Raw genomic sequence first — 112,705 nt, 5'->3', positions numbered from 1 at the left:
TACGGCGCCTCGGGCATCCCGGCCGCCTCCTCACACGTCAGGACAGTTCCGGCGTCCGCAGCGTATTGGCGGTGGCGACCGCCCGCAGCACGGCGGCCGCCTTGTTGCGGCACTCGGTGTCCTCGCCGTGCGGGTCGGAGTCGGCGACCACGCCCGCGCCGGCCTGCACGTACGCGGTGCCGTCGCGCAGCACCGCGGTGCGGATCGCGATCGCGGTGTCCGAGTCCCCGGCGAAGTCCAGGTAGCCGACGCAGCCGCCGTACAGGCCGCGGCGGGTGGGCTCCAGCTCCTCGATGATCCGCATCGCCCGCGGCTTGGGCGCGCCGGAGAGGGTGCCGGCCGGGAAGCAGGCGGTCAGCACGTCGAAGGCGGTCCGCCCCGGGGCGACCGTGCCGGTCACCGTCGACACGATGTGCATCACGTGGCTGTAGCGCTCGATGTGCATGAAGTCGACCACCTCGACGCTGCCCGGCTCGCAGACCCGGCCGAGGTCGTTGCGGCCGAGGTCCACCAGCATCAGGTGCTCGGCCCGCTCCTTGGGGTCGGCGAGCAGCTCGGCGGCCAGCTCCGCGTCCTCCTGCGGGGTGTCGCCGCGGTGCCGGGTGCCGGCGATCGGGTGCAGCATCGCCTCGCCGTCGGTGACCTTGACCAGCGCCTCCGGGCTGGAGCCGACCACGTCGAAGCCGCCCTCGGCCCCGCCGTCCGGCCCGGGGAAGCGGAACAGGTACATGTACGGGCTGGGGTTGGTGGTGCGCAGCACCCGGTAGACGTCCAGCGCGGAGGCCGGGCAGGGCGCCTCGAAGCGCTGCGAGGGCACCACCTGGAAGGCCTCGCCGGCCCGGATCCGCTCCTTGATCGTCTCCACCGCGGCCCGGTACGGCTCGCCACCGAACGGCGAGTGCACCTCGCCCGGGCCGGCCGGGGTGAAGGTGGCCAGGCCCGGGTCGACCGGCTTGGACAGCTCGGCCTCCATCGCGTCCAGCCGGGCCACCGCGTCCGCCCAGGCCTCGTCCGCGCCGCTGGCCAGGTCGTTGTGGTTGACGGCGTTGGCGATCAGCAGCACCGTGCCGTCGACGTGGTCGAGCACCGCGAGGTCGGTGGCGAGCAGCATGGTCAGCTCGGGCAGGCCCAGGTCGTCCGGGTTGAGGTCGGGCAGCTTCTCCAGCCGGCGGACGATGTCGTAACCGAGGTAGCCGACCAGGCCGCCGGTGAGCGGGGGCAGGCCGTCGTCCTCCAGCCGCGGGGTGTGCAGCGCCTGGAGGGTGGCGCGCAGCACCTCCAGCGGGTCGCCGGCGGTGGGGATGCCGACCGGCGGGGTGCCGAGCCAGCGGGCCCCGCCGTCCGGGCCGACGGTCAGCGCGGCGGCGCTGCGCACCCCGACGAAGGAGTAGCGCGACCAGCTGCGGCCCTGCTCGGCGGACTCCAGCAGGAAGGTGCCGGGCCGCTCCTCGGCGAGGGTGCGGTAGAGGCCGATCGGGGTGAGACCGTCCGCGAGGAGCCTGCGGGTGACCGGGATGACCCGGGTGTCGACGGCGAGCTTGCGGAAGGCTTCGAGATCCATGACGGGCGGCACCTTCTTGAGTTCTTCGAGTGGACTGGGGTCAGGAGAGCGGGAGCACGTCGGCGTCGAAGCAGGTGCGGTCGCCGGTGTGGCAGGCCGCGCCGCTCTGGTCGACCCTGACCAGCAGGGTGTCGCCGTCGCAGTCCAGGGCCACCGACTTGACCGCCTGGACGTGGCCCGAGGTGTCGCCCTTCACCCAGTACTCACGGCGGCTGCGGCTCCAGTAGGTGCAGCGGCCCGTGGTGAGGGTGCGGTGCAGCGCCTCGTCGTCCATCCACCCGAGCATCAGCACCTCGCCGGTGTCGTACTGCTGGGCGATGGCCGGGACCAGCCCGTCCTCGGAGCGCTTGAGCCGCGCGGCGATCTCGGGGGCGAGGGCGGTGCTGCCGGGAGCGGCGGGTGTGGTGGACATGCACCCCATTGTGTCAGCCCGCCCCGCCGCACCCGCCTCGCTCCCCCGCCGGAGCCGCTACGGGCGCAACTGCCCGGTGAGCTTGGGGCCGCCCTGCTTGTTGCTGGCGGCCAGGGTGCAGGTGTAGTCGCGCCAGCCCTGCTGGTAGTTGGCCATCGCCGGGCCGAACTGGCGGCCGTAGTAGGTCTTCCCGTCGCCCTGGCGGGCCTTGGCGGCGGCTTCGACCTCCTTGCAGCCGTCGCGCATGGCAAGCGCGAGCGGGATGTCGCCGGTGATCCCGTCCGCGAGCTTGAGGTCGGCGATCACCTCGCCGTCGTGGTCCCCGGCGCAGGGACGCTCCTCGGGCTTGGTGATCACCGGGCTCAGCTGCGGGTGATCGAAGCAGGCGCCGACCGGGAAGAACGCGTACGGCGGCTGCGGCGTGGGCGTAGGGGTGGGTGTCGGCGCCTGGGTGGCCGTGGGAGTCGGCGTGGGCGGCGGCGGCGCGGCGGCCGGCTTCTTGTCGTCCGGCCACAGCACCGCGGTGGCCACCACCGCGAGCAGGACGACCAGCACGGCGGCAACGGTGAGGACCAGGCCGCGGGACGGGCGGGAGCCGACTGCGGACGGCGGCTGCTCGGAGGTCATGGCCACGAGGATGGCCCACCCGACCCCCACCTGGCAGCCGCTTCGCCAAACTCGCCCCGTACGGGCGGCCCGCCGGGACCTGAAGGTCGGTAGACCCGCCATCCGAGACCGGCTCACCAACCGGCTGCACCCTGGGGTGACGCCGCAGGAAACCTATCCTGGATAGAGAAAATTCAAATAAGAGAAAATTGTTTCTTCCGACCCCTTCACACACAGGGGAAGGGGTCGGAAGAAACAAAGAATCCCCGAGAGAAAAGCTTCCCGCGCCTCGCTGCCTCGCCCGGACGGCGAGGCAGTACTCGGTGCGCGGGGTGCGCGCGCGGAGTCGATGGACCGGGCGGTGATCGCTTCGACCTGTTCACGGGTGCGGGGTTCGAAGCTGAGGTGCCGGGTGGCCCCAGGTTGGGGGCAACCCCTCACGAGTTCGAATCTCGTATCCTCCGCCTTCACGAAGGCCCCGATCGGTTCGCCGGCCGGGGCCTTCGTCGTTCCGCGATTGCCGTGCCGGGGCCCGGGGTCACGCCTCCGCGACGGCTTCGAGCGGCTTCAGGGCGGCTGCCCGGCGGGCCGGTACGGCGGCGGCGAGAGCGCCGACCGCGAGGGACAGCAGGCAGACGAGGAGCAGGGTCCCCCAGGGCAGCGCCAGGGAGTACTGCTTCACCGCGCCGTTGGCCAACGCTCCGACGGCCCAAGCACCGAACAGGCCGCCGGCCAGGCCGAGCAGGGTGCCGAAGCCCGCGACGGTCACCGCTTCCAGGCGGATCATCCGCCGGACGCCCGCGCGGTCCATGCCGATGGCGCGCAGTACACCGATCTCGCGGGTTCGTTCGGCGACCGAGATGGCCAGGGTGTTCACGATGCCGAGCCCCGCGATCACGACGCCGATGGCGAGCAGCCCGTACATCAGGGTCAGCAGGTTGCCCATGGTGCCCGCGGCCTCGCGGACGAGCGCGGGCCGGTCCTGCACCTTCAGCAGCGGGTTGTTGCCGACGGCGGCACGCAGCCGGTCCTCGGTGGCGGGGGAGACCGAGCCGGGGTCGGTGCGGACCAGGATCCGCTGGACGGAGTCCGGCAGGAAGCCGTCCTGCTGCACCTCGGCGCGGGCGCCGAGGGCGTCGTGGGCGGTGGGATTGTCCTGGTAGACGCCCACGACGGTGTACTTGGCGAAGGTCCGGCTCCGGCCGATGGTGGCGTCGACCTGGCTGCCGGTGCTCAGGCCGCTCTCCCGGGCGATGGTGCTGGAGACGGCGATCCGGCCGGGTCCGAGGTCCTTCGCGGAGCCGCTGAGGAAGTCGAGCCTCATGACGTCGTCCACGGAGTCGGGGTCGACGCCGGAGATGTCACGGACCCGGCCGCCGATGAACAGGACGGAGTCCGCGACGGCGCTCGCGGCCCGCACCCCGGCGGTGTGGGCGACTCGCTGGACGGCGGCCGGGTCGACGCCGGTCGTGGTGGTGCGGGTGCTGATCACGTATTCGGCGCCGAGGCCGGCCGCGGCCTGACGGTCGAGCGCCTGCCCGGTGGAGTTGCCGATGACGGCGAGGCCGGTCACCAGCGCGGTGCTGACCAGCAGGGTGGCGGCGGTGGCGGCGGTGCGCCGCGGGTCGCGCAGCGCGTTCTGCTGTGCGAGGTGGCCGGTGATCCCGGAACGGCCGGTCAGGCGGCCGATCAGCCGGATCGCCGGGACCACGAGTAGCGGCGCCAGCACGATCAGGGCGAGGACGAGGACGCCGCAGCCGAGCATCGCGCCGCGCAGGTTCCCCTCCGAGGCGTCCTTCGCGCCGGTGAGCGGGACGAGCAGGCCGACGCCCAGGGCGAGGAGGGCGAGCCCCGCGACGGCGCGGACGCGGAACCGGCCGGCGGGCGGCTGCTGCGCCGTACGCAACGCCTCGACGGGCGCGACGCGTGCGGCCTTGCGAGCAGGCAGCCAGGCGGCGAGCACGGTGACCCCCACCCCGACGCCGAGCGCCGCCAGGACGGGGCGCGGGCCGATGACCAGCGGGCCGTCGGGCAGCAGGTCCCCGCCGGTGCTCAGCAGGCCGGGCAGGACGGCGGCGATGCCGAGGCCGAGGACGAACCCGGCCGCCGAGGCGGCGAGCCCGACCAGGACGGCCTCCACGAGGACGGACCGGACCACCTGACGGCGTGAGGCTCCGATCGCCCGGAGCAACGCGATCTCCCGGGTGCGCCGGGTGACGAGCATGGTGAAGGTGTTGATGACCAGGAAGGACCCGATGAACAGCGCGATTCCGGCGAAGACCGTCGGCATCTTCTGGTAGCCCCGCGTCAGGGTGCCGACGTAGACCGCCTGCTGGGCGGCCCGGGCGGCGGCGGTGGTGACCTCGGCCCTGTCGGGCGGGAGCACGGTGGCGACCCGCCGGGCGAGTTCGGACTGGCCGGTGCCGGCCGCGGCGGACAGGTCGATCGCGGTGTAGTGGCCCGAAGTGGCGAACAGTCGCTGGGCGGTCGCCCGGTCGAACAGGACGAGGGTGCCGCCCGCGAGCACCCGGGTGTCCGTGGTGGTGACGACGCCGACGAGCCGCATGGTCATGGCCGGGCCGTCGGTGGCCAGCGTGACCGAGTCACCGATGTGCAGGTGCCCGGCGGCAGCGGTGCCACTGTCCACGGCGATCTCGTCGCCGCCCGCCGGGGCACGGCCTGCGGCGAGGGGGTGGCGGCGGTCCTCGCCGTCGGGGCCGGGTACGTAGGCGGCGGCCGGGTTCGCGCCCGGCCTGACCCGCAACGGGGTACCATCCGCCGCGTTCAGGGCGGCCCGGCCGTCGACGGACGGCCGCACGGCGGCGACACCGGGGACGGCGGCCAGTCGCCGGGCGAGCGCGTCGTCGAGGACGCTGTCCGGCTGGTCCGCGGCGGACCCGGCCGGGGCCTGTCGTGCGGTGACGGTGACCGCGATGTCGGCGAAGTTCCTCGACGCGGCGGCGCGGTAGGCGGCCGCGGCCGAGTCCGCGAAGACGAGGGTGCCGCTGGCGAATGCGACACCCAGGCAGACCGCGAGGACGGTCATGGCCAGTCGGGCCTTGTGCGCCAGGACGTTGCGCACGGCTGTTCTCAGCATGGGTTCGGCTTCCGGGGGCGTGGGATGGACGGGGCGTGGGAGCGGCGGGGCGTGGGAGCGACGGGGATGTGCGGGCGCGGGTCAGCTGGTGCGGGCGCGGGTGTCGAAGCGCTTCATGACGTCGAGGACCCGGTCCGGGGTGGGGCGGGTCATCTCGTCGACAAGCCGTCCGTCGGAGAGGAACACCACGCGGTCGGCGTAGCCGGCGGCGACGGGGTCGTGGGTGACCATGACCACGGTCTGGCCGAGTTCGCGCACTGAGTCGCGCAGGAAGCCGAGGACCTCGGCGCCGGAGCGGGAGTCGAGGTTGCCGGTGGGCTCGTCGCCGAAGACGATCGCGGGCCGCGAAGCGAGGGCGCGGGCGACCGCGACGCGCTGCTGCTGACCGCCGGACAGCTGCGCGGGCCGGTGGTCGAGGCGCCCGGAGAGGCCGACCATGGAGACCACGCGGTCCAGCCACTGCCGGTCGGGGTGGCGGCCGGCGATGCTCAGCGGCAGCGTGATGTTCTCCAGCGCGGTCAGCGTCGGCAGCAGGTTGAACGCCTGGAAGACGAAGCCGATCCGGTCGCGGCGCAGCCGGGTCAGCGGCCGGTCGCGCAAGGAGCCCAGCTCGGTGGTGCCGATGCGGACGCCGCCGGAGGTGGGGGTGTCGAGCCCGGCGGCGCAGTGCATCAGAGTGGACTTGCCGCAGCCGGAGGGGCCCATGATCGCGGTGAACTCGCTCTCCCGGAAGCCGATGCTGACCCGGTCCAGGGCCACGACCCGGGTGTCGCCGCTGCCGTAGACCTTCGTCAGGTCGGTGGTGGCGGCCGCGATCCCGGGGGCCGGGTTCGGCGGGTACGGGGTGAGGGGGACGGTGGTCACGGGGACTCCTCTTCGGTGCGGACGGTGCACTTCGAAGGGTGTCCGGGCGACGTATCGGGACCCGCGCCGGCGTGTATCGGCGTCCGCTCCGCTTCGTAGCGGTTCCGCGGAGCCGGGCGGTCAGGCCGGCAGACTCAGAGTGGCGACGGCCCCACCGTCCGGGGCGTTGTCCAGGCGAAGCTCGGCGCCGAGCAGCCGAGCCTGTCCGAGGGCAATGGTCAGGCCCAGGCCGTGGCCCGAACCGCGCTCGGCGGCGCCGCTGTGGAAGCGACGCGGGCCGTGGAGCAGCAGGTCCGCCGGGAAGCCGAGGCCGTGGTCGCGCACCACGACGGTGCGGCCCTCGACGGTGACCCGCACCGGGGCCCGTCCGTGGCGGTGGGCGTTGACGACGAGGTTGCTGACGATCCGTTCCAGGCGGCGCGGGTCGGTCTCCACGGTCGTGGCGTCCTCCGAGCGGTGCGCGGCGGCCGAGCGGTGCGCGTCCTCCGGGCCGTGCGCGGCGGCGACGGTGACCTCGGCGTCGAGGCCGGTGCGCGCCACGGCATCGGCGACGACCTCGCCGAGCGGCACCCGGGCGCGGACCGGCTGCTCGGCCCCGGCGTCCAGGCGGGAGATCTCGAGGAGGTCCTCGACCAGGGTGCGCAGGTCGCGCACCCTGGCGCGGAGCAGGTCCTCGGTCTCGCCGGGCGGCAGCAGGTCGACGGTGGCCAGCAGGCCGCCGACGGGTGTGCGCAGCTCGTGAGCCACGTCCGCGGTGAACTGGCGCTCGGTGCGCAGCCGCCGGCCGAGGCTGTCGGCCATGAGATCGACGGTGGCCGCGATGTCGGCGACCTCGTCGTTGCCCCCGGTGGGCCCGGTCCGGGCATCGAGGTCACCGGCGGAGATCCGGACCGCGGTTTCGGAGACCTGCCGCAGCCTACGGGCGACCAGCCCGGCGCCGTAGACGGCCAGAGGCGTGGCCGCCGCGAGCGCGACCAGCGACGCGACGGCCATGGTCAGGTCGAGCCGGTGCAGTCCGTAGAGTTGCGGGCCCGTGTTGACCCGGACGGCGAGGACCGGGCTGCCGGGGCCGGCGGTTCGCTGGGCGGCCCAGACGCTCGGCCCGAGGGGTCCGTCGACCCGCCCGTCGTAGACCGTGTGCCGGGCGTCGTCGGCCGGGTGGCGCAGCTCGGCGGGCAGCTCGGCCGGGTCGAGTCCGGCTCCGTCCGCCAGAGTTCCGGTGCGTCGGTAGACGTCCATGGCCGAGTACACGGCGTTGAAGGCCTGCGCCTCGGCCCGGCTCCGGATGTCGCGGGCGGTCCACAGGTGCACGAGCACGCCCACCGCCGCCACGACCAGGCAGGCCGTGGCCGCCGCCAGCGCGGCGATCTTCCACCGCAGGGACGCCCGGGCCGGCCGCGGCCGGCGGAACCCGCGCACCGGGCTCAGCGCCTGAACTTGTAGCCGAAGCCGCGGACCGTCTCGATCCGCTCCCGCCCCAGCTTCCTGCGCAGCCGCTGCACGCACAGGTCCACGACCCGGCTGTCGCCGTCCCAGCCGTAGTCCCAGACGTTGCGCAGCAGGGTGTGCCGCTCCAGAACCACGCCCGGGTGTGCGGCGAACTCCAGGAGCAGCTTCAGCTCGGTCGGGGTGAGCGCCACCGGTTCTCCGGCGACGGCCACCTCCAGTCCGGCGGTGTCGAGGCGCAGGTCCCCGAACACCAGCACCTCCCCGTCGACGGGCGGCGCCCCGGCAGTGACGCGCTCGGGCTGAGAGGCGGCGGACGGCGTGTAGGTGGCCCGCCGCAGCAACGAGCGGATGCGTGCGACCAGCACGTAGGTGTCCACGGGCTTGACCACGTAGTCGTCCGCCCCGGCCTCCAGGCCGGCGACGACGTCGAGCCCGTCGCCACGGGCGGACATCATCAGGACGGGTACCAGGCTGGTCTCCCGGACTCTCCTGCACAGGCCGATCCCGTCCAGCCCAGGCAGCATCACGTCGAGGATCAGCAGGTCGAAACTCCCGTCACGGAAGATCTCCAGCCCGCTCAGACCGTCGGCGGCGGCCGCCATCTCGTAGCCGTAACGTTCCAGCGCGACCGTGAAGGACCGGCGCATCAGATCGTCGTCCTCCACCAGCAGCACGCGGACCGGGCGCGAGGAAGCCCCAGCCGGGGCGGAAGATGACACGGGCGGATGGCTCCTGTTCGAACGGTCCGGTGACCAGCCGACTGCCCACGGGACGGCAGCCACAAGGGGACGATACGGCAGGCACCGAACACGCCCCCGGCGCGCGGCAGGACCTGCGACGCCATTCCCACACCCCCTCTCCTACGCGAAACCCCAGGTCATCCCAGGTGCGATCGGCCCGACCACCGAGGGGGGCCGCCGTACTCCCGCACCCTGTCCACCCCTTCGCACGGACCGGCGCACCCATTCGATGGACAACCAAGCGCTCCCTGATACCCACCCGATACAGAACCCCGTCGGCCCCGGCGACACCCTCCCGACCGCTACCCGGAAGGAGTCGGCCGACTGCCCGACCGACGGCTCCGTGGTCTCGGTTCGGGCTTCCGTCCCGTCAGGGCTTTGATCCGCCCCAATCGCGCGGGGCGGCCGTGCGCGGGATGTCGGGCCCGTCGCGGTTGCGGGGCCGGGCCCGGGGTGCCTCAATGGCCCCGGCGGCGACCACCGCCTGCGGGCGAGGAGGGCGGACATGCCACGGGTCGCGGTGAACGGCGTCGAGCTCTTCTACGAGGTGGACGGGGACGGCGAGCCGCTGGTCCTGGTGCACGGCTCGTGGGGCGACCACGGCAGCTGGGGACCGGTCCTGCCCGCCCTCGCGCAGAAGCTCCGGGTCCTCGCGGGCGGAGCCGGCGGTACCAGGAGCACAGCGAGACCTGCTCCATGCGGTACTCGAAGGGCCCGCATCCGAACGGGTCGGCGATGCGCCGCAACCGACCGGGCCCAGTGGGCAGATGAGCCCATAGGCTTCCACCATGTCGAACCATGCCCTCGCCGAACGCCACCGGCTCGCCCAACTCCTCACCGCTGCCGGGCCGGACGCCCCCACCCTCTGTGAGGGGTGGACGACCCGGGATCTGGCCGCGCATCTGGTGGTCCGGGAGCGGCGGCCCGATGCGGCGGCGGGGATCCGGGTCGGGGCGCTGGCCGGCTGGACGCGGCGGGTGCAGGACGGGTACGCCGAGCGGCCGTACGAGGAGCTGGTGCGGCTGTTCCGGGCCGGGCCTCCGGTCTACTCGCCGTTCGCCCTGCCCGGCGCCGACGAGGCGGCGAACACCGTCGAGTACTTCGTCCACGCCGAGGACGTGCTGCGCGCGGCCGACGACTGGACCCCACAGCCGGTCCCGCCCGGCCGCGCCGAGGCCCTCTGGCGCCGTCTCCCCATGATCGCCCGCCTGGAGGCCGGCCGCCGCTCCCCCGTCCGACTGGCGCTCGTCCACCCCGACGGCCGTTCCCTCACCGTCGGCCCCGCCGGCTCCCCCACCGTCCGCCTCACCGGCGAACCCGCCGAACTCGTGCTCTTCACCTACGGCCGCGGCGCCCGGACCACCCTCACTGTCGACGGCGACCCCGACGCCCTCGAAGCCCTCCGCCACGTCCTGCCGCTGCCCCCGAAGTAGCAGAGCAGCGGAAGCCGGTGTGGCCTCTCGGCATGCCGAGGGGCGACGCTCGCGGGCGGGACCGCGGGCGCGGGCGGTCAGCTTCCGGGGCGGCCCTTGGAGATGAAGAGCTGGACGGGGGTATCCGCCGCCGTGGTGTGCCCGGGCAGGGGCGCGGAGTTGATGACCGAGCCGGCGGGCAGCTTCCAGTCGGTGAGTTCGTGGACCTCGTAGTGCAGTCCGGCCGCGTCGAGCAGCCGGGTGGCGGCGTCCCGGGTCAGGCCGGCGACCGGGGGGACGGTCACGGTCGTGGCGCCGGGTGCGAGCGGGGCGGCGGGGGACGGGGTGCCTTTGGTCGCGGAAAGGGAGGAAGGGGAGGCGGAGGGGGACGGGGGCGCGGAGTGGACGGCCGGGGCCGGCGCGGTCCCGGCCGGGCGGTCGCCGCCGCTCGGCGATCCGGGCAGGAGCAGGGCCGCGCCCGTGGCGATGGCGGCCACCGCCGCCACGGCCGCGGCCCCGGTGAGGGCGGTGCGCCGGCGGACCGTGCGCCGGATTCCGGCGGCGTCGATCACGGGGGTGGCGGTGGTGTCGGCGAACGCGGTCATGGCGGCGAGGAGTTCCTTGTCGAAGTCGGGGTCGGGGCCTGGGGTGGGGACGGGGTCCTGGGGCGGGAAGCGGATCATCACGCACCTTCACGCGGGGTCGACGACGCGGACGGGACGTCCTGCCGGGGCAGCGCGGCCCGCAGTTTCGCGAGCCCGCGGGAGAGTTGCGAGCGCACGGCGCCCGGGGAGATGTCGAGGGTCTGCGCGATCTCCCGGTCCCCCAGGTCGTGGAGGTAGTACAGGACGACCACGGTGCGCATCCCCATCGGCAGGGTGTGCAGCGCCGCGACGAGTTCGGCGCGCAGTTCCACCGACCGGTAGGCGTCACGGGGGTCGGGGTGCTCGACGGCGGGCTCCGGCGCGGGGCGCTCGCCCGAGCGGTGCAGGCGCCGCCAGCGGTCGTTGGCCAGGTTCACGAGGATCCGGCGCACGTACGCCTCGGGCACCTCGGCGCGCGCGACCCGCCGCCAGTGCCGGCAGGCCCGTTCCAGGGCCTCCTGTACGAGGTCCTCCGCGGTGTGGGCGTCCCCGGTGAGCACGTACGCCGTGCGGAACAGCGCGCCCGAACGCTGTTCCACGAACTCGACGAAGTCGATCCCGGGACTGCCCCTGCGCAGCCTCACCCGTGGCCTCACTCTCTGCCGCCGTCTTTTCCACCCTCTTGACGGCGCCCGCCCGCCGGCTGCTGCACGGCGGGCGGGGAAGTGACGCGGCTCACAGCGGGCCCCGGCGGCCTCCCCCGGCTGCGGATGTCAGACCCCGGGTGCAGACTCGCAGGTGGCCGGGGTCCGACCCGGGCACGCCCGGCCGTCCCTCCGTCGAAGGGCACCCCGCACATGCTCACCACCGACTTCCCCATCGGCTCGCCCTGCTGGATCGACCTGGGCAGCCCGGACATCCCCGCCACCGCCGGGTTCTACAACCAGGTGTTCGGCTGGACGTTCCTGGAGATCCCCGGGACCGGCGGCTACGGGTTCGTCCAGCTGGACGGCAGGACCGTCGGCGCCATCGGCCACCTCGACGAGGGTGCGCGGTCCGCGTGGACGACGTACTTCCGCACCGCCGACGCGGACGCCACCGCCAAGGCGGCCGAGCAGGCCGGCGCCGGCGTCCGGGTGCCGCCGTCGGACGTCATGCAGGAGGGCCGGTTCGCCGCGCTCACCGACCCGCAGGGCGCCGATTTCGCCGTCTGGCAGGCGGGGAGCACCAAGGGGCTGGACGCGGTGTCCGAGGAGGGCGCCCTGGTCTGGGCCGAGCTGCACACCTCCGCCCCGGACGTCGCCTTCGCCTTCTACGAGAAGCTGTTCGGCTGGCGGGTGGAGAACTTCGAGCCGTCGCCGGGGATGAGCTACCGGGTGGTCTCCACCGCCGAGGGCGACCAGCAGGCGACCAGCTTCGGCGGCATCGCGCCGACCATGGCCCCGGCGCAGCCGTCCGCCTGGACGCCGTACTTCGCGACCGCGGACGTGGACGCGCGGGTGGCCAAGGCGACGGCGGCCGGTGGCTCGGTGCTGATGGGGCCCGAGAACGTGAAGAACGTCGGCCGGATCGCGTGGGTCGCGGACCCGAACGGCGCCCCCTTCGCACTGATCAAGGGCGACCCGAACCAGGCCTGAGCGAAGGAACAACGGACACGGTGCCTGTTCGCGTTCGCAAAACGCGCCCGCGAACAAGCACCGCGAAAAACTCACCGCACCGGGTGCCCGGCCTCCCGCAGCGCGCCCTTGACCTCGCCGATCCGCAGGTCCCCGAAGTGGAACACGCTGGCGGCCAGCACCGCGTCCGCGCCCGCGTCGACGGCCGGCGCGAAGTCCGCGAGCTTGCCCGCGCCGCCGGAGGCGATCACCGGCACCGAGACGCTCTTGCGCACGGCCCGGATCAGCTCCAGGTCGTAGCCGTCCTTGGTGCCGTCCGCGTCCATCGAGTTGAGCAGGATCTCGCCGGCGCCCAGCTCGGCGGCGCGGCCCGCCCAGGCGACGGCGTCGAGCCCGGTGCCCTGCCGCCCGCCGTGGGTGGTGACCTCGAAGCCGGACTCGGTCTCCGTCCCGGGCGGGCAGCGCCGGGCGTCCACCGAGAGCACCAGGACCTGCCGCCCGAACCGCTGGGCGATCTCGCGGACCAGCTCCGGCCGGGCGATGGCCGCGGTGTTGACGCCGACCTTGTCGGCGCCGGCCCGCAGCAGCTTGTCGACGTCCTCGACGGCCCGGATGCCGCCGCCCACCGTGAGCGGGATGAAGACCTGTTCGGCGGTGCGGCGGACCACGTCGTAGGTGGTCTCCCGGTCGCCGGAGGAGGCGGTGATGTCGAGGAAGGTCAGCTCGTCGGCGCCCTCGGCGTCGTAGAGCTTGGCCATCTCGACCGGGTCGCCGGCGTCGCGCAGGTTCTGGAAGTTGACGCCCTTGACCACCCGCCCGGCGTCCACGTCCAGGCAGGGGATGACACGTACTGCGAGGGTCACGGCTGTTCGCCTTCCACAACTTCCAGGGCTTCCGAGGCTTCCGGGACGTCCGAAACTTCCGGGGCGTCCGGGGTTTCCGGGGCTTCCAGGGTCTTTGCCAGTCCGGACCGGTACGCGTCGAGTTCGACCTCGACCAGCATCCGGGAGTCGATCAGCCCGTCGACCACCACCATGGTGGCCACCGGGCGTGCGGCGTCGAAGAGTTCGCGGTGGGCGCGGCCCACTTCCTCGGCGTCGCGGACGTGGGTGATGTACATCCGGGTGCGGACCACGTCGTCGGTGGTCAGACCGTACGCGGCCAGGGCGGTGAGCCCGACGCCGAACGCGGCGAGGGTCTGCCGGTACGGGTCGCCCTCGTGCTCGATCCGGCCGTCCACCCAGGCGGTGGAGCCGGCCACGTGCACGTGGTCGCCCGCGGCGACGGCCCGGGAGTAGCCGAACTCGTCCTCCCAGGGGGAGAATCCGCCGACCCGACCGGCCACGACCTGCCCGGCGACGACCCGACCCGCTACGACCTGCCCGCGTACGATCCGACCGTCCGTCATCCTGAAACCGCCTCCAGGGCCTCTTCGAGGGTGAACTTCTGCTCGTAGAGTGCCTTGCCCACGATGGCGCCCTCGACACCCTCGCCCACGAGCGAGGCGATGGCGCGCAGGTCGTCGAGCGAGGAGACGCCGCCGGAGGCGACCACGGGCCGGTCGGTCGCGGCGCAGACGTCGCGCAGCAGCTGGAGGTTGGGGCCGGTCAGGGTGCCGTCCCGGTTGACGTCGGTGACGACGTAGCGGGCGCAGCCCTCCGCGTTCAGCCGGGCCAGCACGTCGAAGAGCTGGCCGCCGTCGCGGGTCCAGCCGCGGCCGCGCAGGGTGGTGCCGACCACGTCCAGGCCGACGGCGATCTTGTCGCCGTGCTCGGCGATGGCCTTGGCGACCCACTCCGGGGCCTCCAGGGCGGCGGTGCCGAGGTTGACCCGGGTGCAGCCGGTGGCGAGCGCGCGGGCGAGCGACTCGTCGTCGCGGATGCCGCCGGACAGCTCGACCTTGACGTCCAGCTGTCCGGTGACCTCGCGCAGCAGCTCGTAGTTGCTGCCGGTGCCGAAGGCGGCGTCGAGGTCGACCAGGTGCAGCCACTCGGCGCCGGCGTTCTGCCAGGCGAGGGCGGCGGCGAGCGGCTCGCCGAAGGAGGTCTCGGTGCCGGAGGCGCCCTTGACCAGGCGGACGGCCTGGCCGTCACGGACGTCGACGGCGGGCAGCAGTTCGAGGCTCATCAGAGATCCAACTCTCAGAAAGTCAGAGGGTGTTGACCCAGTTGGTCAGCAGGGCGGCGCCGGCGTCGCCGGACTTCTCGGGGTGGAACTGGGTGGCCCACAGCGGGCCGTTCTCGACGGCCGCGACGAACGGCTGCCCGTGGGTGGCCCAGGTGACCAGCGGCGGGTTGATCCGCGCGCTGTGGGTCTCCAGCTCCCAGTGCCGCACCCCGTAGGAGTGCACGAAGTAGAAGCGGGTCTCCGGGTCGAGGCCGGCGAACATCCGGCTGCCCTCGGGGACGTCCACGGTGTTCCAGCCCATGTGCGGGACGACGGGGGCCTCCAGCGGCTCGACGACGCCCGGCCACTCGTCGCAGCCGGCCGTCTCCACGCCGTGCTCGACCCCCTTCTCGAAGAGGATCTGCATGCCGACGCAGATGCCCATGACCGGTCGGCCCCCGGCGAGCCGGCGGCCGATGATCCAGTCCCCGCGGACGGACTTGAGCCCGCGCATGCAGGCCTCGTAGGCGCCCACGCCGGGGACGAGCAGGCCGTCCGCGGCCATCGCGGTGTCGTAGTCGGAGCTGACCGTGACGTCCGCCCCGGTCCGCTCCAGGGCGCGCTGCGCGGAGCGGAGGTTGCCGGAGCCGTAGTCGAGGACGACGACGTTCTTGCCCATGTTCAGGTGTCCAGTCTCTCTACGGCGGGTGTTACAGGCGCATGAGGCCGGAGGCCAGGCACATCACGGCGCCGAAGGCCAGCACCAGGATGACGCTCTTCGACTGCTTCTGCTTCCAGAAGGAGATGACTCCGCCGGCCAGGAAGAGGCCGACGAAGATGAGGATCATCGCAGTATTGCTCACAGCGCACCCTTGGTGGACGGGAGGATTCCGGCCGCGCGCGGGTCGCGCTCGGCGGCGTAGCGCAGCGCCCGGGCCAGCGCCTTGAACTGGCACTCCACGATGTGGTGCGCGTTGCGCCCGTACGGCACGTGGACGTGCAGCGCGACCTGCGCCTGGGCCACGAAGGACTCCAGGATGTGCCGGGTCATCGTGGTGTCGTACGAGCCGATCATCGGGGCGATGCCCTCGGGCTCGGTGTGCACCAGGTACGGCCGGCCGGAGAGGTCCACGGTGACCTGGGCGAGCGACTCGTCCAGCGGCACCGTGCAGTTGCCGAAGCGGTAGATGCCCACCTTGTCGCCGAGCGCCTGCTTGAAGGCGGCGCCGAGCGCGAGGGCGGTGTCCTCGATGGTGTGGTGGGTGTCGATGTGCAGGTCGCCGTCGGTCTTGACGGTGAGGTCGAACAGGCCGTGCCGGCCGAGCTGGTCGAGCATGTGGTCGTAGAAGCCGACGCCGGTGGAGATGTCGGTCCTCCCGGTGCCGTCGAGGTCTATCTCGACCAGGACCGAGGTCTCCTTGGTGGTGCGCTCGACGCGTCCGATGCGGGACATGGGGTTAGAGCTCCTTGATCACAGAACGGACGGCGTCCAGGAAGGCGTCGTTCTCGGCGGGCGTGCCGGCGGTGACGCGCAGCCACCCGGGGACGCCGTTGTCGCGGACCAGGACGCCCTGGTCGAGGATGGCCTGCCACACCGCGTGGGTGTCGGCGAAGCGGCCGAACTGGACGAAGTTGGCGTCCGAGTCGGTGACCTCCAGGCCCATCCCCCGCAGCGCGTCGACCAGCCGGTCGCGCTCCTGCTTGAGCCGCCCGACGTACCCGAGCAGGGTGTCGGTGTGCTCCAGGCAGGCCAGCGCGGTGGCCTGGGTGACGGCCGACAGGTGGTACGGCAGGCGCACCAGCTGGACGGCGTCGACCACGGCCGGGTCGGCGGCCAGGTAGCCCAGGCGCAGTCCGGCCGCGCCGAAGGCCTTGGACATGGTGCGGCTGACCACCAGGTTGGGGCGGCCCTCGATCAGCGGCAGCAGCGAGGCGCGGTGCGAGAACTCGACGTACGCCTCGTCCACCACGACCAGGCTGGGCCGGGCGGCCTGCGCGGCCTCGTACAGCCGCAGCACGGTGTCGGCGTCCACGGCGGTGCCGGTCGGGTTGTTGGGCGAACAGATGAACACCACGTTCGGCCGGTGCTCCGCGATGGCGGTGACGGCGGCGTCCACGTCGATGGTGAAGTCGTCGTTGCGCGGGCCGGAGATCCAGGCGGTGCCGGTGCCCCGGGAGATCAGCGCGTGCATCGAGTACGAGGGCTCGAAGCCGAGCGCGCTGCGGCCGGGGCCGCCGAAGGTCTGCAGCAGCTGCTGGAGCACCTCGTTGGAGCCGTTGGCGGCCCACACCTGCTCCCGGGCGACCGGGAAGCCGGTGGTCTTCCCGAGGTACGCGGCGAGGCCCTCGCGCAGCTCGACCGCGTCCCGGTCGGGGTAGCGGTTCAGCCCGCGGGCGGCCTCGGCGACGCGCTCGGCGATCCGGGCGACCAGCTCCTCGGGCAGCGGGTACGGGTTCTCGTTGGTGTTCAGCTGGACGGGCACGTCCAGCTGCGGCGCGCCGTACGGGGACTGGCCGCGCAGCTCGTCCCGGATCGGCAGGTCATCGATGGCAGTCACGATCCCGGAACCGTCCAATCGAAGCGGGCCTTGATGGCGTCCCCGTGCCCCGGCAGGTCCTCGGCGTTCGCCAGGTTGACCACGTGCGCGGCGACGTCCGCCAGCGCCTCCCGGTCGTACTCGACGACCTGGACGCCGCGCAGGAAGGTCTGCACCGACAGCCCGGAGGAGTGGCAGGCGCAGCCGCCGGTCGGCAGCACGTGGTTGGAGCCGGCCGCGTAGTCGCCCAGCGAGACCGGGGTCCAGCGGCCGATGAAGATGGCGCCGGCGTTGACCACCCGGGCGGCCACCGCGTGGGCGTCGCGGGTCTGGATCTCCAGGTGCTCGGCCGCGTACGCGTTGACCACGGCGAGGCCCTGCTCCAGGTCGTCGACCAGGATGATGCCGGACTGCCGGCCGCCGAGCGCCTCGGCCACCCGCTCGCCGTGCTTGGTCCGCGCGACCTGTACGGCCAGCTCGGCCTCGACCGCGTCGGCGAGCGCCGGGGAGTCGGTGACCAGCACCGAGCCGGAGGTCGGGCCGTGCTCGGCCTGGCTGATCAGGTCGGCGGCGACGTCGGACGGCAGCGCGCTGTCGTCGGCGAGGACGGCGATCTCGGTCGGGCCGGCCTCGGAGTCGATGCCGATCCGGCCGGCGAAGTAGCGCTTGGCGGCGGCGACGTAGATGTTGCCGGGGCCGGTGACCACGTTCACCGGCGCGCACTCCTCGGTGCCGAGGGCGAACATCGCGACCGCCTGGGCGCCGCCGACGGAGTAGACCTCGTCCACGCCGAGCAGCGCGCAGGCCGCCAGGATGGCCGGGTGGACGCTCCCCCCGAACTCCTTCTGCGGCGGCGAGGTGACGGCGATGCCCCGGACGCCCGCCTCCTGGGCCGGCACCACGTTCATCACCACGGAGGACGGGTAGACCGCCAGCCCGCCCGGCACGTAGAGGCCGACCCGCTCGACCGGCACCCAGCGCTGGGTGACCGTGCCGCCCGGCACCACCTGGGTGGTGTGCCCGGTGCGGCGCTGGTCGGCGTGCACGGCGCGGGCCCGGCGGATCGACTCCTCCAGGGCGGCCCGCACCTTCGGGTCCAGCGTCTCCAGGGCCTCGGTCAGCTGCTCGGCCGGGACCCGGGTCGACTCCAGCCGGACGCCGTCGAAGCGTTCGGTGATCTCGATCAGCGCCGCGACCCCGCGATGGCGTACGTCCTCGGCGATCGGCCGCACCTTCTCCAGGGCGGCCGCGACGTCGAACTCGGCACGGGGCAGCAGGTCACGCGGGTCGTCCAGCGAGCCGCGGAGGTCGATTCGAGAGATCACGCCACCCAGTGTAAGGAGTGGCCGGAACCGCTGGTCCCGCATTTCAGTCCGTGATACGAAAGGCGAGACGACCGGGGGGACGGGGAAAACCATGGCGGAGCGTGCTCCAGAGGGCTGGACGGACACGGAACGCGCGCTCTGGGAGGCCTACCGCCAGGGCGAGATCCTGGACCTCCGCAGTGGCGAAGCCAACACCGACGACCCCTTCGGCGACGCCCCCTGGGGCCCCGACCGCACCGTCCGCGCCGAGGTGCTCGCCCATCTGCTGCTGGTCGGCCCGGAGCCCGCCCCCGGGCGGGTCGCCTCGCTGCGGTTCAGCGGCGTCCTGGTCACCGGCGCGCTCAACCTGGCCGGGGGCGCCATCGACGACTACGTCGAGCTGCACGACTGCCGCTTCGCGCACAAGATCCTCATCTCCGAGGCGGCGGCCTCCACGCTGCGCTTCGTGAACTGCCTGATCCCCCGGCTGGAGGCCTCCCGGCTCTCCACCACCGGCGACCTCCACCTCGCCCGCTGCCGCGTCCCCGACGGCATCCGGCTCACCGACGCCCGGATCGGCACCGACCTGCTGCTCAACCAGACCGTCGTCGGCGGCGACCGCCACGGCCGCGCCGTCTCCGCCGACGGGATCACCGTCAACCAGGACTTCGAGGCCGAACGCCTGGAGACCCGGGGCGAGCTGAGCGTGCGCACCGCCCGGATAGGCGGCCGGCTCTCGCTGCGCGGCGCCCAGCTGCGCGCCGACCGGCGGCACAACCCCACCTGCCTCAACGCCGTGCGGGTCACCGTCGGCCACACCCTCTACCTGACCGGCTCCGCCGACCTCGGCTGGGTCGGCTCCCGCGGCTACTACGGCTCCGGCTACGGCGAGAACCCGCCGCCCGACGGGCCCGTCACCCCGTTCCGCGCCTTCGGCCGGGTACGGCTGTCCGACAGCCGCTTCGACGGCGCCTGCCTGGTCTCCGGCGAGTTCCACCTGGAGGACGAGGACGAGCTCTCGCTGCGCCGCATCCACACCCCGGAGCTGCGCTTCACCTGCAAGGTCCGCCCGACCGGCACCGTCTCGCTCTCCCGGGCCCGGGTCGGCAACCTGGTCGACACCCCGGAGGCCTGGCCGCTCGGCAAGCACCTGGGCCTCACCGGCTTCGTCTACGAGAACCTGCGCCCGGTCGGCGCCTTCCCCGTCCAGCAGCGGATCGCCTGGCTGGAGGGCTCCTCGGTGGACTTCCAGCCCGAGTCCTACGAGCAGCTCGCGGCCGCCCTGCGCCGCGACGGCGCCGACGACGACGCCCGCGAGGTGCTGTACGCGAAGCAGCGCCGGCGCCGCCGCACCCTGCCGCTGCCGGCCCGGGTCTGGGGCGCCGTCCAGGACGCGACCGTCGGCTACGGCTACCGCCCGGGCCGGGCGGGCCTGTGGCTGCTGCTCGCCTGGGTCCTCGGCAGCCTCTGGTTCGCCACCCACCCGCTGGATCCGCTCAAGGCCGACGAGCGCCCGCACTGGAACCCGGTGCTGTACACCCTCAACCAGCTGCTGCCGATCGTGGACCTCAACCAGGGCGGCTGGAACCCCGGCGGCCTCACCCAGTGGATCTCCGCCGGGCTGGTCGTGGTCGGCTGGCTGCTCGCCTCCACGGTCGTGGCCGGCGCCACGCGGATGCTCCAGCGCGGTTGAGCCCTCCGGTGGACGGGCCCGGCGAGCGGCCGGGCCCGTCAACCGTGCGACAAGGCCCCCGTCCGGGGAACTACGCTGTCCGCCGTGACAGAACGGCTGCCGCTCTTCCCGCTGAACACCGTGCTCTACCCGGGCCTGGTGCTGCCCCTGAACGTCTTCGAGGAGCGCTACCGCCGTCTCGTCGCCGATCTGCTCGAACAGCCCGAGGACACCCCCCGGCGGTTCGGCGTGCTCGCGATCAGGGACGGCCGGGAGGTCGCCCGGGTCAGGCCCGAGGAGGGCCCGGCCGGTCCGCTGGACGGCCTCGGCACCGTCACCGGGGACCCGCTGGAGGCGGTCTTCCAGGTCGGCTGCGTCGCCGACATCGCCTCCGTCCAGCACCAGCCGGACGGCCGCTACGAGCTGCTGGTCACCGGCACCACCCGGTTCCGGCTGCGCTCGGTGGACGTCTCCGGCCCGTACCTGACCGGGGAGACGGAGCTGATCGAGGAGCGCCCGGGCGAGGGCTCCGGCGCACTGGCCTCCGAGGTCGAGCGGGCGTTCCGGGTCTACCAGAAGCGCCTGGCCGGCGCCCGCGAGGCGAGCACCGTCGGCCACCAGGAGCTCCCGGACGACCCCCAGGTGCTCTCCTACCTGATCGCCGCCGCCTCGGTGTTCGAGACCCCGGTCAAGCAGCAGCTGCTCGCCTGCCCGGACACCGCCCAACGGCTGCGCGCCGAGCTCGACCTGCTGCGCCGCGAGTCGGCCGTCCTCAGCTGGCTGCCGTCGCTGCCCGCCGTCGACCTCACCCGCCAGTCCTTCAGCCCGAACTGACCGAGGACCCCAAGGACCTCAAGGACCCCGAGGACCCCGCATGGCCAAGAAGACCAGGAAGGGCGGCCAGGGCACACCCGCCACCGTCGCCCTGGAAACCGCCGCCGTCCCGTTCACGGTGCACGCCTACGACCACGACCCGGCCGCCGCCTCCTACGGCGGCGAGGCCGCCGAGGTCCTCGGCATCGCCCCCGAGCGGGTCTTCAAGACCCTCGTCGCCGACGTGGACGGCACCCTCACCGTCGGTGTGGTCCCGGTCGCCGGCCAGCTCGACCTCAAGGCCCTGGCGGCGGCCGTCGGCGGCAAGCGCGCCGCCATGGCCGACCCGGCCGCCGCCGAGCGCAGCAGCGGCTACGTCCTCGGCGGCATCTCCCCGCTGGGGCAGCGCCGGCCGCTGCGCACCGTCGTCGACGTCAGCGCGCTCGGCCACCCCACCGTCTACGTCTCGGCGGGCCGCCGCGGCCTCGAAGTCGAACTGGCCCCCACCGACCTCGTCGCCCTCACGAGGGCCGACACCGCCCCCATCGCCCGCTGAGCCCCCTCCCCGGGGGAAAGCCCCTCCCCCGGGGGAAAAGCGAGGGCGCGGGGCCGGTGCGGGACGACCCGCACCACCCCGCGCCCGACCACGCTCAACGCTCCGTACCGCTCCCCGGACCGTTTCCGGCGCCGCTCCCCGCACCCGGCCCGGCCCACGGCCCGGTCGGTGCCTGCGCAGAAGGCCCCGCCGAGGGCCCCGCCGAGGGCCCCACCGAGGGCCCCACCGGAGGCATCACCGGGGGCCCCGCCAGCGGAGCCTGCGCCACCGGTGCCCAGTACGGCGGCGGGTCCTCCTCCCGCTTCCCGAACGCGGCCGAGAGCAGGAGCAGCACCACCATCGCCGTCATCGGCCAGACCAGCAGCGCCCCCAGCGCCCCCAGGTCGATGCCCGCGTCGAAGTGCCCGCCGTTGCCGACCCGCCGGGCCTCGCCGATCAGGTCGCCGCTCGGCCCGAGCCACCGCCCGATCCGCCAGGCCCCGATCGATCCGAGCAGCCCGCCGACGGCCAGTCCCAGCGCGACCGCGATGCCGCCGCCGCGCCGCCGGGTCACCAGGAAGGCGCCGAGCGCGGTCAGGATCCCGGCCCCCAGGCCGATCAGCACGAACACCGCGTCGGCCCCGGCCCGCTGCTCGCCCTCGGGGTCGGCGTAGAGGATGCGGTCGCCGTCCACCACCAGCGGCACCTTCGGCGCCAGCCAGGCCCACAGCCCGGCCATCACCAGACCGGCCACCAGGCAGGCGACCACGACGCCCGCCCCGACCCGGACCTCCGGCAGCAGCCGCCGCCCCAGCGGAATCGTCCCGTGCCCGAGGGCGGTGGCCCCGTACGGCGGCGCGAACGGGTCGGGCGCTGCGTCCGGCACCGCCTGCACATCGGCGGGCGCGGGATCCGGAGGTGTGTTCGGTACGGTCACGCGCCCCATCGTTTCACGACGGCCACCCGGACGACCCACCCGTACCCGCCACCGTGCCCACCGGTCGTGGGCCCGCTACGCGACGCCCGGCCGCGGGACGCCCTACCGCGAGACCGCCCGCCGGTACGCCCAGGTGGCGACGGCCAGCGACACCACGCCCACCCCCGCGCAGACCGCCAGGTCCACGAGCACCAGCGCCCAGTCCGGGTCCGGCGCGAAGGTCCGCGCGAAGGCGTCCACCCCGTACGTGGACGGCAGCAGGTCCCGCAGCCACTGCACCGGCTGCGGCAGGTGGTCCACCGGCAGCACGCCCAGCAGCAGGGCGGCCGACATCCCGAGCTGCCCGAGCATCGTCGCGAGCTCCTGGCGCGGCGCCAGCAGCCCGCAGGCCGCCCCCAGCCCCGACAGCGCGGCCCCGGCCAGCGGCACGACCGCCAGCAGCACCCACAGCTGCCCGAGCGGCAGGCCGAACATCACCGCCCCGAACGCCGCCGTGGCGAGCGTCCCGGGCAGCGTGAAGGAGGCGTACGCGGCGGCCGTCCCCAGCACCACCGAGGCGGCCGGCACCGGAAGCGTCGCGTAGTGGTCGAGCCCGCCGGTGGCCCGCAGCTTCCCGAAGTACTGGGCGAGCAGGTTCAGCGCGACGAACGCCACCACCAGCACGCTGGACCCGGCGACCACCGACCGCGCCGCCGAGGACTGCCCGGCGTCCACCACGCCCCGCATCATCACCAGGATGCCGACGGACTGGAAGGTGGCCACGAACAGCAGCGGGATGCGCGCCACCCGTGCCCGGGCGAGCTGCGCCCGGTACACGGCCGCGAGCGCCGGCAGCAGCCTGGCCGCGGGGGCGAGCGGGGCGGGGGCGGCCGTGGACCGGTCGGTCCGCGGCGGCACCGAGAGCAGCGTCACTTGGCCAGTCCTCCGTGGCGGCCGCCCAGCTTGAGGTAGGCGTCCTCAAGGCTCGGGGTGGCGAGGGTGAAGTCGTCGAGCGCGGCGAAGGCCGGGCCGGTGGTGACGGCGGCGACCAGTTCGCGGGCCTGCTCGGGGGTGGTGCGGACGGTCCAGCGGCGCCCGGTGCACTCGGCCCGTTCGCGCAGCGCGGCGACGGCGGGCACGCCGAGCGGCGCCTCGTCCCGCCAGACCAGGTCGAGCCGGACGTCGCCGTCCACCAGCGCCTTGAGCCCGCCGGGCGTGTCGCAGGCGATCACCCGGCCGTCGTCGACCACGGCGACCCGGTCGAGCACCGTCTCGGCCTCGATCACGTTGTGGGTGACCAGCAGCACCGTCGTCCCGTGCTCGGCGCGCCGCCGGTCCACGGCGCTCCACACGGCCCGCCGGGCGACCGGGTCCATGCCGGTGGTGGGCTCGTCCAGGACGAGCAGCGGGCGCTCCCCCACCAGGGTGGCCGCGAAGCAGGCGAGCCGCCGCTGTCCGCCGGACAGCTTGGCGAGCGGCCGGGCGGCGATCGGCTCCAGCCCGAGTTCGGTCAGCACGTCGGCGGCCGCGCCGCGGGCCTGCGCCCGGGTGAGTCCGCGCAGCCGCCCGGTGGTCTCGGCGGCGAGCGCGACCGTCAGCTCGTCCAGCGCGGTGGATTCCTGCCCGAGGTAGCCGAGCAGCCGGGCGGCCCGCTCGGGGTGCCGCACGATGTCGTGGCCGAGGAGTTCGACGGAGCCCGAGTCGGGGCGCAGCAGTCCGGTGAGCTGGCGCACCAGCGTCGACTTGCCGGCTCCGTTCGGCCCGAGCAGCCCGAAGACCTCGCCCTGGCGGACGGTGAGGCTGATCCCGTCGTTGGCCCGGATCTCGGTGGCGGCCGCGCCGCGTCCGCTGCGGTAGGTCCTGACCAGGTCGCGCACGGCCACGCACGGCAGGGGTTCCTCGGGTGCTCGCCCCGCCGTCTCGCTCACGACCGAAGACTCTACGCGCTCATACGGGCGAACCGGACAACGGGGCCCCGCCCGCGCCCGGGCCGCCGACCTGGCGGGTCGTCCGCCGGGCCGCCGCGGCCCTCGGACCCCCTCGGTCGTCGCGCCGCCCCGGCCGTCGGGCCCGCTCGGTCCGCCGCCCGGCTCAGTCGTCGACGACCATCGACCCGCCCGGCACCCGCGCCGCCAGTTCCTTCCAGAACCCGGCCCGGATGGCGTAGCGGTCGTGCTCGTCGATCTGGTCGTCCTTGTGCGCCAGCAGCCCGAAGCGGGCGGCGTAGCGCAGCAGCTCGCCGTCCACCCGGTGCGGGATGCGCGGGTAGTCGGGCCAGAGCATGGTCAGTCTTTCCGCGTCGCCGACGCGTTCGCTCCAGCGGCGGGCGAAGACCTGCCCGACCTCGTGGGCGTCGCCGCCGATGGAGGTGATGTCCTCCTCGCGGTCGGCCCAGCGCTGCTCGGCGGTGGTGAGCTGGGCGAGGGTGGGCAGGCTGTCGCCGGCGGTGACGGCGGGCTCCGGGACGGGCCGGTCCACCCAGCCGCGGTCGGAGGACCAGCGCAGCACCGGCCCGGTCTGCGCGACGGCCCCGTTCCCGTTCACGCCGTGGCCGTTGCTGCCGTTCGCCACCGGGGTGAGCGCGGTGACCGGGGTGACGGAGGAGGCCCGCCCGGCCAGGTCCTTCGGTGTCGGTACGACCTTGAGCGCGGCCGCGGCCGGCTGCGGCTGTCCGTCGGTGGCGGGGGCGTCCGCCGGGGCCGCGGCCGTGGCCGCCGGGCGGACCACCGGCGGCACCACGGTGGGCAGCGGGGCGGCCGGCGGGGCGGCGAGGATCTTGGCGATCTCCTGCCGGGCCCCCGGGGCCGGGAACATGCTGGAGTGCTCCCGCAGGGAGAAGGACCCCTCGATCCACTCCCGGTCGAGCACCCGCCGCTCGTCCGCCTCGCCGACCAGGTCCTCGGACTGGTTGAAGTCGCCGTCGGCGGCCTGGAGGGCCCACAGGTGGACGGCCACCCCGTGCTCCTTGGCGGTCATCATGCCGGGCAGCAGGTCCCCGTCGCCGGTGATCAGCACGACGTCGGCGCAGGCCCGGTTGCGGGCGAGTTCGGAGAGTTCGGCGTGCATCGCGGCGTCCACGCCCTTCTGCACCCAGCGCCCCTCGGCCCGGGTGAGGGCGCCGAGCCGTACGGTGACCCGGGGCAGTACCCGCAGCCGCCGGTGCTCGGGCATCGGGCGCCGGTCGGGCGCGGCGTCGAACCAGTAGATCCGCAGCAGCGGCAGGCCTGTCTCGGCCTCGGCGCGTTCGCGCAGTGCGGCGATCAGGGCCGTGTGGTTCACGGTGACCTTGGAGCGGGACGGATCCCCCGCGAGCAGGCTGGCGGCGGCGCCCAGCAGATATCCGGCGTCCACCAGGACGACACAGCGGTCCATCGCGCACCTCTTTTCGCTCGCCCTCGGAATCAGTCGGGTGGGTCGATTCGGGAATGGGCGGTCCGCCCGCCGTCCGGGCGTGCCGAGGTGAGGGGCCCCCGTCGTCGCCCGATCGTTGGGTCACCTTTTACCCGCGGTTCGCCTGCCGAACCTCGCCGGTTGTCCCGGTAGCGCAACGGCCGTCCCAACGAGGAGCAAACAAAAGCGAAGGCGGGCCCCGTACAACGACGGGGCCCGCCCGAGGTCACGCGGCGGTGGTCCGGCCAATGTCCCGGCCGGTGGTTCACCCCGGTGGCGCTCAGCCGATGGGGTTCACCCGGAGGCGCTCAGCCCTTGAGCTCAGGGGCGCTCAGCCCCTGAGCTCGGCGGCGACCAGCTCGGCCAGCTGGACGGCGTTCAGCGCGGCGCCCTTGCGCAGGTTGTCGTTCGAGACGAACAGCGACAGGCCGTTGTCCACCGTCTCGTCCACCCGGATGCGGCCGACGTAGCTCGGGTCCTGGCCGGCGGCCTGGAGCGGGGTGGGGATGTCGGACAGCTCGACGCCGGGGGCGCCGGTGAGCAGCTCGACGGCCCGCTCGGGGCTGATCGGGCGCTCGAAGCGGGCGTTGATCTGCAGCGAGTGGCCGGAGAAGACCGGGACGCGCACGCAGGTGCCGGAGACCTTCAGCTCCGGGATGCCGAGGATCTTGCGGCTCTCGTGGCGGAGCTTCTGCTCCTCGTCGGTCTCGTTGGAGCCGTCGTCCACGAGGGAGCCGGCCAGCGGCACCACGTTGAAGGCGATCGGCCGCTGGTAGACCTTGGGCTCCGGGAACTCGACGGCGGCGCCGTCGTGGGCGAGCGCGGCGGCGCCGAGCTCCACGACCTTGGCGGCCTGGTCCTGGAGCTCCGCGACGCCGGCCACACCGCTGCCGGAGACGGCCTGGTAGGTGGAGACGACGAGCGCGGCCAGGCCGGCCTCCTCGTGCAGCGGGCGCAGCACGGGCATGGCGGCCATGGTGGTGCAGTTCGGGTTGGCGATGATGCCCTTGGGGCGGTCCGCGACGGCCTCCGGGTTGACCTCGGAGACGACCAGCGGGACCTCGGGGTCGCGGCGCCAGGCGGAGGAGTTGTCGATCACGACGGCACCGGCCGCGGCGACCTTGGGGGCCAGGGCCTTGGAGGTCGAGCCGCCCGCCGAGAAGATCACGATGTCCAGGCCGGTGTAGTCGGCCGTGGCCGCGTCCTCGACGGTGACCTCGGTGCCCTGCCAGGGCAGCGTGCGCCCGGCCGAGCGGGCCGAGGCGAACAGCCGCAGCTGCTCCACCGGAACGTTGCGCTCCGCCAGGATCTCGCGGACCACGCCGCCGACCTGGCCGGTGGCACCGACAATGCCGATCTTCATCTCCGACTACTCCTCTGAAAGGTGCTGTTCACAGCCGCACTCCGCCCATCATGCCTTGTCACGGGCGTCGTACGACCTGGCGTTCCACGACGTGAGAGTGCGCTAGTGGTCCAGACCACTAGCGAGGGCCAGCGCCGCCTCCACCTCGGCCCGCCCCGCCGGCAGCAGCGGCAGCCGCACGTCCGGGGTCGGGATCCGGCCCTGGGCGTGCAGCACGCCCTTGGTCACCGTCGGGTTCGGCGCCGTGAAGGCGGACAGCGCCAGCCCGGTCAGCCGGTGCCCGAGCGCCCGGGCCCGCGCCACGTCCCCGGCCTGCCAGGCCTCCGTCAGCTCGACGAACCGGGCGGTCGCCAGGTGCGCGGAGGCGAGGATGCCGCCGGCCGCGCCGAGCGCCAGCATCGGCGAGAGGAAGGCGTCCTCGCCGGTCAGGAAGGCGAACCCCTCGGGGGCGTCGGCGAGCAGCTCGGCGGCCGTCTGGTCCAGCCCGCCGGTCGCGTACTTGACGCCCACCACGCCCCCGATCGCGGCGAGTTCGCGCAGCGCGGCGGTGGAGAGCTGCTGCCCGGTGCGGTACGGGATGTGGTAGACGACCAGCGGCAGCGGGCTGCTCGCGGCCAGCGCCCGGAAGTGCGCGACCGTCCCGGCCTCGCCGGCCCGGACGAAGGACGGCGTGGTGACCAGCGCCGCCGCCCCCGGCACCCGCGCGCCGAGCGCGGCCAGCGCCTCGCCGACGGTCCGGGTGTCGCCGCCGGAGGCGCCGACGGTCAGCTGGGCCCCCCGCGCGGCGCAGGCGGCCGCGGCGACGTCGACCACCGCGTCCCGCTCCCCCGCGGTCAGCGCGGCCGGCTCGCCGGTGGTGCCGAGGGCGACCAGCCCGGCCGCCCCGGCGTCCAGGACCTCGTGCGCGAGCTTCTCCAGCGCGTCGAGGGCGACGGAGCCGTCGGCGGCGAACGGGGTGACCAGGGGGACGTGGATGCCCTTGAGTTCCATGCCCACGATCCTGCGGCCCCCTGATCGCCCAGGTCCAGTTCACATTTCCGACGCTTCTCGTAAGCTCAGCCGATGCTCGGCTAGCCTGGACGGATGCTGGACGTCCGACGCCTGCGCCTGCTGCGCGAACTCGCCCACCTCGGCACCATCGCGGCCGTCGCCGAGGCGCTCTCCTTCAGCCCCTCGGCGGTGTCCCAGCAGCTGTCCGTCCTGGAGAAGGAGGCGGGCGTCCCGCTGCTGGAGCGCACCGGGCGGCGGGTCACCCTCACCCCGGCGGGGCGCAACCTCGTCCGGCACGCCGAGGCGGTGCTCGCCCTGCTGGAGCAGGCCGGTGCCGAACTCGCCCACGCCAAGCGGGGGTTGGCCGGTCCGCTGCGGATCGGCACCTACCCCTCGGCGGCCCGGGCGATCATCCCGGCGGTGCTCGCGGAGCTGGCCGGCTGGCACCCGGGGCTGGAGCCGATGGTCACCGAGGTGGACCCGGCGGCCGTCGGCGCGGCGCTGCGGGCGGGCGAGCTGGACGTGGCGCTGGTGCACGAGTACGACCTCGTCCCGACCGACCCGGAGCCGGGCCTCGCGGTGACCCGCCCGGTCTTCACCGAGCCCATGTACCTGGCCGCCCGCGTCCCGGGCACCGTCGCCGAGCAGCGCGGCGCGCCGTGGATCATGTCCTCGCCCGGCACGCTCTGCCACACCATGGCCGTCCGCGCCTGCGAGGCGGCGGGCTTCGCGCCCCGCATCCGGCACCAGATCGACGACTTCACGACCGTGCTGGCCCTGGTGGCGGCCGGCCAGGGCGTCGCCCTGGTCCCCCAGCTGGGCACGGCCGGCCTCCCGCCCGGCGTCGTCCTCACCCGCCTGCCGATGTACCGCCGCACCCGCGCCGCGTTCCGCGCCGGCGCCGGCTCCCACCCGGCCATCTCCGCCTTCGTCTCGGCCCTGCACACGGCGGTCCCCCCGGGCCTCGGCGGCGGCACCTGACGGGCCCCTCCCCCGTACGCGAAAGGCCCGGGTGTCCGCCGCAGCGAACGCCCCGGGCCTTCCGCTCCCGTCCTAGCCCGCCAGGCAGCTCGGCCCGAGCAGCTGCTTCAGGTCCCCGAACAGCGCCGGGTCGGACTTCACCCGGTGCCGGTCGAGCCGCAGCACCGTGGTCTTGTCGCGGCCCTCCAGCCGCACCCGCACCTCGGTGGTGCCCCGGTGGCTCCCGAGCACCTCGCCGAGCCGGGCCACCAGCGGCGGGGTGACCTTCGCGCTCGGGATGAGGATGGTGATCGGCGCCTCGGCGTGCGCGTTCGACAGGTCGGGGACGGACAGCTCCATCCCCATCAGCCGCGGCACGTCCTCCCGCTTGTCCAGCTTGCCGCGCACGAAGACGACGGCGTCCTCGGCCAGCTGCGAGGAGACCAGCTGGTAGCTGGCCGGGAAGAACATGCAGTCGATGGAGCCGGCCAGGTCCTCGACGGTCGCGATCGCCCAGGCGTTGCCCTGCTTGGTCATCTTCCGCTGGAGGCCCGAGATGATGCCGCCGATGGTGACGATCGTCCCGTCCGGCCGCTCCGCGAGGTCGGCCACCGCGCAGTCCGCCTTGTCGGCGAGCACGTGCTCGATGCCGTGCAGCGGGTGCGAGGAGACGTAGAGGCCGAGCATCTCCCGCTCCTGGGTGAGCAGGAAGGACTTCTCCCACTCCTCCTCGGAGAAGACGACGTCCAGTCCGAAGCTCGGCTCCTCGGAGGCGGTGTCGCCGCCGAAGAGGTCGTACTGTCCGACCGCCTGCTTGCGCTTCACGTCGACGACGTTGTCGATCATCGGCTCGAACTGGGCGCTCAGGCCCTTGCGGGTGTGGCCGAGCGAGTCGAAGGCGCCAGCCTTGATCAGCGATTCGACGGTCCGCTTGTTGCAGACCACCGACTCCACCTTGTCCAGGAAGTCGGGGAAGGACGCGAACTTCCCCTTGGCCTTCCGGGTCCGGATCATCGAGTCGACGACCGGCCCGCCGACGTTGCGGATGGCGGTCAGGCCGAACCGGACCAGGGTGTCACCGTGCGGGGTGAAGTCCGAGTCCGACTCGTTGACGTCCGGCGGCAGCACCTGGATGCCCATCTTGCGGCACTCGTTGAGGTAGACCGCGGACTTGTCCTTGTCGTCCTTGACGGAGGTGAGCAGCCCGGACATGTACTCGGCCGGGTAGTTGGCCTTGAGGTAGGCGGTCCAGTACGAGACCAGCCCGTAGCCGGCGGTGTGCGCTTTGTTGAACGCGTAGCCGGAGAAGGGGACGAGGACGTCCCACACGGCCTGGATGGCCGCGTCGGAGTAACCGCGCTCGCGGCAGCCCTTCTGGAAGGGGACGAACTCCGCCTCCAGGATCTCCTTCTTCTTCTTGCCCATGGCGCGGCGCAGCAGGTCGGCCTGGCCGAGCGAGTAGCCGGCCAGGATCTGCGCGGCCTTCTGCACCTGCTCCTGGTAGACGATCAGGCCGTACGTCGGCCGGAGCACCTCCTCCAGGGGCTTCTCCAGCTCCGGGTGGATCGGGGTGATCTCCTGCTGGCCGTTCTTGCGCAGCGCGTAGTTGGTGTGGGAGTTGACGCCCATCGGGCCGGGCCGGTACAGCGCCAGGACGGCGGAGATGTCCTCGAAGTTGTCGGGCTTCATCAGGCGCAGCAGCGAGCGCATGGGGCCGCCGTCGAGCTGGAAGACGCCGAGCGTGTCGCCGCGGGCGAGGAGTTCGTAGGTCGGCTTGTCGTCCAGGGGCAGATCAAGCAGGTTGATCTTGACGCCCTTGTTCTTCTCGATCGCCTTGACGGCGTCGTCCATGATCGTCAGGTTGCGCAGGCCGAGGAAGTCCATCTTGAGGAGGCCGAGGCCCTCACAAGTCGGATAGTCGAACTGCGTGATGGTGACGCCGTCGGTGTGCCGGGTCCAGACCGGGATGTGGTCGGTCAGCGGCTCCGCGGACATGATGACGCCGGCGGCGTGCACGCCGGGCTGACGGATCAGGCCCTCGATGCCGCGCGCGGTGTCGATGACCTTCCGGACGTCCGGGTCGTTCTCGTACAGCCCGCGGATCTCGCCGGCCTCGCTGTAGCGGGGGTGCGAGGAGTCGGTGATGCCGGAGAGCGGGATTCCCTTGCCCATCACGTCCGGCGGCATCGCCTTGGTGATCCGGTCGCCCATCGCGTACGGGTAGCCGAGGACCCGCGAGGAGTCCTTGATGGCGGCCTTCGCCTTGATGGTGCCGTAGGTGACGATCATGGCGACCTTGTCGGATCCCCACTTCTCGGTCACGTAGCGGATCACGTCACCGCGTCGGCGCTCGTCGAAGTCGATGTCGACATCGGGCATCGAGATGCGCTCGGGGTTGAGGAAGCGCTCGAAGATCAGGCCGTGCGGGATCGGGTCGAGGTCGGTGATGCCCATCGCGTACGCGACCAGCGAACCGGCCGCCGAACCACGGCCCGGGCCGACCGCGATGCCCTGGCTCTTGGCCCACATGATGAAGTCGGCGACCACGAGGAAGTACGCCGGGAACCCCATCTGGATGATGGTGTCCATCTCGTACTCGGCGAGCTTCTTGTGCTCCTCGTCGTACCCGTTCGGGAAGCGCCAGTCCATGCCCTTCCACACCTGGGACTTGAAGAAGTCCGCCTCGGACTCGAAGCCCTCCGGGATCGGGAAGCGCGGCATGAGGTTCTTGAACTTGAACATGCCCTCGGTGTCGACCCGGGAGGCGACGAGGAGTTGGCTGTTGCGGCAGCCCTCCTGCCAGGCGTCCGAGGAGTCGAGGGCGTACATCTCGGCGGCCGACTTGATGTAGTAGCCGGTGCCGTCGAAGCGGAAGCGGTCCGGGTCCGAGAGGTTCTTGCCGGTCTGGACGCAGAGCAGCAGGTCGTGCGCCCCGGCGTCGGCCTCGGTGGTGTAGTGCGAGTCGTTGGTGACGACCGGCGGGATGTCCAGCTTCCTGCTGATCTCCAGCAGCCCGTCGCGGACCCGCTTCTCGATGTCGAGGCCGTGGTCCATCAGCTCCAGGAAGTAGTTCTCCTTGCCGAAGATGTCCTGGTAGTCGGCGGCGGACTTCAGCGCCTCGTCGAACTGGCCCAGGCGCAGCCGGGTCTGCACCTCGCCGGAGGGGCAGCCGGTGGTGGCCATCAGGCCGCCGGACAGCTCGGCGATCAGCTCCTTGTCCATCCGGGGCCACTTCACCAGCCAGCCCTCGGAGTACGAGCGCGAGGTCAGCTTGAAGAGGTTGTGCAGGCCCTCCTTGTTGCGGGCCCAGATGGTCTTGTGGGTGTACGCGCCGGACGCCGAGACGTCGTCCCGCTTCTGGTGCGGCTGGCCCCACAGGATGCGCTTGGTGTTCGAGCGGGACTCCGGGGCGACGTACGCCTCGATGCCGATGACGGGGGTGATGCCCGCGTCGGTCGCCTGCCGGTGGAACTCGGCGGCGCCGTACATGTTGCCGTGGTCGGTCATGGCCACATGGGTCTGACCGAGGCGCTCGACCTCCTTGAACATCTGCTTCAGCCGGGCGGCACCGTCCAGCATCGAGTACTCGGTGTGGACGTGCAGATGCGCGAACGGCTGGTCGCTCAAGGCGGGGCCTCCGGAGGCTCTGGTGCTGATCTGGCTGGCCGGCGAACGTGCAGGTCACAGGGGGTTCCCCTGGAAATGGATGTGGCCCGGAGCGCCTCGCGGGGCCCGGGCCATCACTCACACGTTCACGCGTCCACTCTAGCCCCCGGGGCGGCTGACCGGATCGCCCTCAGTCGCCCCGGCAAGTCGTGCCCCGGCGGCCGCGCGGACCTCCGGCTCCTCCATCGGGTCGTCGCGGAGGCAGGCGATCCTCCGCAGCGCGTAGGGCCGGTCGGGGGCCCGCTCGACGCCCAGCAGACGGGCTCGCGCCTCGCAGTCCCACAGCGACTCGACGTACGCCTCGGCCATGCCGGCGGCCCCCATCGCCGCCAGCGCCTCCAGGTAGTCGGCACGCTCGTACGAGTGCGGGGTCCAGAGCCAGAAACGGCGCAGCAGCGAGACTGCCTCGGCGGCCTCCGGCCCGAAGCGGGCGAGACCGCGCGCGAGATCGTCCGGGCCGCACCAGGACCGGTCCACCCACCGCCGCTCCAGTTCGGCGATCAAGCTCGGCACGTCATTCTCGTCACCGTGGGCGGCCAGCACGCCGAAGCCGATCTCGGCGAGCCACGCCTGCTCCGAAGCCGCCCACTCCCGGGCCGCCGGCACGGCCTGCCCGGCCAGCCGGTCGACGGCCTTACCCAGCAGCGGCAGCGGTCGGGTGCCGTCGGAGGCAGCGAGGGCGGGGACCAGCGGGATCAGCTCGGGCTCTGGCGGCCGGAGCGACAGCGCGAGGAGAGCGGTCGTCTTGGCAACGTCGGCGACTCCCGGGTCGCGCAGCAGGGCGAGTAGAGCCGCGTTGTCCCGGTCCGGGTACGGGTCCACGCGTTTCGCGGGGTGGCGCGGGGCCGGACCGTCCCCCTCGGAGATACGGTCCGGCAGCGCCCGCCGGGCTTCCTCCGAACCGCCGAGTGCCAGCAGCTCCAGCACGCCGGTGGCCCGGTCCCGGGTGTCCTCGTCACCGGACAGGAGGTCCACCACCGGGGCGACCGGGAGCTCCAGGTCCAGGATCAGCCGGGCCAGGTAGAGGTGTCGGTCGTCCACCTGCGAGTCCCAGCGCCAGTCCCAGCGGATGCAGCCGTGGACGAGTTCGGCGACCGCCGCCGGATCCTCGGCGGCTATTCGCGCGCCCTGGCCCCGGCCGCGCTGGAGGAGGCCGAGGAGGGTGGTCGGCGGCGCGTAGTGGTCGCTGTGCATGGGGTCCATCGTGCCGCAGCCCCCGGCGCGTGGGCGGCGGGGGCTGGCGGGGTCAGGCGTCCTGGTCGGGCGGCGGGGCCGCGCGGAGGGTGGTGACGACGCCCAGGGCGACGATGGCGGTCGCGAGGGCGAGGAGGACGGCGAAGGCCGTCCCGATCAGGTATCGCACGAGGTCCTGCGCTCGGCGTCGAGGAGCAGGGTGAGGAGGTTCAGGAGAGTTGAGGCCGGCGCCGTGTTGAAGCGGACGAGGACGCGGCCGTCCATGGTCCGGTCGGTGCCGATCGAGGGGAAGATGAGGCCGAACTCGCGCCCCCGCTCCACGACTTCGTCCAGGAGGGCGCTGATGTGGTCCTCGGTGTAGTAGCGGATCCGGGGGTCGGTCGGCAGCATCGGGTGACGGCCGGGACGGTAGATCATCAGACGGCGCCCTTCCGCAGCTCGAACCAGACGGATTTGGCACGCTCGTGGGGGTCGACGCCCCAGCCGTGGGTGAGGGCGGCGACGAGCTGGAGGCCCCGGCCGGACTCGGCGAGCAGGGACAGCGGCGGGGCGGAGGGCAGGACGGGGCTCTCGTCCGTGACGGAGACCCGGAGGACGTCCCCCTCGGAGATGATCTCGACCAGCGGCGCGGGGGTCTCGGTGTGCCGCCAGGCGTTGACGAGGAGCTCGCAGAGCGCGAGCTGCGCGTCGAAGATCGGGGAGGCGGGCCAGCCGACGCGGGTCATGGTGTTGCGGAGCGTCTGCCGCGCGACCGCGATGGTGGGGGTGTTGATGTGACGCATGGGAGTTCTCCCGAGGCGTGAGTGAGGGGGAACCGGCGGAACATGTGTCGCCGTGAGCCAGGCCGATGGAGAAGGACATGGCTGCTCTGCGGTGCTTGCTAGCAGGCGTTACTGACGATCCGTCGGATCGATGTGAGACCGACCATAACGCAGGAACTACTTAATTTTAGGTTGTTCTGCCGAAGTTCCCTCTCCCGAGGGACAGATGGCCCCATCACGTGCTGGCGAGGCAGACTGTCACCATGCCTGGTCGCCAGAACCCAACCCTTCGTCAGCGCCGCCTGGGCGCCGAGCTACGGAAGATGCGCGAGCAATCCGGCCTCGGTGGCAGCCAGCTCGCTCGTGCACTTGGCGTGAGCGCTGCCCAAGTGACACAGATGGAGAACGGAAAGACCAGCGTAAACGTGGACCGACTCCGGTCCTTCGCGGCAGCCTGCAAGTGCATAAACCCGCCCTTGATCGAGGCTCTGGAAGCCATGGTTCGGGACCGCTCCAAGGGCTGGTGGGAGAAGCATCGAGGCGCTGTCCCGGACGGCGTCCTTGAGAACGCAGAGTTTGAGAAGACCTCCCGTGAACTCATGCTGTGGCTTCTCACCCACATGCCCGGCCCTTGCCAGACCTTCAACTACGCCTCAGCTGTCTTTGGACGCGTCTTTCCTCCGCTGCCTCAGCACGAGCTGGAGGCCCGCACCGCGTTCAGGATGCAGCGCAAGGCCGAACTGCGTCGCAGTCCGAAGCCCCTGACCTTCTTCATCTACGAATCAGTACTGTGGACGCGGTTCGGCGGCACGGCGGTCCTCAAGGAACAGCTTTCCTCCTTGCTCGAAGACTCCGAGTTGCCTTGGATGACCATTCGCGTGGTGCCGTTCGACATCGAGACCTTTCCCGGGCCCGCCGAGAACCTCACGTACTCGTTCGGTGCGGTCCCTGAGCTCGACACCGTTGAACGGGAGTCCTCCCACGGTCCCGAATACCTCGATGCCGTCAGCGAGCTGGCCAGCTACCGGGCCATCTTCGAACGCACCGAAGCATCGGCACTGAGCGAGGATGACTCCCGCGACTTGATTCGCAAGATCGCGCGAAACCTGTGAAAGGGCCCAACATGACCGACACCGAGTGGCAGAAGTCCTCCTTCAGCGGCAACGTCGAGAACTGCGTGGAGGTCCGTACGGTGGGTTGGGCAGTCGAACTCCGCGAATCCGACGAAGGCCACCTCACCATCCGCAGCACCCCCACTGCCCTCGCCGCCCTCCTCCTCGGCGTCAAGGCCGGCGAATTCGACCACCACGCCTGACACTCCACACCATCCACGCCCCCTCGCCTGCCCCGGCGAGGGGGCGTAGCTCGTTCAGGTGACGGCACGCCGAGGCCCCTCCCTCGTCTTCCTCCGAGCACGTACAACTGTCCTGCACCTCGCCCGCATCGCGAAGGAATGACAGCCATGGCCCAGCTGGAGTCCGGTCTCTACACCATCCAGAGCGGCGACGCCCGGATCGGCCGCGCCCGTCACGAAGCCCTGGACCTCTCCCCCAAAGCCGTCTTCGCCAACACCGACGACCAGGAGGCCGTCTGGCTCGTCGAGGCCTATCCCAACAACCACTACCGGCTCTACGCCAAGGGCGCCCCGACCGCCGTGGAGGACCTCCAGCCCGCCGGCCCGCTGGTCTCCCTCCTCCTCGACCAGGGCGACGCCCCGGAGTGGGAGCTGATCCCGGTCGACGGCGTCCCGGACACCTACCGGATCAAGTCCCCCCAGGGCTCCTCGTGGACCGTCCTCGAACCCGGTCGGCAGAGCAGGATCGAGGTCATCCCCGTCCTCGAAGGCTCCACCGCCTTCACCTTCGCCCGCATCGGCCGCTGACCCCCGAGCGGCGTGACGCCCCCTCGCCCTCCCCAGGCGCGGGGCGTACCATCAGCAGCCCAACCCAGGAGGCCGACATGCCCAACTGCGACTGGCAGAAGTCCTCTTTCAGCGGCAATGCCGAGTACTGCGTCGAGGTCCGCACGGCCAACGGCTCGGTCGAACTCCGCGAGTCCGACGAGGGCCACCTCACTCTCCACACCACCCCCACCACCTTCGCCGCCTTCCTCCGAGCCACCCAGGCCGGCGAGTTCGACCACCACGCCTGACCCGCTCCAGCGCAGGAAGTCGGCCCGCCCGACTTCCTGCGCTCCGCGCCCCTCGCCGCCAGTCCCGGGCGCGGGCGCAGGGGCGTCACATCGCCCCGGGCCGGCTGCGCGCCCGGGTGAGCCAGCGGTACGCGAGGTGGACCGCGAGGCCCACCAGGACCATGACCACCGACGCGACCAGCGCGACCACGTCGAGCGCGTTCCGGACCAGCGAGTCCCAGAAGCCGATGCTCGAAGCGAGGGCGGCGACGTCGGTGTGCCGGGGGTCGTACACCACCGTCACGGTGTCACGGGCCTTGACGGTGCCGGTGACGTAGGCGAGTCGGGTCTCGACCGACGCACCCTCGGCCGTCGTGAACCGCACCCGGCACTCGGAGTTGCCCGCCGGGTTGTCCCGCGGCCCGCTCACCTCCACGCACTCGGTGACGACCGCGGGGACGTGGACGCCGCGACTGCGCAGATCCGACGTCACCCCCATGTCGTGCGGTATCAGGTAGACCAGGCTGAGGACGAACAGCAGGACCCCCAGGCCGATCATCGCCAGCGAACCGTTCCGCACGGTCCGGCCGTGGTCCGGCGCGTTCTCCATCGATCCCCCCGGTGTCAGCCCAGCTGCCCACGCACGCCCACGCCAGCCCCGTACTTCACAGGTCACTGATCCAGTTCGGGCGGATGCCGCCCAGCACCTGACCGCCGCCGACTGACGCAGCGTCAGCTCGGCTCAGCTCAGTGCGGCCTCGCCCGAGTGGACGGCGCGGATGGCGCGTTCGACAGTCTCTTGGTTCTCACCGACCGGGGCGACGTAGCCGATGACGTCGCGCGCGGCGTCTTCCCCGAGCACTCGGGTGATGACCCAGGTGGCGAGGTACTGGGATGCCAAGCAGCCGCCCGCCGTGGCGATGTTCCCCTCGGCGTGAAACGGTGCGTCCAGCACGGTGACGTCGCAGGCTTCGACGAAAGGGCGGCTCTTGATGTCCGTGCAAGCGGGCATGTCCTTCAGGAGCCCGAGCCGGGCGAGCACCAGCGCGCCCGAGCACTGCGAGCCGATCAGCTGTCGCGACGGGTCGAGCCGCAGCCTGGAGATCAGCTGGTCGTTCGCGACCACGTCTTGTGTTTTCACTCCGCTGCCGATCAGCACGACGTCGGCCTCGGTCACGAACTCCATCGGGCGCTGCCCGGTCACCTTGACGCCGTTCATGGACGTGACCACCGGCGTCGGCGTTGTGATGAAGGCCTCCAGCCCGTCCTTGCGGCACCGGTTGATCAACGCGGAGGCGATGAAGCTGTCGAGTTCGTTGAAACCGTCGAAGGTGACCACGGCTACCTGCATCACAACTCCTTCAAGACCAGGTGTCCCAGTCTCTCCTGGCACGCCGTTCCGCGTCGAGATCCTTTCAGCGGCGGGTGGATCGTGCCGGCCTTCGTCACTCATCGACTGGCTCCATGTTCTCGCACGTCGCTGGTTCAGGTCTGTGGCCGGCGGGTTTGTCCGATGTCGACGTCGAGGAGGTCGGGGAGGCGGAGTTGGACGCTGCGGTGATCCGGATGGTCGGCGGGTCGGTGATGTGACCGATGCGGAGGGCGAGTGTCCTCCAGGGCGCGGTAGACCTCCCGCTCGTGCGAGTTCGAGGAAACGGCCCTACACCCGGACCCTCCGGCGCACCAGTTCCTTGATCTCCTCCGGGAGTGCCTCCGCCGCCAACAGGCCCGGCAGCAGCTCCGGTTCGGTCGTCACCGCGCGGAACGACCGGGCCACCGTGACGTCGTGGTCCGGGCGGTGCACCACCTCCACCGCGTCCCCCGCGCGCAGCTCGCCCGGTTCGACCACCCGCAGGTAGGCGCCGGGCAGGGCCGCCTCGGTGAAGCGCCGGATCCAGCCCTTCCTCGCCAGCCAGCCCTGGAAGGTCCCGCAGGGGATGCGCGAGCAGGACACCTCCAGGACGACGTCCGGGCCGATCCGCCAGCGCTCCCCGATCAGAGCGCCGCTCACGTCCAGGCCGGTGGTGGTCAGGTTCTCACCGAAGGAGCCGTTGGCCAGGTCCCGGCCGAGCTCCGTCTGCCAGCCGTCCAGGTCCTCCCGGGCGTAGGCGTACACCGCCTGGTCGTCGCCGCCGTGGTTCTTCACGTCGTAGACCCGGTCCCCGGCCAGGGCGACGGCGCCCGTCCCCTTGGGGCCCGGCGCGGCCACCGCGACCGGGCCGTCCACGGGGCGCTTGTCGATGCCGGTGAGACCGAGGTCTTCCTTCCACGGGTTAGGCCGGGGCCTGCCGACGTTGACCGAGAGCAGTCGCGCACGTACGTCCATACGTCGACCGTACGCCGAACGGGCCGCCCGAGGGGCCGCTCCGGCCTCTTCCCCCCGACACAGGAGGCCCACCCGACCTCCCGCACAGCGAGGCCCCTCGCGCCCGAACCGGCGCGAGGGGCCGCACCCCCTCCGTTCCCGCGCCCCGCCCCCACGACGGGTCGGACCGGAAGGGCCGGACGGTGTGGCTACGGGGTGACGATCGGGAACTTCGGGTTGTCGTACCCGTACCAGCCCATGTACCGCTGTTGACATCCTCACCCGCCTAGAGGCGAGTGATTCCCGTCTGTCGCACCGTTGCCCGGTACGGCTTCGGGTGGGTTCCTGCTTCACCGCGCTGCGCCGGAACGCGTTCCGGTCTTACCTGCGCTCCACAGGCCGATACCGCCAGTCCGGCGGCCTTGGCGACGTTGACCGCCGCGTTGACGTCCCGGTCCAGGACGGCCCCGCACGCCCCGCACGTCCACTCCCGGACACCGAGGGGTTTGGGGCCGTCCTTGACGCCGCAGTCCGAGCACACCTGTGAGGTCGGCTCGAAGCGGCCTGTCCGGTGGAAGGCACGCCCGTACCGCACGGCCTTGTACTCCAACATGGTCACGAACGCCGACCACCCGGCGTCGTGCACGGACTTGGCCAGGCGCGTGCGGGCGAGTCCCTTCACCGCCAGGTCCTCCACGGCGACCGCTTGGTTCTCGCGGATCAACCTGGTGGAGAGCCGGTGGTGGAACTCGCGCCGCGCATCGGCCACCCGCGCGTGCGCACGGGCGACCCCGACCCGGGCCTTGTCCCGGTTCTTCGACCCCTTCACCTTGCGACTGAGCACCCGCTGCGCCTTCTTGAGCTTCTTCTCGGCGCGGCGCAGGAACTTCGGGCTGTCGATCTTCGTGCCGTCCGAGAGCACGGCGAAGTGGGCCAGTCCGAGGTCGATGCCGACCGTGGCGTCGGCCGCGGGCATTCGCTCACGGTCGGCGGCCGGGTCGGTCTCGACCACGAAGGAGGCGAAGTACCGCCCGGCGGCGTCCTGGACCACGGTCACCGTGGACGGCACCGACGGCAGCGCCCGCGACCACTTCACCCGCACATCACCGATCTTCGGCAGACGCAGTTTCCCGCCGTCGGTGATCCTCCATCCGGCGTTGGCGGTGAAGCGGATCGCCTGCCGGCTGTCCCTACGGGACTTGAAGCGGGGCGGTCCGGCCTTCGGCCGTTTGCCCCTGATGCCGTCGAAGAAGTTCCGGTACGCGGTGTCCAGGTCCCGCAAGGACTGCTGCAGGATCACCGAGGACACCTCGCCGAGCCAGGCACGCCCGGGGGGCTTCTTCGAGGCCGTCAGCCGCTTGGACAGCTCGGCCGACGTGACGAACGGCAGCCCGGCGGCGCGGGCGTCCTCACGGACGCGGAGCGCGTCATTGAAGACCACCCGCGCACACCCGAACGACCTTGCCAGCGAAGCACGCTGACCGGCACTCGGGTACACGCGGAAGGCATACCGAAGCTGCACGATGCCCACCGTAGCGCTTTGGCTCATGTCATCGCGCTGGAATCCGAACCCCGATGTGCGCACCGGCCGCCATGTCGTCCACAGCCTGCACGTCCACTTGGGTTCGTCACGAAGTGCCGGCGCAGGGCCTTCCGGACGCCACGCCGACCCGCTACGAAGAAATCATGCGGGACGTATGCGCGGACTTCGAGGCCGAGTCGAAGCAGTTCGATACGAACAGGATCATGTGCATCCGCTGTTGCGCTACCCGCCCGAGATCCAGCTCTCCACACTGGTCAGCAGCCTAAAAGGCGTCAGTTCCCGAAGGCTCCGACAGGAGTACGACAGCCACGTCCGCCGCTACCTGTGGGGCGGCCGCTTCTGGTCCGGTTCCTACTACGCGGGCTCATGCGGTGGTGCGCCGCCCACCGTCGTACGCCACTACATCGAGAGTCGGCAACGCCCGACCGCCTAACCCTCGCCCCGGAGGCGCAGAGAACTCCGGCGCTCCGCTCCTCCGAGCCAGGGACGGCCTTCACGTCCGGCGTGAACGCCGGGGCGCTGGCCAAGAACAGAGGTAGCCCGCCTTGAGGTCTCGGCTCGGCGTAGTCGAGGTTTTCGGGCATGGCGAAGCCACCTCTCTCATCGGGCTGGCAGGAACCGCGATGCGGCAGGCCGTCACGCTATGCGTCCGATCAACTACCCACAAGGGTCGCTTTCAAGCCACCGTCCGCTCTCCGACCACCCCCGCCGGACATGCCGTGGCCCCTCGCGCCCACCGGCGCGAGGGGCCACGCCAACGGCCGACCGCCGTCCGCGAGTTGCTCAGTCCTCGTCGGCCACGCCGGCGGGCTGCCCGGGCGGGCTCGGGTACGTCGCGTCCTTGCCGACCGGCTTGGCGCCGGACGGGCAGACCTTGGGCGCCTTGGCCTTCAGGCCCAGCAGCCGGAAGTAGTTCTGGCCGAGCGCGATGTCCCGGAAGGCCTCGTCCCCGAGCGCGCGGTTGATCCGGCTGGTGACTTCCAACTCCTGCTCGTACACCGCGTAGTCCTTGTTCCGCGCCGCCACGAAGTCCGTCCCCGTGATCGCCCGGGTCGGGTGGCGGTCGAGGAAGGACGCGTACTTCTGCCGTACGCCGGGCAGGCTGAAGTACTGGTCCTCCAGCACCCGCCAGCTCAGGTCCACGGTCAGGTTGGGGTGCTGGTCGAGCAGCCGCTCCAGGATGCGGATGTGCTCGTCCGGGTCCATGTGGGAGAGCTCCTTCGAGAGGCCCATGTGCGCCCAGACGATCTTGTTGTCGGGGTACTGCGCGAGGATCTCCTCCATCAGGTGCAGGTACTTCGTCGGCTCGACGTCGTTGCCGAGGTCGGAGTGGAAGGTGACGGGGAGCCCCCGCTCGCGGAACACCTTCATGAACGGCGCCCAGTTCGGGATGTCCTCGCTGGTGGCCGGCTCGGCGAGGTTCGGGAACAGCGCCTGCTTGACGACGTTGACCTCGCCGGCCCAGCGGAACATCCCCGGGTACTCGCGGTCCAGCAGCTCGATCCCGGGCGGGACGGTCTCGGGGTGGTGCAGGTCCATGAACGTCATGGAGAGCGTGAGGTCCGGGTCGGTCGGCCGGAACTCGCGCAGGCTCTCGGCGTTGGCGAAATCGTTGCGCATCCTCGGCCGTACGGGCGTGCCGGGACAGTCGAGGTAGTACACGCAGTCGGAGTCGGCGGGCAGCACCTGCCCGATGCCGAACATGTTCGCGTAGCGGACCCCGCTCTTGCGCAGGTAGTCGGTCATCTCCTCGAAGGGGATCGCCGGTCCGCCGAAGGGCCGGAAGTGCAGGTGGCTGTCGACCACCGAGGTGTACGGCTCGACGGACCGCTCGAAGCAGGCCCGGGCCGCGAAGGCCTCTCCGGCCCCGGCCGGGGAGAGGACGACCGCCGTCGCGGTCGCGCCGACGACAGCGGCGGTGAACCGTCGACTGGTCCAGTGGCTCTTTCTCAAGGGGTTGCCTCCGGTGGCGAGCGGCCGGCGCCCGACGCGCCGGCACAGGGGCTGGTGGTGCCACACAGAAGCGTCAGTGCTCGAACCATCGGCCGGTGCCGCCGCACACGGTGTCGACCCGACCGCCGCTCGAACGGGCGCACCGGTACGGCCATCGGGGTCGACCCCGCCCGGGCCGCCGGCCGGGCCCTCACCCCCGCCCTCGCCCGGGGCCTCGGCCGAGCCGGCGGCCGGGGCGGTGTCTCGAGTGGCGAACCACGGTGCACGAGGAGATGGTGACCGGCAGGGACCCCTCACCAGAAAGGGCGATCATGCCCGAAGTCACCACCCCGTACGCGACCGGCACCCCGTGTTGGGTCGACCTGATGGCCAAGGACCAGCAGGCCGCACTGGACTTCTACCGCGACCTCCTCGGCTGGCAGGGGCAGGCCGGCCCGGCCGAGTTCGGCGGCTACGCCGTCTGCACGCTCGACGGCAAGGCCGCGGCCGGCATCGGCCCGGCGTCGGCCCCCGAGGGGATGCCGGAACCGCCCACCGTCTGGACCAGCTACCTGGCCAGCACCGACGCCCAGGCCACCCAGGACGCGATCGTCGCCGCCGGCGGCACCCTGCTCGTCCCGGTCATGGACGTCGGCGACCTGGGCCGGATGCTGATCGCCGCCGACCCGCAGGGCGCGGTCTTCGGCGTCTGGCAGCCGGGCGAGTTCTTCGGCGCCCAGGTCGTCAACGAACCCGGCGCGCTGACCTGGAACGAACTGCACACCAGCGACATCCCGGCCGCCACCGGCTTCTACGGCGAGGCGTTCGGCATCGAGATCGAGCCGATGCCGGGCGTGGACTCGTACTGGGTGCTACAGGTCGGCGGCAAGGCGGTGGGCGGCGCCACCCTGCTCGCCAACGACCCGCCCGGCACCCCGGCCCACTGGCTGACCTACTTCGCGGTCGACGACGTCGACTCCACCGTGGACGCCCTGGTCAAGCGCAACGGCACCGTCCTCGCCCCGCCCTTCGACATGATGGCCGGCCGGATGACCGTCGTCGCCGACCCGCAGGGCGCCCCCTTCGCCATGATCAAGCCCACGCCGGCCTGACCCCGCCCGCCTCCGCCCCGCCCGCCCGGATCCCCGTCCGGGCGGGCGGTTCCGTGCTCCGCCCCTCCGTCGGCCGTCAGCCGTCCAGCTCCGCGAGGAAGTCCAGCGACGCCGCCCAGGCCCGCTCGGCCGCGTCCTCGTCGTAGTCCGGCAGCGACGGGTCGGTGAACAGGTGCCCGGCGCCCCGGTAGCGGTGCACCTCCACCTCCGCCCCGGCCCGGCGCATCCGCAGGTACCAGGCGTTCAGCCAGTCCTCCGGCTCGAACGGGTCCGGCTCCGCGATGTGCAGCTGCACCGGGATCTCGGTGACCGCGTCCTCCCGCAGGTCCGAGGTGCCGTGCAGGAGCAGCAGCCCGCGCGCCTTGTCGTCGGCCAGCGCCAGGTTCTGCGCCACCGCGCCGCCGAGCGAGAAGCCGGCGTACACCAGCCCGCCGTCGGACACCGGCGCGGCCGCCGTCACCGCCCGGCGCAGCAGCTCGTCGCGGCCGCCGAGCTCCTCCTGGAACTCCTGCGCCTCCTCGACGGACTCGAAGGTCCGCCCGTCGAACAGGTCCGGCGTGTGCACGGTGTGCCCGGCGGCGCGCAGCCGCTCGGCGGCGGCGTGCACGGCGGGGCGCAGCCCGTAGGCGGAGTGGAAGAGGACGATCTGGGCCACGGTTCGGGTCCTTCACCAGGGAGGTCAGCTACCCACCCATGATCCCGCATCCCCCGCCGAACCCCGCGCCCCCGCCTCCGGCCCCACGTCCGCCCCCACCTCCGGCCCCACGTCCGCCCCGCCTCCGGCCCCAGCCCCACGCCCGGCTACGACACCACGTCCTTGCGCGCGAACCCCCGGAACGCCAGCGCCAGCAGCACCACCGCGTACGAGAGCGACAGCGAGACGCCCTGCACCATGCCGCCCCACTCCAGCTGCGGCTGCAGGGCGTCCGCCCAGGAGTACTGCCAGTGCGCCGGCAGCCACTCCCGCAGGTCGCCGAGCGCGGTGACGGCGTCCAGCACCCCGGTGATGATCGAGGCGAACACCGCGCCGCCGACGGCGCCCAGCGGCGCGTCCGTCGCCGTGGAGAGCCAGAACGCCAGCGCCGCGATCACGATCTCGCTGAGGAACACGAAGGCCACCGCGATGGCGATCCTGGGCAGCGCCTGCCCGGCCGGCAGGCTGACCCCGGCGGGCAGCTTGAGGTCCCCCCAGCCGTACGCCGCGGTGCCGACGACCAGCCCGATCGCGGGCAGCATCACCACCGCCACCGCCGAGAACCCCAGCCCGACGGCGAACTTGCGGGCCAGCAGCCGGGCCCGGGGCACCGGCGCGGCCAGCAGGTAGCGCAGCGAGGACCAGCTGGCCTCGGAGGCGACGGTGTCCCCGCAGAACAGCGCGACCGGGATGACCAGCATGAAGCCGGTGCCGACGAACAGCATGGTGACGGCGAAGTTGGCCCCCGAGGCGGTGGCCAGCTCGATGAAGGTGGTCCGGTCCGGCCGGCCCGGGGTGCCGCCGAGCTGGAACGCGGCCAGGATGACGAACGGCATGGCGGCCAGCACCCCGCCGATCACCATCGTGCGGCGCCGGCGCAGCTGCCGCACCGCCTCCACCCGCAGCGGCAGCGTCCGGCCCGCCCGGTACCCCTCGGCGTGGTCCATCGACCCGGCACGGTCCTCCGGCTCCGTGTGGTCCTTCGTCACGGCACTCACGCTCCACCTCCGATCAACGACAGGAACGCGTCCTCCAGCCGCCGCTGCGGCCCGGCGCTCTCCACCGGCACCTCCAGCCGCACCAGTTCGGCCAGCAGCTCGCTGGCCGCCAGTCCGTCCAGCCGCACCAGCAGTCCGCCCTCGACGGCCTCCGCCGAGCCGACCCCGGCCAGCGCGGCCACCTTGTCGGCCACCGAGGCCGGGTCGTACGGCTCGGCGATGCCGATCATCAGCAGCTCGCCGGCGCCCACGATGTCCGCGACCGGGCCGGCCGTGACCAGCCGCCCGCGGTCCATCACCACCAGGTCCGTGCAGCTCTGCTCGACCTCGGACAGCAGGTGGCTCGACACGATCACGGTCCGCCCGCCGGCGGCGTACCGGATCATCACCTCGCGCATCTCCCGGATCTGCGGCGGGTCCAGCCCGTTGGTGGGCTCGTCCAGGATCAGCAGGTCCGGCATCCCGAGCATCGCCTGCGCGATCGCCAGCCGCTGCCGCATGCCCTGCGAGTACGTCCGCACCGCGCGGTCCAGCGCCTCGCCGAGCCCGGCGATGGCCAGCGCCTCGTCGAAGCGCGCGTCGGCCTCCGGCCGTCCGGTCGCCTGCCAGTACAGCCGCAGGTTGGCCCGCCCGGTGAGGTGCGGCAGGAAGCCCGCGCCCTCCACGAACGCCCCGACCCGCGACAGCACCGGCGCGCCGGGCCGCACCAGGTGCCCGAAGATCCTGATCTCCCCGGCGTCCGGCCGGATCAGTCCCATCAGCATCCGCAGCGTGGTGGTCTTGCCCGCGCCGTTCGGCCCGAGCAGTCCGAGCACCTGCCCCCGCTCCACCCGGAAGCCCAGCTCCCGTACGGCGTAGCGGTCCTGGGCGCCCTTGTAGCGCTTGCTCAGCCCGCTGATCAGCAGCGGCACGGCGGCCAGCTCCGGGTCGAAGCCGGGCCCGGCGGCGGCCCGCCGGCGCCGCAGCCGCGGTGCCAGCAGCAGGGCCGCGGCCGCCAGGACGGCGATCACCGGCAGCAGCCAGGTCCGCGCGGGCAGCGGCGCCGCCTCGGTGACCAGCTCCTCGACGGTGGGCACGGTGAGCGCCCCGGCCGGCGCCACCCGGTAGGTGGCCGGCTCGACCGGCGAGGCGTACGCGAGGTCGGTGCTCGCCAGCACCAGCCGCACCCGGTGCCCGGCCGGGAAGGTGTGGTCCACGGTCGGCAGCGCCACCGTGACGGTCTGCCCGGCGTCCGCGCCGGTGACCCGCAGCGGGGCGGCCAGCTGCTGCGGCAGCACCGCCTTGCCGTCCGGGCCGACGTCGTACAGCTTCGCGAACAGCACCGCGTCCGGCCGGTCGGCCGTCACCCGCACCGGGACGGTCGGCTGCCCGGTCAGGTGCAGCGGCGAGTCCAGCGGCGCAGAGTCGAAGGCGGCGTTCTGCCCGGGGAAGTCCAGGGAGAGCCCGGCGCCCAGCGAGGCGGCCTGGCTGAGCGCGCCGACGCCGGGCAGTGTCGAGATGCCGGGCGGCGCGCCGCCGGGCGGGTTGGCGAGGGTCTGCTCGCCGCCGGCCAGTTCGACGGTCCGCGAGCCGGTCCCGCCCAGGCCCGGGTACCGGTCGGCGGTGGCCCCGCGCAGCACGGCCTGGAAGCCGGTCGAGTCGACCCCGCCGGTGCGGGTGACCCGGAAGTCGGCGCCGGTGTCGTTGCCGCGGCCCTTCAAGTAGTGGTCGAACCAGGCGGTGACCCGGTCGTCGACCCGGGCGCTGGTGTCCGTCCCGCCGTCGTGGCCGCCGGCGAACCAGTCGACCGCCACCGGGGCGCCGTTGGCGGCCACCGCCTTGGCGATCCGGTCGCCCTGGTCCAGCGGGAACAGCGAGTCCTGCTGCCCCTGCACCACCAGCGTCGGCGCCTTGAGCTGCGCCGCCACCGAGGACGGGCTGGAGCGGTCCAGCAGCGCGACGGCCTCCGGGTCGGCGTGCCCGGCGGTGGCGACCCGGTCGTACATCTGGCAGAGCGACTCCAGGAACCGCCCGCAGCCGACCGGCCCGTCCGCCTTCGGCCCGGGGCCGCCGCTCTCCCGCGGCGCCTCCCCGGAGGGCCCGAGGTCCCCGGCCGAGCCGGTGGTGAAGAAGATCCCGGCCCACAGCTTCTTGAACACGCCGTCCGCCGCGCCCGAGCCCTGCACGCCCTGCGGGAACAGCGCGTCGGCCAGGTTCCACCAGGTGATCTGGGTGGCCACCGCGTCGATCCGGTGGTCGTACGCGGAGGCCAGCAGCGAGACCGCCCCGCCGTACGAGGCGCCGGTGATGCCGACCTTCGGGTCGCCGGGCCCGTCCAGCTGCACCTCGGGCCGCTGGGCCAGCCAGTCCACCAGGTGCTTGACGTCCTCGACCTCACGGTCGGGCGCGTTCAGGCCGATCTTCCCGCCCGAGTGCCCGAAGCCGCGCGCCGACCAGGTCAGCACCGCGTACCCCTGCCGGGCCAGCTGCTCGGCGCGCTGCCGCTCGCCCTCCTTGGAGCCGCCGAAGCCGTGGGCGAGCAGCACCGCCGGGCGCGGACCGCCGCCGGTGGTGAAGAAGGAGGTGTCCAGCTGGACCTGCTGGGCGCTGCCGGGCGTCTCCGGCATGCTGAGGAAACGGTCCTCCTGACGGACCGCCTGCTCACCGCCGGACGCCACCGTCGCGGTGCCGGCCGCGGCCACGGCCGCCAGGGCCACCGCCCCGGCCAGCAGCCTGTGTCTGACCGTTGTTCCCCGGGCGCGCCAGCGACGCCATGCCCCACCGAACTCCATGGCCGCTGATCGTATCCGCCGTCCGGGTAGGCGTCCGATAAAGGCACCCCCTGGAAGCACCGCCCGGGGTGTCACCCGAGCCCCGCGCCGCTACGTCCGCTTCGCCCCACTGTGCCCGGGTATCGTACGGCGCATGCTCCGGCCGCTGCTCTCGCTGCTCGCCACCGTCGCCGCCACCCTGGCGATCGGCTGGATCGTCGACCAGGCCCTCCAGCGGATCGCCGCCCGCCAGCCGTCGGCACCGGTCTGGCCGCTCCTGCGCCGCTGCCGGATCCCGCTCCAGCTCGCCGTCGTGTCGGCCCTGCTGCTCGCCGCCAAGCCGCTCCAGCGGATCTTCCACCTGAAGCACGACGACGGCGCCCAGCACCTGCTCCTGCTGCTCCTGCTCGCCTCGCTGGGCTGGCTCACCGTCCGCGTGGTGGCCGCCGTCCTGGAGGCCCTGCTCAGCCGGTACGAGAGCCGCGTCGACGACCCGGCCCGGGTCCAGCGGGTGCGCACCCAGATCAGCATGCTGCGCCGGGCGGCCGACGCGCTGATCGTCGTGGTCACGGTGGCCGTGATGCTGCTGACCTTCTCCGCCATGCGCACCATCGGCGCCAGCCTGCTCGCCTCGGCGGGCATCATCGGCATCGTGGCCGGCATCGCCGCCCAGAGCACCCTGGGCAACTTCTTCGCCGGCCTCCAGATCGCCTTCGGCGACACCGTCCGGATCGGCGACACCGTGGTCGTGGACGGCCAGCAGGGCACCGTCGAGGAGATCACCCTCAGCTACCTGGTGGTCCGGCTCTGGGACTACCGCCGGCTGATCGTCCCGGTCTCGTACTTCGTCAACAAGCCCTTCGAGAACTGGACCCGCCGCGACCCCGGCCTGCTCGCCGCCGTCCTGCTCCACCTCGACCACACCACCCGGGTGGACGAGCTGCGCACCACCCTGCGCGCCCGCCTCGACCGGCACCCGCTCTGGGACGGCGGCGAGTGGGCCCTCGACGTCACCGACACCACGCCCAGCACCATCGTCGTCCGCGCCACCATGACCGCCCGCACCCCCGACGACGCCGCCCGGCTCCGCTTCGACATCCGCGAGCAGCTCATCGCCCACCTGCGCGACGAGCACCCCCACGCGCTCCCCCGCCTCCGCACCACCGACACCTGACCGGCGCCCGGCCCCGCCGGCGAAGCCCCGAAAAGCGGAGTTCCCCGCGCCCCGGACAGGGGCGCGGGGAACCGCGCGATCAGAACGGGTCCTACAGCACCCGTGTCATCGTCCGGTGCGGTATCCCGGCGTCGTCGTACACCGGCCCCTCGGCCACGTACCCCAGCCGCTCGTAGAACCCGAGCGCCTGCACCTGCGCGTGCAGCTCGACCTCCACGCCCCCGCGCTCGGCCCCCGCGGCCTCGACGGCCCGGACGAGCTCCGCGCCCAGCCCCGTCCCCCGGGCGGCCGCGACGACCGCGAGCCGCCCGAGCAGCACGCGCCCCTCGACACCCCCGGTGAGCCCGCGCGCCTGCTCGCCGAAGATCAGCCGCGCCGTCCCCAGCGCGGCCCCGTCGGCCCCGACGGCCAGCAGGTGCACCGAGGTCGCGTCGTACTCGTCGTACTCCAGCTCCTCGGGCACGTTCTGCTCGACGACGAAGACCTCGCGCCGGACGGCCCGCGCCAGCTCCAGGTCCGCCTCCCCGTCGACGACCCGGACGGTGACGGCCGGCACCTCGGCGGCCGTCATCTCAGCTCTCCGCCGCGATGATGTCCAGCGCCTTCTTGAGGTCCTCCGGGTACTCGCTGGAGAACTCGACCCACTGCCCGTCCGCCGGGTGCTCGAAGCCGAGCGACACCGCGTGCAGCCACTGCCGGGTCAGCCCGAGCCGCTTGGCCAGCGTGGGGTCGGCGCCGTACGTGAGGTCGCCCACGCAGGGGTGCCGCAGCGCGGACATGTGGACGCGGATCTGGTGGGTGCGCCCGGTCTCCAGCTTGATCGCCAGCAGCGACGCGGCCCGGTACGCCTCGATCAGGTCGTAGTGGGTGATCGACGCCTTGCCGTCGCGGGTGACGGCCCACTTCCAGTCCGAGCTGGGGTGCCGCCCGATCGGCGCGTCCACCGTCCCGCTCATCGGGTCCGGGTGGCCCTGCACCAGCGTGTGGTAGCGCTTCTCGGTGATCCGGTCGTGGAACTGCCGCTTGAGGTCGGTGTACGCGCGCTCGGACTTGGCGACGACCATCAGCCCGGAGGTGCCGACGTCCAGGCGGTGCACGATGCCCTGGCGCTCTGCGGCGCCCGAGGTGGAGATCCGGTACCCGGCCGCGGCCAGTCCGCCGATCACGGTGGGGCCGGTCCAGCCCGGGCTGGGGTGCGCGGCGACGCCGACCGGCTTGTCGATCAGGACGATGTCCTCGTCGTCGTGCACGATGCGCATGCCCTCGACGGGCTCGGCGACGATCCGCACCGGCGCGGCCGGGGCGGGGATCTCGACCTCCAGCCAGGAGCCGGCGGTCACCCGGTCCGACTTGCCGGCCACGGCGCCGTCGATCATCACCTTGCCGTCGGCGGCCAGCTCGGCGGCCTTGGTCCGGGAGAAGCCGAACATCCGGGCCAGGGCGGCGTCGAGGCGCTCGCCCTCCAGGCCGTCGGGAACGGGGAGGCTGCGGATCTGCGCTGCGGTACTCACCCGTACGAGTATGCCGGAACCGCGGCCCTCCCCCGCCCGCCGGCGGTCCGGCGCTACTTCTCGCCCTGCTCCGGCTTCCCGGCCTTCTCGACCTCCTGGTGGACGGTCCCGTCCGGGTTGCTGCCCCGGAAGGAGAGCAGGACCACCAGGATTCCGCCGCAGACGATCGCCGAGTCCGCGAGGTTGAAGACCGCGAAGTACTGGACGGAGACGAAGTCCACCACGTGGCCGCGGAAGACCCCGGGCGCGCGGAACAGCCGGTCGGTGAGGTTGCCGAGCGCCCCGCCGAGCAGCAGCCCGAGCGCGATCGCCCAGGGCAGGCTGTACAGCTTCCGGGCGATCCGCCAGATCACCACGATGACGGAGGAGGCGATCACCGTGAAGACGACGGTCAGCGCCTGCCCCATCCCGAAGGCCGCGCCCGAGTTCCGGATCACCTGGAGGGTGAGCACGTCCCCGATCACCTTGATCGCCGCGTGGTTCTCCAGCCGGGCGACCACCAGCAGCTTGCTGCCGAGGTCGATCAGGAGGGCGAGCACCGCGACGACCAGCAGCACGCCGATCCGCCGCGGACCCTTGGGCTTCCCGTCCGTCGTGGTGTCCGCGGACGCCCCGGTCGGCTCGGCCACGGGCACCTCCACGGCATCGGCGGGGGTCGGGACGGCGTCGTCCCGGGTCTGGGGGGAACCTTGCGTGCTGATGATCCGCTCCGCTGCCGGTGGAGCTCCCCCGGTCCGCAGGAGGGGGAGGGTGGTGGGCCGGTGATGGCCTGCCCGCGTTCACGAACGCGTCAGGCGGCATCCTTCAGGCGACGTTACGGGGTCGAGCGTACGGCAAGCCCGACCCCTCGCGTCCCTCCGGCCGCCCTGGTCAGCGGCGTTCCTGCTTGGCCTTGCACTGCACACAGAGCGTCGCCCGGGGGAAGGCCTGCATCCGGGCCTTGCCGATGGCCTGCCCGCAGGACTCGCAGGTGCCGAAGCCGACGCCCTCCAGCCGCTCCAGCGCGCGCTCGGTCTGCGCCAGGCTGTCGCGCGCGTTGTTGGCCAGCGCCAGTTCGCTCTCCCGCGAGATGTTCTTCGTACCGGCGTCCACCTGGTCGTCGCCGGCCCCGTCGTTGGAGTCGCGCATCAGGCCGGAGATGGCCGCCTCGGCGGCGTCGATCTCGCTGCGGAGCCGGTCCAGCTCGCTGATCAGCTCGTCGTGCAGCTCGTGGACCTCCTCGGTGGTCCACGGGTCCTCGCCCGGCCGGACCGGCAGCGTGGCCGGGTCCACGGACTCGGCGCCGCGCGGCGCGGTGACGGTGTCGGTGCCGTTCTTCGGTGCGGTAGTGGTCACGGTCCCCTCCCCTGGGTCGACCGCCACGGCCTTGCGTGCCCGCTTGGTGGCGGTACCCGCGCCGGTTCCCTTCTCAGCCATGGCTTTCGACCCCATCTACGAACGAATCGAGCCGCCGGTTCCCGGCGGCTTCCAGTGCCGGAACGATAATCCCGATCAAAACCGGTCACAACATGACATACCGACGCCTCATAACGTTCCCACCCAGGCAGCCGCCCCAACCGTCACGCCCCGTGCGCTCATGGATTTGTGCCCAGATCGACTCCGGCTAACCTCCGCCGCCGCACGCCCCCGGAGTGCTCCCGAAGCGCTCCCGGAGCATGGCCGGAGCACTCCCGGGGCGCCCGTCGGCGCGCCCGCGGACCGCCTGCCGGGAAACGCTTTGGACAAACCGACTCGCCCGGCCGATACACTGGGCCTGCAAGGCGCAGATGGGACGAGTACCGACGTACGCAGCCACCAGCGACCCGGGGACGGTGCGAGCCCGGGGGTGTGCACGGCGGGAAGATCACCCCGGAGCCGCCGGAAGAACGGCCGCCGCGATGCCGCAGCGGCCCACTAGAACCGGCAGCAAGCCCAAACAAGAGGGCCGCGAACAGCAGTACCGCGGCCAAGGAGGGTGGTACCGCGGGGCGGCCTGGTCCGTCTCGTCCCTCCGGAGGATCCAGTCCCAGCATCCGCCGGAGGTAGACGCCGCGATGGCCAGCACCTACAACCCCGTCCCCGCGCAGGTGGATCTGCCTGCCCTGGAGCACCAGATCCTGTCGTTCTGGCAGGACAACAAGATCTTCCAGCGCAGCCTGGAGCAGTCCGAGGGCCGCCCCGAGTGGGTGTTCTACGAGGGCCCGCCGACCGCCAACGGCATGCCCGGCGCCCACCACATCGAGGCCCGCGTCTTCAAGGACGTCTTCCCGCGCTTCCGGACCATGAAGGGCTACCACGTCGCCCGCAAGGCCGGCTGGGACTGCCACGGCCTGCCGGTCGAGCTCGCCGTCGAGAAGGAGCTGGGCTTCTCCGGCAAGCAGGACATCGAGGCGTACGGCATCGCCGAGTTCAACGCCAGGTGCCGCGAGTCGGTCACCCGCCACACCGACGCCTTCACCGAGCTGACCACCCGCATGGGGTACTGGGTCGACCTCGACGAGGCCTACCGGACGATGGACCCGTCGTACGTCCAGTCCGTCTGGTGGTCGCTCCGGCAGATCTTCGACAAGGGCCTGCTGGTCCAGGACCACCGCGTCGCCCCCTGGTGCCCGCGCTGCGGCACCGGCCTCTCGGACCACGAGCTGGCCCAGGGCTACGAGACCGTGGTCGACCCCTCGGTCTTCGTCCGCTTCCCGCTGACCAGCGGCCCGCTGGCCGACCGGGCCGCCCTGCTGGTCTGGACCACCACCCCGTGGACCCTGGTCTCCAACACCGCCGCCGCCGTCCACCCGGAGGTCACCTACGTGGTGGCCACCGACGGGAACGAGAAGCTCGTCGTCGCCGAGCCGCTGCTCGCCAAGGCGCTCGGCGAGGGCTGGGAGACCACCGGCGAGTCCTTCACCGGCGCCGAGATGGAGCGCTGGGCCTACCGCCGCCCCTTCGACCTGGTCGAGATCGAGAACGCCCACTACGTCGTCACCGCCGAGTACGTCACCACCGAGGACGGCACCGGCATCGTCCACCAGTCCCCCGCCTTCGGCGCGGACGACCTCGCGACCTGCCGCCGGTACGGCCTGCCGGTGGTCAACCCGGTGCTCGGCGACGGCACCTTCGCCCCCGAGGTCCCGCTGGTCGGCGGCCAGTTCTTCAAGAAGGCCGACGAGGACCTGGTCGCGGACCTCAAGGAGCGCGGCCTGCTCTTCCGCCACCTGCCGTACGAGCACAGCTACCCGCACTGCTGGCGCTGCCACACCGCGCTGCTCTACTACGCGCAGCCGTCCTGGTACATCCGGACCACCGCCGTCAAGGACGCGATGATCCGTGAGAACGAGGCCACCAACTGGTACCCGGACACGGTCAAGCACGGCCGCTTCGGCGACTGGCTGAACAACAACATCGACTGGGCGCTCAGCCGCAACCGCTACTGGGGCACCCCGCTGCCGATCTGGCGCTGCGAGGAGGGCCACCTCACCTGCGTCGGCTCGCTGGCCGAGCTGTCCGAGCTCACCGGCACCGACCAGAGCGGCCTCGACCCGCACCGCCCGTACATCGACGCGGTGACCTTCGACTGCCGCGACTGCGGCGGCACCGCCACCCGCGTGCCCGAGGTCATCGACGCCTGGTACGACTCGGGCTCGATGCCCTTCGCCCAGTACGGCTACCCGTACCAGAACAAGGAGCTGTTCGAGAAGCGCTACCCGGCGCAGTTCATCTCCGAGGCGATCGACCAGACCCGCGGCTGGTTCTACACGCTGATGGCGATCGGCACCCTGGTGTTCGACAAGAACAGCTACGAGAACGTCGTCTGCCTGGGCCACATCCTCGCCGAGGACGGCCGCAAGATGTCCAAGCACCTGGGCAACATCCTCCAGCCGATCCCGCTGATGGACCAGCACGGCGCCGACGCCGTCCGCTGGTTCATGGCGGCCGGCGGCTCGCCCTGGTCGGCCCGGCGGGTCGGCCACGGCACCATCCAGGAGGTGGTCCGCAAGACCCTCCTCACCTACTGGAACACCGTCGCCTTCCAGGCCCTGTACGCCCGCACCTCGAACTGGGCGCCCTCGGCGAGCGACCCGGCCCCGGCCGACCGCCCGCAGCTGGACCGCTGGGTGCTCTCCGAGCTGAACACCCTGGTCCGCGAGGTCGACGCGGCCTACGAGGCGTACGACACCCAGCGCGCCGGCAAGCTGCTGTCCGGCTTCGTCGACGACCTGTCCAACTGGTACGTCCGCCGCGGCCGCCGCCGCTTCTGGCAGGGCGACGCCGCCGCGCTCGCCACGCTGCACGAGGCGCTGGAGACGGTCACCCGCCTGATGGCCCCGCTCACCCCGTTCATCACCGAGCGGGTCTGGCAGGACCTGGTCGTCCCGGTCGCCCCGGAGGCCCCGGCCTCGGTGCACCTGGCCACCTGGCCGGAGGCCGACGAGTCGCTGATCGACACCGAGCTCTCCCGGCACATGGCGCTGGTCCGCCGCCTGGTCGAGCTGGGCCGGGCCACCCGCGCCGAGTCCGGCGTGAAGACCCGTCAGCCGCTGTCCCGCGCGCTGGTCGCCGCCCAGGGCTGGGAGGAGCTGCCGGCCGACCTGCGCGCACAGATCGCCGAGGAGCTCAACGTCTCCACCCTGGAGTCGCTGGCGGAGGTCGGCGGCTCGCTGGTCGACACCAGCGCCAAGGCCAACTTCCGCGCGCTGGGCAAGCGTTTCGGCAAGGGCGTGCAGGACGTCGCCAAGGCGGTCGCCGCCACCGACGCCGCCCGCCTGGCCGCCGAGCTGCGCGCCACCGGCGAGACCTCGGTCGAGCTGGACGGCGAGACGGTCGCCCTCTCCCCGGACGAGGTGATCATCACCGAGACCCCGCGCGAGGGCTGGGCCGTCGCCAACGAGTCCGGCGCCACCGTCGCCCTCGACCTGGCCATCACCCCGGAGCTCAAGCGGCTCGGCATCGCCCGCGACGCCATCCGCCAGATCCAGGAGGCCCGGAAGAACTCCGGCCTGGACGTCGCCGACCGCATCGTCCTGCGCTGGCGCGCCGCCTCGGAGGAGACCGCCGAGGCGATCGCCGAGCACGGTCCCCTCGTCGCCGAGGAGGTCCTCGCCACCGACTTCGCCGCCGGTGCCGCCGACTGGGAGTCCGAGACCTTCGCCGACGAGTCGCTCGGCCTGGCCTTCCAGCTCCGCAAGGCCTGACCACCCGACAACGAAGCCGCCGTCACCCCGGGGTGACGGCGGCTTCGCCGTACCCGCCCAAGCCCCGCAGCCACCCCGGCTCCCGCACGCCCCCGCCCGGATCCCCACGCCCCCGGCCGCAGCGCTTCCCCTCCCCGCACGCCCCCCACGCAGAAGAGCGCCCCCTCCCCGACCCGTGGGTCGGAAAGGGGGCGCTCTCGGAAGGCGCTGCTACAACCTCAGTTGTCGCCGTCCTCGTCGATCAGGAAGCCCCGCATCGGCGCCGGAGCCTGCTGCATCGGCTGCGGCGGCTGCGGACGGACGGCCGCCATCGGCTGGGTCATCCCGGCCGGCTGCATCTGCGGAGCACCGCTGTTGCCACCGGTCGACTGGCCGCCGAAGCTCGGCGCCGAGGAGTTGCCACCGAAGGAGCTGTTCCCGCCGAAGGACGGCGAGTTGCCCCCGAAGGACGGCTGGCCGCCACCGAAGCTCGGCGCACCGCCGCTCATCGCGCCGGCACCGGCCGGAGCCATCGACGAGGCCGCCGGCGGCAGCGACGCGGTGGCGGGGATCCGCGGCGGGGCGAGCGAGTCGTCGGCCTGCGACTCCAGCTGACGCAGCTGGGTCTCCAGGTACGACTTCAGACGGGTGCGGTACTCACGCTCGAACGCCCGCAGGTCCTCGACCTTGCGCTCCAGCGTGGCCCGCGCCGACTCCAGCGAGCCCATCGCGACGCGGTGCTTCTCCTGCGCGTCCCGCTCCAGCGCGTCGGCCTTCGCACGGGCGTCGCGCTCCAGGCCCTCGGCCCGGCTGCGCGCCTCGCCGACGATCTTGTTGGCCTCGGAGCGGGCCTCGGAGATCGCCTGGTCGGCGGTCTGCTGAGCGAGCGCCAGCACGCGGGCCGCGCTGTCGCCACCGGGGCCCTGCTGCTGCATCGGGGCGCCCATCGGCTGCATCTGCTGCTGCGGGCCGCCCATGGGGCCGCCCATCGGCTGCATCTGCTGCTGGCCCATGCCCTGGCCCATCGGGTTGCCCATCTGCTGCGGGCCACCGGGACCGCCCATGGGCTGGAGCATCTGACCGCCCATCGGCTGGACCAGCTGCTGCTGGCCGCCCATGGTCTGGTTCATCTGCTGCTGCTGCGGGCCACCGGCAGCGGGAAGCTGCGGGGCGGATCCGGCGGGCAGGCCGAGAGGCTGGTTGCCCATCTGCTGCTGCGGGCCGCCGGGGCCCATCTGCTGCGGACCACCCGGACCCATCTGCTGCGGACCACCGGGGCCCATCTGCTGCGGGCCGCCCGGACCCTGCTGGCCGGGGACCGGCGGACCGGATATGGCGGCCGGCACCGGAGCGCCGCCCTGTCGGGGCGCGTCCTGCTGCGGCTCCTTGCGCAGGTTGGCCTGGTTCTGCGCGGCGGCACGAGTCGCCGCGGCCAGCTTGGCGCGCAGGTCCTCGTTCTCCCGGAGGAGGCGGGTCAGCTCCGCCTCGACCTCGTCGAGGAAGGCATCGACCTCGTCCTCGTCATAGCCTTCACGCAGGCGGACGGTCGTGAACTGCTTGTTCCGAACGTCCTCGGGGGTCAATGGCATCTCTTCACCTCAACGTGATCGTCGGCACACCGGCATCCTGTCGCATCGCTCACCTACGACTAGGGGTGCACAAGCGAGATCAGGACATACACAATGATCATCAGTACGAAGAAGGACAGGTCGAGCGCCACGCCCCCGAAACGCAACGGCGGAATGAGCCGCCGAAGAAGCTTGAGCGGCGGATCCGTGACAGTGTACGTGGCCTCCAGGACCAGGACCATGGCCTTGCCGGGCCGCCACGAACGCGCGAACTGGAAGACCCAGTCCATGACCAGTCGTACGAGCAGGAACACCAGGAAGACGGTCAGGGCGTAGTAGAGCACCGCCCACACGATGTCCATCGCGTTTCCCTCTCCCCGGTCCCGATCCCTCGGGCCTGCCGCTCGTCACCTGTCGCTAAACCACTGTTGATCAGATCCACACGTAAAGTCGTGGCCGGGTCAGCTCTGGTTGAAGAACCCACCCTCGGCGATCCGAGCCTTGTCCTCCGCCGTGACATCGACGTTAGCAGGCGACAGCAGGAACACCTTCTGTGTCACGCGCTCGATACTGCCGTGCAGACCGAAGACGAGTCCAGCGGCGAAGTCTACGAGGCGCTTCGCGTCGGTGTCGTCCATCTCCGTCAGATTCATGATCACGGGGGTGCCGCCGCGGAACTGTTCCCCGATGGTACGGGCCTCGTTGTAGGTCCGGGGGTGCAGCGTGGTGATGCGGTAGGGCTCTCGTTCGTTCACGACCTTGGGCATGATCACCGGTGCGCTCTTCTCCAGGTTGTGGCGACGTTCGGGTGTGATGGACGACACGGGGGCCATCCTCGGAGTCTCCTGTCGGATCGGCACCGCCGCGGGCACCGGCTGCGGGGCGATCGAGGAGACCGGAGCGGGCGCGGCGGCCACCGGAGCCGGGGCCGGCCGGGGGATGTCCTCGGTCCGCTGGCCCGTCCGGATCGGCTCGGGGTCCGCGTCGTAGTCGTCGTCGGGGTCGTACCCCTGGCCGTCGTACGTCTCGTCCTCCACGAGGCCGAGGTAGACCGCCATCTTGCGCATTGCGCCGGCCATGCTCCTGTCTCCTCCGCTCATAGCCACCTCGCTGACGCTCGGTGGCGGGCTTCGCGATGCGCGCACCTTCTGATGGTCGCTCGCTCCGCTCGCTCCGTCAGGACCGGCTCCGTCCCGGCAACCCGGGCACATGACGGCCCTGCCTGCGGATTCCGCGGCCCCTCCACGACGGCGCGTCAGCCCGACGGCCGGTCAGTTTCGTGGAGTGGGGGCCGCGGAGCTGCGATCCACGGTTCGCTAGCGCTCCGAAGAGCTGCTAGATTCTGTCCTATTTTGTCCTGCTGTCTGATCTACTTACCCGGTGACGTTACCTGAGGGGTGACCTCACTCCGAGTACCGCCGTTCCGACGCGCACATGTGTCGCTCCGGCGGCAATCGCCTGCTCAAGGTCGCCGCTCATCCCTGCGGAGACCATGGTGGCAGCCGGATGGTCCGCCCGTACGGCGGTTGCGATTTCCGTCAGCCGATCGAAGGCGCGGGCCGGATCCCCGGCCAGCGGGCCCGCCAGCGGAGCGACGGTCATCACACCGTCCAGTCGCAGCCCGGGCGTGTCGGCGATCGCGTCGGCCAGTTGCGCGACGTCCTCCGGCGCGACCCCCGCCCGGTGCTCACCCTCCCCGTACGCCTTGTCCAGCGCCACCTGCACCAGGCAACCCAGCTCCGGGCGCTCCGACTTGAGCACCGCCGCGGAGAGCGACTGGACCAGCCGGAGCCGGTCCACCGAGTGCACGTGGTTCGCGTACCGGACGACCGAGCGGACCTTGTTGGTCTGCAGCTGGCCGACGAAGTGCCAGTCAAGAGGAAGGTTTCTGCACTGCTCCGCCTTGGGAGCGGCGTCCTGGTCACGGTTCTCCGCGACATCCGTCACACCGAGTCCGGCCAGCAGCGCGGTGTCCTCGGCGGGGTAGGTCTTGGTGACGACGACCAGGGTGACCTCGCTCCGGGCGCGCCCGGCGGCCGCGCAGGCGTCCGCGATCCGGCGCTCGACCACGTCGAGGTTGGTGCCGAGTTCCTCGTACCGGGCCCGCTGGCCCTCCGTCAGCGCCGCCACGAACGCGGCGCTCCCCGGGAACGGTCCGTAGATGTCGTTCGTCATCAGTGATCAGAGCCCAACCAGACGTAGCTCGCGAGCCGGCCGGTGCGCTGCTCGCGGCGATAGGAGTAGTGATCGGCGGATTCGAGGGTGCAGACCGGTGACCGCACCAGCTCCTTGACCCCCGCCGCGGCCAGCTGGGCCGCGACTCCCTCCGGCACGTCCAGGGCCGGAGTCCCCCAGGACGTCTCGGCGAAGGCCTCCGGCACCACCGCGGCGACCTCGGCGCGCAGTTCGGCCGGCACCTCGTAGCAGCGGCCGCAGACCGCGGGCCCGGTGGCGGCGGTGATCCGCGAGGGCTCCGCGCCCAGTTCGACCATCGCCCGGACGGCCGCGGGCACCACCCCGGCCGCCAGCCCGGGCCGGCCCGCGTGGGCCGCGCCCACCACGCCCGCCACCGGATCGGCCAGCAGCACCGGGGTGCAGTCGGCGGTCAGCACCGCCAGCGCGAGCGCCCGGTCGGAGACCACCGCGTCCACCGTCGGGGCCTGCCCGAGCGGCTGGCGCTCGGTCACCACCGCGACCTCGGCGCCGTGCACCTGGTTCATCCACACCACGTCGGCCGGGTCGAGCCCCAGCCGCCGGGCGGCCAGCGCCCGGTTCTCCCGCACGGCCTCCGGGTCGTCCCCCACCGCGCCGCCGAGGTTGAGCTCCCCGTACGGCGAAGTGCTCACCCCGCCCCACCGTGAGGTGAAGGCGAAGTGAGCACCCGCGCGGATCGCGTGATCGATCACTTAAGGAAATCCGGGACGTCGAGCTCCTCGGCCGGGCTCTCCACGAACGGCTGCCGGGCCGGCTGCACCTGCGGCGGAACCGGGGCGGAGGCGGTCGTGGTGGTCGAGGTCTCGGCGCTCCGGCTCGACGTGGTGGTCGAGGACTCGCCCTCCGAACGGGACGTCACCGAGCCGATCGTCCCGTACGGGCGGCCGGCCGGGCGCTCCGGGGCGGCCGGCGGGGTGGCCGGGCGCTCCGGGGTGGTGGACTTGACCACCGGGTCGCGGACGATCGCCGGCGGCTGCCCGCCGTCGAAGCCGGCCGCGATGACGGTGACCCGGACCTCGTCGCCGAGCGCGTCGTCGATGACCGCACCGAAGATGATGTTCGCCTCGGGGTGCGCCGCCTCGCTGACCAGCTGGGCCGACTCGTTGATCTCGAACAGGCCGAGGTCGGAGCCGCCCGAGATGGACAGCAGCACGCCGCGGGCGCCGTCGATCGAGGCCTCCAGCAGCGGCGAGGAGATCGCCATCACGGCGGCGGCCTTGGCGCGGTCCTCACCGCGGGCGGAGCCGATGCCCATGAGCGCCGAACCGGCGTCCGACATGACGGACTTGACGTCGGCGAAGTCGAGGTTGATCAGACCCGGGGTGGTGATCAGGTCGGTGATGCCCTGGACACCGGAGAGCAGGACCTGGTCGGCCGAGCGGAACGCGTCGAGGACGCTGACCTGGCGGTCCGAGATGGACAGCAGCCGGTCGTTGGGGATCACGATGAGGGTGTCGACCTCTTCGCGCAGGGAGGCGATACCGTCCTCGGCCTGGTTGGCCCGGCGGCGGCCCTCGAAGGTGAAGGGGCGGGTGACCACGCCGATCGTCAGGGCGCCCAGCGAGCGCGCGATGTTGGCGACGACGGGCGCGCCGCCCGTGCCCGTGCCACCGCCCTCGCCGGCGGTCACGAAGACCATGTCGGCCCCCTTGAGGACCTCCTCGATCTCCTCGCGGTGGTCCTCGGCGGCCTTGCGGCCGACCTCGGGGTTGGCGCCGGCGCCGAGGCCCCGGGTGAGTTCACGGCCCACATCGAGCTTGACGTCGGCGTCGCTCATCAGGAGGGCCTGCGCATCGGTGTTGATCGCGATGAACTCGACGCCCTTGAGACCGACCTCGATCATCCGGTTGATGGCGTTGACACCACCGCCGCCGATTCCGACGACCTTGATGACTGCGAGGTAGTTCTGCGGTGCTGCCACGTCGAAGGCCTCTCGCCTCGAATTTCCGGGTCGGCCCGACCCGGGGCGGGGCCGTACCGACGGATGTCGATGGGTAGGGAGCCTGGTTTCTGACTGAATGTCCGAAATGCCGACCGCCGACCCCAACCCTAAACTTGACCTTTAGGGTTAGTTCTGTGTCTCCGTCACATCACCAGGAAACACAGTCTGGTGACACAGGACACTAGGTGGCTCCAGGCACGCGTTTCAACGAACACGCCGAGCTTCCCTTTTTCTTTTGAGCCTATGTGATCATCGGCCGGCTTAGGAAACCGGGGGTGACCACCAAGAGTCGGGCCGACACTTCAAGGCGTCAACCCCTCCCTCAGGCAGAGAACCTACCGGATCATCCCGACACCGCCGGCGCCTCCGGCGCCGTCACGTCGAAGTTCGTGCCCTTCTGGTTCAGGAGCGCGACCAGGACCCGGGCCTTGCGGTCGATCTGCTCCGGACTCCCCCAGCGCACCGTCGCACCCCCGCTGAGCTGCAACTGGATGTCGTCGTACGAGTGCACCAGCACCGAGCCGACCCGCTTGGCGACCTCCGGCGGCAGCCCGGCGGCCACCGCCACCGCGCCCTGCACCAGCTGCGGACGGGAGATCACCCCGTCGACGTCGTTCGCCTGCTGACTGAGTCGCAGCTCGACCACCGGGACGCCCTCGGGCGGGGCCGGTTCGGTGGCGAAGCTCACGCCCCCGGCGTCGACCTGGGTGAACCGGCCGTCGTCCCCCTTGACCGCGGCCACCGCCGTGCGCTGGACCACCTTCACCCGCAGGGTGTGCGGCCAGCCCCGCCACACCTCGGCCCTGGCCACCCGGGGGATCCCCTCCACCCGGTGCCGGACGCCGTCCAGGTCCACCCGCGCCAGCGGCCCGTCGCCGAGCCCGCCGACCGCCTCGCGGACCTGGTCCGGCGTCAGCTTGTCGTCGCCCGCGCCCTGGACGGCGACAGTGCGCACGTCCAGGACCGAGGAGAAGAACACCAGCCAGGCCAGCACGCCGAGCACCGCGGCGCCGAGCGCGCCCAGCACCACGATGCCCCGCCGGGAGAGCCGGAGGCGGGGAGCGGACTCCTCCACCTCCAGCTCCTCCTCCAGCGGGTCGGCGAGCCGGCCGTCAGCCACGGCGGCGGCCGCCGCGGTGGGCCTGGATGGCCTCGTAGACCATGCCGACCAGCAGGTCGTCGGCGTCCCGGCGGCCGAACTCGGCGGCCGAACGGCTCATGTCCCACAGCCGCTGCGGGTCGGTGAGCACCGGCAGCACGTTCTGCAGCACCCAGTCCGGGGTCAGCTCGGCGTCGTCCACCAGCAGACCGCCGCCGGCCTTGACCATCGGCTGGGCGTTCAGCCGCTGCTCGCCGTTGCCGATCGGCAGCGGGACGAACGCGGCGGGCAGGCCGACGGCCGCCAGCTCGGCCACCGTCATGGCGCCGGCCCGGCAGAGCATCATGTCGGCGGCCGCGTAGGCGAGGTCCATCCGGTCCAGGTACGGCACCGGGCGGTACGGCGGCATCCCGGGGACGTCCGCCACCTGCGGCAGCTCGTTCTTCGGGCCGACCGCGTGCAGGATCTGCACGCCGTACTGCTGGAGCCGCGGGGCGATCGCGGTGATCGTCTCGTTGAGCCGGCGGGCGCCCTGGGAGCCGCCGGAGACCAGCAGGGTGGGCAGCCGCTGGTCGAGGCCGAAGTACTGGCGGGCCTCCGGACGGGCCGCGCCGCGGTCCAGGGTGGCGATGGTCCGGCGCAGCGGGATGCCGATGTACCGGGAGTCGCGCAGCTTGCTGTCCGGCGTGGAGACCGCCACGAAGTCGCTGTAGCGGGCGCCGATCTTGTTGGCCAGGCCCGGGCGGGCGTTCGCCTCGTGCACCACGATCGGCACCCCGGCCCGCTTGGCGGCCAGGTAGGCGGGCATCGCGACGTAGCCGCCGAAGCCGACCACGGCGTCCGCGTTGACCCGCTCGATGATCTCCTGGGCCGCCCGGACGGTGCCGCGCAGCCGGCCGGGGACGGTGATCAGCTCCGGGGTGGGCTTGCGGGGCAGCGGGACGGCCGGGATGAGCTCGAGCTGGTAGCCGCGCTCGGGTACCAGTCGGGTCTCCAGTCCGCGCTCGGTGCCCAGGGCGGTGATCCCGACGGACGGGTCGTGCCTGCGGAGGGCATCCGCGAGGGCCATGGCCGGCTCGATGTGACCGGCGGTCCCCCCGCCGGCGAGTACGACATGCACCGAAATTCACCGCTCCCTGCGTGCCGGCCCCGGGGCCGGGCGCGCTGTGGTTCGTCGTCGTGGCAGCACCCGGGCCAGTTGTCTCCTGATCCGGGAGTTCTTGCTCCGGGCGGCCAGGGCCGCCTTCGCGCCCGAGGTGCTGCGCGCCAGGCACAGCAGCACACCAATCGCGGACATGGCCGACAGCATGGCGGAACCGCCGTAGGAGAACAGCGGGAGCGGGACGCCCGCGATGGGCAGCAGTCCCAGCGCCGACCCCAGGTTGATCATGGCCTGCGCCATGATCCAGGTGGTGGCGGCTCCCGCGGCGTACCTGACGAAGGGGTCCTTCGTACCGATGGCCACACGGATACCCGCGTAGCCTAGTGCCGCGAAGAGACCAAGCACCGACAGCGTCCCCACCAGACCGAGTTCCTCGCCGGTCGCGGCGAAGATGAAGTCGGTGTGCGCCTCGGGCAGCTGGCCCCATTTCTCCACGCCGGCGCCGAGGCCGGTACCGAAGCCGCCGCCGTTGGCGAACGCGAAGACGCCGTGCAGGGCCTGGAAGCAGGCGCCCTCCGGGTCGAGCTTGGTGACGCCGATGCAGCCCAGCCGCTCGGCCCGGTGCGGGACGGTGACCACCAGCGCGGTGCAGACCACCACCGCCACCCCGACGGTGGCCACGAACAGCCGCAGCGGCGCGCCGACCATCCAGAGCAGCGCGAACAGCATCGCCACCAGGATCATCGAGGTGCCCATGTCGCCGCCGAACATGATCAGCGCGAGCAGCAGCAGGGCCCCCGGCACCAGCGGCACCAGCAGGTGCTTCCACGAGTTGAGGGTGCCGGCCTTCTGCTTGCGGGCGAGCAGGTCGGCGCCCCAGAGCACCAGCGCGAGCTTGGCGAACTCCGAGGGCTGGAACTGGAAGAAGCCGAAATCCAGCCAGTTCTGGTTGCCGTTGATCCGCACCCCGATGCCGGGGATGGCGACCAGGGTGAGGGCGCCGATCACCGCGATCATCACCGGGTAGGTGATCACCCGCAGCACCGCCACCGGGACGGAGGCGAAGCCGATCAGCAGGACCAGGCCGAGGATGGCCGCGATCAGCTGCTTGAGGAAGTAGTACTGCGCCGTGTGGTGCTGGTTCAGGGCGAGGATCTGCGAGGCCGAGAAGACCATCATCAGGCCGAGCACGACCAGCAGCAGGGTGCTGCCGAGCACCAGCAGGTACGGGGTGAGCGGCCGGTCCAGCCAGTACCGCCACCGGGCCCGGAAGGCCTGGAGGCGGGCCAGCGGACCGGCCGACTTGTACTTGGTCGTGGTGGCGGAGATCACCCTCATCGGCTCGGCGGCGTCCCGCTTCACAACGCCGGAATCCGCTCTGCCCTGCCCCGCCACCGCTCCCCGCTCACTCTCTCCGTCCGACGCGCCCGCGCCGGCCCGTCCACCCGCCTGACTACTCGCCCGCCAGCTCCCGGACGGACGCCGCGAAGAGGTCGCCGCGCTCGCCGTAGTTGGTGAACATGTCCATCGAGGCGCAGGCCGGCGCCAGCAGCACCGTGTCACCCGATCGGGCGAGCGACGCGGCCGTTCGAACGACCTCGGCCATCGCCACCGCGCCAGTCTGGCCCTCGGCCGCCTCGATCACCGGCACATCCGGAGCGTGTCGCTCCAGCGCCTCCCGGATCACCGCCCGGTCCTGGCCGATCAGCACCACGGCGCGCAGCCGCTCGGCCGCGCCCTGCACCAGGTCGTCGAAGGTCGCGCCCTTGGCCAGGCCCCCGGCGATCCAGACGATCGGCCGGTAGGCGGCCAGCGAGGCGGCCGCCGCGTGGGTGTTGGTGGCCTTGGAGTCGTCGATGTACGTGACCTCGCGGACCACGCCGACCTCGGCGATCCGGTGGGCGTCCGGGCGGAAGGCCCGCAGGCCCTCCCGGACGGCCTTCGGCTCGACGCCGTACGCCCGGGCCAGCGCCGCCGCGGCGAGCGCGTTGGCGATGTTGTGCGGGGCCGGCGGGTTCACGTCCGACACCGCGCCCAGCTCGGCCGCGTTCTTGGCCCGGTCCTCGACGAAGGCGCGGTCCACCAGCAGCCCGTCCACCACGCCGAGGTTCGACGGGCCGGGGGCGCCGAGGCCGAAGCCGATCGCCCGGCAGCCCTCCTCGACGTCGGCCTCGCGGACCAGCGCCTCGGTGGCCGGGTCGGCCAGGTTGTACACGCAGGCGACCGTGTTGCCCTCGTAGATCCGGCCCTTGTCGGCGGCGTACGCCTCCATCGAGCCGTGCCAGTCGAGGTGGTCGGGCGCCAGGTTGAGCACCGCGGCCGAGTGCGGGCGCAGCGAGGGCGCCCAGTGCAGTTGGTAGCTGGAGAGCTCGACGGCGAGCACGTCGTACGGCTCCTCGGCGAGCACCGCGTCCAGGACCGAGACCCCGACGTTGCCGACGGCGGCGGTGCGCTTGCCGGCGGCGGTGAGGATCGAGGCGAGCATCTGGACGGTGGTGGTCTTGCCGTTGGTGCCGGTGACGGCCAGCCAGGGGGCGGGCTCGCCGGTGCCGGGCAGCGGCCTGCGCAGCCGCCAGGCCAGCTCGACGTCGCCCCAGACCGGCACCCCGGCCGCCTCGGCGGTGGCGAACAGCGGGCTGTCCGGCGCCCAGCCGGGCGAGGTGACGATCAGTTCGGTGCCCTCGGGCAGGCTCGCGCCGTCGCCGAGCCGCACGGTGACGCCGAGCGCCTCCAGCTCGGCGGCCCGGGCGGCCAGGCCGGGGCCGCTGCCGCCGTCCACCACGGTGACCCGGGCGCCGAGGCCGTGCAGGACGCGCGCGGCGCTGATGCCCGAGACGCCGAGCCCGGCGACGGCGACCGGCAGGCCGGCGAAGTCCGGGTTGGCCGGGGTGGTCAGGTCGGGGTCGGTCATCCGGTCACCCATCCCGCGTAGAACAGGCCGAGGCCGACGGCGACGCACAGGCCCTGGATGATCCAGAACCGGACGACGATCAGGACCTCGGTCCAGCCCTTGAGTTCGAAGTGGTGCTGCAACGGCGCCATCTTGAAGACGCGCTTGCCGGTCATCCGGAAGGAGCCGACCTGGATGATCACCGAGAGGGTGATGATCACGTAGAGGCCGCCGAGCAGGGCGAGCAGCAGCTCGGTGCGGGAGCAGATCGCCAGACCGGCCAGGGCGCCGCCGAGGGCGAGCGAGCCGGTGTCACCCATGAAGATCTTGGCGGGCGAGGTGTTCCACCACAGGAAGCCGAAGCAGGAGCCCATCAGGGCGGAGGCCACGACGGCGAGGTCCAGCGGGTCCCGGATGTCGTAGCAGTTGGCGGTCGCGGTGATCGCGTAGGCGCAGCTCTGGGTGTGCTCCCAGATGCCGATGAAGGTGTAGGCGCCGAAGACCATCACCGAGGCGCCGGTGGCCAGGCCGTCCAGACCGTCCGTCAGGTTCACGCCGTTCGACATCGCGGCGATCATGAAGTACGCGAAGATGACGAACAGGACGGGGCCGATCGCCCACTTGAAGTCCCGGACGAAGGACAGGCTCTGGGACGCCGGGTTGAGCCCGCGGTCGTCCGGGAACTGCATCGCCAGGATGGCGAACCCGAGGCCGACGATCGACTGGCCGGCCAGCTTCGCCTTGGCCCGCAGGCCCAGCGAGCGGCGCTTGACCACCTTGATGTAGTCGTCCAGGAAGCCGACCAGGCCGAGGCCCGCGGTCAGGAAGAGCACCAACAGCCCGGAGGCGGTCGGGCTCTCGCCCGTTATCGCCTTCGTGGCGAAGTACGCGATCAGGGTCGCCAGGATGAAGGCGATGCCGCCCATGGTGGGCGTGCCCTTCTTGCTGTGGTGCGCCTTGGGGCCGTCGTCCCGGATGTACTGGCCGTAGCCGTGCTTCGCGAGCACCTTGATCAGGGCGGGGGTGCCGAGCAGCGACAGGATGAGACCGATCATCCCGGAGAAAAGGATCTGCTTCATCAGGCGGCCACACCGTCCGTCAGGAGGGCCTCGGCCACCTTCTCCAGCCCCACCGAACGGGAAGCCTTCACCAGGACCACGTCCCCCGGCCGCAGCTGACTGCGCAGCAGCTCGACCGCCGCGTCCGCGTCGGACACCAGCACCGACTCCTCACCCCACGAACCTTCGTTCCTCGCGCCGAGTTCCATGCAGGCCGCCTCGCGTCCGCCGACCGCCACCAGCTTGGTGACGTCCAGCCGGACGGCGAGCCGCCCGATGGCGTCGTGCTCGGCCAGGCTGTCCTCGCCGAGCTCCCGCATCTCGCCGAGCACCGCCCAGGTGCGGCGGCGCTCCGGGCCCCGGCCACCCATCGAGACGAGCGCCCGCAGCGCGGCCCGCATCGAGTCGGGGTTCGCGTTGTAGGCGTCGTTCACGACGGTGACACCGTCGGCCCGGTCGACGACCTCCATGCGCCAGCGGGACAGCGCACCCGCTTCGCCCAGGGCTGCCGCGGTGTCGTCGACGGACATCCCGAGCTCCACCGCCACCGCTGCGGCGGCGAGGGCGTTCGAGACGTGGTGCTCACCGTACAGGCGCAGCTGCACGGGCGCGGAACCGGCCGGGGTGGTGAGCGTGAACGATGGCCGCCCGGTGGCGTCCAGGCGAACGTCGGTGGCCCGGACGTGGGCGTCCGGCGATTCCCCGAACAGGACCACCTTCGCCCTGGTACGGGAGGCCATCGCGCGCACCAGCCGGTCGTCCGCGTTGAGGATCGCGGCGCCGTCGGCCGGCAGCGACTCCACCAGTTCGCCCTTGGCCTCGGCGATCGCCTCCTGGGAGCCGAACTCGCCGACGTGGGCGGTGCCGACGTTGAGCACCACGCCGATCCGGGGCGGGGTGATCGAGGTGAGGTACTCGATGTCGCCCTTGTGCCGGGCGCCCATCTCCATGACCAGGTGCCGGGTGCCGGCCTCGACCCGCAGCGCGGTCATCGGGTGGCCGATCTCGTTGTTGAGCGAGCCGGGCGGGTAGACGGTCTCGCCGCGGCGCTGGAGCAGCTGGGCGATCAGGTCCTTGGTGCTGGTCTTGCCGGCCGAGCCGGTCAGGGCGACCACGGCGGTGCCCTCGGCGCGGGCGACCACGGCGCGGGCCAGCCGGCCGAGCGCCTCCACCACACTGTCGACCAGGACGGCGGGCACGCCGACCGGGCGGGAGGCCAGCACCGCGACGGCGCCGTCCCCGACCGCCTTGGCCGCGTAGTCGTGGCCGTCCACGTGCTCGCCGACGAAGGCCGCGAACAGGCCGCCGGGGGCCACCTTCCGCGAGTCGACCTCGACCGGGCCGGTGACCAGGGCGTCCGGGTCGGCGCCGTCCAGCGTGCCTCCGACGGCGGCGGCCACCTCGGCGAGGGTCAGTGCGATCACTGCTGCTCTACTCCTCGGTCGCCCCGTGCGGCCGTGGTCCGCGCGATGGATTCGCGCAGCACCTCCCGGTCGTCGAAGGGGCGGATCTCGTCTCGTACGTACTGGCCGAGCTCGTGGCCCTTGCCGGCCACCAGCACGGTGTCCCCCGCCCGGGCGCGCGCGACGGCGAGGCCGATCGCCTCGGCCCGGTCGGGGACGACCAGGACGTCGCCGCGCTCGGCCTCGGGCACCGCGGCGGCGCCGGTCAGCATGGTGGCGAGGATCGCCAACGGGTCCTCGCTGCGCGGGTTGTCACTGGTCAGCAGGGCGGTGTCGGCGAGACGGGCGGCGATGGCGCCCATCGGGCCGCGCTTGTGCGGGTCGCGGTCGCCGCCGCAGCCGACCACGACGTGCAGCCGGCCCTCGGTGACCTCGCGCAGCGAGGCGAGGACGGCCTGCAGGGCGTCCGGCTTGTGCGCGTAGTCGACGACGGCGACGAACGGCTGTCCGGCGTCCACCCGCTCCAGCCGGCCGGGCACGCCGGGGACGGCGGCGACGCCGGCCACGGCCCGCTCCAGCGGCAGGCCGGCGGCGACCAGCAGGGTGATCGCGGCGAGCGCGTTGGCGACGTTGAACGGGCCGGGCAGCGGGACGGAGGCCTCGGCCTCGGCGCCGTCCGGGCCCAGCACCTTGAAGGTGGAACCGACCGGCCCGAGCCGGACGTCCACGGCCCGCCAGTCGGCCGCGGCGGCGCCGGTCGCGGAGAAGGTGGTCACCGGGATCTTGGCCTCGGCGGCGAGCCGGCGGCCGTACTCGTCGTCCAGGTTGACCACGCCGTGGCGGGACTTGCCGGGCTGGAAGAGCCGGGCCTTCGCCTGGAAGTAGTCCTCCATGTCCGGGTGGAAGTCGAGGTGCTCGGGGGTCAGGTTGTTGAACAGCGCGACGTCGTACGCGACCCCGTCGGTGCGGCCGAAGACCAGGGCGTGGCTGGAGACCTCCATGGTCACCGCGTCGGCGCCGCGCTCGGCCATCACGCCGAGGATCGCGTGCAGGTCGGTGGCCTCGGGGGTGGTGCGCTCGCTCTTGATCCGCTCCTCGCCGACCCGCATCTCGACGGTGCCGATCACGCCCGGGCTGCGCCCGGCGCCGCGCAGGCCGCCCTCGACCAGGTAGGAGGTGGTGGTCTTGCCGTTGGTGCCGGTCAGCCCGATCATCAGCAGCCGCCGGGAGGGGCGGCCGTAGACGATCGCGGCCAGCTCGCCCATGACGGCCCGCGGCCGGTCGACGACCAGCAGCGGCAGGCCGGTGGCGGCCGCCTGCTCGGCGCCGGCCGGGTCGGTGAGCACCGCCACCGCGCCGGACTCCGCGGCCTTGCCGGCGAACGCCGCGCCGTGGTGGTTGGCGCCCGGGAAGGCCACGTACACGTCGCCCGGACGGACCGCGCGGGAGTCGTGGGTGACGCCGGTGACGGCGCCGCCCTCGACGGGCGGCAGGCCCAGTTCGGCGGCCAGCTCGGCGAGCGGCAGGGCGGTGGTCCCGGTCGGACGGGGCGGACTCACGGTGGTTTGATCGGGTTTCGGCACGGCGGGAAGGCTATCCGCCGAAGGGTGTCCAGGGCCAAACCGGCCCTCCGCCGCGCCGTGCTCCGGCCCGGCCGGTCCGTTGCTCATCGTGCGCTCACGGCTTCCACTCGACGGCCAGGTTCGGCGCCGGGCTGCCGCTCGGCGGGACCTGCATGGTCTTCAGGGTGAACTCCATCACCTGCTTGAACACCGGGCCGCACAGCTGGCCGCCGAAGTGGCCGTTGACCGGGCCCTGGAGGGTGCAGGAGACGGTGTAGCGGGGGGCGTCGGCGGGGGCGAAGCCGATGAAGGAGGCGGTGTAGCCGTCGTAGCCCTTGCCGTCGGCGGCGCCCCGGTCGGCGGTGCCGGTCTTGCCCGCGACCCGGTAGCCGGGGATGGCGGCCTTGCCGCCGGTGCCCTGCTCGTCGTCGACGACCGACTCCAGCATCGAGGTGAGGGTCTTGGCCGTCTCCGGGCTGACCACCCGGGTCTGCTCCCCCGGCGCGCTCGGGGCGTACTTGCCGTTCGGGTCGGTGACGCCCTGGACGATGCTGGGCGCGACCCGGACCCCGCCGTTGGCGATGGTCGAGTAGACCGAGGTGGCCTGGAGCGCGTTCATCTGCAGCGGGCCCTGGCCGAAGGAGATGTTGTACTTCTCCGAGGCGACCAGGTCCTCCGGCTTCTTGAGCATCCCGGAGGTCTCCCCGGGGAAGCCCAGACCGGTCGGCTGGGCCACCCCGAACTTGCGCATGTAGCCGTCCAGCACCTGGTTGGTCTTCAGCTGGTCGCCGCCGCCGAGGGTCTCGACCGCCTCGATGGTGCCGATGTTGGAGGACTTGGCGAGCACCCCGGCCAGGGTCAGGTGCCAGTCGCCGTGCTCGACGTCGTCCTTGAACTGCTGCCCGGCCCGGACCAGCCGGTTGGGCACGGTGACCTTGGTGTCCCAGTTGGCCGTGCCGGAGTCCAGCACCGCGGCCAGGCTCATCAGCTTGGCGGTGCTGCCCGGTTCGTACGCGTCGACCAGGGCCGGGTTGCCCATCTGGGACTGCTTGGCCAGGCTCAGGTCGTTCGGGTTGAAGCCGGGCGCGGTGGCCATCGCGAGGACCTGGCCGGTCTTCACGTCCTGGACCACCACGTAGCCCTTCTCCGCGCCGGAGTTGGCCACCTGGTCGGTGATCGCCCGCTGGGCGGCCCACTGGATGTCCCGGTTGATGGTCAGCTTCACGTCGTCGCCCGGTACGGCCGGCTCCATCGAGCCCCCGGCGGTGGGCACCAGCCGCCCGCCCGACTGGGCGTAGCTGCTGTGGCCGTCCTTGCCGGCCAGCAGCTTCTGGTACTGCTGCTCCAGGCCGCCGGCGCCCTCGCCCTCGGCGTTGACGAAGCCGACCAGGTTGGCGGCCAGGCCGTCCGCCGGGTAGATCCGCTTCTGGGTCTCCCGGTTGAACACCCCGGCCAGCGGGTTGGCGCACTCGTTGTCCACCCGGGTGCGCCCGCCCTGGTCGGCGGGCTTGCCGAGCAGCTTCTTCTGGGCCTGGCAGGCCCGCGAGCCGGCCTGCTTCTCCAGACCCGACTTGAGGTCGCTGATCTGCTTCTTGGCAGCCGGGGTCTGCTGGGCCGCGAGCCGCTTGTAGCGGGTCTTGGGGGTGTGCAGGTCGGTGGCGATCCTCTCCTTGGGCACGCCGAGGATCGGCGACAGCAGCGCGGCCGCCTGCTCCGGCGCGTCCGGGATGCCGGTCGCCTCCGGGGTGAACATCGCCGGGTCGGCGGTGATGTCGTACGCGTCCACGGTGGCCGCCAGCGCGACCCCGTCGGAGGACGTTATCGAGCCGCGTTCGGCGGTGATCGGGATGTTCATGTAGCGGTTGGTGTTGGCGTCGGCGGCCAGCGCGTCGGCGTCCACCAGCTGGAGCTGCACCAGGCGGCCCGCGAAGACGGAGAACACCAGCGACAGCACCACGGAGATCACCCGCAGCCGGCGCTTCGGCTCGGCCAGCTTGAGCGCCTTGGGGCGCAGCGGCGGACGGCTCTTCGGGCGCACCGCCGCCTGGCTGCGGGCCGGCGGGCGCCCCTCGGGGCGGCGCTGCTGCGGCGCCCGCGGGGTACGGCCGGCGGAGGCCGACTTGGCGGGCTGGGCCTTGGCCGACTGGCTGCGCGCGGGCTGGCCCTTCGCCGGCTGGCTGCGGGCGGGCTGGGCCTTGGCGGGCTGGCTCCTGGCCGGCTGCCCCTTGGTGGGCTGGGCCTTGGTGGGCTGACCGCGGCCGGCGGCGGACTGCGCTCGCGGCGCGGTGCCCCGGGGCACCGGACGGCGGCCGTTGCCGCTGCCGGAACCGCCGGTCCCGCCCGGCTGACGTGGAGTGCTCATGCGGCCACCTCGCCGCGCTCGCCGGGCGCCTCGCGCCCGTCACCCCTTCTGACGGTCCACTGGCTCATCGGCCCGCGCCTCCGTTCGGCTTCGCGGCCGCGGCGGGCGAGACCGGGTTGAGCTGGATCACCGAGTCGCCGGCGGACGTCGCCGGGGCCGGTGCGGGCGGCGGCGCGGCCGGCGAGGGGGCACCGCCCGGCTGCGGCGCGGCCGGTGACGGCCCGGCGGCGGGCGGGGCCGCGCTCGGCTGGGCGGCACCGGAGGGGGTCCTGGTCGGCCACGGCTCGGCCGTGGACCGCTTGACCGGCGGGCTGTCCTGCGCCGGGCCGGGGGTGCCGACCACCTTGCCGCCGTTCGGGACGTCCAGGAAGGCCATCCCGCCGGCCGGGACCATGCCCAGCTCGGCGGCGCGCCTGGCCAGCGCGTCCGGGGCCGAGCTCTGGTCGATCTCGTGCTGGAGGCTCTGCTGTTCGTCGGTCGCCACGGTGGTCTGCTTCTGCAGTCGGGACAGCTCGAAGGAGCCCTCGTTGAGTGCGGTGTTCAGCGCGAGCAGGCCGAGCAGCCCGGCCGCCAGCAGCACCACGACGAGCACCGCGAACGGTGTGCGCCTCCGTACCGGACGCCTGCCCGGCCGGACCGTGATCCGCGCCCTGCCCTGCCCGGGGAGTCCTCCCCGCCCCGCCCGGACCTCACCGGCCACCGGCCCCACCGCTTTCCTCCGCCCTTCGGACCCCGCCGGGCCGGTTCGTCAGCCCCGCTTGCTTCGGTCCCTGATCCTCTCCGCCACCCGCAGCCGTACGGGCGCGGCGCGCCGGTTCTCCTCGATCTCCTCCTCGGTGGCCAGCTCGGCACCGCGGGTGATCAGTTTGAGCCAGGGCTGGTGCTCCTCCGGGATGAACGGCAGCCCCGGCGGAGCGGTGTTGGTCGCACCGGCGGCCAGGTACTGCTTGACGAGCCGGTCCTCCAGCGACTGGTAGGACATCACCACGATCCGGCCGCCGATCGCGAGGACGTCCAGCGCCCCCGGGATCGCCCGGTCCAGGACCTCCAGCTCGCCGTTGACCTCGATCCGCAGCGCCTGGAACGTCCGCTTGGCCGGGTTACCGCCGGTCCGACGGGTCGCCGCCGGAATGGCGTTCCGCACCAACTCGACCAGACGCGCGCTGTTGGTGAACGGTTCCTTCTCCCGCTCCCGCAGGATCGCCGAGGCGATCTTCCCGGCGAACCGCTCCTCGCCGTACACCTTGAGGATGCGGGCCAGGTCGCCGTGGCCGTAGGTGTTCAGCACCTCCGCCGCGCTGATCCCCCGGGTCTGGTCCATCCGCATGTCCAGCGGCGCGTCCTGCGCGTACGCGAAGCCGCGGTCCGCCTCGTCCAGCTGCATCGAGGAGACGCCGAGGTCGAACAGGACGCCGTCGACCCGGTCGATGTCCAGGCGCTCCAGCACCTCGGGGATCTCGTCGTAGACGGCGTGCACCAGGGTCGCCCGGTCGCCGAAGGGGGCCAGCCGCTCGCCGGACAGCTTCAGCGCCGCCGGGTCGCGGTCCACCGCGACCAGCCGCACCTCCGGGAACTGGGTCAGCAGCGCCTCGCTGTGCCCGCCGAGGCCGAGGGTGGCGTCCACCACGACGGCCCCGGGGCGCGAGATCGCCGGTGCGAGCGCGTCCATGCACCGCTGGAGCATCACCGGAACGTGCTTGGGGCCCGGTTCGTTGGTGGTCATGCGCGGTGGCGCCCTTCCTCGGTGCGGAGCAGCCCGACGTCCGGGAGCTGCGACCATTCTCGCCCACCGTGCCCCGGCACGACGAAGCGGCCCGTGGTCCCCGCCCGCTCGAGGGGAAGGTCGTGACCGCCCGGCGCCGGGGAAGGTGCGCCAGGTGGGCACGGAGCGGGAGGAGGCCACGGGCCGCTTCGACCGGGCCGCACCGGCCGGGGAAGCCCCGTTGACGGGCCCCGGCGGGTGTGCTCCACTGCGCCGCAAACTCTATCGCGCGGCCCCTGCCAGTCAATGGCCCGCTCCGGCGCACCACCCGGGCGGCGGTACGGATCACCGCAGGTCGCGGCCCTCGGGGCGGACCTGCGGCGGTCCGGATCGGGGGCCTTCGGCGGCGGGCGCGCGCCCCCTGGCCGCCCCGCGTGCGGGGTCGGCGGCGGCCGCTCCGGGAGCAGCTCCTGTTGTGGCGATGCACCCGATCACGGCCCGCCGTTCTGTAGCTCCCGGCCCCACCGCGCGGGCCCGATCCGCACTAACGTCGCCCCCATGACAGTGACACCCGACCGGCCCTCGCCGAACGCCGCTGCCGACCCTGCCAGACCCACCGTCATCGACCGCTTCGTCACGGCCAACCGCGCCTACGCGGTGACCTTCCGGGACGGCGGCATGGACGCCCGCCCGGTGCAGAAGATCGCCGTGGTCGCCTGCATGGACGCCCGACTCGACCTGTTCGCCGCGCTCGGCCTCGAACTCGGCGACGCCCACGTCATCCGCAACGCCGGCGGCGTCGTCACCGACGACACCATCCGGTCCCTGACCATCAGCCAGCGCGCCCTCGGCACCCGCTCGATCGCGCTGATCCACCACACCGGCTGCGGCCTGCTCGGGCTGACCGAGGACTTCCGCCGCGAGCTGGAGCTGGAGGTCGGCCAGCGCCCGCAGTGGGCGGTGGAGGCCTTCGTCGACCTGGACGGCGACGTCCGCCAGTCCATGCAGCGCGTCCGCACCTCTCCCTTCCTGCCGCACACCGACGACGTCCGCGGCTTCGTCTTCGACGTCCACACCGGCCTGCTCCGCGAGATCGACTGAGCGACCCGCCCCGACCCTGCCCGGCCGACGGTGTCCGGGCATTCGGGCACCGCCGAATGGTGACTTCTGGCCATCCCGCGGGGGAGAATGCGCCTGCCGGTCGGACCCCGAACCACCTGGGGCGGCCAGGCCGCAGGCCGCCTTCCCGGCCGCCGGCTCCTCGTTCGGAACCGCCCCCGGGACGGCCGCGTCAAGCATGGGGTGGGGTCCGGCCTCGGGACGGGGCGGGCACAGGGTGCCAGGGAGCGTATACGGGTGACGAGCTACAAGGATCAGGCCGGACTCGGCAGTCCCGCGGGGGGCGAACCGCAGCGGGCGGGCGGGTTCCGGCAGACCGGGCTCCCCGAACTCGCCGCGGTCGTGGACCGCGTGCGCGGCAACGTCGAGAGCGTGATCGAGGGCAAGCCGGAGGCCGTCCGGATCGCCCTGACCGTCCTGCTCGCCGAGGGCCACCTGCTGCTGGAGGACGTGCCCGGCGTCGGCAAGACCATGCTGGCCAAGGCGCTCGCCCGCTCGCTCGACTGCACCGTGCGCCGCATCCAGTTCACGCCCGACCTGCTGCCCTCGGACGTCACCGGCACCAACATCTACGACCAGCAGCGGCACGACTTCGAGTTCCGCCCGGGCGCGATCTTCGCCCAGGTCGTGGTCGGCGACGAGATCAACCGCGCCTCGCCGAAGACCCAGTCGGCGCTGCTGGAGTCCATGGAGGAGCGCCAGGTCACCATCGACGGCACCAGCTACGAACTGCCCTCGCCGTTCATGGTCGTGGCCACCCAGAACCCGGTCGAGATGGAGGGCACGTACCCCCTGCCGGAGGCCCAGCGCGACCGCTTCATGGCCCGGATCTCGATCGGCTACCCCAGCCCCGAGGCCGAGCTCGCGATGCTCGACACCCACGCCGGCGCCAGCCCGCTGGAGGACCTCCAGCCGGTCGCGCACGCCTCCGACATCCTCAAGCTGATCGACCTGGTCCGCACCGTGCACATCGCCGACCCGGTCCGCCGCTACGCCGTCGACCTGGTCGGCGCCACCCGCACCAGCCCCGAGCTGCGCCTGGGCGCCTCGCCCCGCGCGACCCTGCACCTGGTCCGGGCCGCCCGCGCCGCCGCCGCGCTGGACGGGCGCGACTACGTCACCCCCGACGACATCCAGCGCCTCGCCGTCCCGGTCCTGGCGCACCGTCTGATGCCGACCGCCGAGACCCAGCTCAGCCGCCGCACCTCCGAGCAGATCGTGGCCGACCTGGTCGCCCGGCTGCCGCTGCCGCGCCCGCAGGGCGGCCCGGCCGTCCGGAGGGGCTGAGGTGGCCCAGTCCGAATCATCGGGACTGCGGGCCGGGTTCCGCGGTCTCACCACCCGGGGGCGGTCCTTCCTCGCCGCCGGGGTCACCGCGGTGGCCTGCTCCTACCTGCTCGACCAGGACGCCCTGCTGCGCGTCGGCGTCCTGCTCGCCGCGCTGCCGCTGGTCGCCGTGGTGGTCGTCGCCAACACCCGCTACCGGGTGGCCAGCGGACGCCGGCTCAGCCCGCGCCGGGCGGTCGCCGGCCAGGAGGCCCGGGTCCACCTGCGGGTCGACAACGTCTCCCGGGTGCCCACCGGGGTGCTGCTGCTGGAGGACAAGGTCCCGTACGTGCTCGGGCCGCGCCCGCGCTTCGTGCTGGACCGGGTCGAGCCGCGCGGCCACCGCGAGGTCTCCTACCGGGTCCGCTCCGACCTGCGCGGCCGCTACCCGCTCGGGCCGCTCCAGCTGCGGCTGGCCGACCCGTTCGGGATGTGCGAGGTGACCCGCGCCTTCACCGCCTCCGACGTCCTCACCGTCGTCCCCCAGGTCCAGGCGCTGCCGTCGGTACGGCTCAGCGGCGAGTGGATCGGCCAGGGCGAGAGCCACAGCCGCACCCTGGCGCTGGCCGGCGACGACGACGTGATCCTGCGCGAGTACCGGCCCGGCGACGACCTGCGCCGGGTGCACTGGCGCTCCACCGCCCGGTACGGCGAGCTGATGGTGCGCCGCGAGGAGCAGCCGCAGCAGGCCCGGGCCACCGTCGTGCTGGACACCCGGGAGATCGCCCACCGGGGCAGCGGCCCCGCCTCCTCCTTCGAGTGGGCGGTCGGCTGCGCCGCCTCGGTCGCCGTGCACCTGCTGGAGCGCGGCTACCAGACCCGGCTGCTCACCGACACCGGGCTGTCGGTGCCCGGGCCGGGCGCGGGCGGCAGCCACAGCGGCGCCGACACCTCCGGGCTGGTCCTGGACGCCCTCGCGGTCGCCGACCTGTCCGACGGCGGCACCCTCTCCCGCGCCGAGGACCCGCTGCGCGCCGGCGGCGAGGGCCTGCTGGTCGCCGTCCTCGGCGAGCTGGACGACGCCCAGGCCACCCGGCTGGGCCGGCTGCGCAGCCGCGCCGGCGGGGCGATCGCCTTCCTGCTGGACACCGGCACCTGGGCCGGCCTGCGGATGCTCGCCCCGGACACCGGCGGCGACGACTTCCGGGCCCGGGTCCAGCAGCTGCGCGAAGCCGGCTGGACGGTGATCCCGGTACGGGCCGGGGACTCCGTACCGGACCTGTGGCGGGCCGCCGACGGCAGCCGGACGACCGCCCCCTACCGAGAAGAGGCCGGCGCGTGACCACCCGGGCCAAACTGACCGCGTACTCGGCGCTGGCCACCGCCCTCGCCGCGCTGTGCATGATGCCGCTGCTCACCACCCGCAGCTGGCTCACCCACGCCCTCCTGGTGATCGCCGTGGTCGCCGCGGCCGGCGCGGGCCTGCGCCGCGCCCCGGTGTACCGCTGGACGGTGCCGCTCGGGCAGCTGCTGGTCCTGCTCCTCCTGCTGCTGCTCGGCTTCGCCGGCGAGGGTGGGATGCTGCCCGGCCCGTCCGCGCTGCGGGTCCTGGACCAGGTCTTCACCGCCGGCCTGGACGACATACAGCAGTACGCCATCCCGGCTCCGCCCACCGCCGGACTGCGGCTGATCCTGGTCTCGGCGATCGGGCTGATCGCCGTCGCGGTGGACACCGTCGCGGTGACCTACCGGCGCTCGGCGCTGGCCGGGCTGCCGCTGCTGGCGCTGTACTCGGTCGGCAACGGCCTGGCCGGGGAGCACGGCAGCTGGGTCTGGTTCGCCGTCGCCGCGGCCGGCTACCTGCTGCTGCTGTTCGCCGAGGGCCAGGACCGGGTCTCCCGCTGGGGCCGGGTGTTCTACGGCGGTGCGCGCGGCTCGGTGGAGTCCGGCCGGGTCAGCCCGGGCGGCCGGCAGGTCGGCGTGCTGGCCCTGGCGGTGGCGCTGCTGCTGCCGGTGGTCCTGCCGCACTGGAGCTTCGGGCTGCTGAACTCCGGCTCCGGCGGATCGGGCGGCAAGGGCGTCGGCGGGAGCCTGTCGACCAGTCTCGACCCGCTGGTCAGCCTGGAGGCCGCGATCTCCAAGCCGACCGACGCGGAGCTGCTCAGCTACACCCTGGACACCCCGCTGGCCGACCAGGTCTACCTGCGGACCGGCTCGCTCGACCAGTTCGACGGCGTCAACTGGCGGCTCGGCAGCACCACCGTCCAGGACCTCCCGGCGGCCCTGCCCGCCCCCGAGGGCCTGCGCGATCCCCAGGTGGCCCGGTTCGACGGCGACTTCAAGGTCGACGAGCGGCTGGGGGGGAGCTGGCTGCCGATGCCCTACCCGGCCGCCTCCGTCCAGCTCCCCGACCGGAGCGCCTGGAAGCTCGACCCGCTGACCCGTACCGTCCTGCCGACCAGCGACAAGGCGATCCGCGGCCTGAGCTACCACGTCACCGCCCTGGACGTGCGGCCCACCGCCAACGAGCTGCGCCTCGCGGGCACCGCGCCGTCGGACATCAGGGAGCGCTACACCGCCCTCCCGACCGACCTGCCGCCGGTCGTCGCCGAGCAGGCCAAGGCCGTCACCGCCGGCGCGAAGAACGACTTCGACCGGGCGACGGCGCTGGTCAACTGGTTCACCGGGCCGGGCTTCACGTACGACACCGCCGTCAGCGGCGGCACCGGCAGCAACGCCATCGCCGTCTTCCTGCGCGACCGCCGGGGCTTCTGCGTGCACTTCGCCTCCACCATGGCGGCGATGGCCCGGGAGCTGAAGATCCCGGCCCGGGTGGCCGTCGGCTTCACCCCCGGCGACAGCAAGGGCGGCAACGTCTACTCGGTGACCGGCCGGATGTACCACGCCTGGCCCGAGCTGTACTTCACGGGCTACGGCTGGCTGCGCTTCGAGCCGACCCCGAGCCGCGGCGTCCCGACCCGCTACACCGAGGCGTCCACCGCCCCGACCACCGCGCCGACCCAGCAGGCGACCGCCGCCCCGCAGACCGCCTCGGCCGCCCCGCTGCCGAGCTCCGGCTCCGACTGCACCGCCAAGCAGCGCCAGCTCGGCGAGTGCGGTTCCAAGGACAAGGCCGTCGCCAAGACCGCCGAGGAGTCCTGGCTGCTCTCCGGCCAGGTGCTCGGCACCCTGGCCGCGGTGCTCGCGCTGATCGCCCTGCTGCTCGTCCCGATGGTCTGGCGCGCGGCCGTACGCCGACGCCGCTTGGGCGGCGGCGGGCGGCGCGGGCCCGGCGGGAGCGGAGCGGCGGAGCTGACCGACGCCCAGGTGCTGGCCGCCTGGGACGAGCTGGTCGACTCCGCCTGGGACCTCGGAATTCCCCCGGACGAGTCACGCACCCCGCGCTCGGCGGCCCACCGGATCACCGAGAAGGCCCACCTGGACGCGGACTCTGCGGCGGCCACCGGCCGACTGGCGCTGGCCACCGAGCGGGTGCTCTACGCCCCGCCCGGGCAGCCCGTCACCGAACCGCTGGCCGCCGACGTCCGCACCGTGCGGCGCGGGCTGCGGGCGGCCGCCGGCCGGGCCGGACGGACCAGGGCGCTGCTGCTGCCGCCGTCCTCGGCGCAGCTGTGGTGGCGGATCTCCGACGCGGCGCGGGCGGCCCGGGCGACGGCCGGCGCCGCGGTCGGCCGGGCGGTCGAGGCCGTCTCCGCGCCGGTGCGGCGGGTCCTCACCCGGGGCAAGCGGTCCACCCCGGAGTCCTGACCCGGGGGTTTCCCTTCCGGACACGAAGCCGGGGCGGGCAGTCGATCGACTGCCCGCCCCGGCTTCGTACGTATCGGCCGAGCGGCTCAGAACCCGCCGGTCTGCTCGTCCCGGCGGCGCTGCCAGCGCTGCTCCACCCGGTCCATCATCCCGGCCTTGCGGCGCGGGGCGGCGGCCGGACGGGCTCCGGCGCCCTGGCCCGCGGGACCGCGGCGCCAGCCGGTCACGGCGAACACCGCGCACCCGAGCATCACCAGGAAGCCCACGACGCTGACCCAGATCTGATCCGGTACGACCATGCCGCCCATCAGCAGGCCGATGCCCACCACGAAGCCGGCGACGGCCAGGTAGACCCGCCGACGGGTGTAGGTGCGCAGCCCGGTTCCCTCAAGCGCAGACGCGAATTTGGGATCTTCGGCATACAGCGCTCGCTCCATCTGGTCGAGCAGTCGCTGCTCGTGCTCCGAGAGCGGCACGGAGTCCTCCTACTCGTCGGTCGCGGGTGCGACCGGTCCGCCCACCCCGGTCGGGGAGGCAAGTCCAATCAGCCTTGGGGCACACGGTCGGACGCCCGTGCGGGGGACCCGGCCCGTGTCGTCCATATGCCCCACGCGTCCGGCTGTCATGCTTTCCGGCTTTACCCAGATCATACGGTCCGTGGGCCCGTTACGGGGTGGTCTGCGCCGCGTGGGACGGGCCACTTCGAGCGGGGACGGCCGCATCGGAGTCAACGCGCCACGCCCCGGACAAGTGCCCGATCGGATGGAATCGTCCCGGACCTGGGGAGGTTTGCCGCCGGGCGGCACCGCCTGGCCGCCGCCGGGCCCGGAAACGGGCGGGCCACCGAGGGGTCACGGCGCGGGAACCGGCGGGCCTCCGGGGCGCGAACCACCGCCGTACGGCGGGCAAAAAAAACCGTACGACGGCGGAGGCGCGCGTGATGGGGCGCGCGGGCCGGGAGGGGCGCCTCAGGCCAGGGTGGCCAGCAGGTGCAGCTGGGTCGCCACGGCGTGGAAGGCGGGCTGCGCGGCGGCGGCCTCCTCCAGCTTCAGCAGCGCGTCCAGCGCGCCCGGCTCGGTGTCCACCAGCACACCGGGGACGAGGTCGGAGAAGACCCGTACACCGTGCACCGACTGCACCCGCAGGCCCGCGGCCTCGGCCAGCCGGCCCAGCTCCTCGCCGGTGAAGCGGCGCGGCATCGGGTCCTGCTCGCCCCAGCGGCCGTCGGCGGCGGACAGCACGGTGCGGGCCTCGGTGAAGTGGCCGGCCAGCGCGCGGGCCAGCACGGCGCCGTTGCGGTTGGCCGCCAGCAGGCTGACCACGCCGCCCTTGCGCAGGGCGCCCGCCAGGCTGCCGAGCGCCTCGGCCGGGTCGTCCACGACCTCCAGCACGCCGTGGCAGAGCACCGCGTCCACGCTGCCGGGGGCGACCAGCTCGGGCAGGGTCTGGGTGTCACCCTGGACGGCCCGCACCAGGTCCGTCACACCGGCCTCGGCGGCCCGGCGCTCCAGGGCGAACAGGGCGTCCGGGCTCGGGTCGACCACGGTGACGCGGTGGCCGAGCTTGGCGACCGGCACCGCGAAGTTCCCGGTGCCGCCGCCGGTGTCGACGACGTCGAGCACCGGCTGGTCCAGCTCGGCCGACCGCTTCTCCAGGGCCGCCCGGACCACCTCCCACACCACGGCGGTACGCAGGGCACTGCGGGGACGCGTCGGGTACAAGGTGGGGCTCCTTGGCACGTGCAGTTCGATCAGGTTGCCTCCACCTTAGAGCCTGTCCCAGGGATCCTTGCCGGGCCCACGACGCCGTCCGACGGGAGCCGGGGCGGGGGCGGCGCGGCGTGCAGGCCGAGCAGGCGCTCGACCAGACGCAGGAAGAGGGCGGAGTTGCGGACCAGGTCGTCGGCGTCGCGGGCCGAGGCGGCGCCCCTGATCCCGGCCTCGGCGGCGGCCCGGCGGCGGGCGCCGGCACCGTAGTAGACCGCCCACTCGGCGAGCTCCGGGGCCACCTCGGGCAGCACCTCCCAGGCGCTGCGGATGGCCTTGCGCCGGCGCGGGCTCTTCTCCGGGCGGCCGCGCACCGCCAGGACGGCCGCCACCGTGCGCAGCGCGGCCAGGTGGGCGGTGGCGTAGCGCTCCAGCGGGTCCTCCAGGGCGCGGGCCCGGGTGAGGGTGCGGTGGGCGTCGGCGAGCAGGTCGAGGGCGGCCGGCGGCGCGGCGACCCGGCGCAGCACGGGGTGGACGTCGGCTCCGGCGGGGCGCCCGGCGGACGGGCCCGGGAGCTGCGGCGGGGCGGCGGAGTGGAGGCGGGCGGTGACGGGCTCAGGACGGCTGACGGTCATGGTCTCCCCCGTTCCGAGGCAGCGCGCGGACCGGGTGGTCCGTGCCCCTCCATCGTGAACGGCACCACTGACAATCCGGCCGGGCCGGCCGCGCCCCGGGCGGCTCCGGAAAAGGCGTAGCGGCGGCGGGCGCGGTCCTCCCCCGGTTCCGCGCCGCCGCCGTGCCGTCGCTCCGCCGCTCCCCCGTGGTCGGCGGTGGCGAGCTCCCCCCTCGCGGCCGGTCTCCCCCCGGCCCGCTCCGCCGCCCCGTGTCGGCGGTGCGGGGACCGTGACCAGCCCCGTGGCGGTCCGTCCGCCGCCTCCCCGGGCCGGTTCGGCCGGGGGACGGACGGATCCGCCACCCGGGCGGGCCCGGCGCCCGACGCGCCGCCCTCCCGGGTGCCACCACTCTCCCGTCTCCGCAGGTCGGGGGCCATCCGCTGACGTACTCAACCGCGGATCTGAGTATTTGTACTCAGTGCGCCCCGGCCCGTCCCGGTCCGGCCGGCCGCCGGAACCGGCGGGTGCGTCCACGGCGTCCCGGGTGCCGGGTACGGTACGGCGGGGCCGGGCGGTACCGGCCCACCGGACGACCAGGGGACGCGATGACGAGGAGGGGGACGCGATGACGGTCCTGCCGCTGATCTTCACCAGCGGACTGGCCAGCGGCATCAACGCCTACGCGGTGGTGCTGCTGCTCGGCCTGCTGGGCAGGTTCGCCGACGCGGACTCGGTGCCGCAGGCGCTGGAGCGCACCGACGTGCTGATCGTGGCCGCGGTGCTGTTCGCGCTGGAGGCGGTGGCCGACAAGATCCCGTACGTGGACAGCGTCTGGGACGTCGTGCACACGGTGATCCGGCCGGTCGCCGGCGCCACCGTCGGCGTGCTGATCGCGGGCAACGACCCCGGCTCGCTGAGCGAGGTCGCGGCCGGCGCGATGGGCGGCGCCTCGGCGCTGGTCAGCCACCTGGTGAAGGCCTCGCTGCGGATGGCCGTCAACACCTCCCCCGAGCCGGCCAGCAACATCGTGGTCAGCATGGCCGAGGACCTCTCGGTGGCCGGCCTGATCACCCTGGCGATCTTCCACCCCTGGCTGGCCGCCTCGGTCGCCGCCGTGGTCCTGGCCGCCGGGCTGCTGCTGGTCTGGCTGGCGGTCAGCCGGATCCGCGCCTTCCGGGCCCGCCGCCGCGAACGCCGGGCCGCCCGGGCGGCGGCGGGGAGCGCCTGAGACTGGTCCTAGGATCAGGTGCCATGGCAAAGATCGTCGTCATCGGCGCAGGAATGAGCGGGCTCGCGGCGGCCTCCCGGCTGGCGACCCTCGGCCACCGGGTGACGGTCTGCGAGGCGGGCGGCACCTACGGGGGCATGGTCGGGCGGTACGAGCGCGAGGGCTTCGCCTTCGACACCGGGCCCGGCCTGCTCACCCTCCCGGCGGTCTACCGCGACCTCGCGCTGAAGACCGGCAAGGAGCCCCTGGAGCAGCTGATCGAGCTGGCCCCGGTCGACCCGGAGAGCCGGCACCTGTTCCCCGACGGCACCGCCGTCACCCTGCCGAACGCCTCCCGCGGCGGCGTCAGCCAGGCGCTGGACGCCGCCTTCGGGGCCGGCTCCGGCGCCCGCTGGAGCGCGGTGATGAACCACGGCCGGACGGTCTGGGAGGCCACCCGCCGCCCGCTGCTGGAGGAGCCGCTGCCGGCCGAGCGCGGCGTCCTGTCCCCGGCCGACCGGGCCCTGGTGGGCACCGACCCGTACCCCGTCCCGCCGCGCACCGGCCTGGCCCGGCTGCGCCGCGCCCAGCCGTGGTCCCTGGAGCACGTGGCCGCGCGCGAGCTCGACGGCCACCCCGGCCTGACCGCCCTGCTGTGCGAGCCCGCGCTGCGGTACGGCTTCACCTCGGCCGAGGCACCCGCCGGGGCCACCGTCCTGCCGTACATGGAGCAGTCCTTCGGCGTCTGGTACGTCCGGGGCGGGCTGCGGGCCCTCGCGGACGCGGTGTTCCGCCGCTGCGAGCTGCGCAAGGTCGCGTTCCGCTTCGACACCCCGGTCACCCGGGTGGTCGTCGAGGGCGGCCGGGCGACCGGGGTCGAGACCGCGGACGGCCGGATCGACGCGGACCTGGTGGTCTCCGCGATGGACACCGACGCCTTCTACCGCCACGGCCTGGCCGAGTGGCCGGGGCTGCCGCCCGGGGAGTGGGAGCCGGTGGAGGTGCCCGGCCGCTTCAGCGTGCTGCTCGCCCTGCGCGGCCCCCGGCCCGAGGGCACCCCGCACCGCACGGTCGTCCACGCGGCCGACCCCGCCGCCGAGGCGAACGCCCTGACGCTCTCGGCGCCGCCCTGCGAGCGCCCCACCGTCCAGGTGCTGCGCCCGGACGACCCGGCGCTGCGGCCCGACGACGACCACGAGAGCGTGGTGCTGACCGCGACCGTCCCGGCCCAGGACGAGGTCGACTGGACCGTCCCCGGGTTCGCCGACCGCTACGCCGACCGGCTGCTCGCCCACGTGGACGCGGCCGGCCTGGGCCTGCGCGAGCGGATCCTGTGGCGGGTCGTGCGCACCCCGGAGGACACCCGCCGGGAGACCGGCGCGCTGTTCGGCGCGGTCGCCCGCCCGGCCCTGGCCGGCTCCGCGGGCTCCTGGCTGAAGGCCGCCAACGAGTCCCCCGTCCCCGGCCTCTACCTGATCGGCGGCAACGCCCACCCCGGCGGCGGCCTCGCCCGCGTCGGCATGTCGGCCTGCATCACCGCCGGCCTGATCGGCCCGGCGTAACGGGCCGGTCGGGCCGGTCAGCCCTGCTGGTGCCAGGTGTTCTGCTGCTGGTAGCCGTGGTTCTGGTCGTACATCGGCTGCTGCGGGATGCCCTGGGTGTGCGGGTCGGGCTGGGGCTGCCACTGCTGGGGCTGCTGCTGGGCGGTCTGGTCCCAGGCCTGCTGGTGCTGCGGCTGCTGCTGGTAGCCCGCGTACGGGTCCTGCTGCTGGTGCTGCTGCTGCGGGTAGCCGCCGTACGGGTCGGGCTGCTGCTGGGGGTAGCCGCCGTAGGTCTGCTGCTGGTCGTAGGCGTAGGCGGGCTGCTGCTGGGTCTGCCACTGCTGCTGGTCGTAGCCGGCCTGGTAGGCGGGGGCGTACGGGTCCTGGGGCTGCTGCTGGACCTGCGGCTGCTGCTGCTCGTAGTACCCGGGGGCGTAGACGCCGTCCTGGGCGAGCTCCTGCATCTCGAAGGCGGCGGTCTGCTCGACCTCCGGCACCTCGTCGGGCACCGGGGAGGGCAGCGGGGTGGGCAGCGGCGCGGGGGCCGGGGTCTCCTCGACGGGGCTGACCTCGCCGACCCGCCTGCGGGCGACCGCGGCGGCCGCCACCGCGGCGGCGCCGCCGGTGAGGGCGCCGAGCAGCGGCACCTTGGCGAGCGGGCCGGGCAGGCTGCCGTCGGGCTTCCGCAGGGACCAGCCGGTCTGGTGGCCGCGCTTGACCGAGAGGGTGACGAAGGCCTGTCCGACCGCGAACAGCGCGGCGCCGGCCCCGATCACCACGACCGAGCCGAGGACCATCCCGGCGGCCACGCCCAGGAAGCCGGCCAGGGCCAGGACCCGCCAGTGCAGCGGTGCCCGGTTCTGCAGCAGCACCTCCGCGACCAGCCAGAGCGCCACCACCGCCAACGCGACGTACAGCAGCAGGTATCCGATGCCCATCCGCCCCGCTACCTCCAGTCGCGTACCCGCGCGTGTGCGCCGCGCGTGTGCGGCGACTGTACCGGTTCAACGGCCGGGGTACCGCATCGCGTTCCCGCCGCCCGGGCACCGGCCGCACACGACCGAGCCCGCCACCGTCGGTACGGTGACGGGCTCGTGAACACCCGGCGTCGGCGCGGCGGGAGCAGGCCCCCGCAGCGCCCGCTCAGCGCTGGTGCAGCCCCAGGTTCTGGTAGATCTCCAGCGTCGCCGTCGAGTGGTTCAGCGTGATGAAGTGCAGACCCGGCGCGCCCTCGGCGAGCAGGCGCTCGGCCATCGCGGTGGCGTGCTCCATGCCGATGGCCCGCAGCGCCGCCGGGTCGTCGATGGCCGCCCGCAGGCGGGCCTCCAGGTCGACGGGGAAGGCCGAGCCGCTGAGCTGCGGGAAGCGCTCCAGCTGCTTGGCGTTGGTGACCGGCATGATCTCCGGGATGATCGGCGTCTCGCAGCCGGCGGCCGCCACCCGGTCGCGCAGCCGCAGGTAGTCGTCCACCTCGAAGAACATCTGGGTGATCGCGTAGTCGGCCCCGGAGCGGATCTTCGCCACGAAGTGCCGGATGTCCTCGTCCCAGTCGGTCGAGCGCGGGTGCATGTTCGGGGAGGCCGCGACGCCGACGCAGAAGTCGCCGATCCCCTTGATCAGCTCCACCAGCTCGTACGCGTAGGTGACGCCCTCGGGGTGCTTGACCCACTCGCCCATCGGGTCGCCGGGCGGGTCGCCCCGGACCGCGAGGACGTTGCGCACGCCCTGGTCGGCGTACTGGCCGATGATGTTGCGCAGCTCCGCGATCGAGTGGTCCACCGCGGTGAGGTGGGCGACCGGGGTCAGGGTGGTCTCGGTGGCGATCCGGCCGACCATGTTGACGGTGCGCTCGCGCGAGGAGCCGCCGGCGCCGTACGTCATGCAGACGAAGTTGGGGTCGAGCGGTTCGAGCCGGCGGATGGCGTCCCAGAGCTTCTGCTCGCCGGCCTCGGTGCGGGGCGGCATGAATTCGAAGGAGAAGGAGCGCTTGCCGGCCGCCAGGAGTTCGCGCACCGTCAGTGCGCGATCCGTTCTCGTGGAAGCGATTCCGAGTGCCATGCTGGCAGGCTATCCGGCGTTCGAAGGGGCCGGACAACCGTATTCCATCTATTGAGACAACTGATGGAAGACGTTCCGTTTCGCCCCGGAACGGCTCCGCCGCCCCTCCCCCGCACCCCGGGCCGAGCCGCTCGCACAGCCGTTCCCGGCCGCACCGCTACGCTTGCTGCACCCCAGAGAACCAGCGGAGCCCCATCGTGACCTCGTCCAGCACCCGGCCGGCCAGCCCCGGTTCGGCCCTCAGTGCGGCCACCAGTGCGGCCGGCAACGCGGCCGGCAGTGCGGCCAACCCCATGGACGTGGAGGACGTCCGTACCCGTGTCAACGCGGCGCTCGCCGCGTTCATGGACGGCCAGTCCGTGCTCCTCGACAAGATCTCGCCCCAGCTGGCCCCCGCCGCCGACGCGCTGCGCGACTTCCTGCTGGACGGCGGCAAGCGGCTGCGCCCGGGCTTCTGCTACTGGGGCTGGCGCGGCGCCGGCGGCCCGGCCGCGGGCGCGACCGGCGAGGCGATCGCCAACGCGGCCGCCGCCCTGGAGCTGCTCCAGGCCAGCGCCCTCGTCCACGACGACCTGATGGACCGCAGCGACACCCGCCGCGGCCTGCCCTCGGTCCACCGCCGCTTCGAGGCGCTGCACCGCGACAGCGGCTGGCGCGGCGACCGCGAGCAGTACGGCGCCTCGGCCGCGGTGCTGCTCGGCGACCTGCTGCTGATCTGGTGCGACGAGCTGTTCCTGCGCTCCGGCCTGGAGCCCGCCGCCGTGCTCGCCGCCAAGCCGGTGTTCGACCTGATGCGCACCGAGGTCATGCTCGGCCAGTACCTGGACGTGCTGGAGCCGGTGGCCGGCGACTCGACGGACGAGGGCGCGCTGGAGCGGGCGCAGACCGTCCTGCACTACAAGTCCGCGAAGTACACCATCGAGCGACCGCTCCAGGTGGGCGCGCTGCTGGCCGGCGCCGGGCCGGAGCTGGTCGAGGCGTACGGGGCGTTCGGGCTGCCGCTGGGCGAGGCCTTCCAGCTGCGCGACGACCTGCTCGGCGTCTTCGGGGACCCGGCGGTCACCGGCAAGCCGGCCGGGGACGACCTGCGCGAGGGCAAGCGCACCCTGCTGGTCGCGCACGCGATGCGGGGCCTGCCGGCCGCCGACGCCCGGCACCTGGACGAGCGGCTGGGCGCGCCGGACCTGGCGGCCCCGGAGGTCGCCGAGCTGCGCGGGCTGGTCGCCCGCAGCGGGGCGCCGGAGCTGGTGGAGCGCCGGATCGAGGAGCTGATGCGGCAGTCGCTGGCCGCGCTGGAGGCGGCGCCGCTCGCCGACGAGCGGGCCCGTACGGTGCTGCTGGCACTGGCCGAGGCCGCCACCGTCCGCAAGTACTGAACGCACTGACGGGCGGCGACGGCCCCGGGCCGGTCCTGCGGGTCCTCCCGGGATCCGGGACGCTCAGAGCGCGGCGCGCACCCGGCGGGACAGCTCGGCGGCGGCCGCCCGGGGGTCCGCCGCGGCCGTGATGGCCCGCACCACGACGACCCGGCGGGCACCGGCGGCGAGCACCTCGTCCAGGTTGCCGAGGTCGATCCCGCCGATCGCGAACCACGGCCGGTCGGTGTCCTGCTTCGCCGCGTACGAGACCAGGCCGAGGCCCGGGGCCGGGCGGCCCGGCTTGGTCGGGGTCGGCCAGACCGGGCCGGTGCAGAAGTAGTCCACGCCGGGCTCGGCGATCGCCGCGTCCACCTCGGACTCGGCGTGGCAGGAGCGGCCGATCAGCACGTCCTCGCCGAGGATCGCCCGGGCGGCCGGCACCGGCAGGTCGTCCTGGCCGAGGTGCAGCACGTCCGGCCGGGCCGCGTGGGCGACGTCGGCGCGGTCGTTGACGGCCAGCAGCTTGCCGTGCCGGCGGCAGGCGTCGGCGAAGACCTCCAGGGCCTCCAGCTCCTGCCTGGCCTCCAGGCCCTTGTCGCGCAGCTGGACGATGTCCACCCCGCCCGCCAGCGCCGCGTCCAGGAACTCGGCGAGGTCGCCCTGCTCCCGGCGGGCGTCGGTGCACAGGTACAGCCGGGCGTCGGCGAGCCCGGCGCGCGGCGTGTCCGCCGCCATCAGATCAGCATCGCCTGGGCGCGGCGCTTCACCTCGGTGCCGCGGTTCTCCCGCAGCGCCTGGATCGGGCTGCCGGGCAGCGACGGGTCCTCGGTGAAGAGCCACTCCAGGATCTCCGCGTCGTTGTACCCGCAGTCCCGCAGGACGGTCAGGGTGCCGGACAGGTGCTTGACCAGGCCCGGGCCGTCGATGAACGCGGCCGGGACCTGCAGCGACTTGTTGGGGCCGCGCCGGACGGCGATCAGGCCGCCGTTCTTGACCAGGTCACGCACCTCGGTGACCCGGACCCCCCACTGCTCCGAGATGTCGGGCAGGTACATCCAGTCGGTGACCAGGGATTCAATCTTGCTTTCGATCTCACTCACGCCACCAGACTGCCACCTCCGCGGCCCACCGCGCACCAGACCTGCCCCGCGCCTACCCCGCGACGGCCGCCTTCAGCGGTACCGCGGGGTCGGCCGCCCGGGCCGGGTCCAGCACGGTGCCGCGCTCGATCAGCCGCCGCCCCTGGGCCAGGTCGCGCGGCCGGTCCACGGTCAGCAGCGCGCTCGGCACGCCGTCGCGCAGCCAGAGCACCGACCAGTCGGCGCCCCGCGGGTCGCCGCGCCGGACCAGCTGGTCGCCCTCGGCGTGCCGGCCGGCGTACTGGACCATCCGCCCGAACTGCTCGGACCAGAAGTACGGCACCGGGTCGTAGGCCGGCGCGTCCGCGCCCAGGACGGCGGCGGCCACCGCCTCGCCGGACCGCAGCGCGTGGTCCCAGTGCTGGACGGCCAGCCGGACGCCGGCCCGGGCCGAGGGGTAGCTGACGCAGTCGCCGGCCGCGAAGACGCCGGGCACCGAGGTGCGCAGCCGCCCGTCCACGACGACGGCGCCGGTCGCGTCCAGCTCGACCCCGGAGCCGGCCAGCCAGCCGGTCGCGGGGCGGGCCCCGATGCCGACCACCACCTCGTCGGCGGGCAGGTGCGAGCCGTCCGCCAGCAGCACCGCGCCGGGCTCGACGGCGGCCACGCCGACCCCGCAGCGCAGCTCGACCCCGGCCTCGGCGTACCAGGCGGCCATCGCCGAGCCGAGCTCCGTCGGCAGCGCGCCGGGCAGCGGCGCCGGACCGGCCTCGACCACCGTCACCTCGCAGCCCGCCGCGCGGGCCGCGGTGGACACCTCGGCGCCGATCCAGCCCGCGCCGACCAGCACCAGCCGCAGCCCGGGGCGCAGCAGCGCGCGCAGCGCCAGGGCGTCGTCCAGGGTGTGCAGCAGGTGCGCCCGCTCGGCGCCGGGCAGGGCGCGCGGCACGGCGCCGGTGGCGATCACCAGCGAGCCGTACGGGAGGTCGCCGCCGTCGGTGTGCAGCACGCCGGGGGTGAGGCCGGTGGCGCGGCGGCCGGTGAGCAGCTCGATGCCGAGCTGCCCGTAGTCGATGTCCAGGGCGGTGGAGTCGGCCTTGCCGAGCAGCACGTCCTTGGAGAGCGGCGGCCGGTCGTACGGCGCGTGCGGCTCCTCGCCGACCAGCGTGATCCGCCCCTGCCGGCCGCCCTGCCGCAGCTTGAGGGCGCACTGCGCCCCGGCCAGCCCGGCTCCGACGACGACCACCCGATCCGTTCCGCTCAGCTCTGCCACGCCCGCCACTGTACTCAGCGCGACGCGGCGGCCTCCGGGCCGTCCGCCCCGCGTACGGGCCTTCGGCCGGGCCGACCCCCGGCGTTAAGGTGGGAGGACCACACGGGAGCCCGGCGGACCGGGCTGAGAGGCGGGCTGACACGGCCTGCGACCGTCCGAACCTGATCCGGGTCATACCGGCGAAGGGAGAAGAGCAGCCTTGTCACGCTTGCCATCAGGCACCCATGCCGACGTGCTGGTGATCGGCGGGGGCGTCATCGGCCTCGCCGTCGCCTGGCGCACCGCGCGGCGCGGGGCGCGGAACGTGATCGTGGTCGACCCCGCCCACGGCGGCGGGGCCGCCGGGGTCGCGGCCGGGATGCTCGCCCCGGTCACCGAGCTGCAGTACGGCGAGGAGCCGCTGCTGCGCCTCGGGATGGCCTCGAACGAGCGGTACGAGACCTTCGCCGCCGAGCTCTCCGAGGCGAGCGGCGGCCTGGACGCCGGCTACCGCCGCTGCGGCACGATCGCCGTCGCGCTGGACTCCGACGACCGCGAGGAACTGCGCGAGTTGTACGCCTTCCACCAGCGGCTGGGCCTGGACTCGACCTGGCTGACCGGCCGGGAGGCCCGCAGGCTGGAGCCGATGCTGGCCCCCGCCGTCCGCGGCGCCCTGCACGCCGCGGACGACCACCAGGTGGACCCCCGGCGCCTGCTCACCGCCCTGGTCGCGGCCTGCGGGCGCGCGGGCGTCCTGCTGCACCGCGCCGAGGCCGTCGAGCTGCTGGTCGAGGACGGCCGCGCGACCGGCGCCCGACTGAGCACCGACGAGACGGTGACCGCCGACCAGGTCGTGCTCGCCGCCGGCCCGCACAGCCACCGGCTGCCCGGTCTGCCCGAGGGGGTGCTGCCCGCGATCCGCCCGGTGAAGGGGCAGGTGCTGCGGCTGCACGTGCCGGAGGCCTACCGGCCGTTCCTCTCCCGCAACGTCCGCGCCGTGGTCCGCGGCCGGCACCTGTACCTGGTCCCCCGGGAGAACGGCGAACTGGTCGTCGGCGCGACCACCGAGGAGCAGGGCTACGACACCACCGTCACCGCCGGCGGGGTGTACGAACTCCTGCGGGACGCCCACGAGTTGGTCCCGGGGATCACCGAACTCCCGCTGCGCGAGACCTCCGCCGGGCTGCGCCCCGGCTCGCCGGACAACGCCCCGCTGCTGGGCCCGACCCCGCTGCCCGGGCTGGTCGCCTCCACCGGCCACTACCGCAACGGCGTGCTGCTCACCCCGGTGACCGCCGACCTGGTCTCCGAGTACCTGGTCACCGGTGAAGTCCCCGAGCTCGCAAGGCCGTTCACCCCCACCCGGTTCTCCTCCGAATCCCCCGTCGCGAAGGCCTCCGCATGACCGAGAACGCCCTGACCGAGAACGCCCCGAACGAGCACGCCGTGAACGAGGACGCCCCGGACCCGGTCGCCCCGGCCGAGATCGCCCTGACCGTCAACGGCGAGCCCCGCCGGGTGCCCGCCACGACCACCCTCGCCGAGCTGGTGGCCTCCGTCAGCGCCGCCAACACCGGTGTCGCCGCCGCGCTCAACGAGGCCGTGGTGCCGCGCGGTTCGTGGCCCGGGACGGCACTGGGCAGCGGCGACCGGATCGAGATCCTCACCGCCGTCCAGGGAGGCTGAACCATGGCCGACGATCTGCTGACCATCGCCGGGACGGCCTTCTCCTCCCGGCTGATCATGGGCACCGGCGGCGCCCCCAGCCTGGAGGTCCTGGAGCGCGCGCTGCTCGCCTCCGGCACCGAGCTGACCACCGTCGCGATGCGCCGGGTCGACGCCACCACCCAGGGCTCCGTCCTGGACGTGCTGACCCGCAACGGCATCCGGGTGCTGCCCAACACGGCCGGCTGCTTCACCGCCGGCGAGGCCGTGCTGACCGCCCGGCTGGCCCGCGAGGCGCTCGGCACCGACTGGGTCAAGCTGGAGGTGATCGCCGACGAGCGCACCCTGCTGCCCGACCCGATCGAGCTGCTGGACGCCGCCGAGACGCTGGTCGACGACGGCTTCACCGTCCTGCCGTACACCAACGACGACCCGGTGCTGGCCCGCAAGCTGGAGGACGTCGGCTGCGCGGCCATCATGCCGCTGGGCTCGCCGATCGGTTCGGGCCTGGGCATCCGCAACCCGCACAACTTCCAGCTGATCGTGGAGGGCGCGGGCGTCCCGGTGATCCTGGACGCGGGCGCCGGCACCGCCTCCGACGTGGCGCTGGCGATGGAGCTGGGCTGCGCCGCGGTGATGCTCGCCTCCGCGGTGACCAGGGCTCAGGACCCGGTGCTGATGGCCGAGGCGATGCGGCACGCCGCCGAGGCGGGCCGGCTCGCCCACCGGGCCGGCCGGATCCCGCGCCGCTTCCACGCCGAGGCCTCCTCCGCGATGGCCGGCCGGGCCGACCTGGACACCCGCGAGCACCCGGCGTTCTGAACCGTCGCGCATGTCACAAGCCGGTCCCGGAGGCGGTGTCCGCCGGGACCGGGCGGTCCCGCACCCTAGACTCTCCGAGTGGACATGGCACTGCACGACCCCCTGATCGGCGCCCTGCTCGACAACCGGTACCGGGTCGAGCAGCGGATCGCGACCGGCGGGATGTCCACCGTCTACCGGGGCACCGACACCCGGCTGGACCGGGTGGTCGCGCTCAAGGTGATGCACCCCTCGCTGGCCGGCGACGAGGGCTTCACCGCCCGCTTCATCCGCGAGGCCAAGGCGGTCGCCAGGCTCACCCACCCCAACGTGGTCAACGTCTTCGACCAGGGCGCGGACGGCGGCCACGTCTTCCTCGCCATGGAGTACGTGCCCGGCCGCACCCTGCGCGACCTGCTGCGCGACCGCGGCGCGCTGTCCGTCCGGGCCGCGCTGGACGTGCTGGAGCCGGTGCTCGCCGCGCTCGGCGCCGCCCACCGGGCCGGGCTGGTCCACCGCGACGTCAAGCCCGAGAACGTGCTGATCACCGAGGGCGGCCTGGTCAAGGTCGCCGACTTCGGCCTGGTCCGGGTGCTCGGCAGCGCCGACGGCGCGCCCACCTCGACCACCACCGCGACCGGCGGCACGGTCATGGGCACCGTCTCCTACCTGGCCCCCGAGCAGATCCTCCCGGACGCCCCCACCGACCAGCGGGTGGACGTCTACGCGTCCGGCATCCTGCTGTACGAGATGCTCACCGGCCGCCGCCCGCACACCGGCGACAACCCCGTCCAGGTCATGTACAAGCACCTGCACGAGGACGTCCCGGCCCCCTCGCTGGTCGCCCCCGCCGTCGGCCCCGAGCTGGACGCGATAGTGGCCGCCGCCTGCGCCCGGTCCGCCGGCGCCCGCCCGTACGACGCGGTCGAGCTGCTCGCCGCCCTCCAGCGGGTGCGCCGCACCCTCGCCCCGGCCGCGCTGGACGCCGAGCCGCCGGCCTCCACCCGCCCCAGCCCGCGCTACCCGACCAGCGAGCCGACCTCGGTGATCCAGCCGCTGCCGCGGCCCGCCGAGGCCCCGCCGACGGAGCGCACCAGCGTGCTGGACATGCCGCCGGAGCTGATGGACGAGCTGCTCGCCGAGCCGCGCCCGTACGACGAGCCGGCCCCGGTGCACCGGCGCCGGCCCCTGCCGGGCCCGCTGCGCCGCCTCCCCCGCAGGACGCTGGTCTGGACGGCCGCGCTGGCCGCGCTGGTGCTGGCGATCGGCGGTGTCACGTACGGGATCTCCGAGGGGCTGTACGGCTCAGTGCCGGGCGTGCTCGGCAAGGACCGGGCCGAGGCGCAGCGGGTCCTGGACAAGGAGGGCCTGCACGGCAGGTTCGTCGAGGTGTTCAGCGAGTCCGTCCCGTCCGGGCAGGTGATCGCCACCGACCCCGGGGTGGGCGCGCGCACCCGCAAGAGCGACAGCGTCACCGTCACCCTCTCCAAGGGCCCCAAGCGGATCGCGGTGCCGGACCTCACCGGGAAGAGCGCCGCCGACGCCGCCGCGGCCCTGACCGGCGCCCAGCTGACCAGGGGCGGCGTGACCGAGACCTACGACGACACGGTGCCCGAGGGCTCGGTGATCAGCAGCTCGCCGGCGGCCGGGCAGCTGCTGCAGGAGAACAGCGCGGTGTCGCTGGTGGTCAGCAAGGGCATGGTGCCGGTCCCGAACGTCACCGGGATGGGCAAGGACGAGGCGCAGAAGGCGCTCCAGGCCGCGGGCTTCACCATGCAGACCAGCGGCTGGGACGTGTTCGGCGCGGTCACCTCCTCCGGCCAGAGCCCGGCGGCGGGCGAGCGGCGCCCGCAGCGCAGCGTGGTGACGGTCAAGTTCTCGCTGTTCTAGGCCCCGGGCGGGCTCAGCGCAGCGGCCCGTCGCCGGGCTCCTCCTGGTAGGAGTAGCGCTGCTCGCCCCAGGGGTCGGCGAGGTTGTGGTAGCCGCGCTCCTCCCAGAAGCCGCGCCGGTCGGCCCGCATGTACTCGACCGCGCGCACCCACTTGGGGCCCTTCCAGGCGTACAGCCGCGGCACCACCAGCCGGACCGGGAAGCCGTGTTCGGCGGTGAGCGCCTCGCCGTTGCGGTGGGTGGCGAGCAGCGTGCGCGGGTCGGCGAAGTCGGCCAGGCGCAGGTTGGCGCTGTAGCCGTACTCGGCCCAGACCATGACGTGGGTGACGCCCGGCGCCGGGGGCACCAGGTCGAGCACGGCGGCGGCCGACACGCCCGTCCACTCGTTGCCGAGCACCGAGAACTTGGTCACGCAGTGCAGGTCCCCGACGACGGTGCTGCGCGGCAGGGCGCTGAAGGCCTCGAAGTCCCAGCTGTGCTTCTCCGCCGAGGCGGTGGCGCCGAACACCTGGAGGTCCCAGGTCAACGGCTTGAAGCGGGGCACCGGCCCGTAGTGCAGGGCGGGCCAGCCGCGCTGCGCGCGCTGTCCCGGGGGGAGCCTCGGGTCAGACGGCGGAAGCGGTTCGTGTTTCGACTGACCCATGGATCCATGGTGACAGACGGCGGACGAGCCTCGGCGCGCGCCCCTTTGCGCGGATCCGCGCCCCTGCCCGTACGGCCCAGCGGTCGGCCGCCCACCAGCACGTTTCACCATGAATCGGATATTCCGACACATGTCCTAGTGAGTGTGAACTTACTGGAATTTCCTCCCAAAGCGGTGCCAGGATGCGCAGCGCAGGACTCAGTACCGGACCCACCGCAGGACTTCACGCAGGACTCAGCGCAGGACACACGGCAGCACGAGTGCAGGAGGCATCACCATGCAGGGCGATCCCGAGGTCATCGAGTTCCTCAACGAGCAGCTCACCGCCGAGCTGACCGCGATCAACCAGTACTTCCTGCACGCCAAGATGCAGGAGAACTTCGGCTGGACGAAGCTCGCCAAGTACACCCGGCACGAGTCCTTCGACGAGATGAAGCACGCCGAGACGCTCACCGACCGGATCCTGTTCCTGGAGGGGCTGCCCAACTACCAGCGGCTGTTCCACGTCCGGATCGGCCAGACGGTCAAGGAGATGTTCGAGGCGGACCGCCAGATCGAGGTCGAGGCGATCGACCGGCTCAAGCGCGGGATCGTGGTGATGCGGGCCAAGAACGACGTCACCTCGGCGAACATCTTCGAGGACATCCTGGCCGACGAGGAGCACCACATCGACTACCTCGACACCCAGCTGGAGCTGCTGGAGAAGCTCGGCGAGGCGCTCTACCTCGCCACCGTGATCGAGCAGCCGGAGTCCTGAGGCCGCGGCCCGCTCGGGCCGGTCAGGCCGCCCGGTTCGCCCGGGTCACCCGCAGTGGGACCACCGGGGCGGCCTCCGGGGCCGGAGCGGACGGCACCGCCGGGTCCTCCGGGTCCGCGAGGCCGAGCTTCGCCGCCAGCCGGGCGGTCGGGCAGGGGCGGGCGCCGTGCTCGCCGAGCAGCGCCTGGATGCGCCGCACGCAGGACCCGCAGTCGGTGCCGGCCCGGCAGCCCTTCGCTATCTGGCGCGGGGTGTTGGCACCGCCGTCGATCGCCTTCTTCACCTGGTCCTCGGTGACCGCATGGCACATGCACACGTACATCGCGGTCTCTCCCGGGAGTGAAGCGGAGTGGATCTTGACTAAGGTCAGCCTTAGTTCACTGAGGCTTACCTTACCCGGCGAAACGGGTACGAAAAAGCCCCTCCGGGCTCGGGGACACCGAATCCGGAGGGGCCTTCGTCACATCGGACGGGCACCGGGCCTACTGGCCGCGGTACATCTCCGCCACCAGGAACGCCAGGTCCAGCGACTGGCTGCGGTTGAGCCGCGGGTCGCAGGCCGTCTCGTAGCGCTGGTGCAGGTCGTCCACCAGGACCTCGTCGCCGCCGCCGACGCACTCGGTGACGTCGTCGCCGGTCAGCTCCACGTGGATGCCGCCCGGGTGGGTGCCGAGCGCGCGGTGCACCTCGAAGAAGCCCTTGACCTCGTCCAGGACGTCGTCGAAGCGGCGGGTCTTGTGCCCGCTGGAGGCCTCGAAGGTGTTGCCGTGCATCGGGTCGCAGATCCACACCGGCCGGGCGCCGGAGGCGGTGACCTTCTCCACCAGGGTGGGCAGGTGCTCGCGGATCTTGCCCGCGCCCATCCGGGTGATGAAGGTCAGGCGGCCGGGCTCGCGCTCCGGGTCCAGCTTCTCGATCAGGGCGAGCGCGTCGTCGACCGAGGTGGTCGGGCCGAGCTTGACGCCGATCGGGTTGCGGATCTTGGAGGCGAACTCGATGTGCGCGTGGTCCAGCTGCCGGGTGCGCTCGCCGATCCACACCATGTGGCCGGAGACGTCGTACAGCTCGCCGGTGCGCGAGTCCACGCGGGTCAGCGCGGTCTCGTAGTCCAGGACCAGCGCCTCGTGCGAGGAGAAGAACTCGACCGCCTTGAACTCCTCCGGCACCACGCCGCAGGCGCTCATGAACGCCAGGGCGTTGTCGATCTCCCGGGCGAGCTGCTCGTAGCGCTGGCCGGCCGGCGAGTTGCGGACGAAGTCCTGGTTCCAGGCGTGCACCTGGCGCAGGTCCGCGTAGCCACCGGTGGTGAAGGCGCGCACCAGGTTGAGCGTCGCGGCGGACGCGTTGTACATCCGCTTCAGGCGCTCGGGGTTCGGGATGCGGGACTCGGGGGTGAACTCGAAGCCGTTCACCGAGTCGCCCCGGTAGACCGGCAGGGTCACGCCGTCGCGGGTCTCGGTCGACTTGGAGCGCGGCTTGGAGTACTGGCCGGCGATGCGGCCGACCTTCACCACCGGCACCGAGGCCGCGTACGTCAGTACGGCGGCCATCTGGAGCAGCGTCTTCAGCTTGTTGCGGATGTGCTCCGCCGAAACGCCGTCGAAGGCCTCGGCACAGTCACCGCCCTGGAGGAGGAAGGCCTCCCCGCGCGCCACGGCTCCGAGCCGGGCGCGCAGCTGGTCGCACTCGCCGGCGAAGACGAGCGGCGGATAGGACGCGAGCTCGGCAAGGGTCTTGCGCAGAGCCTCTTGGTCCGGCCATTCAGGCTGCTGCGCCGCGGGCAGGGACTGCCAGGAGTGGGCAGCCCTCGATGTCTCAGTCGTAGCGGTCACACCGCCAAGGCTACGGGGTGGCAGGAGTGACTCGTGCCTATTGCCCGAGGAATGAGACACATCTCGGACAAAGACGTGATGCCCCTCACCCGCCCCGACGCATCCGCTAGTCTCGAACCATGCACGCGCCCCACAGCCACTCCTGGTGGTGGGCCTCCCCCCAGGGTGGCCCACAACTGGCGCGTTCCTAGACGAACACGACGGCCGCCCCTCGGGGCGGCCGTCGGCGTCTGAGCAGACGGCCCTCCGGGAGCGGACCTTGCACCGCCTCTCACCAGTCCACCCGGAAGGAAGCCGTTCCCGTGACCACCGCTGTCGACCTGCTCGCCCGTCTCACCGGCCCCGATGCCCCCGCGTTCGCCCTGCTGCACCGCCGCACGCCCCGGCTCAGCCCGGACACCGTCGAGGTGCTGCTGGGCACCGTCGACAGCTACGAGCACCTCGCCGACCTGCCCGTACGCAGCGGCCCACCGGCCGGCGGCGGCCCGGTGCACGACCTGCTCGCGCTCGTCCCGTACCGCCAGATCCGCGAGCGCGGCTTCGAGGCGCACGACGACGACACCCCGCTCCAGGCCCTCTCGGTGACCGAGCAGCACGCCCTGCCGTTGGCCGAATTCACCTACGCCCTACCGAAGTTGCCGGTCTCACTTGCCGGTGGCGGGTTCGATGTGGACGACGACGCGTACGCCGCGATCGTCCGCCGGGTGATCCAGGACGAGATCGGGAACGGCGAGGGCGCCAACTTCGTCATCCGGCGCGACTTCCACGCGACGATGGAGGACTTCTCCCCCGAACTCGCGCTGACGCTCTTCCGGCGGCTGCTGGAGCAGGAGCGCGGCGCGTACTGGACCTTCCTGGTGCACACCGGCGACCGGGTCCTGGTCGGCGCCTCCCCCGAGGTGCACGTCCGGCAGAGCGGCGGCACCGTCGTGATGAACCCGATCTCCGGCACCTACCGCTACCCGGCCGGCGGCTCCGACCTCGACTCGCTGCTCCAGTTCCTGCACGACCCCAAGGAGTTGGAGGAGCTCACCATGGTCGTGGACGAGGAGCTCAAGATGATGTGCACGGTCGGCGACCTCGGCGGCCAGGTGCTCGGGCCCCGGCTCAAGGAGATGGCCCACCTCGCCCACACCGAGTACGAGCTGCGCGGGCGCACCTCGCTGGACGTCCGCGACGTGCTCCGCGAGACGATGTTCGCGGCCACCGTCACCGGCAGCCCGGTCGAGAACGCCACCCGGGTGATCAAGCGCTACGAGCCCACCGGACGCGGCTACTACTCCGGCGCGCTCGCCCTGATCGGCCGCGCCGCCAGCGGCGGGCAGCTGCTGGACTCGCCGATCTGCATCCGCACCGCCGACATCGACCCGGCCACCGGCCGACTGGTCGTCCGGGTCGGCGCCACCCTGGTGCGCCACTCCGTCCCGGAGTCCGAGGTCGCCGAGACCCACGCCAAGGCCGCCGGCGTGCTCACCGCGATCGGCGCCCGGCCCGCGCCCACCCGGCTGCCCCACCCGACCGGGCCCCGGCTCGCCGACGACCACCGGGTGCAGGCCGCCCTGGACTCCCGCCGGGCCGACCTCGCGCCGTTCTGGCTGCGGATGCAGCAGCCGGCCGAGATCACCGAGGCCGAGCCGACCCTGGTCGTGGACGGCGAGGACACCTTCACCTCGATGCTCTCCCACCTGCTCGGCTCGCTCGGCCACCGGGTGACGGTGGCCCGCTACGACGAGCCGGGGCTGCGCGAGCGGGTCGCGGCGCACCGGGGCGCGCTGGTGCTCGGCCCCGGCCCGGGCGACCCGGCGCTCGCCGACGACCCCAAGATGGTGCTGCTGCGGCCGATCGTCGCGGACGCGCTGGCCGCCGTCCGCTCCGGCGCCCGCACCTCGCCGCTGCTCGCGGTCTGCCTGAGCCACCAGCTGCTGGCCGCCGAACTCGGGCTCCCGCTGGGCCGCAAGGCCGTCCCGTACCAGGGGGCGCAGGAGCGCATCGACCTGTTCGGCGCCAAGCGCACGGTCGGCTTCTACAACACCTTCACCGCGCGCTGCTCGGAGGCCGACGCGGCGCGGCTCCTCGGCGAGGGCGTCGAGGTCTCCCGGGACGCCGCCACCGGCGACGTGCACGCGCTGCGCGGGCACGGCTTCGCGGGGCTCCAGTTCCACCCGGAGTCGGTGCTCACCCGTGACGGGGTCGGCATCGTGGCGGGCCTGCTGCGCGAGGCGACGGCCGCGCTGCGCTGAGCCGGCGGCGCGGCCCCGGGCGGATGTGCCCCGCCCGGGGCCGCGCCGTCCGACGGGGCGGCGCCGTGGAGCAGGCCGGGCGGCGCTCAGATCTCGTCGTCCAGGCCCTGCTCGATGGCGTACCGGACCAGCTCCACCCGGTTGTGCAGCTGCAGCTTCCCGAGCGTGTTCTGCACGTGGTTCTGCACCGTCCGATGCGACAGCACCAGCCGGTCGGCTATCTGCCGGTACGACAGCCCCTTGGCCACCAGCCGCAGCACCTCCGTCTCCCGGGCGGTCAGCTGCGGGGCGGCCGGCGCCGAGGCCGGGGCCGGCTCGGCGGCCAGCCGGCGGAACTCGCCGAGCACCAGCCCGGCCAGGCCCGGGGTGAACACCGCGTCGCCGACGGCCGTGCGGCGCACCGCGTCCAGCAGCTCCTCCCGCCCGGCCGACTTCACCAGGTAGCCGGTCGCGCCGGACTTCACCGCCTCCAGCACGTCCTGGTGCTCGCCGCTGGCCGACAGCACCAGCACCCGGACCGCCGGGTCGTGCGCGACAACCTGGCGGCACACCTCCGCGCCGGACAGGCTGGGCAGGTTGAGGTCCAGCACGACCACCTGCGGCGTGCAGGCACGGGCCCGGCGCACGGCCTCCTCGCCGTCGCCCGCGGTGGCCACCACGTCCAGTCCGGCCTCGGCGAGGTCGCGCGAGACGGCGTCCCGCCACATCGGGTGGTCGTCCACCACCATCACCCGCACCGGCCGGTCGGCGGTCGGCTGGTCGGTCATCGGCTGGTCGGTCATGGAGTGGCCTTCCTCGGGACGCGCAGTTCGACCTCGACGCCCTCCCCGGGCGCCGAGTACAGCTCGGCCGTGCCGCCGAGGTCCAGCAGCCGGCCGCGGATGGACTGGGAGACGCCGAGCCGCCCGGCCTGCTCCGCCTCGCCGAGCCGGCCGGGGGCGAAGCCGGGGCCGTCGTCGCGGATGCTGACCGTGACGGCCTCCGGCTCGTCCTCGACCAGGATCCAGGCCCGGGCCCGCTCCCCCGCGTGCTTGCGCACGTTGTCGACGGCGGCGCCGACCGCCGCCGCGAGCTCGCCCGCCGCCGCACCGGGCAGCGGCACCGGGGTGCCGGGGGCGGAGAGCGTGATCCGCTCGTCCGCGTACGGGCGCAGCAGCGCGGTGAGGTCGCGCGGGGCGTCCGGGTCCGGCGGCTCGGCGGCGTCGGACCGCGGCGCGCGCTGCTCCGGCAGCGGACCGCCCGTCATCAGGGCCCGCAGCGCGCGCTCCTGTTCACCGGCCAGCCGGCCGAGCTCGGCGAAGTCCGTACCGGAGCCCGTCCCAGCGCCCGGCTCCGTACCGCTCAGCTCCGCGCCGCGCCGCTGGACCAGGGCGAGCACCTGGAGCACGCCGTCGTGGATGTCCCGGGAGAGCCGCTCGCGCTCCCGGGTGGCCGCCTCGACCTGGAGCGCCCGGGTGAGGGTGGCCTCGCTGGCCCGGGCCAGCTCGATCACGTAGCCGATCGCGCAGCCGGCCACCATCAGCAGCACGATGTTGTGGATGTTGTCGCCGGTCGGCCCGCCGTGGCCGAGGATGTTGGCGACGCCGATCACCGAGCCCGAGGCCGCCGCCGGGCGCCAGCCGCCCTTCGCGGCGAAGCCCAGCACCGTGCCGGCCGCCCAGATGGTCGGCAGGGTGGGCGCGCCGTGGCTGATCCGGGCCGGGGAGTCGGTCATGCCGCTCATCACGATGCCGGTGACGGCGAGGGCGAGGTCGGTGCCCAGGACGAACCGGGTGCAGCGCTGCGGGTTGGCGAAGGCCCGGGTGCTGGCCAGGGTCCACAGGGTCAGCGCGCCGAGGAAGATCCAGCCGGCCACCGGGTGCAGGAAGTGCAGGTACGAGTTGAAGTACCGCAGCAGCGCGTAGCACAGGGCCAGCACCCGGAAGTAGGAGATCGCCTTCCAGAGCGGGAGTTCGACGGACATGCCGCCGGCCGCCACCGTGCCGCCGACCGCGCCGGCTCTGCCGCCGTCGTCCGTCATCCGCCCCGCCCCTCCCCGGGCCGGTCCGGGCGGCCGCTCGGACCGGCCGCCCGGACGCCTACTCCGGCTTCTCCGGCTTCTCCGCGGTGCCCGCCCCGGCGGACTTCTCGGCCTCGGCCGCCTTCTCCGCCTCGGCGGCCCGCTCGGCCTTCTCCGCCTTCTCGGCCTCGGCCGCCTCCGCCTTCTCCGCCTTGGCGGCGGCCCGGCGCTCGGCGTCGGCCTTCTTCTTGTCCTCGGCGATCTGCCGCTTGGCGGCGGTCGCGTAGATGTCCACGTACTCCTGGCCGGAGAGCCGCATGATCTCGTACATCACCTCGTCCGTCACCGAACGGAGGATGAAGCGGTCGTTCTCCATGCCGTGGTAGCGGGAGAAGTCCAGCGGGCGGCCGATCCGGATGCCGGGGCGGATGCCGAAGTTGGGGACCACCTGGCCGGGCGGCTGCACCTTCTCGGTGTCGATCATGGCGACCGGGATCACCGGGGCGCCGGTGGCCAGCGCGACGCGGGCCAGGCCGCCGACCTTGCCGCGGTACAGCTTGCCGTCGGGCGAACGGGTGCCCTCGGGGTAGACGCCGAACAGCTCGCCCTCCTCCAGCACCGCGATGGCGCTGCGGATCGCGGCCTCGCCGGCGCCGCGCACGCCCGAGCGGTCCACCGGCAGCTGGCCGACGCCCTTGAAGAACGCGGCGGTCAGCCGGCCCTTGAGGCCCGGGGTGTTGAAATACTCGGCCTTCGCGATGAAGGTGACCCGGCGCTTGATCAGCGCGGGGAAGAAGAACGAGTCCGAGAAGGACAGGTGGTTGCTCGCGATGATCGCCGCACCCTCGGTGGGGATGTTCTCCTCGCCCTCGATCCAGGGCCGGAAGAAGATCCGAAGCAGTGGCGCGACGATCATCTTCATCAGTCGGTAGAACAACCCGGGCCTCCTGTTATGCGGACCGGTCGATCCTAATGCCCCGCGGCCGCCCGCTGTGCCCGGCCCCGCCGTAGCGGCCGTACCCGGCCTGCTCGTAGGGGGTGTACGACCCGGCGCGGAGCGTGGGACGATGCGAATTCGCAGCACCTCCCCTCCAGCGTCCCCTCCCCCAGCGCCACCCGCCCGCGAAGGAGTCCGCCATGCCGTTGCTGCCCGGTGCCGAGCCGTACCGCCACCGCGGCGGACCGGTGGGGGTGCTGCTCTGCCACGGCTTCACCGGCTCGCCGCAGTCGCTGCGGCCGTGGGCCGACGAGCTGGCGGCGGCCGGTCACACCGTGTCGCTGCCGTTGCTGCCCGGGCACGGCACCCGCTGGCAGGACATGCAGCTCACCCGCTGGGAGGACTGGTACGCCGAGGTCGAGCGGGAGCTGCTGGCGCTCGCCGAGGAGTGCGAGCAGGTCTTCGTCTGCGCGCTGTCGATGGGCGGCGCGCTGGCGCTGCGGCTCGCGGCGCTGCACGGGCCGACGGTCTCCGGCCTGGTGCTGGTCAACCCGTCGGTGCGCTCGGACACCCCCGCGAGCGCGCTGCTGCCGGTGCTGCGCCACCTGGTCCCCAGCCTGCCCGGGGTCGCCAACGACATCGCCCGGGCCGGCGTGACCGAGGTCGGCTACGACCGCACCCCGCTGCACGCCGCCTGGTCGCTGAGCCTGCTGTGGCGGGAGGTCCAGCGGCTGCTGCCGGAGGTGACCCAGCCGGTGCTGCTCTTCCACAGCCCGCAGGACCACGTCGTCTCGTCGGCCAACTCGGAACTGGTGCTGGCCCGGATATCCTCGACGGACGTGACGGAGCGGCTGTGCCAGCGCAGCTTCCACGTCGCGACGCTGGACCACGACGCGGCGGAAATATTCGCGGCCGGCCAGGACTTCATCCGACGGCTGGCTCCCGCGCACGCGGCGGGCGTCACCCGGGTCGAATCCGACGATCACCATGGCTGAAGGGCCGGAAGTGCACGAGAGCAGCACGGCGGGCGGCGGGGACGAGACTCCCCGCGAGGACGGCGCGACCAAGGACGGCGGGACGAACGCGGCCGCCCCGGGCGGTGCGCCGACGGACCGTACCGGCCCGGACGGCACCCCGACGCCCCCGCCCGTCCAGGACGTCGCCGGGGGCTCCGCCGGGAACACCGCCGAGGGCGCCCCGGGGGAGGCCGCCGAACGCCGTCCGCGCCGCGCGCCCGAGCGCAGCCAGGCCGAGCAGGACGCGATCTTCGCCGCCCTGGTGGCCCAGTTCGACGACCCGGTCGACCTCAACAACCCGAACTGGCCCGAGGTCGAGAACCTCCGGGCGCAGAACGAGCTCAAGGGCGGCCACAAGGAGGGCGGCCCCGGCGGTCGCGGCGACCAGGACGACCTCTCCGACCTCGCCCCCCAGCCCCGCCCCCGCTCCGGCCGGCCGGTGATGCCGGCGGGCGGCGCGGGCCCGCGCGACTTCGAGCTGGCCGAGGAGACCGACGAGGGCCACTTCGTCCCGCCGGAGCCCCCGCCGCTGCCGCCCGCCGACGTGACCGCCAAGTTCGCCTGGCTGGCGGTGCTCGGCGGCCCGGCGCTGCTGCTGGTCGACGCGGTGGTCTGGCGGGAGATCTCCGGCTGGCCCGCCTGGGTGGGGATCACCGCCTTCCTCGGCGGCTTCGTCACCCTGGTCGCGCGGATGAAGGACCGTGACGAGGACGAGCCGGAGGACCCGGACCACGGCGCCGTCGTCTAACCGTCCGTCCGGCCGCCCGTCACGCTGTCCGGTCGGCCGGTCGGTCGGCCGGCAGTTCGAGGACGGCGAGCACCGGCAGGTGGTCGGTCGCGGCCCGCAGGTCGGCCTCGGTGACACCGGGCAGCCCGTGCGGCACCCCGCAGCCGAGGACGGTGATCCCGGGCGTGGCGAAGACGGCGTCGATCCGCTGGTAGGGGCGCTCCGGCACGGAGGTGAACTCGCCTCCCCAGGGCGCGGTCGGGTACCCGTCCTGGAGCCGGGAGGCCAGCAGCCGCCAGCCCGGCCCGTCCGGGTGCTCGTTGAAGTCCCCTGCCACGATGCCGAGTTCGGCGATCCCGAGCTGGTCGAGCAGCAGCTCGAACTGCCCGTACCGCTCCTCCTGGTCCAGGCTGAGGTGGCAGCTGGTGACGGTGAACGGCGCCGTGCCGGGCAGCCGCAGCAGCGCACTGGCGAAGCCCCGGGCGTGCAGGCCGCGGGTCTTGGGCAGCAGCCGGTCGTGCACCCCCAGCAGCTCCACCGCGCCGGGCCGGCCGAGCAGCAGCGGGCCCGCGGCGGTGCGGCCGCCGCCGGCCAGGACGACCGTCCCGGTGCTCCGGGCCAGCCAGGCGGCCTGGCCCTCGGGCCGCCAGTAGCGCGGGGACTCCTGAATGCAGACCAGATCGGGCTCGCAGGCCCGGATCACCCGGGCCAGCGCCCGCCGGTCGTCGCGCAGCGAGCGGATGTTGTAGCTGAGCAGGCGCAGCCGGCCCGGGCCGGGCGGCGGCAGCGGCTCGGCCCGTACGGCGGTCGCGGCGCCGGGCCCGGCCTCGGCGGTCGTGGTCGCGGCGGCGGTCGTGGTCGCGGCGCTCATGGTCCTCCCCTGGGCGGTCACCGGAACGCTCCGACCGTACGCGGCCGGGCCGGGACGTGCGACGGCGGCGGTGCGTCCGGGAGCGGTCGGGGCCCGGTCGCACCGCCGCCGGCGGGCTCGAAGGGGTACGGCGGTTACGGGACGCGGGCGAGGTCCGCCGCGCCGACGATGCCGGCGGCGGAGCCCATCGAGGCCAGCACGACCTCGGCGCGCGGCCGGTGCACCCCGCCGGTCAGGTAGTGCTCGAAGGCCTTGGCGACCGGGTCGAGCAGCAGTCGGCCGGAGTCGGAGACGCCGCCGCCGAGCACGAAGACGGCCGGGTCGAACAGCGCGGCGAGGTCGGCCATGCCGCGGCCCAGCCAGTCGGACAGCTCGGCGTAGCACTCCAGGGCGAGCGGGTCGCCCTCCTCGGCGGCCTGGGTGATGTGGATGCCGCGGATGGTCTCGGCCACGCCGTCGTTGAGCTCCAGCATCCGGTGGCCGCGCCGCGGGTCGGCGGCGGCCTTCTCCCGGCCGTAGCGGCGCAGCGCGCGCCCGGAGCCGTACTGCTCCCAGCAGCCCTTGCCGCCGCAGCCGCAGGTCAGGCCGTCGGGGACCATGTTGAGGTGGCCGATCTCGCCGGCCACGCCGAAGCGGCCGCGGTGCAGCCGGCCGTCCAGGACGATGCCGCCGCCGATGCCGGTGCCGACGGTGATCAGCACCATGTCCTGGTGGTCGGCGGCCGCGCCGAAGCGGAACTCGGCCCAGGCCGCGCAGTTGGCGTCGTTCTCGACGACGGTGGACAGGCCGGTGAGCTCCTCGACCCGCCCGCGCAGCGGCTCGTTCTCCCAGTCGATGTTGGGGGCGAAGATCACCGTGGAGCGGTTGCTGTCGACGAAGCCGGGGGCGCCGACGCCCACCGCGGTGACGTCGGGGTGCTCCTCCTTAAGCTCGCGCACGGCCTGCGCGATGGCGTCGACCGCCCACTGCGGGTCGGCCGGGGTGGGCACCCTGGTCCGGGCCAGGATCGCGCCCGCCTCGTCGACCACGCCTGCCGCGATCTTGGTCCCGCCGACATCGACGCCGATGGTCAGAGCCATGTGTCCCTCAGCTATTCACTCGTTCCGCTGGACGGAACGCTACCGCCCAACCCGGCCCCCGTACACAGCCTCGCATACATTATCCGAAGACAACTCTGGGCCGACGCGGCCGGGATGCTTCAAAAGTCGTATCTAATCTCCTTCTTCGTGACGTACGAGAGCAGCGCGATCACCCTCCGGAAGTCACGGTTTCACTGCTTGGCGGACGGCCCGTCAGCCTCGTCAAAGCCGGAGCCACGGCCGCCGTCGCCGTCGAGGTCGATCTTCTCCGTCGGCGCGCCTTGCCCGGCGGTCCAGCGGCTCTCGTGCCCGGCCACGGCGGCGCGGTAGGCGGCCAGCAGCTCACTGCCCGCGGCGGCCAGCCCGGTGCCGGCGGCGGCGAGGTGGGAGTAGACCTCTGGCTGCTGGGTGCGCAGCTTGTCGGCCAGCCCGGAGAGGGTGATCAGGGTGGTGGCGCTCGCCTCCTGGGCCTTGTCGCCGAGCGCACCGGCGAACCGGCGCACCTCGTCCACCAGCGGGCCCAGCTCCGGGCCGAACGGGTGCCCCTGGCCGCCCTGCTCGCCGTCCGGCCGGCCGCCGGGCTCGGTGCGGTCGTCGGTGCTGGTCATCGCGGGCGCCTCCTCAGCCGTGGCCGCACCCCGCGGCCCTCCGGCCCGACGCTACCCGACCGGCCGGGCCGCCCGGAAAGCCGCCGAACCCGGTCCAGGGCCCGCCAGAGCCCCGACCGAATCCCGCCGGTCCCCCCGCCGAACCCCCGTCAGCCCCGGGGCCAGAGCGCCGGGTCCGGCGCGAACCGCACCGAGAGCACGCCGTCGTGCAGCCCCGCCCCGGCCACCGTGCAGCGGCGCAGCGCGGACGGCAGGGTGAGCACCCGGCGGTGGGTGCCGACCCCGACGACCAGGTCGTCGCCCCGGCGGACCAGGTCCAGCTCGGAGCGGTCGGCGCCGGGCAGGTCGAGGTGCCAGACCAGCAGGCCCTCCTCGGCGAGCCGGTCCTCGACCGGCCAGGGCTCGGGGGCGAGCCGCTCGGGCCCGTCCCCGTCGCCGTAGAGCCGGTCGGCGACGGCCTCCAGGGTGGCGTCGTCCAGGCCGGCGACCAGTACCGGGGCGTCGGTCTCGGCGGCGAGCCCGGTCAGCTCCTCCTGCCGGCGGCGGGCCAGGGCGGCCAGCCACGGGTCGGGCGAGGAGGCGGCGGCCGCGGGCAGCGCGCCGTGCACCACCACGGCGTCCGGCCGGTGCCCGTGCAGGGCGAGCCCGGCCCGGATCCGGCGCAGCTCCGTGTACGGGTGGCCGTCCGCCCGGACGACCAGCCGGACGCTGGTGCCGGGGTCGGTGAGCGCGGCGCGGGACTCGGCCAGTGCCGCGGCGGCCTTGGTGCGCCCCTCGTACAGCCAGTCGGCGGGCATCGGGACGCCGGCCAGCCCGGCCAGCAGCGGGCGCAGCGCCCGGGCGGCCTGCCGCTGCTCGGGGACGAGCCGGTCCAGGTAGCGGGCGAGCTGTTCGGGCAGGGCGAGGGCGGCGATCAGCTCGGCGGGCGGCGGGGCGAGCACGACCAGGACGTCCTGGTCGGCGGCGGGCAGGGCGCGCAGCAGGGCGAGCCGGGCGATGCCGGGGAGGGCGGTGAGCTCCTCGGGGTCGAGCTGTTCGGCGCCGAGCAGGTCGAGGGCGGGCTTGAGCCGGCCGGTGAGCGCGCCGACGGCGTAGCGGAAGGCGGCCTGCTCGTCGATCCGGGAGACGGTCAGGCCCGGTGCGTGGTGGAGCGGTTCGGGCTCCAGCCGGGTGCCGAGGGCGGAGTCCAGGGCACGGTGCGGGTCGTCGGCGGCCAGCAGCCAGGTGCGGTGGCCGCGCCGGGCGGCGTGCAGGGCGGTGGCGGCGGCCACCGTGGGTGCGCCAGCGTCGCCGCTGACCAGGATGGTGCGTGTCGCCGTCATGCCGTCCGGCCCCCGTTCGGTCGTGTCAGCCTTCGACGCGCTTCTTCAGACCGGCCAGGGCGCGGTCGATGATGACCTTCTCGGCCTTGCGCTTGATCATGCCGAGCATCGGGATCTTGACGTCCACGGCGAGCTGGTAGGTCACCTCGGTGCGGCCGCCGGCGAGCGGGGCGAGGGTGTAGGAGCCGTCCAGCGAGCGGAGCATCTGGCTTCGGACGAGGGTCCAGGAGACCTCGCGGTCGCCGTCCCAGGTGTAGGCGAGGACGTGCTCGTCGCGGATGGCGCCGGCGTCGAGCAGCAGCCGGACCTCGGCGGCGCGGCCGTCCTCGCCGGTGCCGAGGACCTCGATCTCCTTGACCTCGCCGGTCCAGGCCGGGTAGGCGGCGAAGTCGGCGATCACCGCCATGACCGTGGCCGGGGTCGCGTCGATGGTGATGCTCGACCTGGTGTGCTCCGCCATGGAATGGCCCTCCGCCTCGTCCATCTGCCTGCCGGTCCGGCCGGGGCGCGCTCGGCCCGGTCCGCCCGGAGCAGGCTATCGCGCCCGGTGGGCGGCGCGGCGGCGCGGGGCGGCCGAGGTGCGGGCGGGCGCCGGGCGGGCGGGCATGTTACCGGCCGGTCGCCCTGCGCTGTCGTAGGGTGCCATTCGAACGACCCGGTCACGGCCAGGTCGGACCCGGCCGGGTGTGACACTTCGAACACCGGAGCCGACCCCCCTGGTCGAAGCTGCCTACCGGGCAGTAACGTCCTGCCGTCCCGCAGCGTCGCGAACGAGGAGCAGTCTTGCTCGACTTCAGCCTTCCGGCCCTCTACCAGGTACCGAGCGGCGGCAACCTCGCCGACCCGGTGCACCGGAACGCCGAGGAGCACCCGGACGTCGCCGTGCTCAGCCGCAAGGTGGACGGCCACTGGCAGGAGTTGACGTCGGTCCAGTTCCTGGCCGAGGTGCACGCCGCCGCGAAGGGCCTGATCGCCGCGGGCATCGAGCCCGGCGACCGGGTGGCCGTCATGTCCCGCACCCGCTACGAGTGGACGCTGCTGGACTTCGCGATCTGGACGGCCGGCGCGATCGTCGTGCCGGTGTACGAGACCTCCTCCGCCGAGCAGGTCGAGTGGATCCTCGGCGACTCCGGCGCGGTCGCCGTGATCACCGAGACCGACCAGCACGTCGGGGTGGTCGCCGAGGTCCGCGACCGGCTGCCCGGGCTGGAGCACACCTGGCAGATCGACGGCGGGGCGATCGCCGCGCTCGCCACCGCCGGGCAGGACGTCCCGGACGCGACCGTCCACGAGCGCCGCCGGACCGCCGGACCCGACGACATCGCCACCATCGTCTACACCTCGGGCACCACCGGCCGCCCGAAGGGCTGCCAGCTGACCCACGGCAACTTCCTGGCCGAGTGCGGCAACGTGGTCGAGCGCCTGGCCCCGCTGTTCCACACCGGCGAGAGCTCCGTGCTGCTCTTCCTGCCGCTGGCCCACGTGTTCGCCCGGATCGTCGAGATCGCCCCGATCATGGCGCCGATCAAGCTCGGCCACGTCTCCGACGTCCGGAACGTCACCGCCGAGCTGGCCTCCTTCAAGCCGACCCTGATCCTGGGCGTGCCCAGAGTGTTCGAGAAGGTCTACAACACCGCCCGCGCCAAGGCCCAGGCCGACGGCAAGGGCAAGATCTTCGACAAGGCCGCCGACACCGCGATCGCCTACAGCCGGGCGCTGGACGCGGGCGGCGCGGGCCTGGTCCTGCGGCTCAAGCACGCCGTCTTCGACAAGCTGGTCTACAGCAAGCTGCGCGCCGCGCTCGGCGGCCGGGCCACCCACGCCATCTCCGGCGGCGCCCCGCTCGGCGAGCGCCTGGGCCACTTCTACCGCGGCATCGGCTTCACCGTCCTGGAGGGCTACGGCCTGACGGAGACCTGCGCCGCCACCGCCTTCAACGAGTGCGCCAAGCCGAAGATCGGCACGGTCGGCCAGCCGACGCCCGGCTGCTCCGTCCGGATCGCCGAGGACGGCGAGGTCCTCCTCAAGGGCCCGCACATCTCCACCGGCTACTGGAACAACCCGCAGGCCACCGCGGAGGCCTTCAAGGACGGCTGGTTCGCCACCGGGGACCTCGGCTCGCTGGACTCCGAGGGCTACCTGACGATCACCGGCCGCAAGAAGGAGATCATCGTCACGGCCGGCGGCAAGAACGTCGCCCCGGCCGTGATCGAGGACCGGATCCGGGCCCACGCCCTGGTCGGCGAGGTCATGGTGGTCGGCGACCGCAAGCCCTTCATCGCCTGCCTGATCACCGTCGACCCGGACTTCTTCCCGAAGTGGAAGGAGCTCAACGGCAAGCCCGCCGACGCCACCGTCGCCGACCTCGCCGCCGACCCGGACCTGCTGGCCGCCCTCCAGAGCGCGGTGGACGACGGCAACGCGGCCGTCTCGCACGCCGAGGCGGTCAAGAAGTTCCGCCTGCTGGACACCGAGTTCTCCGAGGAGAGCGGCCACCTGACGCCCTCGCTCAAGCTCAAGCGCAACGTCGTGCTGAAGGACTACGCCGCCGAGATCGAGGCCCTGTACCGGAAGTAGGGCCGCACCGGTACGCCGAAGGGCCCCGGG

106 protein-coding genes and 1 riboswitch (1 of these 107 running past the window's edge) are annotated in these 112,705 nt (G+C 73.3%); of the genes, 31 read left to right on the top strand and 75 right to left on the bottom strand.

Annotated elements, in window-relative coordinates; all coding sequences use genetic code 11:
- The 8 genes from AMK13_RS02795 to cseB form a co-directional block, all read right to left on the bottom strand.
- Positions 1–17 carry the 5' portion of a Uma2 family endonuclease gene (locus AMK13_RS02795; RefSeq protein WP_053111997.1) on the bottom strand. Its footprint begins 436 nt before the window's first position, so the window shows 17 of its 453 coding nt (coding positions 1–17); the start codon lies at positions 15–17; its stop codon lies beyond the left edge, outside the window.
- A 20-nt stretch (positions 18–37) separates the two neighbouring features.
- Complete coding sequence (locus AMK13_RS02790; RefSeq protein WP_049650355.1) at positions 38–1,561, bottom strand: anthranilate synthase component I; 1,524 nt, start codon at positions 1,559–1,561, stop codon at positions 38–40.
- A gap of 40 nt (positions 1,562–1,601) precedes the next feature.
- On the bottom strand, positions 1,602–1,973 hold the full coding sequence (hisI, locus tag AMK13_RS02785; RefSeq protein WP_074000946.1) for a phosphoribosyl-AMP cyclohydrolase: 372 nt from the start codon (positions 1,971–1,973) through the stop codon (positions 1,602–1,604).
- 57 nt (positions 1,974–2,030) lie between these two features.
- The gene (locus AMK13_RS42745) at positions 2,031–2,600 is read right to left on the bottom strand and encodes a hypothetical protein (RefSeq protein ID WP_143204465.1); all 570 of its coding nucleotides are present in this window, start codon (positions 2,598–2,600) and stop codon (positions 2,031–2,033) included.
- A gap of 517 nt (positions 2,601–3,117) precedes the next feature.
- Complete coding sequence (locus tag AMK13_RS02775; RefSeq protein ID WP_074000944.1) at positions 3,118–5,676, bottom strand: ABC transporter permease; 2,559 nt, start codon at positions 5,674–5,676, stop codon at positions 3,118–3,120.
- Between the two features lie 81 nt (positions 5,677–5,757).
- Positions 5,758–6,492, bottom strand: a complete 735-nt coding sequence (locus tag AMK13_RS02770; protein ID WP_074001196.1) for an ABC transporter ATP-binding protein — start codon at positions 6,490–6,492, stop codon at positions 5,758–5,760.
- A gap of 168 nt (positions 6,493–6,660) precedes the next feature.
- Entirely contained in the window at positions 6,661–7,959 is a 1,299-nt protein-coding gene (locus tag AMK13_RS02765; RefSeq protein ID WP_074000943.1) for a HAMP domain-containing sensor histidine kinase, read from the bottom strand.
- 5 nt (positions 7,960–7,964) lie between these two features.
- The gene (cseB, locus tag AMK13_RS02760) at positions 7,965–8,636 is read right to left on the bottom strand and encodes a two-component system response regulator CseB (RefSeq protein ID WP_241852745.1); all 672 of its coding nucleotides are present in this window, start codon (positions 8,634–8,636) and stop codon (positions 7,965–7,967) included.
- Positions 8,637–9,517: 881 nt separating this feature from the next.
- Between cseB and AMK13_RS02750 the strand changes: the two genes are divergently transcribed.
- A complete protein-coding gene (locus AMK13_RS02750; RefSeq protein WP_074000941.1) occupies positions 9,518–10,162 on the top strand; it encodes a TIGR03085 family metal-binding protein in 645 nt (214 codons plus the stop codon).
- A gap of 77 nt (positions 10,163–10,239) precedes the next feature.
- Here the strand turns inward: AMK13_RS02750 and AMK13_RS02745 are convergent, their stop codons facing one another.
- Together AMK13_RS02745 and AMK13_RS02740 are read right to left on the bottom strand one after the other, a co-directional pair.
- Positions 10,240–10,824, bottom strand: a complete 585-nt coding sequence (locus AMK13_RS02745) for a PASTA domain-containing protein (protein WP_074000940.1) — start codon at positions 10,822–10,824, stop codon at positions 10,240–10,242.
- Positions 10,824–11,363, bottom strand: coding sequence for a SigE family RNA polymerase sigma factor (locus AMK13_RS02740; RefSeq protein WP_074001195.1), 540 nt, complete (start codon positions 11,361–11,363; stop codon positions 10,824–10,826). The genes AMK13_RS02745 and AMK13_RS02740 overlap by 1 nt, the downstream gene beginning before the upstream one ends.
- A gap of 219 nt (positions 11,364–11,582) precedes the next feature.
- On the opposite strand from AMK13_RS02740, the gene AMK13_RS02735 reads away from it, so the two are divergent.
- Positions 11,583–12,362 carry a VOC family protein gene (locus AMK13_RS02735; RefSeq protein WP_074000939.1) on the top strand — a complete coding sequence of 260 codons (780 nt, stop codon included), beginning with the start codon at positions 11,583–11,585 and terminating at the stop codon, positions 12,360–12,362.
- Positions 12,363–12,433: 71 nt separating this feature from the next.
- On the opposite strand, the gene hisF is transcribed toward AMK13_RS02735, so the two are convergent.
- From hisF to hisD, 8 genes are read right to left on the bottom strand one after another with little or no spacing between them, the layout of a single operon-like run.
- Complete coding sequence (gene hisF / locus AMK13_RS02730; RefSeq protein ID WP_049650364.1) at positions 12,434–13,204, bottom strand: imidazole glycerol phosphate synthase subunit HisF; 771 nt, start codon at positions 13,202–13,204, stop codon at positions 12,434–12,436.
- Positions 13,201–13,749, bottom strand: a complete 549-nt coding sequence (locus AMK13_RS02725; RefSeq protein ID WP_074000938.1) for a Rid family hydrolase — start codon at positions 13,747–13,749, stop codon at positions 13,201–13,203. The genes hisF and AMK13_RS02725 overlap by 4 nt, the downstream gene beginning before the upstream one ends.
- Positions 13,746–14,471 (bottom strand): bifunctional 1-(5-phosphoribosyl)-5-((5-phosphoribosylamino)methylideneamino)imidazole-4-carboxamide isomerase/phosphoribosylanthranilate isomerase PriA, encoded by a 726-nt coding sequence (gene priA, locus AMK13_RS02720; protein WP_107086387.1) that lies wholly within the window; start codon positions 14,469–14,471, stop codon positions 13,746–13,748. Before priA ends, AMK13_RS02725 begins: the two co-directional genes overlap by 4 nt.
- A gap of 19 nt (positions 14,472–14,490) precedes the next feature.
- Positions 14,491–15,126 (bottom strand): imidazole glycerol phosphate synthase subunit HisH, encoded by a 636-nt coding sequence (hisH, locus tag AMK13_RS02715; protein ID WP_049650366.1) that lies wholly within the window; start codon positions 15,124–15,126, stop codon positions 14,491–14,493.
- Positions 15,127–15,157: 31 nt separating this feature from the next.
- A complete protein-coding gene (locus AMK13_RS43960) occupies positions 15,158–15,295 on the bottom strand; it encodes a hypothetical protein (protein ID WP_049650367.1) in 138 nt (45 codons plus the stop codon).
- 11 nt (positions 15,296–15,306) lie between these two features.
- Complete coding sequence (hisB, locus tag AMK13_RS02710) at positions 15,307–15,900, bottom strand: imidazoleglycerol-phosphate dehydratase HisB (RefSeq protein WP_074000937.1); 594 nt, start codon at positions 15,898–15,900, stop codon at positions 15,307–15,309.
- Positions 15,901–15,904: 4 nt separating this feature from the next.
- Positions 15,905–17,005: a histidinol-phosphate transaminase gene (locus AMK13_RS02705; RefSeq protein ID WP_074000936.1), complete on the bottom strand. Its 1,101-nt coding sequence runs from the start codon at positions 17,003–17,005 to the stop codon at positions 15,905–15,907.
- Positions 17,002–18,309 carry a histidinol dehydrogenase gene (hisD, locus tag AMK13_RS02700; RefSeq protein ID WP_074000935.1) on the bottom strand — a complete coding sequence of 436 codons (1,308 nt, stop codon included), beginning with the start codon at positions 18,307–18,309 and terminating at the stop codon, positions 17,002–17,004. The genes AMK13_RS02705 and hisD overlap by 4 nt, the downstream gene beginning before the upstream one ends.
- 91 nt (positions 18,310–18,400) lie before the next feature.
- On the opposite strand from hisD, the gene AMK13_RS02695 reads away from it, so the two are divergent.
- From AMK13_RS02695 to ybaK, 3 genes are all read left to right on the top strand, one after another.
- Positions 18,401–19,981 carry an oxidoreductase gene (locus AMK13_RS02695; RefSeq protein ID WP_074000934.1) on the top strand — a complete coding sequence of 527 codons (1,581 nt, stop codon included), beginning with the start codon at positions 18,401–18,403 and terminating at the stop codon, positions 19,979–19,981.
- Between the two features lie 75 nt (positions 19,982–20,056).
- On the top strand, positions 20,057–20,794 hold the full coding sequence (locus tag AMK13_RS02690) for an LON peptidase substrate-binding domain-containing protein (protein ID WP_198959308.1): 738 nt from the start codon (positions 20,057–20,059) through the stop codon (positions 20,792–20,794).
- A gap of 40 nt (positions 20,795–20,834) precedes the next feature.
- The gene (gene ybaK / locus AMK13_RS02685) at positions 20,835–21,329 is read left to right on the top strand and encodes a Cys-tRNA(Pro) deacylase (protein ID WP_074000932.1); all 495 of its coding nucleotides are present in this window, start codon (positions 20,835–20,837) and stop codon (positions 21,327–21,329) included.
- 94 nt (positions 21,330–21,423) lie between these two features.
- Here ybaK and AMK13_RS02680 read toward each other — a convergent pair whose 3' ends face one another.
- The 6 genes from AMK13_RS02680 to AMK13_RS02655 form a co-directional block, all read right to left on the bottom strand.
- The gene (locus AMK13_RS02680) at positions 21,424–22,245 is read right to left on the bottom strand and encodes a hypothetical protein (RefSeq protein ID WP_143204464.1); all 822 of its coding nucleotides are present in this window, start codon (positions 22,243–22,245) and stop codon (positions 21,424–21,426) included.
- A gap of 102 nt (positions 22,246–22,347) precedes the next feature.
- Positions 22,348–23,157, bottom strand: coding sequence for an ABC transporter permease (locus tag AMK13_RS02675; protein ID WP_074000930.1), 810 nt, complete (start codon positions 23,155–23,157; stop codon positions 22,348–22,350).
- Positions 23,154–24,152 carry an ABC transporter ATP-binding protein gene (locus AMK13_RS02670; protein ID WP_234348270.1) on the bottom strand — a complete coding sequence of 333 codons (999 nt, stop codon included), beginning with the start codon at positions 24,150–24,152 and terminating at the stop codon, positions 23,154–23,156. The genes AMK13_RS02675 and AMK13_RS02670 overlap by 4 nt, the downstream gene beginning before the upstream one ends.
- A gap of 163 nt (positions 24,153–24,315) precedes the next feature.
- Positions 24,316–25,596: an NYN domain-containing protein gene (locus AMK13_RS02665; protein WP_049650375.1), complete on the bottom strand. Its 1,281-nt coding sequence runs from the start codon at positions 25,594–25,596 to the stop codon at positions 24,316–24,318.
- Positions 25,597–25,945: 349 nt separating this feature from the next.
- Positions 25,946–26,977, bottom strand: coding sequence for an aspartate-semialdehyde dehydrogenase (locus AMK13_RS02660; RefSeq protein ID WP_074000929.1), 1,032 nt, complete (start codon positions 26,975–26,977; stop codon positions 25,946–25,948).
- Positions 26,978–27,079: 102 nt separating this feature from the next.
- Positions 27,080–27,967, bottom strand: coding sequence for a dihydrodipicolinate synthase family protein (locus tag AMK13_RS02655; protein ID WP_074000928.1), 888 nt, complete (start codon positions 27,965–27,967; stop codon positions 27,080–27,082).
- Between the two features lie 93 nt (positions 27,968–28,060).
- On the opposite strand from AMK13_RS02655, the gene AMK13_RS02650 reads away from it, so the two are divergent.
- Positions 28,061–28,948: a LysR family transcriptional regulator gene (locus tag AMK13_RS02650; protein ID WP_049649550.1), complete on the top strand. Its 888-nt coding sequence runs from the start codon at positions 28,061–28,063 to the stop codon at positions 28,946–28,948.
- Positions 28,949–29,020: 72 nt separating this feature from the next.
- Here AMK13_RS02650 and dnaE read toward each other — a convergent pair whose 3' ends face one another.
- The 4 genes from dnaE to AMK13_RS02630 form a co-directional block, all read right to left on the bottom strand.
- Complete coding sequence (gene dnaE, locus AMK13_RS02645) at positions 29,021–32,554, bottom strand: DNA polymerase III subunit alpha (protein ID WP_049649549.1); 3,534 nt, start codon at positions 32,552–32,554, stop codon at positions 29,021–29,023.
- Between the two features lie 138 nt (positions 32,555–32,692).
- Entirely contained in the window at positions 32,693–33,787 is a 1,095-nt protein-coding gene (locus AMK13_RS02640) for a hypothetical protein (protein WP_079271773.1), read from the bottom strand.
- 156 nt (positions 33,788–33,943) lie between these two features.
- Positions 33,944–34,204, bottom strand: coding sequence for a hypothetical protein (locus AMK13_RS02635; protein WP_049649547.1), 261 nt, complete (start codon positions 34,202–34,204; stop codon positions 33,944–33,946).
- A complete protein-coding gene (locus AMK13_RS02630) occupies positions 34,204–34,569 on the bottom strand; it encodes an ATP-binding protein (RefSeq protein WP_074000926.1) in 366 nt (121 codons plus the stop codon). Before AMK13_RS02630 ends, AMK13_RS02635 begins: the two co-directional genes overlap by 1 nt.
- A gap of 242 nt (positions 34,570–34,811) precedes the next feature.
- On the opposite strand from AMK13_RS02630, the gene AMK13_RS02625 reads away from it, so the two are divergent.
- The 4 genes from AMK13_RS02625 to AMK13_RS02610 all read left to right on the top strand — a co-directional run bounded on the left by AMK13_RS02625 (position 34,812) and on the right by AMK13_RS02610 (position 36,699).
- A complete protein-coding gene (locus tag AMK13_RS02625) occupies positions 34,812–35,660 on the top strand; it encodes a helix-turn-helix domain-containing protein (RefSeq protein WP_074001194.1) in 849 nt (282 codons plus the stop codon).
- Between the two features lie 11 nt (positions 35,661–35,671).
- Positions 35,672–35,863, top strand: coding sequence for a DUF397 domain-containing protein (locus AMK13_RS02620; RefSeq protein ID WP_074000925.1), 192 nt, complete (start codon positions 35,672–35,674; stop codon positions 35,861–35,863).
- A gap of 147 nt (positions 35,864–36,010) precedes the next feature.
- On the top strand, positions 36,011–36,430 hold the full coding sequence (locus tag AMK13_RS02615) for an I66 family serine proteinase inhibitor (protein ID WP_074000924.1): 420 nt from the start codon (positions 36,011–36,013) through the stop codon (positions 36,428–36,430).
- Positions 36,431–36,507: 77 nt separating this feature from the next.
- Positions 36,508–36,699 carry a DUF397 domain-containing protein gene (locus AMK13_RS02610; RefSeq protein WP_074000923.1) on the top strand — a complete coding sequence of 64 codons (192 nt, stop codon included), beginning with the start codon at positions 36,508–36,510 and terminating at the stop codon, positions 36,697–36,699.
- 85 nt (positions 36,700–36,784) lie between these two features.
- Here AMK13_RS02610 and AMK13_RS02605 read toward each other — a convergent pair whose 3' ends face one another.
- Together AMK13_RS02605 and AMK13_RS02600 are read right to left on the bottom strand one after the other, a co-directional pair.
- Entirely contained in the window at positions 36,785–37,288 is a 504-nt protein-coding gene (locus AMK13_RS02605) for a DUF3592 domain-containing protein (RefSeq protein WP_074000922.1), read from the bottom strand.
- Positions 37,289–37,420: 132 nt separating this feature from the next.
- Positions 37,421–38,029: a DJ-1/PfpI family protein gene (locus AMK13_RS02600; protein ID WP_074000921.1), complete on the bottom strand. Its 609-nt coding sequence runs from the start codon at positions 38,027–38,029 to the stop codon at positions 37,421–37,423.
- Positions 38,030–38,142: 113 nt separating this feature from the next.
- On the opposite strand from AMK13_RS02600, the gene AMK13_RS45700 reads away from it, so the two are divergent.
- Positions 38,143–38,268 (top strand): hypothetical protein, encoded by a 126-nt coding sequence (locus AMK13_RS45700; RefSeq protein ID WP_255357394.1) that lies wholly within the window; start codon positions 38,143–38,145, stop codon positions 38,266–38,268.
- A 70-nt stretch (positions 38,269–38,338) separates the two neighbouring features.
- Here the strand turns inward: AMK13_RS45700 and AMK13_RS02595 are convergent, their stop codons facing one another.
- A complete protein-coding gene (locus tag AMK13_RS02595) occupies positions 38,339–39,004 on the bottom strand; it encodes an MOSC domain-containing protein (protein WP_074000920.1) in 666 nt (221 codons plus the stop codon).
- A gap of 265 nt (positions 39,005–39,269) precedes the next feature.
- Entirely contained in the window at positions 39,270–40,505 is a 1,236-nt protein-coding gene (locus AMK13_RS02590) for an RNA-guided endonuclease InsQ/TnpB family protein (protein WP_074001193.1), read from the bottom strand.
- 1 nt (position 40,506) lies between these two features.
- Here AMK13_RS02590 and tnpA point away from each other — a divergent pair, with 1 nt between their 5' ends.
- On the top strand, positions 40,507–40,959 hold the full coding sequence (tnpA, locus tag AMK13_RS02585; RefSeq protein WP_443333948.1) for an IS200/IS605 family transposase: 453 nt from the start codon (positions 40,507–40,509) through the stop codon (positions 40,957–40,959).
- A gap of 350 nt (positions 40,960–41,309) precedes the next feature.
- Here the strand turns inward: tnpA and AMK13_RS02580 are convergent, their stop codons facing one another.
- Positions 41,310–42,479 (bottom strand): amidohydrolase family protein, encoded by a 1,170-nt coding sequence (locus AMK13_RS02580; RefSeq protein ID WP_063780040.1) that lies wholly within the window; start codon positions 42,477–42,479, stop codon positions 41,310–41,312.
- 311 nt (positions 42,480–42,790) lie between these two features.
- Between AMK13_RS02580 and AMK13_RS02575 the strand changes: the two genes are divergently transcribed.
- A complete protein-coding gene (locus AMK13_RS02575) occupies positions 42,791–43,570 on the top strand; it encodes a VOC family protein (protein WP_049649537.1) in 780 nt (259 codons plus the stop codon).
- A 76-nt stretch (positions 43,571–43,646) separates the two neighbouring features.
- Here AMK13_RS02575 and AMK13_RS02570 read toward each other — a convergent pair whose 3' ends face one another.
- From AMK13_RS02570 to AMK13_RS02555, 3 genes are all read right to left on the bottom strand, one after another.
- Positions 43,647–44,225: a dienelactone hydrolase family protein gene (locus AMK13_RS02570; protein ID WP_074000919.1), complete on the bottom strand. Its 579-nt coding sequence runs from the start codon at positions 44,223–44,225 to the stop codon at positions 43,647–43,649.
- A gap of 146 nt (positions 44,226–44,371) precedes the next feature.
- The gene (locus tag AMK13_RS02560) at positions 44,372–45,211 is read right to left on the bottom strand and encodes an ABC transporter permease (protein ID WP_049649556.1); all 840 of its coding nucleotides are present in this window, start codon (positions 45,209–45,211) and stop codon (positions 44,372–44,374) included.
- Between the two features lie 47 nt (positions 45,212–45,258).
- Entirely contained in the window at positions 45,259–48,033 is a 2,775-nt protein-coding gene (locus tag AMK13_RS02555; protein WP_074000918.1) for an alpha/beta fold hydrolase, read from the bottom strand.
- A gap of 133 nt (positions 48,034–48,166) precedes the next feature.
- On the opposite strand from AMK13_RS02555, the gene AMK13_RS02550 reads away from it, so the two are divergent.
- Entirely contained in the window at positions 48,167–49,186 is a 1,020-nt protein-coding gene (locus AMK13_RS02550; protein WP_049649534.1) for a mechanosensitive ion channel family protein, read from the top strand.
- A gap of 91 nt (positions 49,187–49,277) precedes the next feature.
- Here AMK13_RS02550 and AMK13_RS02545 read toward each other — a convergent pair whose 3' ends face one another.
- The 4 genes from AMK13_RS02545 to AMK13_RS02530 form a co-directional block, all read right to left on the bottom strand.
- Positions 49,278–49,757 carry a GNAT family N-acetyltransferase gene (locus AMK13_RS02545; protein ID WP_049649533.1) on the bottom strand — a complete coding sequence of 160 codons (480 nt, stop codon included), beginning with the start codon at positions 49,755–49,757 and terminating at the stop codon, positions 49,278–49,280.
- A 1-nt stretch (position 49,758) separates the two neighbouring features.
- Positions 49,759–50,697, bottom strand: coding sequence for an RluA family pseudouridine synthase (locus AMK13_RS02540; protein ID WP_049649532.1), 939 nt, complete (start codon positions 50,695–50,697; stop codon positions 49,759–49,761).
- A gap of 53 nt (positions 50,698–50,750) precedes the next feature.
- Positions 50,751–51,326, bottom strand: a complete 576-nt coding sequence (gene lspA, locus AMK13_RS02535) for a signal peptidase II (RefSeq protein ID WP_338016242.1) — start codon at positions 51,324–51,326, stop codon at positions 50,751–50,753.
- 241 nt (positions 51,327–51,567) lie between these two features.
- Positions 51,568–52,032 (bottom strand): TraR/DksA family transcriptional regulator, encoded by a 465-nt coding sequence (locus AMK13_RS02530; protein WP_234348203.1) that lies wholly within the window; start codon positions 52,030–52,032, stop codon positions 51,568–51,570.
- Positions 52,033–52,730: 698 nt separating this feature from the next.
- On the opposite strand from AMK13_RS02530, the gene ileS reads away from it, so the two are divergent.
- Positions 52,731–55,862, top strand: coding sequence for an isoleucine--tRNA ligase (gene ileS / locus AMK13_RS02525; RefSeq protein ID WP_074000916.1), 3,132 nt, complete (start codon positions 52,731–52,733; stop codon positions 55,860–55,862).
- A 218-nt stretch (positions 55,863–56,080) separates the two neighbouring features.
- On the opposite strand, the gene AMK13_RS02520 is transcribed toward ileS, so the two are convergent.
- From AMK13_RS02520 to rsmH, 16 genes are all read right to left on the bottom strand, one after another.
- The gene (locus AMK13_RS02520; protein WP_074000915.1) at positions 56,081–57,430 is read right to left on the bottom strand and encodes a DivIVA domain-containing protein; all 1,350 of its coding nucleotides are present in this window, start codon (positions 57,428–57,430) and stop codon (positions 56,081–56,083) included.
- Positions 57,431–57,489: 59 nt separating this feature from the next.
- Positions 57,490–57,771 (bottom strand): YggT family protein, encoded by a 282-nt coding sequence (locus AMK13_RS02515; RefSeq protein ID WP_030060143.1) that lies wholly within the window; start codon positions 57,769–57,771, stop codon positions 57,490–57,492.
- 99 nt (positions 57,772–57,870) lie between these two features.
- Entirely contained in the window at positions 57,871–58,488 is a 618-nt protein-coding gene (locus tag AMK13_RS02510) for a cell division protein SepF (RefSeq protein ID WP_049649528.1), read from the bottom strand.
- Positions 58,489–58,795: 307 nt separating this feature from the next.
- Positions 58,796–59,584, bottom strand: a complete 789-nt coding sequence (locus tag AMK13_RS02505) for a YggS family pyridoxal phosphate-dependent enzyme (protein WP_079271769.1) — start codon at positions 59,582–59,584, stop codon at positions 58,796–58,798.
- On the bottom strand, positions 59,584–60,315 hold the full coding sequence (gene pgeF, locus AMK13_RS02500; protein WP_198959299.1) for a peptidoglycan editing factor PgeF: 732 nt from the start codon (positions 60,313–60,315) through the stop codon (positions 59,584–59,586). Before pgeF ends, AMK13_RS02505 begins: the two co-directional genes overlap by 1 nt.
- Positions 60,312–61,544: a cell division protein FtsZ gene (gene ftsZ / locus AMK13_RS02495; RefSeq protein ID WP_049649527.1), complete on the bottom strand. Its 1,233-nt coding sequence runs from the start codon at positions 61,542–61,544 to the stop codon at positions 60,312–60,314. The genes pgeF and ftsZ overlap by 4 nt, the downstream gene beginning before the upstream one ends.
- 364 nt (positions 61,545–61,908) lie before the next feature.
- Positions 61,909–62,685 carry a cell division protein FtsQ/DivIB gene (locus AMK13_RS02490; protein ID WP_049649526.1) on the bottom strand — a complete coding sequence of 259 codons (777 nt, stop codon included), beginning with the start codon at positions 62,683–62,685 and terminating at the stop codon, positions 61,909–61,911.
- Positions 62,678–63,784, bottom strand: a complete 1,107-nt coding sequence (gene murG, locus AMK13_RS02485; RefSeq protein ID WP_049649525.1) for an undecaprenyldiphospho-muramoylpentapeptide beta-N-acetylglucosaminyltransferase — start codon at positions 63,782–63,784, stop codon at positions 62,678–62,680. The genes AMK13_RS02490 and murG overlap by 8 nt, the downstream gene beginning before the upstream one ends.
- A 6-nt stretch (positions 63,785–63,790) precedes the next feature.
- Positions 63,791–65,104, bottom strand: coding sequence for a putative lipid II flippase FtsW (gene ftsW / locus AMK13_RS02480; protein WP_074001191.1), 1,314 nt, complete (start codon positions 65,102–65,104; stop codon positions 63,791–63,793).
- Positions 65,105–65,219: 115 nt separating this feature from the next.
- A complete protein-coding gene (murD, locus tag AMK13_RS02475) occupies positions 65,220–66,677 on the bottom strand; it encodes a UDP-N-acetylmuramoyl-L-alanine--D-glutamate ligase (RefSeq protein ID WP_074000914.1) in 1,458 nt (485 codons plus the stop codon).
- Positions 66,674–67,735 (bottom strand): phospho-N-acetylmuramoyl-pentapeptide-transferase, encoded by a 1,062-nt coding sequence (gene mraY / locus AMK13_RS02470; RefSeq protein ID WP_074000913.1) that lies wholly within the window; start codon positions 67,733–67,735, stop codon positions 66,674–66,676. Before mraY ends, murD begins: the two co-directional genes overlap by 4 nt.
- On the bottom strand, positions 67,735–69,138 hold the full coding sequence (locus AMK13_RS02465; RefSeq protein WP_049658289.1) for a UDP-N-acetylmuramoyl-tripeptide--D-alanyl-D-alanine ligase: 1,404 nt from the start codon (positions 69,136–69,138) through the stop codon (positions 67,735–67,737). The genes mraY and AMK13_RS02465 overlap by 1 nt, the downstream gene beginning before the upstream one ends.
- Positions 69,135–70,700, bottom strand: a complete 1,566-nt coding sequence (locus tag AMK13_RS02460; RefSeq protein WP_049658287.1) for a UDP-N-acetylmuramoyl-L-alanyl-D-glutamate--2,6-diaminopimelate ligase — start codon at positions 70,698–70,700, stop codon at positions 69,135–69,137. The genes AMK13_RS02465 and AMK13_RS02460 overlap by 4 nt, the downstream gene beginning before the upstream one ends.
- Positions 70,701–70,794: 94 nt before the next feature.
- Positions 70,795–73,041, bottom strand: a complete 2,247-nt coding sequence (locus AMK13_RS02455) for a peptidoglycan D,D-transpeptidase FtsI family protein (protein WP_079271765.1) — start codon at positions 73,039–73,041, stop codon at positions 70,795–70,797.
- A gap of 64 nt (positions 73,042–73,105) precedes the next feature.
- Positions 73,106–73,633 carry a hypothetical protein gene (locus AMK13_RS44440; RefSeq protein ID WP_310593123.1) on the bottom strand — a complete coding sequence of 176 codons (528 nt, stop codon included), beginning with the start codon at positions 73,631–73,633 and terminating at the stop codon, positions 73,106–73,108.
- A 156-nt stretch (positions 73,634–73,789) separates the two neighbouring features.
- Positions 73,790–74,764, bottom strand: a complete 975-nt coding sequence (gene rsmH / locus AMK13_RS02445) for a 16S rRNA (cytosine(1402)-N(4))-methyltransferase RsmH (RefSeq protein ID WP_049651922.1) — start codon at positions 74,762–74,764, stop codon at positions 73,790–73,792.
- A gap of 537 nt (positions 74,765–75,301) precedes the next feature.
- Here rsmH and AMK13_RS02440 point away from each other — a divergent pair.
- From AMK13_RS02440 to AMK13_RS02425, 4 genes are all read left to right on the top strand, one after another.
- Positions 75,302–75,844, top strand: coding sequence for a beta-class carbonic anhydrase (locus tag AMK13_RS02440; RefSeq protein WP_049651923.1), 543 nt, complete (start codon positions 75,302–75,304; stop codon positions 75,842–75,844).
- A 360-nt stretch (positions 75,845–76,204) separates the two neighbouring features.
- On the top strand, positions 76,205–77,149 hold the full coding sequence (locus AMK13_RS02435) for an AAA family ATPase (protein WP_107086444.1): 945 nt from the start codon (positions 76,205–76,207) through the stop codon (positions 77,147–77,149).
- Between the two features lies 1 nt (position 77,150).
- On the top strand, positions 77,151–78,470 hold the full coding sequence (locus tag AMK13_RS02430; RefSeq protein WP_049651925.1) for a DUF58 domain-containing protein: 1,320 nt from the start codon (positions 77,151–77,153) through the stop codon (positions 78,468–78,470).
- Complete coding sequence (locus AMK13_RS02425) at positions 78,467–80,896, top strand: transglutaminase TgpA family protein (protein WP_079271764.1); 2,430 nt, start codon at positions 78,467–78,469, stop codon at positions 80,894–80,896. Before AMK13_RS02430 ends, AMK13_RS02425 begins: the two co-directional genes overlap by 4 nt.
- Positions 80,897–80,982: 86 nt before the next feature.
- On the opposite strand, the gene AMK13_RS02420 is transcribed toward AMK13_RS02425, so the two are convergent.
- The 3 genes from AMK13_RS02420 to AMK13_RS02410 all read right to left on the bottom strand — a co-directional run bounded on the left by AMK13_RS02420 (position 80,983) and on the right by AMK13_RS02410 (position 83,237).
- Positions 80,983–81,372, bottom strand: coding sequence for a DUF3040 domain-containing protein (locus tag AMK13_RS02420; protein WP_074000911.1), 390 nt, complete (start codon positions 81,370–81,372; stop codon positions 80,983–80,985).
- A 492-nt stretch (positions 81,373–81,864) separates the two neighbouring features.
- A complete protein-coding gene (locus AMK13_RS02415; protein ID WP_049651928.1) occupies positions 81,865–82,617 on the bottom strand; it encodes a methyltransferase domain-containing protein in 753 nt (250 codons plus the stop codon).
- A 29-nt stretch (positions 82,618–82,646) separates the two neighbouring features.
- Positions 82,647–83,237, bottom strand: coding sequence for an SAV_6107 family HEPN domain-containing protein (locus tag AMK13_RS02410; RefSeq protein WP_074000909.1), 591 nt, complete (start codon positions 83,235–83,237; stop codon positions 82,647–82,649).
- Between the two features lie 604 nt (positions 83,238–83,841).
- On the opposite strand from AMK13_RS02410, the gene AMK13_RS02405 reads away from it, so the two are divergent.
- Complete coding sequence (locus AMK13_RS02405) at positions 83,842–84,444, top strand: DUF4126 domain-containing protein (RefSeq protein ID WP_074000908.1); 603 nt, start codon at positions 83,842–83,844, stop codon at positions 84,442–84,444.
- A gap of 23 nt (positions 84,445–84,467) precedes the next feature.
- Positions 84,468–85,985, top strand: a complete 1,518-nt coding sequence (locus AMK13_RS02400; RefSeq protein ID WP_074000907.1) for a phytoene desaturase family protein — start codon at positions 84,468–84,470, stop codon at positions 85,983–85,985.
- 17 nt (positions 85,986–86,002) lie between these two features.
- Here the strand turns inward: AMK13_RS02400 and AMK13_RS02395 are convergent, their stop codons facing one another.
- The gene (locus tag AMK13_RS02395; protein WP_074000906.1) at positions 86,003–86,902 is read right to left on the bottom strand and encodes a hypothetical protein; all 900 of its coding nucleotides are present in this window, start codon (positions 86,900–86,902) and stop codon (positions 86,003–86,005) included.
- 205 nt (positions 86,903–87,107) lie between these two features.
- Complete coding sequence (gene metF / locus AMK13_RS02390; protein ID WP_049651933.1) at positions 87,108–88,022, bottom strand: methylenetetrahydrofolate reductase [NAD(P)H]; 915 nt, start codon at positions 88,020–88,022, stop codon at positions 87,108–87,110.
- A 197-nt stretch (positions 88,023–88,219) separates the two neighbouring features.
- Between metF and AMK13_RS02385 the strand changes: the two genes are divergently transcribed.
- On the top strand, positions 88,220–89,398 hold the full coding sequence (locus AMK13_RS02385) for a polyprenyl synthetase family protein (RefSeq protein ID WP_241852720.1): 1,179 nt from the start codon (positions 88,220–88,222) through the stop codon (positions 89,396–89,398).
- 63 nt (positions 89,399–89,461) lie between these two features.
- On the opposite strand, the gene thiE is transcribed toward AMK13_RS02385, so the two are convergent.
- From thiE to AMK13_RS02370, 3 genes are read right to left on the bottom strand one after another with little or no spacing between them, the layout of a single operon-like run.
- Positions 89,462–90,115, bottom strand: coding sequence for a thiamine phosphate synthase (thiE, locus tag AMK13_RS02380; protein ID WP_049651934.1), 654 nt, complete (start codon positions 90,113–90,115; stop codon positions 89,462–89,464).
- Positions 90,115–90,480, bottom strand: a complete 366-nt coding sequence (locus AMK13_RS02375) for an Rv2175c family DNA-binding protein (protein WP_049651935.1) — start codon at positions 90,478–90,480, stop codon at positions 90,115–90,117. Before AMK13_RS02375 ends, thiE begins: the two co-directional genes overlap by 1 nt.
- A gap of 52 nt (positions 90,481–90,532) precedes the next feature.
- Positions 90,533–91,741: an NAD(P)/FAD-dependent oxidoreductase gene (locus AMK13_RS02370; RefSeq protein ID WP_074000905.1), complete on the bottom strand. Its 1,209-nt coding sequence runs from the start codon at positions 91,739–91,741 to the stop codon at positions 90,533–90,535.
- Positions 91,742–91,824: 83 nt separating this feature from the next.
- Positions 91,825–91,937: riboswitch (TPP riboswitch) on the top strand.
- Between the two features lie 3 nt (positions 91,938–91,940).
- Between AMK13_RS02370 and thiO the strand changes: the two genes are divergently transcribed.
- From thiO to pknB, 4 genes are all read left to right on the top strand, one after another.
- Complete coding sequence (gene thiO, locus AMK13_RS02365; RefSeq protein ID WP_241852719.1) at positions 91,941–93,116, top strand: glycine oxidase ThiO; 1,176 nt, start codon at positions 91,941–91,943, stop codon at positions 93,114–93,116.
- Positions 93,113–93,397, top strand: a complete 285-nt coding sequence (gene thiS / locus AMK13_RS02360; protein WP_079271761.1) for a sulfur carrier protein ThiS — start codon at positions 93,113–93,115, stop codon at positions 93,395–93,397. Before thiO ends, thiS begins: the two co-directional genes overlap by 4 nt.
- A 3-nt stretch (positions 93,398–93,400) precedes the next feature.
- Positions 93,401–94,198 carry a thiazole synthase gene (locus AMK13_RS02355; protein ID WP_049655375.1) on the top strand — a complete coding sequence of 266 codons (798 nt, stop codon included), beginning with the start codon at positions 93,401–93,403 and terminating at the stop codon, positions 94,196–94,198.
- Positions 94,199–94,276: 78 nt separating this feature from the next.
- Complete coding sequence (gene pknB / locus AMK13_RS02350; RefSeq protein ID WP_143204463.1) at positions 94,277–96,067, top strand: Stk1 family PASTA domain-containing Ser/Thr kinase; 1,791 nt, start codon at positions 94,277–94,279, stop codon at positions 96,065–96,067.
- Between the two features lie 13 nt (positions 96,068–96,080).
- On the opposite strand, the gene AMK13_RS02345 is transcribed toward pknB, so the two are convergent.
- Complete coding sequence (locus AMK13_RS02345; protein ID WP_049655378.1) at positions 96,081–96,710, bottom strand: molybdopterin-dependent oxidoreductase; 630 nt, start codon at positions 96,708–96,710, stop codon at positions 96,081–96,083.
- 277 nt (positions 96,711–96,987) lie between these two features.
- Between AMK13_RS02345 and bfr the strand changes: the two genes are divergently transcribed.
- Complete coding sequence (bfr, locus tag AMK13_RS02340) at positions 96,988–97,467, top strand: bacterioferritin (RefSeq protein ID WP_049655380.1); 480 nt, start codon at positions 96,988–96,990, stop codon at positions 97,465–97,467.
- A gap of 22 nt (positions 97,468–97,489) precedes the next feature.
- Here bfr and AMK13_RS02335 read toward each other — a convergent pair whose 3' ends face one another.
- Positions 97,490–97,789: a (2Fe-2S)-binding protein gene (locus AMK13_RS02335; protein WP_049655381.1), complete on the bottom strand. Its 300-nt coding sequence runs from the start codon at positions 97,787–97,789 to the stop codon at positions 97,490–97,492.
- 160 nt (positions 97,790–97,949) lie between these two features.
- Complete coding sequence (locus AMK13_RS02330; RefSeq protein WP_049655382.1) at positions 97,950–99,299, bottom strand: class II 3-deoxy-7-phosphoheptulonate synthase; 1,350 nt, start codon at positions 99,297–99,299, stop codon at positions 97,950–97,952.
- A 302-nt stretch (positions 99,300–99,601) separates the two neighbouring features.
- Between AMK13_RS02330 and AMK13_RS02325 the strand changes: the two genes are divergently transcribed.
- Positions 99,602–101,539 carry an anthranilate synthase family protein gene (locus AMK13_RS02325; RefSeq protein ID WP_074000902.1) on the top strand — a complete coding sequence of 646 codons (1,938 nt, stop codon included), beginning with the start codon at positions 99,602–99,604 and terminating at the stop codon, positions 101,537–101,539.
- Between the two features lie 86 nt (positions 101,540–101,625).
- Here the strand turns inward: AMK13_RS02325 and AMK13_RS02320 are convergent, their stop codons facing one another.
- Genes AMK13_RS02320 through AMK13_RS02310 form a run of 3 tightly spaced genes read right to left on the bottom strand, consistent with a single transcriptional unit; the run spans position 101,626 to position 104,475 of the window.
- Positions 101,626–102,321 (bottom strand): response regulator, encoded by a 696-nt coding sequence (locus tag AMK13_RS02320; RefSeq protein WP_369808377.1) that lies wholly within the window; start codon positions 102,319–102,321, stop codon positions 101,626–101,628.
- Positions 102,318–103,559, bottom strand: coding sequence for a MacS family sensor histidine kinase (macS, locus tag AMK13_RS02315; protein WP_241852718.1), 1,242 nt, complete (start codon positions 103,557–103,559; stop codon positions 102,318–102,320). Before macS ends, AMK13_RS02320 begins: the two co-directional genes overlap by 4 nt.
- A 58-nt stretch (positions 103,560–103,617) precedes the next feature.
- Positions 103,618–104,475, bottom strand: coding sequence for a lysophospholipid acyltransferase family protein (locus tag AMK13_RS02310; protein WP_074000901.1), 858 nt, complete (start codon positions 104,473–104,475; stop codon positions 103,618–103,620).
- Between the two features lie 200 nt (positions 104,476–104,675).
- Here AMK13_RS02310 and AMK13_RS02305 point away from each other — a divergent pair, with 200 nt between their 5' ends.
- Together AMK13_RS02305 and AMK13_RS02300 are read left to right on the top strand one after the other, a co-directional pair.
- Positions 104,676–105,470 (top strand): alpha/beta hydrolase, encoded by a 795-nt coding sequence (locus AMK13_RS02305; protein WP_074000900.1) that lies wholly within the window; start codon positions 104,676–104,678, stop codon positions 105,468–105,470.
- 10 nt (positions 105,471–105,480) lie between these two features.
- On the top strand, positions 105,481–106,239 hold the full coding sequence (locus AMK13_RS02300) for a hypothetical protein (RefSeq protein WP_053112481.1): 759 nt from the start codon (positions 105,481–105,483) through the stop codon (positions 106,237–106,239).
- Between the two features lie 19 nt (positions 106,240–106,258).
- On the opposite strand, the gene AMK13_RS02295 is transcribed toward AMK13_RS02300, so the two are convergent.
- The 5 genes from AMK13_RS02295 to AMK13_RS02275 all read right to left on the bottom strand — a co-directional run bounded on the left by AMK13_RS02295 (position 106,259) and on the right by AMK13_RS02275 (position 110,558).
- The gene (locus tag AMK13_RS02295) at positions 106,259–107,089 is read right to left on the bottom strand and encodes an endonuclease/exonuclease/phosphatase family protein (RefSeq protein WP_107418644.1); all 831 of its coding nucleotides are present in this window, start codon (positions 107,087–107,089) and stop codon (positions 106,259–106,261) included.
- Positions 107,090–107,223: 134 nt separating this feature from the next.
- On the bottom strand, positions 107,224–108,168 hold the full coding sequence (locus AMK13_RS02290) for an ROK family glucokinase (RefSeq protein ID WP_074000899.1): 945 nt from the start codon (positions 108,166–108,168) through the stop codon (positions 107,224–107,226).
- 191 nt (positions 108,169–108,359) lie between these two features.
- On the bottom strand, positions 108,360–108,776 hold the full coding sequence (locus tag AMK13_RS44435; RefSeq protein ID WP_074000898.1) for a DUF5304 family protein: 417 nt from the start codon (positions 108,774–108,776) through the stop codon (positions 108,360–108,362).
- Between the two features lie 149 nt (positions 108,777–108,925).
- Entirely contained in the window at positions 108,926–110,098 is a 1,173-nt protein-coding gene (locus AMK13_RS02280; RefSeq protein WP_074000897.1) for an ArsA family ATPase, read from the bottom strand.
- 25 nt (positions 110,099–110,123) lie between these two features.
- On the bottom strand, positions 110,124–110,558 hold the full coding sequence (locus AMK13_RS02275; RefSeq protein ID WP_049657553.1) for an SRPBCC family protein: 435 nt from the start codon (positions 110,556–110,558) through the stop codon (positions 110,124–110,126).
- 323 nt (positions 110,559–110,881) lie between these two features.
- Here AMK13_RS02275 and AMK13_RS02270 point away from each other — a divergent pair, with 323 nt between their 5' ends.
- Complete coding sequence (locus tag AMK13_RS02270) at positions 110,882–112,675, top strand: AMP-dependent synthetase/ligase (RefSeq protein WP_049657555.1); 1,794 nt, start codon at positions 110,882–110,884, stop codon at positions 112,673–112,675.
- Positions 112,676–112,705: the final 30 nt, after the last annotated feature.

It is taken from the genome of Streptomyces sp. CB02056, from assembly GCF_001905545.1.
Taxonomy (GTDB): domain Bacteria; phylum Actinomycetota; class Actinomycetes; order Streptomycetales; family Streptomycetaceae; genus Kitasatospora.
Note: the sequence above shows the minus strand (reverse complement) of the source record. Positions and strands in the feature narration are given on the sequence as shown.

Bases quoted from the DNA above. Each gene is read 5' to 3' on its own strand.
- AMK13_RS02625 (WP_074001194.1), top strand. From the start codon at position 34,812: ATGCCTGGTCGCCAGAACCCAACCCTTCGTCAGCGCCGCCTGGGCGCC.
- hisB (WP_074000937.1), bottom strand. From the start codon at position 15,900: ATGTCCCGCATCGGACGCGTCGAGCGCACCACCAAGGAGACCTCGGTC.
- AMK13_RS02560 (WP_049649556.1), bottom strand. From the start codon at position 45,211: ATGGACCACGCCGAGGGGTACCGGGCGGGCCGGACGCTGCCGCTGCGG.
- AMK13_RS02640 (WP_079271773.1), bottom strand. From the start codon at position 33,787: ATGCACAGCGACCACTACGCGCCGCCGACCACCCTCCTCGGCCTCCTC.
- AMK13_RS02750 (WP_074000941.1), top strand. From the start codon at position 9,518: ATGTCGAACCATGCCCTCGCCGAACGCCACCGGCTCGCCCAACTCCTC.
- AMK13_RS02305 (WP_074000900.1), top strand. From the start codon at position 104,676: ATGCCGTTGCTGCCCGGTGCCGAGCCGTACCGCCACCGCGGCGGACCG.
- AMK13_RS45700 (WP_255357394.1), top strand. From the start codon at position 38,143: ATGTTCTCGCACGTCGCTGGTTCAGGTCTGTGGCCGGCGGGTTTGTCC.
- cseB (WP_241852745.1), bottom strand. From the start codon at position 8,636: ATGCGCCGGTCCTTCACGGTCGCGCTGGAACGTTACGGCTACGAGATG.
- AMK13_RS02655 (WP_074000928.1), bottom strand. From the start codon at position 27,967: ATGGAACTCAAGGGCATCCACGTCCCCCTGGTCACCCCGTTCGCCGCC.
- AMK13_RS02660 (WP_074000929.1), bottom strand. From the start codon at position 26,977: ATGAAGATCGGCATTGTCGGTGCCACCGGCCAGGTCGGCGGCGTGGTC.
- AMK13_RS02725 (WP_074000938.1), bottom strand. From the start codon at position 13,749: ATGACGGACGGTCGGATCGTACGCGGGCAGGTCGTAGCGGGTCGGGTC.
- bfr (WP_049655380.1), top strand. From the start codon at position 96,988: ATGCAGGGCGATCCCGAGGTCATCGAGTTCCTCAACGAGCAGCTCACC.
- hisH (WP_049650366.1), bottom strand. From the start codon at position 15,126: ATGGGCAAGAACGTCGTCGTCCTCGACTACGGCTCCGGCAACCTCCGC.
- thiE (WP_049651934.1), bottom strand. From the start codon at position 90,115: ATGGCGGCGGACACGCCGCGCGCCGGGCTCGCCGACGCCCGGCTGTAC.
- AMK13_RS42745 (WP_143204465.1), bottom strand. From the start codon at position 2,600: ATGACCTCCGAGCAGCCGCCGTCCGCAGTCGGCTCCCGCCCGTCCCGC.
- rsmH (WP_049651922.1), bottom strand. From the start codon at position 74,764: ATGACCACCAACGAACCGGGCCCCAAGCACGTTCCGGTGATGCTCCAG.
- AMK13_RS02790 (WP_049650355.1), bottom strand. From the start codon at position 1,561: ATGGATCTCGAAGCCTTCCGCAAGCTCGCCGTCGACACCCGGGTCATC.
- AMK13_RS02550 (WP_049649534.1), top strand. From the start codon at position 48,167: ATGCTCCGGCCGCTGCTCTCGCTGCTCGCCACCGTCGCCGCCACCCTG.
- AMK13_RS02610 (WP_074000923.1), top strand. From the start codon at position 36,508: ATGCCCAACTGCGACTGGCAGAAGTCCTCTTTCAGCGGCAATGCCGAG.
- tnpA (WP_443333948.1), top strand. From the start codon at position 40,507: ATGCCCACCGTAGCGCTTTGGCTCATGTCATCGCGCTGGAATCCGAAC.
- AMK13_RS02275 (WP_049657553.1), bottom strand. From the start codon at position 110,558: ATGGCGGAGCACACCAGGTCGAGCATCACCATCGACGCGACCCCGGCC.
- AMK13_RS02545 (WP_049649533.1), bottom strand. From the start codon at position 49,757: ATGACGGCCGCCGAGGTGCCGGCCGTCACCGTCCGGGTCGTCGACGGG.
- AMK13_RS43960 (WP_049650367.1), bottom strand. From the start codon at position 15,295: ATGATCCTCATCTTCGTCGGCCTCTTCCTGGCCGGCGGAGTCATCTCC.
- hisI (WP_074000946.1), bottom strand. From the start codon at position 1,973: ATGTCCACCACACCCGCCGCTCCCGGCAGCACCGCCCTCGCCCCCGAG.
- AMK13_RS02650 (WP_049649550.1), top strand. From the start codon at position 28,061: ATGCTGGACGTCCGACGCCTGCGCCTGCTGCGCGAACTCGCCCACCTC.
- AMK13_RS02595 (WP_074000920.1), bottom strand. From the start codon at position 39,004: ATGGACGTACGTGCGCGACTGCTCTCGGTCAACGTCGGCAGGCCCCGG.
- AMK13_RS02695 (WP_074000934.1), top strand. From the start codon at position 18,401: ATGGCGGAGCGTGCTCCAGAGGGCTGGACGGACACGGAACGCGCGCTC.
- AMK13_RS02410 (WP_074000909.1), bottom strand. From the start codon at position 83,237: ATGACCGTCAGCCGTCCTGAGCCCGTCACCGCCCGCCTCCACTCCGCC.
- AMK13_RS02665 (WP_049650375.1), bottom strand. From the start codon at position 25,596: ATGGACCGCTGTGTCGTCCTGGTGGACGCCGGATATCTGCTGGGCGCC.
- AMK13_RS02400 (WP_074000907.1), top strand. From the start codon at position 84,468: ATGGCAAAGATCGTCGTCATCGGCGCAGGAATGAGCGGGCTCGCGGCG.
- AMK13_RS02600 (WP_074000921.1), bottom strand. From the start codon at position 38,029: ATGCAGGTAGCCGTGGTCACCTTCGACGGTTTCAACGAACTCGACAGC.
- ileS (WP_074000916.1), top strand. From the start codon at position 52,731: ATGGCCAGCACCTACAACCCCGTCCCCGCGCAGGTGGATCTGCCTGCC.
- thiS (WP_079271761.1), top strand. From the start codon at position 93,113: ATGACCGAGAACGCCCTGACCGAGAACGCCCCGAACGAGCACGCCGTG.
- ftsW (WP_074001191.1), bottom strand. From the start codon at position 65,104: ATGAGGGTGATCTCCGCCACCACGACCAAGTACAAGTCGGCCGGTCCG.
- AMK13_RS02355 (WP_049655375.1), top strand. From the start codon at position 93,401: ATGGCCGACGATCTGCTGACCATCGCCGGGACGGCCTTCTCCTCCCGG.
- metF (WP_049651933.1), bottom strand. From the start codon at position 88,022: ATGGCACTCGGAATCGCTTCCACGAGAACGGATCGCGCACTGACGGTG.
- AMK13_RS02505 (WP_079271769.1), bottom strand. From the start codon at position 59,584: ATGACGAACGACATCTACGGACCGTTCCCGGGGAGCGCCGCGTTCGTG.
- AMK13_RS02745 (WP_074000940.1), bottom strand. From the start codon at position 10,824: ATGATCCGCTTCCCGCCCCAGGACCCCGTCCCCACCCCAGGCCCCGAC.
- AMK13_RS02605 (WP_074000922.1), bottom strand. From the start codon at position 37,288: ATGGAGAACGCGCCGGACCACGGCCGGACCGTGCGGAACGGTTCGCTG.
- murD (WP_074000914.1), bottom strand. From the start codon at position 66,677: ATGACCGACCCCGACCTGACCACCCCGGCCAACCCGGACTTCGCCGGC.
- AMK13_RS02630 (WP_074000926.1), bottom strand. From the start codon at position 34,569: ATGCGTCACATCAACACCCCCACCATCGCGGTCGCGCGGCAGACGCTC.
- AMK13_RS02405 (WP_074000908.1), top strand. From the start codon at position 83,842: ATGACGGTCCTGCCGCTGATCTTCACCAGCGGACTGGCCAGCGGCATC.
- AMK13_RS02280 (WP_074000897.1), bottom strand. From the start codon at position 110,098: ATGACGGCGACACGCACCATCCTGGTCAGCGGCGACGCTGGCGCACCC.
- AMK13_RS02515 (WP_030060143.1), bottom strand. From the start codon at position 57,771: ATGGACATCGTGTGGGCGGTGCTCTACTACGCCCTGACCGTCTTCCTG.
- AMK13_RS02735 (WP_074000939.1), top strand. From the start codon at position 11,583: ATGCTCACCACCGACTTCCCCATCGGCTCGCCCTGCTGGATCGACCTG.
- AMK13_RS02620 (WP_074000925.1), top strand. From the start codon at position 35,672: ATGACCGACACCGAGTGGCAGAAGTCCTCCTTCAGCGGCAACGTCGAG.
- AMK13_RS02295 (WP_107418644.1), bottom strand. From the start codon at position 107,089: ATGAGCGCCGCGACCACGACCGCCGCCGCGACCACGACCGCCGAGGCC.
- mraY (WP_074000913.1), bottom strand. From the start codon at position 67,735: ATGAAGCAGATCCTTTTCTCCGGGATGATCGGTCTCATCCTGTCGCTG.
- ybaK (WP_074000932.1), top strand. From the start codon at position 20,835: ATGGCCAAGAAGACCAGGAAGGGCGGCCAGGGCACACCCGCCACCGTC.
- AMK13_RS02635 (WP_049649547.1), bottom strand. From the start codon at position 34,204: ATGATCTACCGTCCCGGCCGTCACCCGATGCTGCCGACCGACCCCCGG.
- AMK13_RS02575 (WP_049649537.1), top strand. From the start codon at position 42,791: ATGCCCGAAGTCACCACCCCGTACGCGACCGGCACCCCGTGTTGGGTC.
- AMK13_RS44435 (WP_074000898.1), bottom strand. From the start codon at position 108,776: ATGACCAGCACCGACGACCGCACCGAGCCCGGCGGCCGGCCGGACGGC.
- AMK13_RS02290 (WP_074000899.1), bottom strand. From the start codon at position 108,168: ATGGCTCTGACCATCGGCGTCGATGTCGGCGGGACCAAGATCGCGGCA.
- AMK13_RS02615 (WP_074000924.1), top strand. From the start codon at position 36,011: ATGGCCCAGCTGGAGTCCGGTCTCTACACCATCCAGAGCGGCGACGCC.
- macS (WP_241852718.1), bottom strand. From the start codon at position 103,559: ATGACGGACGACGGCGGCAGAGCCGGCGCGGTCGGCGGCACGGTGGCG.
- AMK13_RS02520 (WP_074000915.1), bottom strand. From the start codon at position 57,430: ATGCCATTGACCCCCGAGGACGTTCGGAACAAGCAGTTCACGACCGTC.
- AMK13_RS02320 (WP_369808377.1), bottom strand. From the start codon at position 102,321: ATGACCGACCAGCCGATGACCGACCAGCCGACCGCCGACCGGCCGGTG.
- AMK13_RS02510 (WP_049649528.1), bottom strand. From the start codon at position 58,488: ATGGCCGGCGCAATGCGCAAGATGGCGGTCTACCTCGGCCTCGTGGAG.
- AMK13_RS02555 (WP_074000918.1), bottom strand. From the start codon at position 48,033: ATGGAGTTCGGTGGGGCATGGCGTCGCTGGCGCGCCCGGGGAACAACG.
- AMK13_RS02775 (WP_074000944.1), bottom strand. From the start codon at position 5,676: ATGCTGAGAACAGCCGTGCGCAACGTCCTGGCGCACAAGGCCCGACTG.
- AMK13_RS02455 (WP_079271765.1), bottom strand. From the start codon at position 73,041: ATGAGCACTCCACGTCAGCCGGGCGGGACCGGCGGTTCCGGCAGCGGC.
- AMK13_RS02440 (WP_049651923.1), top strand. From the start codon at position 75,302: ATGACAGTGACACCCGACCGGCCCTCGCCGAACGCCGCTGCCGACCCT.
- AMK13_RS02335 (WP_049655381.1), bottom strand. From the start codon at position 97,789: ATGTACGTGTGCATGTGCCATGCGGTCACCGAGGACCAGGTGAAGAAG.
- AMK13_RS02395 (WP_074000906.1), bottom strand. From the start codon at position 86,902: ATGGGCATCGGATACCTGCTGCTGTACGTCGCGTTGGCGGTGGTGGCG.
- AMK13_RS02345 (WP_049655378.1), bottom strand. From the start codon at position 96,710: ATGGGTCAGTCGAAACACGAACCGCTTCCGCCGTCTGACCCGAGGCTC.